The sequence below is a fragment of the Crossiella sp. S99.2 genome (assembly GCF_023094165.1).
GTDB lineage: Bacteria > Actinomycetota > Actinomycetes > Mycobacteriales > Pseudonocardiaceae > Crossiella.
The window spans coordinates 904,377-988,117 of sequence record NZ_JALMDK010000003.1 but is presented as its reverse complement, the minus strand read 5'-3'; the positions used below and the strand labels follow the sequence as shown (position 1 = coordinate 988,117).

Annotated in this window: 67 protein-coding genes and 1 riboswitch (1 of these 68 only partly in view); of the genes, 41 read left to right on the top strand and 26 right to left on the bottom strand. The window is 70.9% G+C overall.

All coding sequences use genetic code 11. The features are described from left to right. Positions 1-176 precede the first annotated feature (176 nt). A complete protein-coding gene (locus MZC64_RS15730) occupies positions 177-1,532 on the bottom strand; it encodes a haloacid dehalogenase-like hydrolase (RefSeq protein ID WP_247756313.1) in 1,356 nt (451 codons plus the stop codon). Positions 1,533-1,543: 11 nt separating this feature from the next. Beyond that, positions 1,544-2,932: a fumarylacetoacetate hydrolase family protein gene (locus MZC64_RS15725; RefSeq protein WP_247756315.1), complete on the bottom strand. Its 1,389-nt coding sequence runs from the start codon at positions 2,930-2,932 to the stop codon at positions 1,544-1,546. 135 nt (positions 2,933-3,067) lie between these two features. Between MZC64_RS15725 and MZC64_RS48680 the strand changes: the two genes are divergently transcribed. Together MZC64_RS48680 and MZC64_RS15715 are read left to right on the top strand one after the other, a co-directional pair. Continuing rightward, positions 3,068-4,645 carry a helix-turn-helix domain-containing protein gene (locus MZC64_RS48680; protein ID WP_247756317.1) on the top strand — a complete coding sequence of 526 codons (1,578 nt, stop codon included), beginning with the start codon at positions 3,068-3,070 and terminating at the stop codon, positions 4,643-4,645. A gap of 164 nt (positions 4,646-4,809) precedes the next feature. Further along, positions 4,810-6,450, top strand: coding sequence for a cellulase family glycosylhydrolase (locus MZC64_RS15715; protein ID WP_247756319.1), 1,641 nt, complete (start codon positions 4,810-4,812; stop codon positions 6,448-6,450). Positions 6,451-6,659: 209 nt separating this feature from the next. Here MZC64_RS15715 and MZC64_RS15710 read toward each other — a convergent pair whose 3' ends face one another. Continuing rightward, positions 6,660-6,971 carry a multidrug efflux SMR transporter gene (locus tag MZC64_RS15710; protein WP_247756321.1) on the bottom strand — a complete coding sequence of 104 codons (312 nt, stop codon included), beginning with the start codon at positions 6,969-6,971 and terminating at the stop codon, positions 6,660-6,662. Positions 6,972-7,007: 36 nt separating this feature from the next. Beyond that, a riboswitch (guanidine-III (ykkC-III) riboswitch) is annotated at positions 7,008-7,074 on the bottom strand. Between the two features lie 73 nt (positions 7,075-7,147). On the opposite strand from MZC64_RS15710, the gene MZC64_RS15705 reads away from it, so the two are divergent. Beyond that, on the top strand, positions 7,148-8,128 hold the full coding sequence (locus MZC64_RS15705; protein ID WP_247756323.1) for an aldo/keto reductase: 981 nt from the start codon (positions 7,148-7,150) through the stop codon (positions 8,126-8,128). Positions 8,129-8,142: 14 nt separating this feature from the next. Here the strand turns inward: MZC64_RS15705 and MZC64_RS15700 are convergent, their stop codons facing one another. Both MZC64_RS15700 and MZC64_RS15695 read right to left on the bottom strand, forming a co-directional pair. Further along, a complete protein-coding gene (locus MZC64_RS15700) occupies positions 8,143-8,922 on the bottom strand; it encodes an SDR family oxidoreductase (protein ID WP_247756324.1) in 780 nt (259 codons plus the stop codon). Positions 8,923-9,085: 163 nt separating this feature from the next. Next, positions 9,086-9,829 (bottom strand): AfsR/SARP family transcriptional regulator, encoded by a 744-nt coding sequence (locus tag MZC64_RS15695; RefSeq protein WP_247756326.1) that lies wholly within the window; start codon positions 9,827-9,829, stop codon positions 9,086-9,088. A 163-nt stretch (positions 9,830-9,992) separates the two neighbouring features. Between MZC64_RS15695 and MZC64_RS47815 the strand changes: the two genes are divergently transcribed. Then, positions 9,993-11,594 (top strand): BTAD domain-containing putative transcriptional regulator, encoded by a 1,602-nt coding sequence (locus tag MZC64_RS47815; RefSeq protein ID WP_308301008.1) that lies wholly within the window; start codon positions 9,993-9,995, stop codon positions 11,592-11,594. A gap of 9 nt (positions 11,595-11,603) precedes the next feature. Here MZC64_RS47815 and MZC64_RS15680 read toward each other — a convergent pair whose 3' ends face one another. Genes MZC64_RS15680 through MZC64_RS15670 form a run of 3 tightly spaced genes read right to left on the bottom strand, consistent with a single transcriptional unit; the run spans position 11,604 to position 15,524 of the window. Continuing rightward, positions 11,604-12,419, bottom strand: coding sequence for an alpha/beta fold hydrolase (locus tag MZC64_RS15680; protein WP_247756328.1), 816 nt, complete (start codon positions 12,417-12,419; stop codon positions 11,604-11,606). A gap of 10 nt (positions 12,420-12,429) precedes the next feature. Further along, a complete protein-coding gene (locus MZC64_RS15675) occupies positions 12,430-13,620 on the bottom strand; it encodes a cytochrome P450 (RefSeq protein ID WP_247756330.1) in 1,191 nt (396 codons plus the stop codon). Further along, the gene (locus MZC64_RS15670; protein WP_247756331.1) at positions 13,617-15,524 is read right to left on the bottom strand and encodes a radical SAM protein; all 1,908 of its coding nucleotides are present in this window, start codon (positions 15,522-15,524) and stop codon (positions 13,617-13,619) included. Before MZC64_RS15670 ends, MZC64_RS15675 begins: the two co-directional genes overlap by 4 nt. 203 nt (positions 15,525-15,727) lie before the next feature. Between MZC64_RS15670 and MZC64_RS15665 the strand changes: the two genes are divergently transcribed. From MZC64_RS15665 to MZC64_RS15645, 5 genes are read left to right on the top strand one after another with little or no spacing between them, the layout of a single operon-like run. Next, positions 15,728-16,918: a cytochrome P450 gene (locus MZC64_RS15665; RefSeq protein ID WP_247756333.1), complete on the top strand. Its 1,191-nt coding sequence runs from the start codon at positions 15,728-15,730 to the stop codon at positions 16,916-16,918. Positions 16,919-16,932: 14 nt separating this feature from the next. Next, positions 16,933-18,090: a cytochrome P450 gene (locus MZC64_RS15660; RefSeq protein WP_247756335.1), complete on the top strand. Its 1,158-nt coding sequence runs from the start codon at positions 16,933-16,935 to the stop codon at positions 18,088-18,090. 43 nt (positions 18,091-18,133) lie between these two features. Next, positions 18,134-20,083, top strand: a complete 1,950-nt coding sequence (locus MZC64_RS15655; protein ID WP_247756336.1) for a KedN5 family methylcobalamin-dependent radical SAM C-methyltransferase — start codon at positions 18,134-18,136, stop codon at positions 20,081-20,083. Then, positions 20,076-20,780, top strand: coding sequence for a class I SAM-dependent methyltransferase (locus MZC64_RS15650; protein WP_247756338.1), 705 nt, complete (start codon positions 20,076-20,078; stop codon positions 20,778-20,780). The genes MZC64_RS15655 and MZC64_RS15650 overlap by 8 nt, the downstream gene beginning before the upstream one ends. Next, positions 20,777-22,009: a cytochrome P450 gene (locus tag MZC64_RS15645; RefSeq protein ID WP_247756340.1), complete on the top strand. Its 1,233-nt coding sequence runs from the start codon at positions 20,777-20,779 to the stop codon at positions 22,007-22,009. The genes MZC64_RS15650 and MZC64_RS15645 overlap by 4 nt, the downstream gene beginning before the upstream one ends. On the opposite strand, the gene MZC64_RS15640 is transcribed toward MZC64_RS15645, so the two are convergent. Then, positions 21,930-23,120 carry an FAD-dependent monooxygenase gene (locus MZC64_RS15640; protein ID WP_247756342.1) on the bottom strand — a complete coding sequence of 397 codons (1,191 nt, stop codon included), beginning with the start codon at positions 23,118-23,120 and terminating at the stop codon, positions 21,930-21,932. The two genes, MZC64_RS15645 and MZC64_RS15640, sit on opposite strands and share 80 nt — an antisense overlap. A 26-nt stretch (positions 23,121-23,146) precedes the next feature. On the opposite strand from MZC64_RS15640, the gene MZC64_RS15635 reads away from it, so the two are divergent. Beyond that, positions 23,147-24,124 carry a UbiA family prenyltransferase gene (locus tag MZC64_RS15635; protein ID WP_247756344.1) on the top strand — a complete coding sequence of 326 codons (978 nt, stop codon included), beginning with the start codon at positions 23,147-23,149 and terminating at the stop codon, positions 24,122-24,124. 127 nt (positions 24,125-24,251) lie between these two features. On the opposite strand, the gene MZC64_RS15630 is transcribed toward MZC64_RS15635, so the two are convergent. The 3 genes from MZC64_RS15630 to MZC64_RS15620 are packed head-to-tail and all read right to left on the bottom strand — an operon-like array spanning position 24,252 to position 28,265. Further along, entirely contained in the window at positions 24,252-25,256 is a 1,005-nt protein-coding gene (locus MZC64_RS15630; RefSeq protein ID WP_247756346.1) for a polyprenyl synthetase family protein, read from the bottom strand. A 10-nt stretch (positions 25,257-25,266) separates the two neighbouring features. Then, positions 25,267-26,574: a cytochrome P450 gene (locus MZC64_RS15625; RefSeq protein ID WP_247756347.1), complete on the bottom strand. Its 1,308-nt coding sequence runs from the start codon at positions 26,572-26,574 to the stop codon at positions 25,267-25,269. After that, positions 26,571-28,265, bottom strand: a complete 1,695-nt coding sequence (locus tag MZC64_RS15620) for a prenyltransferase/squalene oxidase repeat-containing protein (protein ID WP_247756349.1) — start codon at positions 28,263-28,265, stop codon at positions 26,571-26,573. The genes MZC64_RS15625 and MZC64_RS15620 overlap by 4 nt, the downstream gene beginning before the upstream one ends. A gap of 575 nt (positions 28,266-28,840) precedes the next feature. On the opposite strand from MZC64_RS15620, the gene MZC64_RS15615 reads away from it, so the two are divergent. The 3 genes from MZC64_RS15615 to MZC64_RS15605 all read left to right on the top strand — a co-directional run bounded on the left by MZC64_RS15615 (position 28,841) and on the right by MZC64_RS15605 (position 31,640). Continuing rightward, positions 28,841-30,598 carry an AfsR/SARP family transcriptional regulator gene (locus MZC64_RS15615; RefSeq protein ID WP_247756351.1) on the top strand — a complete coding sequence of 586 codons (1,758 nt, stop codon included), beginning with the start codon at positions 28,841-28,843 and terminating at the stop codon, positions 30,596-30,598. A gap of 117 nt (positions 30,599-30,715) precedes the next feature. Further along, positions 30,716-30,928: a hypothetical protein gene (locus MZC64_RS15610; RefSeq protein WP_247756353.1), complete on the top strand. Its 213-nt coding sequence runs from the start codon at positions 30,716-30,718 to the stop codon at positions 30,926-30,928. A 55-nt stretch (positions 30,929-30,983) separates the two neighbouring features. Continuing rightward, the gene (locus MZC64_RS15605) at positions 30,984-31,640 is read left to right on the top strand and encodes a GNAT family N-acetyltransferase (protein ID WP_247756355.1); all 657 of its coding nucleotides are present in this window, start codon (positions 30,984-30,986) and stop codon (positions 31,638-31,640) included. 130 nt (positions 31,641-31,770) lie between these two features. On the opposite strand, the gene MZC64_RS15600 is transcribed toward MZC64_RS15605, so the two are convergent. Further along, positions 31,771-33,252 (bottom strand): FAD-dependent oxidoreductase, encoded by a 1,482-nt coding sequence (locus tag MZC64_RS15600; protein WP_247756356.1) that lies wholly within the window; start codon positions 33,250-33,252, stop codon positions 31,771-31,773. An 86-nt stretch (positions 33,253-33,338) separates the two neighbouring features. Here MZC64_RS15600 and MZC64_RS15595 point away from each other — a divergent pair, with 86 nt between their 5' ends. Further along, positions 33,339-33,968 (top strand): TetR/AcrR family transcriptional regulator, encoded by a 630-nt coding sequence (locus MZC64_RS15595; protein ID WP_247756358.1) that lies wholly within the window; start codon positions 33,339-33,341, stop codon positions 33,966-33,968. 192 nt (positions 33,969-34,160) lie between these two features. After that, positions 34,161-34,841, top strand: a complete 681-nt coding sequence (locus tag MZC64_RS48675) for a LuxR C-terminal-related transcriptional regulator (protein WP_247756360.1) — start codon at positions 34,161-34,163, stop codon at positions 34,839-34,841. A 102-nt stretch (positions 34,842-34,943) separates the two neighbouring features. Here MZC64_RS48675 and MZC64_RS15585 read toward each other — a convergent pair whose 3' ends face one another. Beyond that, positions 34,944-35,510 carry a hypothetical protein gene (locus tag MZC64_RS15585; protein WP_247756361.1) on the bottom strand — a complete coding sequence of 189 codons (567 nt, stop codon included), beginning with the start codon at positions 35,508-35,510 and terminating at the stop codon, positions 34,944-34,946. Positions 35,511-35,645: 135 nt separating this feature from the next. Between MZC64_RS15585 and MZC64_RS15580 the strand changes: the two genes are divergently transcribed. Together MZC64_RS15580 and MZC64_RS15575 are read left to right on the top strand one after the other, a co-directional pair. Further along, a complete protein-coding gene (locus MZC64_RS15580) occupies positions 35,646-36,302 on the top strand; it encodes a helix-turn-helix domain-containing protein (RefSeq protein ID WP_247756362.1) in 657 nt (218 codons plus the stop codon). A gap of 91 nt (positions 36,303-36,393) precedes the next feature. Beyond that, positions 36,394-39,369, top strand: coding sequence for an AfsR/SARP family transcriptional regulator (locus MZC64_RS15575; protein ID WP_247756364.1), 2,976 nt, complete (start codon positions 36,394-36,396; stop codon positions 39,367-39,369). Positions 39,370-39,651: 282 nt separating this feature from the next. On the opposite strand, the gene MZC64_RS15570 is transcribed toward MZC64_RS15575, so the two are convergent. Further along, entirely contained in the window at positions 39,652-41,184 is a 1,533-nt protein-coding gene (locus tag MZC64_RS15570) for a carboxylesterase/lipase family protein (protein ID WP_247756366.1), read from the bottom strand. Positions 41,185-41,447: 263 nt separating this feature from the next. Here MZC64_RS15570 and MZC64_RS15565 point away from each other — a divergent pair, with 263 nt between their 5' ends. Both MZC64_RS15565 and MZC64_RS15560 read left to right on the top strand, forming a co-directional pair. Beyond that, complete coding sequence (locus MZC64_RS15565; RefSeq protein WP_247756367.1) at positions 41,448-42,533, top strand: hypothetical protein; 1,086 nt, start codon at positions 41,448-41,450, stop codon at positions 42,531-42,533. Positions 42,534-42,570: 37 nt separating this feature from the next. Beyond that, on the top strand, positions 42,571-43,359 hold the full coding sequence (locus MZC64_RS15560) for an alpha/beta fold hydrolase (protein WP_247756368.1): 789 nt from the start codon (positions 42,571-42,573) through the stop codon (positions 43,357-43,359). Positions 43,360-43,514: 155 nt separating this feature from the next. Here the strand turns inward: MZC64_RS15560 and MZC64_RS15555 are convergent, their stop codons facing one another. Then, complete coding sequence (locus MZC64_RS15555) at positions 43,515-44,534, bottom strand: GntR family transcriptional regulator (RefSeq protein ID WP_247756370.1); 1,020 nt, start codon at positions 44,532-44,534, stop codon at positions 43,515-43,517. 213 nt (positions 44,535-44,747) lie between these two features. Here MZC64_RS15555 and MZC64_RS15550 point away from each other — a divergent pair, with 213 nt between their 5' ends. Beyond that, positions 44,748-44,969 (top strand): hypothetical protein, encoded by a 222-nt coding sequence (locus MZC64_RS15550; protein ID WP_247756372.1) that lies wholly within the window; start codon positions 44,748-44,750, stop codon positions 44,967-44,969. Between the two features lie 629 nt (positions 44,970-45,598). Here MZC64_RS15550 and MZC64_RS15545 read toward each other — a convergent pair. Then, complete coding sequence (locus tag MZC64_RS15545; protein WP_247756373.1) at positions 45,599-47,089, bottom strand: carboxylesterase/lipase family protein; 1,491 nt, start codon at positions 47,087-47,089, stop codon at positions 45,599-45,601. A 97-nt stretch (positions 47,090-47,186) separates the two neighbouring features. Here MZC64_RS15545 and MZC64_RS15540 point away from each other — a divergent pair, with 97 nt between their 5' ends. The 3 genes from MZC64_RS15540 to MZC64_RS15530 all read left to right on the top strand — a co-directional run bounded on the left by MZC64_RS15540 (position 47,187) and on the right by MZC64_RS15530 (position 49,213). Continuing rightward, entirely contained in the window at positions 47,187-47,786 is a 600-nt protein-coding gene (locus tag MZC64_RS15540) for a TetR/AcrR family transcriptional regulator (RefSeq protein ID WP_247756374.1), read from the top strand. Between the two features lie 201 nt (positions 47,787-47,987). Then, positions 47,988-48,176, top strand: coding sequence for a hypothetical protein (locus MZC64_RS15535; RefSeq protein ID WP_247756376.1), 189 nt, complete (start codon positions 47,988-47,990; stop codon positions 48,174-48,176). Between the two features lie 89 nt (positions 48,177-48,265). After that, on the top strand, positions 48,266-49,213 hold the full coding sequence (locus tag MZC64_RS15530) for a hypothetical protein (RefSeq protein WP_247756377.1): 948 nt from the start codon (positions 48,266-48,268) through the stop codon (positions 49,211-49,213). Here MZC64_RS15530 and MZC64_RS15525 read toward each other — a convergent pair. After that, positions 49,149-50,033 (bottom strand): SGNH/GDSL hydrolase family protein, encoded by an 885-nt coding sequence (locus MZC64_RS15525; RefSeq protein ID WP_247756379.1) that lies wholly within the window; start codon positions 50,031-50,033, stop codon positions 49,149-49,151. The two genes, MZC64_RS15530 and MZC64_RS15525, sit on opposite strands and share 65 nt — an antisense overlap. 145 nt (positions 50,034-50,178) lie before the next feature. Between MZC64_RS15525 and MZC64_RS15520 the strand changes: the two genes are divergently transcribed. Together MZC64_RS15520 and MZC64_RS15515 are read left to right on the top strand one after the other, a co-directional pair. Then, positions 50,179-51,066: a DUF2268 domain-containing protein gene (locus MZC64_RS15520; RefSeq protein ID WP_247756381.1), complete on the top strand. Its 888-nt coding sequence runs from the start codon at positions 50,179-50,181 to the stop codon at positions 51,064-51,066. 169 nt (positions 51,067-51,235) lie between these two features. After that, complete coding sequence (locus tag MZC64_RS15515) at positions 51,236-51,709, top strand: hypothetical protein (RefSeq protein ID WP_247756383.1); 474 nt, start codon at positions 51,236-51,238, stop codon at positions 51,707-51,709. Between the two features lie 26 nt (positions 51,710-51,735). On the opposite strand, the gene MZC64_RS15510 is transcribed toward MZC64_RS15515, so the two are convergent. Continuing rightward, positions 51,736-52,179: a VOC family protein gene (locus MZC64_RS15510; protein WP_247756384.1), complete on the bottom strand. Its 444-nt coding sequence runs from the start codon at positions 52,177-52,179 to the stop codon at positions 51,736-51,738. Between the two features lie 218 nt (positions 52,180-52,397). Continuing rightward, positions 52,398-53,030 carry an MmpS family transport accessory protein gene (locus tag MZC64_RS15505; protein ID WP_374205735.1) on the bottom strand — a complete coding sequence of 211 codons (633 nt, stop codon included), beginning with the start codon at positions 53,028-53,030 and terminating at the stop codon, positions 52,398-52,400. A gap of 312 nt (positions 53,031-53,342) precedes the next feature. On the opposite strand from MZC64_RS15505, the gene MZC64_RS15500 reads away from it, so the two are divergent. Beyond that, positions 53,343-54,047, top strand: a complete 705-nt coding sequence (locus tag MZC64_RS15500) for a hypothetical protein (protein WP_247797705.1) — start codon at positions 53,343-53,345, stop codon at positions 54,045-54,047. Between the two features lie 163 nt (positions 54,048-54,210). Beyond that, entirely contained in the window at positions 54,211-55,425 is a 1,215-nt protein-coding gene (locus MZC64_RS15495; protein WP_247756389.1) for a GNAT family N-acetyltransferase, read from the top strand. A 71-nt stretch (positions 55,426-55,496) separates the two neighbouring features. Here the strand turns inward: MZC64_RS15495 and MZC64_RS15490 are convergent, their stop codons facing one another. The 3 genes from MZC64_RS15490 to skfB are packed head-to-tail and all read right to left on the bottom strand — an operon-like array spanning position 55,497 to position 60,203. Beyond that, positions 55,497-57,341: an ABC transporter ATP-binding protein gene (locus MZC64_RS15490; protein ID WP_247756391.1), complete on the bottom strand. Its 1,845-nt coding sequence runs from the start codon at positions 57,339-57,341 to the stop codon at positions 55,497-55,499. A gap of 2 nt (positions 57,342-57,343) precedes the next feature. Beyond that, positions 57,344-58,858, bottom strand: coding sequence for a type II CAAX prenyl endopeptidase Rce1 family protein (locus tag MZC64_RS48670; protein WP_247756392.1), 1,515 nt, complete (start codon positions 58,856-58,858; stop codon positions 57,344-57,346). Beyond that, positions 58,851-60,203 (bottom strand): sporulation killing factor system radical SAM maturase, encoded by a 1,353-nt coding sequence (skfB, locus tag MZC64_RS15480; RefSeq protein WP_247757421.1) that lies wholly within the window; start codon positions 60,201-60,203, stop codon positions 58,851-58,853. The genes MZC64_RS48670 and skfB overlap by 8 nt, the downstream gene beginning before the upstream one ends. A gap of 532 nt (positions 60,204-60,735) precedes the next feature. Here skfB and MZC64_RS15475 point away from each other — a divergent pair. The 9 genes from MZC64_RS15475 (at position 60,736) to MZC64_RS15435 (ending at position 74,541) form a co-directional block, all read left to right on the top strand. After that, positions 60,736-61,458 carry an AfsR/SARP family transcriptional regulator gene (locus MZC64_RS15475; RefSeq protein WP_247756396.1) on the top strand — a complete coding sequence of 241 codons (723 nt, stop codon included), beginning with the start codon at positions 60,736-60,738 and terminating at the stop codon, positions 61,456-61,458. A 24-nt stretch (positions 61,459-61,482) separates the two neighbouring features. Next, positions 61,483-62,991: a hypothetical protein gene (locus MZC64_RS15470; RefSeq protein ID WP_247756398.1), complete on the top strand. Its 1,509-nt coding sequence runs from the start codon at positions 61,483-61,485 to the stop codon at positions 62,989-62,991. A 239-nt stretch (positions 62,992-63,230) separates the two neighbouring features. Continuing rightward, complete coding sequence (locus tag MZC64_RS15465; RefSeq protein WP_247756399.1) at positions 63,231-64,718, top strand: hypothetical protein; 1,488 nt, start codon at positions 63,231-63,233, stop codon at positions 64,716-64,718. Positions 64,719-64,762: 44 nt separating this feature from the next. Continuing rightward, positions 64,763-65,497, top strand: coding sequence for a hypothetical protein (locus MZC64_RS15460; protein ID WP_247757422.1), 735 nt, complete (start codon positions 64,763-64,765; stop codon positions 65,495-65,497). Positions 65,498-65,505: 8 nt separating this feature from the next. Further along, on the top strand, positions 65,506-69,921 hold the full coding sequence (locus tag MZC64_RS15455) for a hypothetical protein (RefSeq protein WP_247756401.1): 4,416 nt from the start codon (positions 65,506-65,508) through the stop codon (positions 69,919-69,921). Next, positions 69,918-70,973 carry a hypothetical protein gene (locus MZC64_RS15450; RefSeq protein ID WP_247756403.1) on the top strand — a complete coding sequence of 352 codons (1,056 nt, stop codon included), beginning with the start codon at positions 69,918-69,920 and terminating at the stop codon, positions 70,971-70,973. The genes MZC64_RS15455 and MZC64_RS15450 overlap by 4 nt, the downstream gene beginning before the upstream one ends. Positions 70,974-71,327: 354 nt before the next feature. After that, positions 71,328-71,528, top strand: a complete 201-nt coding sequence (locus MZC64_RS15445) for a hypothetical protein (RefSeq protein ID WP_247756405.1) — start codon at positions 71,328-71,330, stop codon at positions 71,526-71,528. Next, entirely contained in the window at positions 71,521-72,132 is a 612-nt protein-coding gene (locus MZC64_RS15440; RefSeq protein WP_247756407.1) for a DUF6879 family protein, read from the top strand. The genes MZC64_RS15445 and MZC64_RS15440 overlap by 8 nt, the downstream gene beginning before the upstream one ends. A gap of 3 nt (positions 72,133-72,135) precedes the next feature. Further along, positions 72,136-74,541: a tetratricopeptide repeat protein gene (locus MZC64_RS15435; RefSeq protein ID WP_247756409.1), complete on the top strand. Its 2,406-nt coding sequence runs from the start codon at positions 72,136-72,138 to the stop codon at positions 74,539-74,541. Here MZC64_RS15435 and MZC64_RS15430 read toward each other — a convergent pair. Next, on the bottom strand, positions 74,501-75,373 hold the full coding sequence (locus MZC64_RS15430; RefSeq protein WP_247756410.1) for a methionyl-tRNA formyltransferase: 873 nt from the start codon (positions 75,371-75,373) through the stop codon (positions 74,501-74,503). The genes MZC64_RS15435 and MZC64_RS15430 overlap by 41 nt on opposite strands. 359 nt (positions 75,374-75,732) lie before the next feature. Here MZC64_RS15430 and MZC64_RS15425 point away from each other — a divergent pair, with 359 nt between their 5' ends. The 3 genes from MZC64_RS15425 to MZC64_RS15415 all read left to right on the top strand — a co-directional run bounded on the left by MZC64_RS15425 (position 75,733) and on the right by MZC64_RS15415 (position 80,108). Beyond that, on the top strand, positions 75,733-76,578 hold the full coding sequence (locus MZC64_RS15425) for a zinc metalloprotease (RefSeq protein ID WP_247756412.1): 846 nt from the start codon (positions 75,733-75,735) through the stop codon (positions 76,576-76,578). 79 nt (positions 76,579-76,657) lie between these two features. Further along, positions 76,658-79,519 carry a tetratricopeptide repeat protein gene (locus tag MZC64_RS15420; protein WP_247756413.1) on the top strand — a complete coding sequence of 954 codons (2,862 nt, stop codon included), beginning with the start codon at positions 76,658-76,660 and terminating at the stop codon, positions 79,517-79,519. 40 nt (positions 79,520-79,559) lie between these two features. Beyond that, positions 79,560-80,108: an isochorismatase family protein gene (locus MZC64_RS15415; protein ID WP_247756415.1), complete on the top strand. Its 549-nt coding sequence runs from the start codon at positions 79,560-79,562 to the stop codon at positions 80,106-80,108. 166 nt (positions 80,109-80,274) lie between these two features. On the opposite strand, the gene MZC64_RS15410 is transcribed toward MZC64_RS15415, so the two are convergent. Further along, positions 80,275-80,649: a hypothetical protein gene (locus MZC64_RS15410; protein ID WP_247756417.1), complete on the bottom strand. Its 375-nt coding sequence runs from the start codon at positions 80,647-80,649 to the stop codon at positions 80,275-80,277. Between the two features lie 479 nt (positions 80,650-81,128). Between MZC64_RS15410 and MZC64_RS15405 the strand changes: the two genes are divergently transcribed. Beyond that, positions 81,129-81,560 (top strand): hypothetical protein, encoded by a 432-nt coding sequence (locus tag MZC64_RS15405; RefSeq protein WP_247756419.1) that lies wholly within the window; start codon positions 81,129-81,131, stop codon positions 81,558-81,560. An 11-nt stretch (positions 81,561-81,571) separates the two neighbouring features. Here the strand turns inward: MZC64_RS15405 and MZC64_RS15400 are convergent, their stop codons facing one another. Continuing rightward, positions 81,572-82,534, bottom strand: coding sequence for a tetratricopeptide repeat protein (locus tag MZC64_RS15400; RefSeq protein WP_247756421.1), 963 nt, complete (start codon positions 82,532-82,534; stop codon positions 81,572-81,574). A 479-nt stretch (positions 82,535-83,013) separates the two neighbouring features. Between MZC64_RS15400 and MZC64_RS15395 the strand changes: the two genes are divergently transcribed. Further along, positions 83,014-83,741, top strand: partial view of a helix-turn-helix transcriptional regulator gene (locus tag MZC64_RS15395; protein WP_247756422.1) — the start only. 2,095 nt of this gene lie beyond the right edge of the window; only the first 728 of its 2,823 coding nucleotides appear in the window; the start codon lies at positions 83,014-83,016; its stop codon lies off the right edge, out of view.

Here is an 83,741-nt window from a genome sequence, read left to right as displayed (position 1 = left end):
GGTGTGCGGTCGGGGCGGATCGGGAAGGTCATCGTGCTTCCTGACCTCAGACGATGCAACGACCCCTAGAAACCACCCTGTCGTACGGTGTGTTGGCCGTTGTGGACGGTGTGTTGGCCGACTGGCGTACCAATTCGGCCAAGACTGTGTACGACAACGGCCAACACGCCGGCGAGTTAGCGGTCCTGCTGGTCCGGGACCACGGTGCCGTCGGCGCGCAGCAGTGGGCCGCGGGTGCCGTCGGGGTGGACCGCGCCCGCCGTCGAGCACGGGTACGGGCCGGTCTTGACGGGCATCGGGTCGATGAACATCGGGTTGGGCAGCCAGCGGCCGTCGGCGTTGTCGTAGGCGCGGCACATCAGTTCGGGCTTGTTGCGGTTGAGCGCCAGGTGCGCGCCGGTGGCGTCGGCGACGAAGGTGACGTCGGTGTCGGCGTCACCCGCGCCCAGCGCGATCCGGTGTGCCGGGTCCTGCTGGTTCCAGGCCGCCTTGCCCCGCACACCAAAGATTTCCTGGTTGACCAGGCAGCGCTTGCCGTCGATGTAGGGCAGGGCGTCGGGGTCGTCGCCGCAGCCGAGTGACTCGGTGGTGAGGCGGCCGTGGCGGATCTGGTTGCGGATGCCGATGGTGTGGCTACGGCTGACGCCCACGCCGCCGGACCAGGCCTCGGCGATCGGCTCGGCGCTGGCGGAGACGATGTAGACCTCGAAACCGGCCCACCGCAGGGTGCGGATGAGGTCCTGCTGCTGGTCGTAGTAGCGGATGTAGCCGGCGATGGTGTGCGTGCCGACGGTCTGCTTCGCGCCGATGGGGGCGCTGAGTTGCTCGGCGCGGGCCTTGCGGGCGAAGGACTTCAGCGTGGCGGGGGTGTGTCCGGCGAACAGGTTCGGCACCCAGACGTAGGAGGGTTCGGTGCGGCGGTGGTTCCAGTCGCCGACGAAGGCCGCCGCGCCGCCCATGGTCCGCGAGCGCTCGCGGATCTCCATGATCTCGTCGGTGCAGGCGGTGTTGGTGGAGGTCGGCAGTGGCCTGCCGACGGGGGTGCTGGTGCCGCAGGCCGCGGTGAGGGCCTGGTCGGCGGCGGGGGAGAGCCACTTGCTGGTGCTGGTCCAGTTCTGCGGGCGCAGGATCTTGTCGTGCTTGAGCGCCCAGGCCAGGGTGGCGTCGGTGATATCGTTCTTGATCACCGTGTTGTCCCAGTCGAATACCGCCACCGGGCGCGGACCGGGCTTGCCCGCGCAGCGGCCACGTTCGTCGATCATCCGCTGCAGCTTGGCGCGGTTGTCGCCGTGCCAGGGCAGGCCGGGGTCGAGCTGGGGGCAGTGCGCGGACTCGCCGGCCGGCGTGGCCTGGGCCGGGGTGACACCGGCGAGCAGGCCGAGCGCGGCGCACAGCAGCACGGCGGTGGCCTTGCGCGGGGACATCGTGCGCACAGTGATCATCTCCAGGTTGTGGTGACCGGCGCCGCGATCATTCACCGCGGCTCCCGGATCCCGCAACCCGCTGTGCCCGTTGGTGTCCGCGATGTCCACTTCGGACTGGTCTAGCCCGTCTGCGCGGCCCCGCCGGCCCGGAACCGGTTGGTCCACACCGTGTTCATCGGGTACAGCCCGGCCAGCCCGGCCCCCGCGCGCACCTGCTCCCGCACGAACCCCTCCCGCGCCTCCTGCTCCACCGCCGACCGGGCCACCTCCTCGGCCAGCCCCGCCGGCACCACCAGCAACCCTTCCGCGTCCCCGACCAGCACATCCCCCGGTTGCACCAGCACCCCGCCGCAGGCCACCGCGACCTGGGACTCCCACGGCACATGCCGGGTCTCCAGGCCCGCCGGATGCCCGCCGCGGTGGTACACCGGCAGCGGCAGCCCGGCGAAGGACCCCGCGGCCAGCAGCGGGCCGTCGGTGACGATGCCGGCCGCGCCCCGGCCGGCCGCGCGCAAGGCCAGGATGTCGCCGATGGTGCCCGCGCCGGGGTCCTGGCGGGCGTCGATGACCAGGACCTCGCCGGGGGCGATCTCCTCCACGGCGTGGGCGCGCACGTCCAGGCCGGACTGGTCCAGCCGCCAGATGTCCTCGCGCAGGGGCAGGCAGCGCAGGGTGCGGGCCACACCGACCAGACGCAGGTCGGGACGGGTGGGGCGGACGCCGGTGATCAGGTGGTTGGCCACGCCGTGCTGGCGGAGCTGGGCGGCCACGGTGGCGGTGCTGACCTCGCGCAGCCGGGTGGCCGTGTCGGGGGCGAGGGTGGCGGGGCCGTGCGCGGCCTGGCGTTCGGACTCGCCAAAGGTCGGCTGGGCGCCGGGCACGCCCAGGGGTTCGGGGTCCTGGCGGATGCGGGCGCGTAGCGGTGGGCAGCCGGTGAGGGTGACCTCGACCCGGTCGCCGGGCTCGACCAGCGGGGCGCGGGGCGGGCCGCCGGTGAGGATGAGGTCGCCGGGTTCCAGGGTGAGGGTGCGGGAGAGGTCGGCGACCAGGTAGCCGAAGTCGTGGGCCAGGTCGGCGGCGGTGACCCGGTGGGCGAGTTCGCCGTTGATCCGGCAGCTCAGTTCCAGCGTGGACAGGTCGGTGGCAGGCAGGTCCAGGCGGGCCGGACCGAGTGGGGTGGAACCGTCGATGCCGTTGCTGCGCAAGGCCGAACCGTCGTCGGCGGCGTGCAGGTCGAACACGGTGAACTCCAGTGCCGCGGCCAGGCAGGCGATGCGGCCGAGGGCCTCCGCGCGGGTCACCCGGCGGGTCCGTTCGCCGATCACCAGCGCGAATCGCGCGGTCGCGCCCAGTGCCAGGCAGCCCTGCGGACGCAGCACCACCTGGTCGTCGCCGGTCAGCGCGGTGGCCGGCTTGAGGTAGTAGGAGGGGTGGCCCGGCCGGTGCGCCCGGACCGCGATGACCTTGCCAGGGCGCTGGGGTAGCGGGCCATCGTCGTCGGCGGACACGGGTGGTCCCTTCCTCTGGTGCCGAGAGTGGGGGCCTTCGCAGCTTGCTACTCCGGCGTCAATCTGGACAATGGCGGTCCCGCCATACTTCGCTGGGCCACCGATGTCGGATCCGACATCAGCCGAGGAGAAGCCGTGACCGCCGCCCGCATCACCCTGGCCGAACTGGTCGAGCTGCTCGGTCCCGCGCTGGCCGGGGTGGTGTGCGCGCCGCACGGCCTGGCCCACCCGGTAGGCGCGCCGGAACTGCTGGACACCACCGATCCCGGCCCGGTCGAACCGGCCGCGCTGCTGCTGGGCATCGGCCTCGCGCCCGGCCAGCTCCGGCTCACCACCGCCATCCAGCGGGCCGCCGCAGGGCAGGCCGCGGCGCTGGTGATCAAGAGCAGGGGGCGATCCCTGGACACGGTGCGCGCGGCGGCCGAACTGGCCGGGCTGGCGGTGCTGGACGCGGCCGCCGAACTGCCCTGGCCGCGGCTGCAACTGTTGTGCGCCACCGTGTTGCGCACCGACACCGTGGTGGCCGGGCCGGTGCCGCCGCTGTCCGCGCCGTTGGCCACGGTGCCCACCGGGGACCTGTTCGCGCTGGCCAACGCCACCGCGGCGCTGGTCGGCGGGGCGGTGGCGATCATGGACACCGACCACGTGGTGCTGGCCTACTCCAGCCTGGCCGGCCAGCGCATCGACGAGACCCGCCGCCGCGGCATCCTGCTCCGCCGGGTGCCCGAGGACGCGCTGCCCTACCACCTGCTCGCCGAGGTCTGGCACAGCCAGGAACCGGTCCGGGTGGCCCGGCCCGGCGACATGGTGCGGCTCGGCCTGGTCATCCGCGCGGGGCCGGAGGTGCTGGGCTCGCTGTGGGTGGCGGTGGAGGACGAGGTCGATCCCGCCGACTGCACGGCCGCGCTGCGTCAGGCCGCCCACCTCGCCGCCCTGCACCTGTTGCAGTTGCGCAGGCACGCCAACGCCGACCAGGACCGCCGCAACGCCGCGCTGCGCACCGCGCTGGACTCCGCCGAACACGCCACCGGCCTGGACCTGCCCGGCTACCTGCTCGCCCTCGCCTCGCCTGCGGAGGCCGAACCCACCCAGCGCAGGCTCACCGGCAGTCACCTGCTCGACCTGGCCGTGCTGGCCGGGCGCGCCTTCGGCATCGAGGTGGCCGCGACCCTGGCCCAGGACCGGCTCTACCTGCTGCTGCCCGGCGGCGAACCCGAGCGCGCGCAGACGGTGATCTTCGCCGGACAGCTGCTGGACCGGGCAAAGGCGAGTCTGCGCGGGCCGTGCCGGGCGGTGCTGGGTGGGCTGATCAGCACCCCGGCGCAGCTGTGCGCGCAGCGTGCGGACGCCGACGCGGCCCTGACCCACCTGCACCGCACCGGAATCACCGGACTGGCCGAGCTGGACGGGCTGCGCACCGAGATCGTGCTGCGCCGGGTCACCGACCTGGTGGCCGCCCGCCCCGAACTGCGCACCGGCCTGGCCGAGCGGATCCGCGCGCACGATGAGCGCGGCGGCACCGAGTACGGCCACACCCTGCTGACCTACCTGCGGGCCTCCGGCGACATCAGCGCCACCGCGGAAACCCTGCACGTGCACCAGAACACCGTGCGCCAGCGGCTGCGCCGGGCAGCCGAGCTGTTCGGCGTCGATCTTGGCCGCCCCGAGCTGCGGCTCGCGCTGTGGCTGGAGCTGACCGCGGCGCAGGGCTGATTGCCGGGAAATCGTTGACATCCTGGCCGAACAAAGGAAACCTTCCTAACTAACCGCCGCTGCTCGCCCCATCCCTGTCAGTTCAGTGGGAGGCACAAGTGGCACTCCGCCCTCGATTATTCGCCCTGTTGGCGGCCATCGCGATGGTTGCGCCAACCTCGGCCATGGCCAGCGCGGCCCCGGCCCCGGCCGAGTACCAGGCCGAGACCGCGACCATCTCCAACGGCGTGGTCGAGTCCAACCACGCCGGGTTCACCGGCACCGGGTTCGTCAACTTCGACAACGAGACCGGCAGCTACGTGGAGTTCACGGTCAACGCCGCCACGGCGGGACCGGCCACGCTGATCTTCCGTTACGCCAACGGAACCACGGCCAACCGGCCGCTGAACGTCACGGTGAACGGCACGGCCGCGGTCAGCGGGCTGGCCTTCCCCGGCACGGGCGCCTGGACCACCTGGCGCACCGCCACCGCCTCGGTCACCCTGACCGCCGGGGCGAACAAGATCCGCGGCACCGCGACCACGGCCAACGGCGGCCCCAACCTGGACCGCCTGGACGCCGAGACCGGCAGCGGTGAGCCGGACGTCGAACCTCCCACCATCCCAGGGAATCTGCGCTCCACCGCGGTCTCGGCCACCAGCGTCACGCTGGCCTGGAACGCTTCCACCGACAACGTGGGCGTGGCCGGGTACGAGGTCCAGCGCGACGGCGTGACCGCGGGCAACCCGACTGACACGAGTACCACCGTCAGCGGCCTGAGCCCGAACACCAGCTACACCTTCTCGGTGCGGGCCAAGGACGCCGCGGGCAACCTGTCCGGCTGGAGCGCGAGCATCCAGGTGAAGACCTCCGCTGGCGGCGGTGGTGGCCGCCCGGCCGACATCAACGGGCAGCTGCGCGTCTGCGGCGTCAAGCTGTGCAACCAGTACGGCAAGCCGATCCAGTTGCGCGGCATGAGCACGCACGGCATCCAGTGGTACAGCCAGTGTGTGAAGACGGCCTCGCTGGACGCGCTGGCCACCGACTGGGGCGGCGATGTGCTGCGCATCGCCATGTATATCCAGGAAGGCGGCTACGAGACCGATCCGCGCAAGTTCACCGACATGGTGCACGGCTACATCGAGGAGGCCACCAAGCGTGGCATGTACGCCTTGGTCGACTGGCACCAGCTGACCCCCGGTGACCCGAACTACAACCTGGCGCGGGCCAAGACCTTCTTCACCGAGATCGCCCAGCGGCACAAGGACAAGACCAACATCATCTACGACATCGCCAACGAGCCCAACGGCACCGCGTGGGCGAGGATCAAGACCTACGCGGAGCAGATGATCCCGGTGATCCGCGCGCAGGACCCGGACGGCGTGGTCTTCGTGGGCACGCACGGCTGGGGTTCCTTCGGCATCTCCGACGGCCGCGACGAGTCCGACATCATCAACAACCCGATCAACGCCACCAACTTCATGTACACCTTCCACTTCTACGCGGCCTCACACCACGACGAGTACTTCAACTCGTTGCAGCGGGCCGCCACCAAGATCCCGATCTTCATCACCGAGTTCGGCACCCAGACCTCCAGCGGTGACGGCGGAAACGACTTCGCCTACTCGCAGAAGTACCTGGACTTCCTGGCAGCCAACAAGATCGGCTGGACGAACTGGAACTTCTCCGACGACAGCAGGTCCGGCGCGGTGTTCAAGAGCGGCACCTGCGCGGGCAGCAACTTCACCGGCACCGGCGTGCTGAAGCCGGCCGGGGTCTGGATCCGCGACCGCATGCGGACTCCGGACGAGTTCCCGACCGGCTGATCCCGGACGCGGGCGGCCGTTGCGCGGCGGCCGCCCGCGTTCACCGCACCCAAGCAGGTGCGCCATACCGTGCGGGCGTGTTGGCCGTTGTCGTACCCAGTCTTGGCCGAACTGGTACGCCCATCACGCCCATTCGGCCAACACACCGCCCAGAACGGCCAACACACCGTACGAGAACGGCCAACACGGTGGCGGGCGGGTGCCCGCGTTCACAGCACCTTGAGCCCGACAACTCCGGCCACGACCAGGCCGAGGCAGAGCACTCTGGCCACGGTCACCGGATCCTGGTTGGCCACCATGCCGTACACGGTCGCGCCCACCGCGCCAATGCCCACCCAGGCCAGATAGCCGGTGCCGACCGGGATCTGGCGCAGCGCGTAGGCCAGGCCGCCCATGCTCAGCACCAGCCCCACCACGAACACGATGGTCGGCACCGGGCGGCGCAGACCGTCGGACACGCTGAGCGCGACCGCCCACACGGCCTCGAAAACACCAGAGACGACAAGCACAATCCACGCCATCAGACACCTCGCAGCAGCAAGAAACCGACATTGCCCACTGCGCCGTCTTGTCGAAGCCGGGTACGACGCGCTCGTCCGGGGCCGCCGTCGCCGACGGCCACCACCAAGCTAACACGCGCCACGCGCGGGGGCGGCCTATGCTCTGCCTGATCGTTCGAACAGGGAGAGTGCGCACGGTGGAGAAGCGAGTTCTGGGGCGGACCGGCAGGCAGGTCGGCGTGGTCGGGCTGGGCGCCTGGCAGCTTGGCGCGGATTGGGGTGAGGTCGAGGAGGACCAGGCCCTGGCGGTGCTGGACGCGGCGGCCGCGGCGGGGATGACGCTGATCGACACCGCCGATGTCTACGGCGACGGCCGCAGCGAACGCCTGGTCGGCCAGTTCCTGAAGTCGCACGGCGACGGGATCACCGTGGCCACCAAGATGGGTCGCCGGGTCGAGCAGGACCCGGCCAACTACACCCTGGACAACTTCCGCGCCTGGACCGACCGCTCCCGCACCAACCTGGGCGTGGACACCCTGGACCTGGTCCAGCTGCACTGCCCGCCCACCGCGGTCTTCTCCGCGGACGAGGTCTTCGACAACCTGGACACCCTGGTCGCGGAGAAGCGGATCGCCGCCTACGGCGTCAGCGTGGAGACCAGGGCCGAGGCGCTGACCGCGATCGCCCGCCCCGGCGTGGCCAGCGTGCAGATCATCCTCAACATGCTCCGCCTCGCCCCGCTCGCCGAGGTGCTGCCCGCCGCCGCGGCCGCCGGGGTCGGCATCCTGGCTCGCGTGCCGCTGGCCAGTGGGCTGCTTTCAGGGCGGTACAACGAGAACACGGTCTTCGCACCGAACGACCACCGGACCTACAACCGGCACGGCGAGGCATTCGACGTCGGTGAGACCTTCTCCGGCGTGGACTTCGGCACCGGGCTGGCAGCGGTGCGGAGACTGGCTCCGCTGGTGCCGGACTCGGCGACGATGGCCCAGTTCGCGCTGCGCTGGATCATCGACCAGCCGGGGGTGAGCGTGGTGATCCCGGGCGCGCGCAACGCCGAACAGGCCCGTGGCAACGCCGCCGCGGCCGATCTCGCGCCGCTGAGCGCGGAGACCCTTGCCACGGTGCGCGCGGTCTACGACGAGCTGATCGCCCCGCAGGTCGCCGACCGCTGGTAGGGCAACAGGTTCGGTCAGCCCCGGCCGATCAACGGCATGGTCGTGGCCATCACGGTCATGAATTGCACGTTGGCGGCCAGGGGCAGACCGGCCATGTAGCGCACCGCCTCGGCCACGTGCGTCACGTCCATGGTCGGTTCCGGCGCCACCGACCCGTCGGCCTGCAGCACGCCGGCCTTCATCCGCTCGGTCAGCTCGGTGGCCGCGTTGCCGATGTCGATCTGCCCGCAGGCAATGCCAAAAGCCCTGCCCTCCAAGGAAATCGACTTGGTCAGCCCGGTGATCGCGTGCTTGCTGGCGTTGTAGGCGATCGCGTTCGGCCGCGGCACCTGGGCGGAGATCGAGCCGTTGTTGATGATCCGGCCGCCGCGTGGGTCCTGGTCGCGCATGAGCCGGAAAGCGGCCTGGGCGCACAGGAACGCGCCGGTGAGGTTGGTGTCCAGCACCCGTTGCCACTGGTCGAGGGCGAACTCGGCCAGGGGAGTGGCGGGCGCGTTGACGCCGGCGTTGTTGAACAGCACGTCGACCCGGCCCCAGCGCTCGCGCACGGCGGCGAACAACGCGTCCACCGAGTCGGGCACGGTGACGTCGGTGGGCAGCACGAGCACCGACTCGGGCGGGGCGTCCGCGGCGGTGTCGGTGAGCGCCTCGGCCCGCCTGCCCGCCAGCGCGACCCGGTGGCCGGCGGCGAGCAGTTCGCGGGCGACCGCGCGGCCGACACCCGAACCCGCGCCGGTCACCACCGAGATCGGCGCTGGTGCACCGGTGATGTACCGGTCGTCCCTACTGTCCATCAGGTCAGTCAACCAGAGGGGGTGCTGGACCGATGACCATGATGTCGAGACTCGGCAGCCGCACTCGCGACCCGCCCCCTGTACCACTTGGCCCAACTGGCACGCCCATTTGAGCCAACCGGGCGTACCAGTTGGGCCAACTCGCCGGGACATCGCGGCGCGGTCAGGACGCCGGTGAAAGCACTCGCAGGTGGGCGGCCTGGAGGTCCCGGCCCGGTGCGATGCCCAGTTCCTCCCACAGCAGTTCCTGGATGTGCCGGTAGGCCGCCAGCGCGTCCGCTCGCCGGCCCGCCGCCGCCAGCGTGGTCACCAGCCGCGCCCACACCCGCTCGTCGTACGGTTGCGCCGCCACCGCCTGGCGCAGCACCGCGACCGCCTCGTCGTGCCGTTCCTGGGCCAGCAACGCGGTCACCAGGCCGGAGCGGCCGCGGTCCCGCAACTCGGTCAGCCGGGTCTGTTCCGGGAGCGCGCACAGTCCCAGCGTGCTGAACGGCGTGCCGCGCCACAGTCCCAGCGCCGCCTCGAACCGGTTGGCCGCGGTCCCCGGATCCACCGCGGCCAGGGCGCGATGGCCGTCGGCGAGCAGGGTCTCGAACTCGGCGACGTCGAGCAGGGCGGTGCCCGGGTTGAGGCGGTAGGCGCCGCGTCTACTGTCGATAGACAGGGCGCCCAGGGGGGTCAGGCGCTTGCGCCACTGGCTGATGAAGGCGCGCAGGTTGATCAGCGCGGAGGGTGGTGGGTGCTCGCCCCACAGCGTCCCTACCAATCGGTCGGTATCGCACCATTGGCCGCGCCAGAGCGTCAGCGCGGTCAGCAGGGCCTGCGGCCTGGCCGGTAGCAGGGGTAGCGGCCGGTCCGCGTGCCACAACTCCAGGTGGCCGAACAACCGGAGCACGGTCTGGCTCATGGGGTGCCTTCCTCCCGTGGGGAGCACCCACCCTGGGCAGCGGCGGTTCAGCGGGCGTTCAGGGACGGTATTGCCGGGTACTGGCGGTGTTCCTGCCACTACTGGTTGCCATACTTTTGCTGTGCCATGCTCGGGTGGGCAGGGAGGAGTCGAGGGGGCCAGGGTGCTGTTCCGGGTGTTCGGCGTGCTCGAGGTGCACGGGCCTGCCGAGGTGCTGGCCTTCGCCGCGGACAAGCCCCGCCGGATGTTGTCCGCGCTGCTGCTGCACGCCAATCGCTGGGTGCCCGACGACGAGCTGATCGAGGCGGTCTGGCCCGCGGGCCCGCCCCCGTCGGCCGCGGGCAACCTGAAGAGTTACGTGAGCCAGGTGCGGAAACTGCTCGCCCCGGTCGACACGCAGGCCAACCGTCTGGCACGGCAGCCCGGCGCGTACCGGCTCACCGTGGGCCGCGCCGAACTCGACACGATGATCTTCGAGGATCTCCTCGGTCAGGCGGGCGACGCGCTCGGGGAGGACCCGGCGCGCGCGGTGGCGCTGGTGACCGAGGCGCTGGCGCTGTGGCGCGGGGAGCCGTTCGAGTCCCTGGCGGTGGAGGCGGCCCAGGTCGAACTGGCCCGGCTCACCGAGTTGCGCTGGTCGGCCCGCAACACCCTGGCCGACGCCCTGGTCGCGGCGGGCAGGCACAGCGAGGCCATCGGCCTGCTGCGCGCGATGACCACCGAGGACCCGCTCAAGGAACCGACCTGGCTGCGCCTGCTGGACGCGCTGGACGCGGGCGGGCGGCGGGCCGAGGCGCTGCTGGCCTACCAGGACGCGCGGCGGGTCTTCGTGGACGAACTCGGCATCGAGCCGGGCGCCGCGTTGCGCGCGGCCCACCAGCGGTTACTGGCGGCCGACGAGCCCGCCGAGCCGGGCAGCGGGCAACCGGCGGAACCGCCACCCACGCCCGCGCCGCCCGCACCAGCACCAGCCGAACCAGCCCCAGCCGCGCCCGCACCACCGGCGACCGGTCGGCGCCGGCCGCGGCGGTCCCGGATCATCGTGGCCGCCTCGCTCGCGCTGACCACGGTGCTGGCCGCCGGCCTGGTGATCGCCACCCAGTGGTGGCCGAAGACCTCGGGCGGATCGGCGATCACCGCGGCGGAACGGTACGGCTGGGGCAGACCGGCGCGCGCCGCGGAGTTCAGCACCGGTCTGGACGGCTGGACCGCGGCCGGGCCCAGACCGGGGCAGGGCGGCCGTGGACAACAGGTCCCTGAGCAGGTCAGCGTGCAGGACGACCTGGTGACCATCACCGGCGACACCAACGGCAACACCGGCTACCTGAGCCGTGCCGAGGGTTCCTTCCGCGGCCGCTGGGAGGCCAGGGTGCGGCTACCCCCTGGCTGTGCTTGCTACCGCCCGCTGCTCACCCTCTGGCCGGTCGCGAACGACGACTTCCCGGCCGGCGGCGAGATCGTCTACCTGGAGGTCTTCGACCCGGAACGGCAGCGCGCGCAGTTCTTCCTGGCCAGCGGGAAACACCGGGATCGCTACCACGCCCAGCGCGCGGTCGACATGACCCAGTGGAACCACTTCGCGGTGGAGTGGACCGAGCACGGCCTCACCGGCTATGTCAACGGCGAGAAGTGGTTTCACACCGCGGAAAAGGACCGGCTGCCGCCACGCCCGATGCGCCCGACCATGAAACTGGACCTGGCGCAGGAGAACGATCTGCGACCGGCCAGCATGGAGATCGACTGGATCCGCGAATACCCGGTGTGACCCCCGGCGTCAGGCCAAAGCCGCCAGGTGCGCGCGGACCTCGGCCAGGTAGTCGGCGGCGCGGGTGAGCAGCAGTGAATGCCCGCCGTCCGGGAAGAGCCGCAGCGTGTGGCCGGGGTGCAGGTCGAGCAGTCGCTGCCGGTGGGTGGCGGTGATCAACAGGTCGTCCTCGGCGGCGAGGAACCGGGCCGGACCGTCCCAGCCGGGCCGCAGGTCGCCGGAGTGCCGGGCGAGGTCGAGCAGCATGGCCAAGGAGTTCGCCAGCCCGTCCCGCCCCGACCGGCGGTAGCCCGCCTCGACCTGGCCGAGCCAGAACTCACCCTCGGGCGAGGCTTGCCACACCGTACGCAACGCGGTCCGCGCGGCGTCGATGGTCTGTTCCCACGGCGTGTTCCGGATGGTGTCGACCTTGCCCGCGAGCCGGTCCACGTCCTCCGCGCCGTAGAGCCCGGTGCCGCTGAACACCACCGAGGCCACCCGCTCCGGCGCGCGCTGGATGAGCACCTCGGCGAGCATGCCGCCCGCGGACTGCCCGACCAGGTGCACGCGGCCGATGCCCTCGGCGTCCAGGATCGTCAGGAGCCCGTCGGCGAGCTGGGCCAGGGTGGTCGCGGTGGGCGGGTAATCGACGGTGACCGTGCGGTAGGCGGGGTGCAGCGCGGGGGCGAGGTCCAGCCAGCTGATGCCGATGCCCGCGCCACCGGGCAGCAGCAGCACCGTTTCGCCCTCGCCCGCGACGTAGTACCGCCACTGGCCCAGGTCCTTGCTCCGGTGGACCCGGTGGAACTCGGCCGCGCGCTGCTCGATCGTCTCGCCCCCATGCATGCCTACATGGCTACCAGGTGACCGGCAGGCTCACCAACCCGCCCGGCAGCAGGTTGTCCAGCAGTTCCAGTTCCGCCACCGGCACCGCCAGCTCCATGGTCGGGAAACGCTGGAACAACCGGCTGAACACCGCCTCCAGCTCCACCCTGGCCAGGGTCGCGCCAATGCACAGGTGCCTGCCGCTGCCGAAGGACAGGTGCGAGTTGGTCTCCCGGGAGATGTCGAAGGTGTCCGGGTCCGCCCAGAAACGCGGATCCCGGTTGGCGGCGATGCCACTGATCAGGACCGCCTCGCCGAAGTTGATGGTGACATCGCCGACCTTGATCTCGTCCCGGGCGTAGCGGACGAAGTTGCCGCCGCCGGCGTCGGTGAAGCGCAGCATCTCCTCCACCGCCGGTTCCACCAGCGACGGATCTTCCAGCAGGCGCTTGCGCTGCTCGGGATAGGTGAGCAGGTGCAGGGTGCCGAATTCCACCAGCACCACGGTGGTCATGTGCCCGGCGAAGAGCAGGCCGGTGGCCAGGCCCACCGCGTAGTCCATGTTCAGCTTGCCCTCGTCATAGGCGCGGGCGATATCGGAGATCACGTCCTCGCCGGGATCCTTGCGGCGCTTCTCGATCAGTGAACCGGTGTAGGCGCGCAGTTCGGTGAGCTGTTCCAGGGAATGCTCGCCGTTGAACATGTCCGCGGCGCCCTCGGACCAGATCCGGAACTGGTCCCGGTCCTCATACGGCACTCCCAGCAGTTCGCAGATCACCAGCACCGGCAACGGAAAAGCGAGTTCCTGATGCAGATCCACCGGCGGGGCCTTCTTGGCCATCTCGTCCAGCAGATCGTCGACCAGGCCGCCGATCCGGGGCCGCAGCATGCGCATTCGCTTGGCGGAGAAGGAACCGCCGAGCAGGTTGCGCATCAGGGTGTGGTCGTAGTCCTCGGTCTCGTAGGTGCCGACCGGGCCACCCATCATCGCCGACTCGCTGACCTTGGCGGCGTTCGCCGGATCCGGGTGCGAACGGATCAGCCGCGGGTCGGTGAACAGCGACTTGGCCTCGTCGTAGCGGGTGACCAGCCAGGCCTCATCGCCCATCATGGTGCGCACCTTGGTGATCGGGCGCTCGGCCTGCAGCGTCCGCAGCATCGGCGGAATGTCCAGAATGGTCGGACGGTCGAAGGGCAGGGCGGGCATGTCCTGGGTGGTCATCGGGCTTCTCCCGTCAGTGCGGTGTCGCAGACCTGGTATTCGGGCAGCATGTCCAGCATCTGCTCCAGCAGGTTGGCGCAGTACAAGCCGTTGGCGAGCGGGTCGTCCTCATCCGCGCACACCTGCTTGTTCTTGCCGGTGAAGTCCAGGCGGACCCGGCGCACCGCTGGGTCGTCCAGCAGCTTGCGCTCGATGAGTTCGGCGACCAGGTGCGGCGGCAGATCCACCGTCATGTGGTGCTCGCCCAGCTCGAAGATGTCCACCTCCTTCAACGGCACCCCGGGTTCCTGCACCGGTTCGATGTAGGGGTAGGGCCGGGCCACCATGTCCAGCTCGAACAGCGCCCGCACGGTCGGATCCGACCACCACGGCTGGCTGGAGGCGAACTCGTGCATCAGCCGGTCGTTGTCCTGCCGCATGCTGTGCTGGATCCGGTGGCACACCAGGCCGCCGTTGCTGTACTCGTAGTGGTCCAGGGTCTCCACCGAGCGTTTGATGTAGCGGCACAGCTCGAAGTCCTGCCGTTCCTTGAAGAACGCTATCGCCGCCTTGAACACCTCGTCGAAGGGCGCGATCCCGGTGCGGTCCAGGTAGCTGGAGACGAAGTACAGGCCGCGCGAGTCATACAGCGACAGCAGCGCGTACCAGAACCACACGCCCTCGTCGTACTGCTCCCGGTTGACCCACTTGGTGCGCACCACCAATTCGGCCTCGCCCACCGGGTTGGGCACCCGCTCGGTGACCACGCCGAAGATCTCCCGCTGTTCGTAGATCGGCGTGTTGTGCAGCAACAGCTGCGGGTACACGTTGATCATGTCCGCGCCGGTGCGGCACAGCTGCACGATTCCGTCCACATAGGACGCCAGGGTTTCCCCGGGCAGTGGCCAGATCAGCTCGATGAAGGAGGGGATGTTGCGGGCCCGCAGGTCGCGCTGGAGTTCGGAGTAGGTCTCCCGCTTGATGTTCTTGCGCTCGATCAGGGTGAGCGCCTCGTCGCTGACACTTTGCAGGGAGATCGGCTGGCGGGTGATCAGCCCGCCGCGCAACAGGATGTCCACGATCTTGGACACCCGCTCCGGGCTGTTCTTGGCCGATTGGATGGTCACCCAGTACGGGAAGCCGTACTTCTCCTTGCACTCCACGATGTACTCGGTCAGCTCCACATCGCGCGCGGACAGGCCCCAGTTGGCGTCGGCGATCATCACCGCGTAGATGTTGTTCTTGGCGATCCACTCGATGTCGGCCTTGACCCGGTCCATCTCGAAGCGGTGCACCTTGTCGTTGGTGGCCGCGCCCCAGTAGCAGAATCCGCAGCGGAACGGGCAGCCGCGGTTGGTCTCCAGCACCGCCACGTGGTAGGTCGAATCGGTGAACAGGTTGGCCACGAACGGACTCGGCACCTCGGTGAGTTCCTTGATCCGGGCCGCGGGCAGGGTAGTGGTCACCCGGCCGTCCCGGCGGAAGCTCAACCCGGGCACCCGGCCCAGATCCGGGGTATCGCCCGCCAGTTCGCGCAGGTACTCCAGGAAGGTGATCTCGCCTTCGCCGTTGCACACCGCCACGTTGTGCGCCCCGGCCGGGATGTAGTCCTCGCCGTGGTTCATCACCTGCGGGCCGCCGAGCAGGTACTGGGCGTTGGGCCGCAACCGGACCAGGTCCTCCAGCACCTCGCGGACCAGCGTGCCGTTCCAGATGTAGCAACTGAACGCGTAGATGTCGCTGTCCAGCGCGGCCAGCTCGGCCACCAGGGCGACCCGGCCGTCGGAAGTGTGCCGGGACAGGATCTCGAACTCGTACCGCTCCGCGATCGTCTCGTCCTGGCGGGCATAACTCTGCAAGTAGCCCGAGACCAGCGGTAGGAAGCTGTGCCAGGAGTGGATCTCCACCAGTGCCACGGTCGTCATCTTGGTGCGCCTCCGTCCACTGGGCACAGAGCCCAAGGCGATGTCGGTCCCGGACCCTACGGAGGTCCGCTTGGCGCCGGACTGCACCAGAACTGGACGCGGGCCCCCGGCTGCTCCAGTGCCGGTGCAGCCGCATGACCAGCGCGGTTCTCTAGCGTCAGGACTCGATTCCGGATCCCCGGCGGCGGTGTGAGGAGACGTGGATGAGCGCACCCGAGCGTGCCCCGGCGGTATCGCTGCCGCTGGCCCAGCCCTCGATCACCGAACCACCGGCGGACTACGCCCGGCTGCAGGCGGAGAACCCGGTGGCCAGGGTGGTCACCGAGAACGGCACGCACGCCTGGATGGTGACCCGCTACGAGGACGTCCGGTTCGTGCTCGCCGATCCCCGCTTCAGCATCCGCTTCGCCGGCGCGGCCGGGGACAACGCCGAGGACGGGCCGGAGGAGTCGCTGTTCCAGGATCCGCCGGGGCACAGCCGGTTGCGCCGCCTGGTCGGCCGGGCCTTCACCGCCCGCCGGATGGCCGAGCTGCGACCCGCGGTGCGGCGTACCGCCGAACGGCTGGCCGAGGCGATGGCGCGGGACTACCCGCCTGCCGAACTGGTCACCGACTTCGCCTTTCCGTTGTCCATCAACGTGATCAGCGAACTGCTCGGCGTGCCCACGCCGGACCGGGCGGAGTTCCGCGCCTGGTCCGAAGCCGTGGTCAGCATGACCGCGCACACCCCCGAGCAGATCGGCGCGGCCTGGCAGAACCTCAACGGCTACGTGGCCGAACTCATCGAGGCCAAGCGCCAGGAACCCGGCAGCGACCTGATGAGCGCGCTGATCGAGGTGCGGGACACCGACGACGACCGGCTCAGCACCGGGGAACTGCGCACCATGGCGGTCACCCTGCTGGTGGCCGGACATGTCAGCACGGTCAACGCGATCACCCTGGGCATGCTCACCCTGCTGACCAACCGCGCCCAGTACGACCGCCTGGTCGCCGATCCCGGGCTGATCGAGGGCGCGGTGGAGGAGATCCTGCGCTGCCAGTTCGGCAAACGCGGCCTGATGCGCATCGCCAAGGAGGACGTGCCGCTGGGTTCGGCGCTGATCCGCAAGGGCGACACCGTCTTCGCCGAGCTGGGCGCGGCCAACTGTGACGCGGAGCTGTTCGCCGAACCGGCCCGCTTCGACATCACCCGGCCGGACAACCCGCACCTGGCCTTCGGCCACGGCATCCACCACTGCCTGGGCGCCGCGCTGGGCCGGATGGAACTCCAGGTCACCCTGGAGGTGCTCAGCTCGGCCTTCCCGTTGCTGCGGACCGTGCTGCCGGTGGAACGCATCCCGATGCGCACCGGCCTGCTCGACCAGAGCCCAGCCGCCCTGCTCGTGACCTGGTAACGAAGGAGACGCCGATGGGGGCACCGCCCTTCCCGTTCGCCCGCCCGTCCGTCACCGAACCGCCGGTGGAGTACGCGCGGCTGCGGGCCCAGGAGCCGGTCAGCCGGGTCACCACCAACTCCGGGGAACCGGCCTGGCTGGTCACCCGGTACGAGGACATCCGTTTTGTGCTCTCGGATCTGCGCTTCGGCGTGCGCGCGCCGGGTGCGGCCGCGGCCACCGAGGACTCGCTGTTCCAGGACCCGCCGGGACACACCCGGTTGCGGCGGCTGGTGTCCAAGGCGTTCACCGTGCGCGGGGTGGAAGCCTTGCGCCCCAAGGTGCAGGACCTGGCCAAGCGACTCGCCGGGGATCTGGCAGCGGCCGGACCGCCCGCGGACCTGGTGGAGATCTTCGCCTTCCCGATGTCCATCGGGGTGATCACCGAACTGCTCGGCGTGCCAGTGGTCGACCAGGCCGACTTCCGGCGCTGGTCGGAGGCGATCCTGTCGCTGGACGCGTTCAGCCAGGAGGAGGTGATGGCCGCGGGCAAGAGCCTGGACGAGTACTGCGCCGGGCTGATCGCGGACAAACAACGCAACCCCGGGCCGGACCTGTTGAGCGACCTCATCTCGGTGCGGGAAGAGGACAACGACCGGCTCAACGAACGGGAACTGCTCACCATGGCGGAGAGCATCCTGATCGCCGGGTACGTCACCGCTGGCAACACCATCGGTCTGGGCGCGCTCACCCTGCTCACCCACCCGCAGGACTACCTCGACCTGGTCGAGGACCCGTCGCTGGTGCCCGGCGCGATCGAGGAGATCCTGCGCTACGCCTCGGAAATCGGCGGCCTGGTGCGGATCGCGCAGGAGGACGTGCGGATCGGCGAGGTGCTGATCAAGGCCGGGGACACCGTGATCGCGCCACCGGCCTGCGCCAACCGGGACGAGCAACGATTCCCGGACTCCGGCCGCTTCGACCGCACCCGCCCGGCCAACCTGCACCTGGCCTTCGGGCACGGCGTGCACCACTGCCTGGGCGCCGCGGTCGGACGGCTCGAACTCCAAGAAGCCTTCACCGCGCTGACCCAGACCTTCCCCACCCTGCGGCTGGCCGTGCCAGTGGCGGAACTCCCGCAACGAGCCGGCCTGCTCGACCAGGGCCCCAGCGCGCTGCCGGTCGCCTGGTGAGCACGCACTGTCTACTTCGGACACTGAGGTGAGGACGGAGCCCATGACGCGGACACGGGTGTGGCTGATCCAGCAGGGAATCTGGGAAATGGCCCTGGAATCCATGCCGCTGGCCGCCGGGTACCTCAAGGCGACCGCGTTGCAGGACGAGCGGCTGGCCGCCGCCATGGACATCCGGATCATCAACTTCGACGGCGGCAAAACCCTCTTCGGCATGGCCAGCGAACTCTTCGCCGAAGAGGCGCCGGACATCATCGCCTTCTCCGTGCTGGGCTGGAACTACCGGTCCTTCGCCGCGCTGGCCGAGACCTTCAAACAGATCAACCCGGACGGCTGGGTGGTCTTCGGCGGCAACCACGTGGCCAACCAGGCCAAACGGGTCTTCGGCATGTTCCCGGACGTGGACATCGTGGTCAACGGCGAGGGCGAGCTGACCTTCTGCGACATCCTGCACGCGCACCTGGACGGCAAGGCCCGCAACGAACTCGGCGGCATCCTGGGCATCTCCTTCCAGTCCGGCTACGGCGGATTCGTCACCACCGAGGAACGCCCGCGCATCGAGGACCTGGACACCATCGCCTCCCCGGTGCTCACCGGCACCCTGGAACTCACCGACGACGAGGGCAACTTCCGCTACGACGTGGCGCTGATGGAGACCAACCGCGGCTGCCCCTACCGCTGCTCCTTCTGCTACTGGGGCGGCGCGGTCGGGCAGCGGGTGCGGGCCTTCTCCCGGGAACGGCTGCGCCAGGAAGTGGAGCTGTTCGCCAAGCACAAGGTGCACACCATCGTCATGTGCGACGCCAACTTCGGCATGCTGCCCATCGACCTGGAATTCGTCGAGGACGTCATCGAGATCCGGCAACGGCTCGGTTTCCCCAAGAGCATCGAGACCTCCTGGGCCAAGAACAAGTCCAAGCTCTTCTACCAGATCGTCAGCGCCATGAAGGAAGCCGGGCTGCACAGCTCCTTCACCCTGGCGTTGCAAACCCTCAACCCCGATGCCCTAGAAGGCATGCAGCGGCGCAACATGAAGGTCAACGACTGGGAGAGCCTGGCCGAATGGCTCGGCAAGGAAGGCATGGCCTGCTACGCCGAACTGATCTGGGGCGCGCCGGGGGAGACCGTCGAGTCCTTCATGGAAGGCTATGACCGGCTGGCCAACCACGTCTCCCGGGTCGCGGTCTACCCGATGCTGATCCTGCCCAACACCGCCTACGCGGAAAAACGGGCCGAACACGGGCTGATCACCGTGCGCGGCAACAACGACGACTTCATGTACCTCATCGCGCACAACACGATGACCCCGCAGGACAACCGGTACATGCATCGGTTCATCTTCTTCTCCCGCCTGGTCGCGGAGAACCCGGTGTTCCGCTTCCTGTGGGGCCCGCTGCGCGAACTCGGCGGCATCACCCAGTCCGAGACCATCCGCTCGCTGATCGACTGGTTCGAGCGCAGCACCCATCCGGCGGCCGAACCCTTCCAGCACGGGCTGAACAGCTCCTTCACCGACTCCGATGTGCTCGGCCCGGTGGTGGAGTACGTCTACGGCACCGTGGAGGCCAAGGAAGAGCTGCGCCGCTGGTGGCGCGAGTCGCTGCTGCCGAGGGTGCCGAGCGAGCACGCGACCCTGCTGGACACCGCGTTCGAGTACGACCTGCTCACCCTGCCCGCCTACAGCAGTCCCGGCCGGGAGCCCTCGCCGTTGTACGCCAACGAAACCCTGCCGCTGGTGGAGGTCGAAGGCGACCTGTTCCACGTGCGCCATCACATCACGCTGGCCTGTGACGTGCCCGCGATGTGCCTGGCGCTGCGCCGCGGCGAGTCCTACGCGCACACCGTGGGCGAGCAGGAAACCTCGCTGTACTACAAGGCGGGCGCCCGCAACTTCGTGACCTCCACCAACCACGAGGAGATCGTCTACTACATGGGCAGGCTGGCGCGGGAGATGTTCAGTGACAACCGGAGAGGCGTGGTATCCCATGACTGACCGTTACACGTATATGGCCCAGTACCACGAACTCTTCGCCCTGCCGTACAAGGAACCCACCCAGCGTGCGGTGGCCAAGGCGGTGGCCGATTGCGCCAACGGCGTGCTGGAGATGGGCGCCGGCACCGGACTGGTCACCGAGACCATCGCCGATGCCAGTGCCGGCGAGGTGTTCGCGGTCGAACCGGCCGCGCCGATGCGCGCCGTGCTGATGTCCCGGCTGGCCCGCAGGCCCGATCTGCAGCGCCGGGTCACCGTCATGCCGATGAGCGCGCTGGAAGTGCGGTTGCCGGTGCGGGTGGACGCGGTAGTGCTGATCAGCATGCTGCTCTGCTTCTCCCCGGCAGAGCGGCAGAAACTCTGGCAGGTCTGCGCGGATTCGCTCAACCCCGGCGGATTGTTGTTGCAGGACCGGCCCGAACCCTCCTCCGCCGAGGCCATCCCGCCCGCCGCGGGCAGCCTCCAGGTCGGCCGGGCCCGCTACGACATCGAGTACGAGGGCCGCCCGGTGCGCGAGGGCGTGCTGCGGCTGAGCTGGTCCTACCGGATCACCGTCGGCGACGAGCCGGGGATCGAGGAACGCGAGGAGATCGACGCCTACCCGGTGACCGAATCGGAACTGGACGCCGAACTGGCCGCGGCCGGGTTCGACCGGGCCGACGCGCCGGACGATCTGCTGGGCTGGCGCCTGCGATGACCGCCGATCCCGCCACCCAGGCGCGGGCCTTCCCCTTCGTCGTGGAAGGCCTGCGCCTGGACCCGCTCTATGACCGGCTGCGCCGGGAGGAACCGGTGCTGCGGGTGCGCCTGCCCTTCGGCGAACAGGCCTGGCTGGTCACCCGCTACCAGGACGCCAAATTCGTGCTGGTCGACCAGCGGTTCTCCCGGGAGGCCATGCACGGCCGGGACGTGCCGCGCTCCATGCCCTACAACTCCACCACCGGCATCGTGACCATGGACCCGCCGCAGCACAGCCGGGTACGCACCCTGGTCGCCCGCGCCTTCACCCAGCGCCGGGCGGAAGCCTTGCGCCCCAGGACGATCGAGGTCGCCGAGAGCCTCCTGGACGACCTGGTCGCCGCCGGTCCGGTGCAGGACCTGGTGGCGGGTTACTCGCTGCCGCTGACCAACACGGTGATCTCGGAGGTGCTCGGCATCCCGCGGGATGATCAGGACCAGTTCCGCGAATGGTCGGACCTGGCCCTGTCCTCAGCGGTCAGTCCCGAGCGATCCGAGGAGGTCGCCGGGCAGATGTGGGACTATTTGGAGGGTTTGCTGCGCCGCCGCCGCACCGAACGCACCGACGACGTGCTCGGCGCGATGGTCACCAAGGGCGAGGCCGACCTTTCCGAGCCGGAACTGATCATGCTGGCGATGACCGTGCTGGTCGCCGGGTACGAGACCACGGCCTCGCACATCCCCAACTTCGCCTTCGTGCTGCTCACCAACCAGGACCTGCTCGACGCCCTGCGCGGCGACCCGGAACTGATGCCGGCCGCGGTGGAGGAACTCCTCCGCTGGGTGCCCCTGGAAGCAGGCGCCGGGCTGCCCCGGTACGCCACCGAGGACGTCGAAGTGGGCGGGGTGCTCATCCGCGCCGGTGAACCGGTGCTGGTGGATCCCGCCGCGGCCAACCACGATCCGGCGGCGTTTGGCTGTCCGGAGCGGGTGGACTTCCACCGTCCGGAGAACCCGCACCTGGCCTTCAGCCACGGCCCGCACCACTGCCTGGGCGCCTCGGTGGCCCGGATGGTGCTGCAGGTCGCGCTGGACCGGCTGCTGGCCCGCCTGCCCGAATTGCACCTGGCGGTGCCCGCGGACGAGCTGGTGTGGAAGACCCAGCAGCTCATCCGCGGGCTGACCGCGCTGCCGGTGGCCTGGCGGGCGGCCACCAGTCCACCGAACCATCCAGCGCCCGCGCGGTGACACTGCTCGGCAGCAGCCCGCCGAGCCGGATGCCCAGATTGCGCGCGGCCACCGCCGGCGGCCAGGTCCACTGGCCGGCCAGCCCCACCCGGCGGGACCGGCGGGCCAGCGCCACCGCCCGCGGCAGCCGGATCGCGGTGTACCCGGCCAGGGCCGCGGCCAGCTCTGATTCCCTGGCAGCTGGCAGCAACAGACCGAGGGTCACCGCGTCCTCCATGGCCAGGCAGGCCGGTCCGATGTTGGGGGTCATGGCATGCGCGGCGTCACCGACCAGCACGATCCGTCCACTGTGGAATGTCGGAAGTGGACGGACCAGCTCGGCCACATCGTGGTGCAGCACCTCACCCGGTCGCACCGCGGCCAGCAGGTCCGGGATCGGCGCGTGCCAGTTCCCGAAGCGGGCCAGCACCTCGGCGCGTTCGTCCCTGGCGCGTTGCCGGGGCGGCGCGACCGAGTTCGCGGACAGGTGCAGCAGGCCGTCAGGCAGGTGCATCACGCCGAAACGGGTGCCGCGGCCCCAGGTCTCGGTGGCCGCCACCGGATAGTCCGGCATCGGCACCACCATCCGCCAGCTGGTGTAGCCGGCGTAGACCGGCCCGGGATGCGCCGGGAACAGCGCACTCCGCAGCTTGGACCCGATGCCGTCGGCAGCCACCACCAGCTGCGCGGTCAGCTCGCCGAGTGTGGTGCGCACCAAGGAAAGCCGGTCGTGACCACCCGGGGTGGCCGAGGTGACGGTGACCCCGGTGCGCAGTGTTCCCTCGGGCAGCGCGTTGGCCAGCAGCGTGATCAGGTCCCGCCGGTGCAGGCCGAGCACCGGGTCCCCGAAGCGGGCCCGGATGAAGGCCAGGTCCGAGCGGGCCAGCCAGCGACCGTCCTGACGGCGGATGCCGCCGGTCTCCTGCACCGCACCCCGGTCCCGCACCGCGTCACCCAGACCGAGCACATCCAAGGCGCGCAAGGCATTCGGGGTCAGACCGAGCCCGGCGCCCAGTGGTTCCAGCACCGGGTCGCGGTCGAAGACCCGCACCCGCCAGCCCGCCTGACTCAGCGCCACCGCGGCGGTGAGTCCGGCCACCCCGGCCCCGGCGATCACCGCGAGCGGGGTCATGACCGTTGTCCTGGAAGGGAGTCCGTGTGAACGCCCGACGGGTCCTGCTGGCCCACCTGGAGATCTGCCGCCCCGACTCGATGTTCTACGCCGGGCTGGTCGGCCTGGCCGGGGCCGTGCTGGCCGCCCGCCTTGGCCAGACCGACCCGGAGACCTGGCGGTTGTTCGCCGCCTGGGCCGCGCCCACCTGCGGCTGGATCGCGTCGCTGTACGGCGGCGACTACTTCGACCGCGAACTGGACGCCACCGCCAAACCACACCGCCCCATCCCGTCCGGCCGGATGAGCCCGCGCACCGCGTTCACCGGCATGGTCCTCACCATCGCGCTCGGCCTGGTGTTCGCCATCGTGCTCAACCCGCTCAATCTGGTGCTCGGCGCGATCGCGGTGGTGTCCGGCATTTCCTACAGCCGCACCTTCAAAGCCCGTGGCATCGCCGGGAACCTGATGCGCGGGGTGCCGACCGCACTGGCCTTCCTGGTGGGCACCACGGCGAGCACCGCGATACCACCGTGGGAGCTGCTGCCGCTGGCACTGGCGTTCTGGCTGCACGATTCGGCCTCCAACCTGGTCGGCGCGCTCTGCGACACCGACAGCGACCGCGAAGGCGGCTACCGGACCTACCCGGTGCGCCACGGCGACGCCGCCTCGCTGCGTTTGCTGACTGTCCTCAATGGACTCTGGATCGCCCTGGCCGTCGGCTGGCCACTGGTGCTGGCCGGACAGCTGGACCTGGGCTGGCTCTGGCCGTTCCTGGCCCTGGCCCTGCCCCTGTGCGTACTCTGCCAACTCCGCCTCACCCGGGCCCCCCGCCCGATCCCGCGCCTGGCCGCGTTGAAGGCCCACGAAATCCTGGTCGGCGAACGCCTGATCCTGGCCACCGGCTTCATCGCCGCCGCCGGCCGCCCCGCCCTCGCACTCGCCGTCCTCCTCCCCGCCGCCCTGCTCACCACCGTGGCCCGCGCGATCATGCGCCAACGCGACCACCCCACCCTCCGCCGCTGACCCCACCCCGAGTGTCGGCCGTTCTCGTACGCCGAGTTGGCCCAACTCGTACGCCAAGTTGGCCGAAGTGGGCGTACCGGTTGGGCCAACTCGGTGTCCCACTTCGGCCGACACTCGGGGAGGGGGGTTAACGGTCGCGGTCGATGGCGAGCTGGCCGAACAGGGCCAGGCGGTCGCGGCTGGGGGAGGGGGGCAGGCGGAGCAGGGCGGTGCCGGAGGCTTCGGCGTAGTGCCAGGCCATTTTGCTCGCCGCGGCCAGCGCGCCGGTGCGGTCCAGGATGTCCAGGATCAGTTCGTGCCGGTGGCCCAGGTCCTCCTCGCCGGTGAGGGCCTGCCGCAACAGCCTGCGCTCGGGGTGGCCGCCGTTGCGGTAGGCCAGGATCACCGGCAGGGTCAGCCTGCCGTTGCGGCTGTCGCTGGTGTTGTCCTTGCCCATTTCCTCGGTGGTGTTGGTGTAGCCCAGGATGTCGTCCTGGATCTGGAACGCGGTGCCCAGCGCCAGCGCGTACCGGGACAGCGCCTCCACCTCCTCCGGCGTGCCCCCGGCCAGGATCGCGCCGCTCTCGCAAGCGCCCTGGAAGAACGCGGCCGTCTTGAGCCGGATCATGGTCAGGTAGGAGTCCAGGTCGAAGCGCAGGCCCCGGCACAGCTCCTCCTCCATGCTCTGCCCCCGGCAGAGGTCCAGCCCGCAGCGCGCCACCGCCTCCAGCGCGGCGGCCACCCGGCTGTCCGGCACCCCGGTCCACCGGCATTCGGCCAGCCCGGCGAACAGGTCGAAGATCAGCGCGTCCCCGGCCACGATCGCGTTGCCCGCGCCGAACCGGCTGTGCACCGACCGGCGGCCGCGGCGCAGCTCGTCGCCGTCGATGATGTCGTCGTGGATCAGGCTGGCCACGTGCCCGCACTCCGCGCCGACCGCGGCCGGCAGCACCATCTCGGCCGAACCGCCCACCGCGCAGGCGGATTCCAGCAGCAGGATCGGCCGGAACAACTTGCCCGAGGGCACCAGCGCGTAGTGGCACATGGTGCTGAGCAGGCTGGACGTGCGGGACCAGCGGGTGCGCAACTTCTCTTCGGCGGCCTCGGCCAGCCCGGCCAGCACCAGCTCGGGTCGGGGATCAGCGGACTGCATGTTGTGCTCCTCACCTGGTCCGGAAAGCCGTGCGGCGGTGCAGGACCACCTCCGCCCCTCGGGCGGGCGCGAGCACCGGGCCACGGGCCCGCTGCCGTTCCGGTCCCGGGGCCGCCGCCCGGGGCCGGGTCCGCGCCAGCACGGTGGCGATCACCGTGCGCATGGTGGTCATGGCGAAGGCCGCGCCGAGGCACCGGTGCGGCCCGCCGCCGAAGGGCAGGAACAACTCCGGTCCCGGCGGCTGATCGAGGAAGCGTTCCGGCCGGAACGCCGCCGGTTCGGGGTAGCGCTCCGGGCTGGAGTGCAGCAGGCCAAGGGAAAGCGCGAGCATGATCCCGGCGGGCAGCCGGTAACCGCCGATGGTGGCCGGTGCGGCCAGGATCCGGGCGATGTCCCCGACCACCGGCCGCACCCGCAGCGTCTCGTTGATCACCGCGTCCAGGTAGGTGTACTCACCGGCGTCCAGCTCGCTTTCCAAGCGGGCCAACGATTCCGGGTGCCGGACCAGACGCTCGAAGGCCCAGGACAGCGTGGTCGCGGTGGTCTCGTGGCCGACCGCGAGCACGGTGATCAGGTTGTCCCGCAACTCCTCGTCGGTGGCCGGCTGCCCGTCGGCGTGCCGCATCCGCAGCAGCAGCGAGAGCACATCGGTGCTGTCGGTGTCCTCGCGGCGGCGCCGGGCGATCTCGGCGAAGAGGATCTCGTCCACCGCGTCCCGCACCCTGGCGAACTTGCCGCCAGGGCTCCACCGACCCCAGTCCTTGCGCAGCAACGGGAACAGCACCACCGCCGGGTTCATGTGCAGCAGCTGCGGCACCAGTGCGCGCAACCCGGCCAGCCGGCGCAGATCGGTGATGCCGAAGACCACCCGCATCATGATCTCCAGGGTGAGGTGCTGCATCCGCGGCATCAACCGCACCGGCACCCCGGCCGGCCAGTCCCGCACCGCCTCGGCGGTGATCTCGGCGATGGTGTCCTGGTAGGCGGCCACGCTGGGGCCGCGAAAGGGCGGCAGCAGCACCTGGCGGCAGCGCACGTGTTCCGGTCCGTCCAGCAACAGCACCGACCGCGGCCCGACCACGAAGTCCATGACGCGGTTGGCGTCCCCGGCCAGCAGGGTGGAGGACTCCGCGGTCACCGCACGCCGGATCACCGCCGGATCGGCCGCGCACACCACGGTGCCGACCGGGAAGACCTTGATGGTGAACAGATCCCCGTATTTTCGGCGGCAGGATTCGGCGAAGGCCAGTGGCCGCACCGCGGAGAGCACGGTCTGCGCGAGCACCGGCGTGCGCGGACCCGGCGGGAGCCCGGTCATGCCCGCTCGGCCTGGCGCAGCCACCGGGCCAGCGCGCGCAGCGTGTAGGTGTGGGTGATCAGGTCGTCGCTGTAGCAGAGGTCCTCGAAGTACAGTCCGGTCGGCGCGGGCGCCCAGCTGCCCTGCTCGTCCTGCCGGGCCAGCAGCCAGTCCACCGCGCGCAGCACCCGCGGGTCCCACGGCGATTCCCCGGCCCGCAGCAGCGAGTACACCGCCCACGCGGTCTCCTCGGCGGTCTCACCCGGCGCACTGGTCTGCACGGTCAGCGGCCAGCCACCGGAAGGCGCCTGGTTGTCCCACAGCCACTGCTTGGCCCGCTGTGCCACCGGATCCCGCGGGATGCCGAGTTCGGCGTAGGTCTCCAGCACCTTGGCAGTGCCGTGCGTGCCGTCCCGGAACCACAGCGAGGGCAGCGAGCCATCCGGCAACTGGTCCTTCTGGTACCAGCGCAGCGCGCGATCGACCGGCGCCCAGCGCGAGCGTGGCTCGTTGTGCTGGTGCATGGCCATCAGCACGTGCGCGGTGACCCCGGTGCACGGTTTGTCGTTGAGGATGAAGGAATTCCGCACCCACTCCGACCAGGAGCCGTTGCGGTTCTGCCGCACCCGCAGCCAGCGCAGTCCGGCCGCCACCCCGGGGTGCTCGCGGTCCAGACCCAGCAGGCCGAGGGTGGACAGGACCACCGCGGTGTCCTCGGATTCCGGCCAGCCCGAGGGCACGTTCCAGGACCAGCCACCCGCCGGGATCTTCAACGGGCGGAACGGCTCGGTCCACTGGGTGGAGAGCAGCCAGTCCCTGGTGGGCCGCAACCGAGGGTCGGCGGCCACGTCGGTGTGCTCGGCCAGTGCGTGCACGGCGTAGCAGGTCACCGCGATCTCCAGGTCGCGGTCGATGGCCCAGGAGCCGTCCTCGCGCTGGGTGTCGAGCAGGTAGTCCAGCGAACCCTGTTGCAGGTCAGGGCCGAGGTCGGCGGCCTGCAACCCGAGGAAGATCAGCGCGGAGAGCATCGGGCACTCCTCCACGCCGCCGTTGGGCGCCATCACCGCCCGCAGCCAGGCCAGCGCTCGCGGCTGGGCCAGGCGTTGCAGCAGTCGTCGTGGGGGACTGGCCGGCAGCACCCTGGCCTGCATCAGGCCGAGGGCGAGCACCGCGGGCATGCCGATGGAGACCTTGTTGCGCAGCTTGGGCGGCAGCAACATCACCTCCACCGGCAGCGTCGGCTGCTCGGTGATGTCCCGCAGTCCCACCAGCGACAGCGCGAACGGCGCGGCCGCGGGCCAGGTTTTCGGGCCGGGGCCGCGCATGCCGGGGATGACCGCGTCGGTGCCGTTGGCCTCGATGAAGGCGAACCCCTTGGCGATTCGCTCGCGGTTGCCCTCCGGGTCCAGCTCGTGGCAGGCGGCGATGGCGAAGGCGGTCATGCCGGGACTGCTCGGCGGGTGCGCGTCGGCCATGCTCCAGCCGCCGTCGGCGCGCTGGTGGGCGCGCAGCCAGGCCAGGCCCCGATCCAGGCGCTCCCGATAGCGTTCCCGGTCGGCCTTGGCCAGGGCCAGCAAACCCAGTGCGGTGGAGACCGTGGAGGAGGAAAGCCGGTCCGTCCAGGCGCCGTCCGGGCGTTGCCGCGTATACAAATGATCGACGGCCTTGTGCACGCCCGCGCTCGCGCGCCCGGTCAGCTCCGTGGAATTCACAACTGGCTCGTTCACAAAAACCATGCGCGGCCACCCCAATTTGCCGATGTTTCAGGTAAGGAGCCCGGTCATTACCGTACCGAGATCGCCTGGCCGCCCGGCTGGACCGGAACTGGAGCCCGTCACCCGTCTGCCTGCCTCCCTGCAACAGGCCCTGACCTGGGGTGTTGCCGGAGGTTCTGCATTCGGCTGCACCCGGCTGCAGCAGTGCAAACGCGGTGGAGGGCAGCGGGCCGCGAACCTTAAGATCACGATAACCGGATTATTTCGATGCAATCAACTAACTGAGATCAGCGGCGAGCATAGTCAATGCGTCCGCGCTCTGGCAGTATTGGCCACTTGTTGAGGTCGTGCGGTGGTCGGAGGACATAACGCCAGGGCTGGGGGCTGCGGGCGTGACATTGGAACATGGTTCGTTAAGCAGGAGATCAGACGGAGAACTACGGGACGGACGAGCCGAGGTCAGCCTCCGGCGAGAACAGGTCCGGCCACGTGGCGGCACCCCGCCTCGTGGCCGAAAACCGCTACGGCTGAACATCCTCGGCCCGCTCACCGTCTACCAGGCACACCGCCAGGTGGACATCGGTCCGCTCAAACAACGATGTCTGTTGGGCCTGCTGGCCCTGCAACCCGATCGGGTGGTCACCCGGGACGAGATCATCGACGTCCTCTGGGGCGTCAACCCACCGCGCACCTGCGCCGGACTGGTGCACTCCTACGTCTCCCGGCTGCGTCGCGGCCTGCAACCCGGCCGCGAGGGCCGGGCCAGAGGATCGGTGATCACCGCGGTCCGCGACGGCTACCGGATGCCGGTGGAAGCCGGTCAGCTGGACCTGCTGGAATTCGACGAGCTGGTGCACCACGCCGAACGTGCCGCCGAGGACGCGGGCGCGGCGCTGGAACTGTTCGACTCGGCCCTGCACCGCTGGCGCGGCCCGGTGCTGGTCGATCTCGGATCCCGGCTGCGCCAGCATCCGGCCGCGATCGCACTGTCCCAGCGCCGCCTGGCCGCACTGCTCACCTATACCGATCTGTCCATCGCCCTGGGCAGGCACGAACCCGCGGTGGAACGGCTGCGCCCACTGGCGCACGACGAACCACTGCACGAGGGGCTGCACGCCCGGCTGATGCTCGCCCTGGCCGGCTGCGGCAGGCAGGCCGAGGCGCTGCGGCTGTTCACCGAGATCCGGGCCCGGCTGGCCGAGGAACTGGGCGTGGGTCCCGGCGCGGAGATCCAGGAGGCGCACCTGCGGGTGCTGCGCGGCGAGCTGCCGCTGCCCCCGGTCACCGTTTCCCGTGCCACACCAAGGGATCCGGGCGCCCCGGTACCCACCCAGCTGCCCAGTGACACCCCGGGCCTGGCCGGACGGGACCGGTACCTGGCCCAGCTGGACGCCTTCCTCGCCGGGGCGGACAACACCGGCGCGGGCACGGTCAACGCCGCGGCCATCGTCGGCGCGGCCGGGGTCGGCAAGACCACCCTGGCCGTGCACTGGGCACACCGGGCCAGCGGTCGCTTCCCGGACGGCCAGCTCTTCGTCAACCTGCACGGCAACGCCCCGGTCTCGGCCAGCCGCGTGCTGGCCCGATTCCTGCGCGCCCTCGGCGTCCCCGCCGATGAGGTCCCGGCCGAGGCCGATGAGGCCGCCGCCCTCTACCGCACCCTGCTGGCCAGCCGCAAAGTGCTGGTAGTACTGGACAACGCCGCCCACCCCGCCCAGATCCGCCCCCTGCTGCCGGGCAGCCCGAGCTGCTTCGTGGTGATCACCAGCAGACACCGCCTCGGCAGCCTGGCCGCCAGCGACGGCGCCCACCTGCTCGACCTGGACGTGCTCAGCCCGGTCGACTCCCTGCGGGCCCTGGCCCGCATGCTCGGCCCCGACCGGGTCCGCGCCGAACCCAAGGCAGCGGCCGAACTCACCCGCCTCTGCGCCCACCTCCCACTCGCGCTCAGTGCCGCCGCCGCCAACCTGGTCAACCACCCCCACCACCGCATCGCCGACTATGTTCTGGCCCTGCACAACGGAAACCGCCTGGCCGCCCTGGAAGTCGACAGCGACCAGCACCTGTCCCTGCGGGCCGCCTTCGATCACTCCTACGGCACCCTGGACCTGCCCACCCAACGCCTGTTCCGCCGCTTGAGCCTGGTGCACGGCGGTTTCTCCGGCGAAACCGTCGCCGCCCTCATCGACGGCACCTCCCACGACGCCGACCACATGCTCGACCGCCTCGCCGCCCAGCACCTCATCCGAGCCGCCCCCGCGGGCAGCTACACCCTGGACGATCTACTCCGCCTCTACGCCACCGAACGCGCTCAGGCCGAGGACGCCTGAGCCCGGCGCGCGCCGGGACGGTTCCCCACCGGGGGCGGGCACACCTGCCGAGTTGACGGGCAGGCCCGCTCCCGGGGAGGACGGCGATCCTTCGAGGAGTTGCGCGAGCGCGCCTCGATGCCGGAGCCCACACTCACCCGCGAACTGGCGAAGCTGACCCGGGACGAGCGGGTCGTGCGATTCAGTTCGCTGCGCGTTGCGGCGCTGCGGGCCACCCGGGCCGGCCGGCCGGATTTCGAGTTCCGGCTCCGGGCCGGCTGCGCCGAGTCCAGGATCTACCGCACCACCTACCTCGACCGGTTCTTCTGCGGACCTCTTATTGCAACCTAGTTGCAACAGCACGGATGCGCGGTTAGGGTCCGCCTGAACCGAGAGGACACGCCGCATGACCGATCTGATCCGCCGCTGGCAGCAGGGCTGGAGCGCATGCCGGGGCTGGGCGCCACCGGTGGAGTCCCACGGCGCCCTGGACTTCCTGCTCGGCCAGCCCGACCGCCACCGCGAACTGATCACCCTGCACGTCGACGCGGTCCCCGACTCAGTCCGCCCGCTGGCCGATGTCGTTGCCACCCAAGAAAAACCAACCCTGCTCACCGTCCCGACGCACCACCCCGACGAGGTCGAACAGGTGCTGCGCGAGGCCGGCCTGACCCTGCGGGCCTACCGCGAATGGATCATGACCAGGGAAGTGGCCACGCACCCACAACGCCCCGCTCCCGCCGGATACACCTGTCAGACCACGGTGACCGGCCGGGTGATCTCGGTCGAGGTCCGGCACGAGTCCGGGGACCTCGCCGCCAGCGGCCTGGCCGCCGTGATCGGCACGGACACCGTCCCGGACAAGATCGTGACCACCGACGCACACCGCCGCCGCGGCCTGGGCAGCGTGGTGATGGGCGCCCTGATGACCGAGGCGGCGAACCAGGGCGCCAGCACCGGGATCCTGTTCGCCAGCCCGGATGGCGAGCGGCTCTACACCGCCCTGGGCTGGGTCACGGAGGCAACAGTGGTCATGGCCACCAGCCCCCGCCACGCAGCCTGACCCGGTCCCGCGCCCCGGCCTGGTCGCGCGCCCCGACCAACTGTTCGGTCGGCGCGCGCGAGACCAGCCTGCGTCCCGCGTCTCGACCAACCGTTCGGTCGGGACGTCGAGCCAGCCCACGTCGCCCGACCTACCGTTCGGTCGGCGCGCCGAACCAGCGGGTGAGTGCGGCCCGCAGCCCACTGTCCCCGGCGCCCGCCCAGCACACGTGCCCATCCGGCCGGACCAGCACCGCACCCCGCCAGGCAACGGCCTTCGCCTGCACCTGATCAACCCGATCAGTCCAGCCCTCAACCGTGGCCGGGCTGCCTTCGTCAAACCGCAGCAGCAGCCCGCGACCCGCGTGACTCAGCGCCGCAACCCGGTCCGCCCCACCATCGGCCACCAGGTCCAGATCCGGCATCCGTCGGCCAATCAGGTCGTCCTCGGTCTCGGCCACGGTGTAGCGGATGTCCAGGCCGGAGACCATGCCGGACAGGTGCCGGTTGACCTCGGGCAGCCGCAGCAGCCCGGTCATCAGTTCGCGCAACGCCGCCACGTCCGCGGCGCTGCCCGGGTTGAGCAGCACGCCCTGGGCCTGGGTGTTGGCCAGCACGCCGGCCGCGACCGGGTGACGCTCGGCCTGGTAGGTGTCCAGCAGCCCCTCGGCCGCCCGACCGGTCAGCTGGGCGGCGAGTTTCCAGCCCAGGTTCATCGCGTCCTGGACGCCCAGGTTGACGCCCTGGCCGCCGACCGGGAGGTGGATGTGCGCGGCGTCGCCGGCGAAGAAGACCCGGCCGGCGCGGTAGTCCGTCAGTTGGCGGGAGGCGTCGGAGAAGCGGGAGGCAGCGCGGATCTCGGTCAGGTCCACCTCCGGTCCGTACACCGCCTGCAGTGCGGCGCGCGCTTCCGCCTCGGTGACCGGTCGGTCCCTGGGCGGGCTCGGCTCGGTGAAGTTGCCGAAGATGAACCGGTAGACCCCGTCGCCCAGGGGGTGCAGCACGGTCCAATAGCCGTTGGCGCCGCGGACCATCTCGCTGAAGTGGCGACCGCCTTCGCGCATGCCTACCGGCCGGTCGGTAAGGACGACATCGGCGACCACCGAGCGGACCGTGGCGGGTTGACCGGGGAAGGCCATGCCGAGGTGTTTGCGCACCGTGCTGTGCGCGCCGTCGCAGGCCACCACGTAGTCCGCGTGCAGGGTGTCCCCGGCGGCGGTGCTGACCTGCACGCCGTCCTCGCGCTGGCTGACCGCGACCACTTCCGCGCCGCGCCGCACCGTGCCGCCGCCCGCGATCACCCGCTGTTCCAGGAAACCCTCCAGCCGCCCCTGGGAGACCGGCACCGGCGCGGCGTAGCGGGTCTGCCACGGCGTGCAGTCCAGGGGGACTGGCAGCGCGGCGAAGTGGCCGCCGATCAAGCCGGTCAGCGGCACCCCGTCCAGCAGTGGCGCGAGCAGTCCGCGCAGGTCCAGCACCTCGGCGGTGCGCGGCTGGAGGCTGCCCGCCCTGGACTGGGGGTTCGGCTCGGTCAGTCGTTCCAGCACCAGCGTGGACACCCCGGCCAGCACCAGCTCGTGCGCCAGCATCAGCCCGGTCGGTCCGGCGCCCACGACGATCACCTGAGTCCGCATGACACTCCCTTCAAAAGGTCCACTCGGTATCAAGATATACCAGGTGTACTTATGCCCTGGGTGCACGAGTTGGCTAGGATGTGCCAATGGGCGAACCAGCAGGGCTGCGCGAGCGGAAGAAGCAGCGGACCCGCGAGGCCATCGCGGAAGCGGCCATCGCGCTGTTCCTGGATCGCGGCTTCGACCAGGTCTCGGTGGCCGAGGTGGCCGCGGCGGCCGAGGTCTCCAAGCGCACCCTGTTCAAGTACTTCCCGAGCAAGGAAGACCTGGTCGTACAGCGTTTCGCCGACCATCAGGACGAGTCGGCGCGGTACGTGCGGGCCCGGGTGGCGGGGGAGTCGCCGCTGGCCGCGCTGGAGCGGGGCTGGCTGGACGCGCTGGAGCGCCAGGACCCGAACACCGGGCTGTGCGACCTGCCCGAGGTGGTCCGGTTCTACCGGCTGATCACCGGCACCGAGAGCCTGACCGCCCGGTTGCGCCGCTACGTCGAGGAATCCGCGGCCCTGCTGGCCGACGCGTTGGTGGCGGCCGGCTACCCGCCCCGGCGCGCGCGACTGGTCGCGGTGCAGGCCGGTGCCCTGGAAACGTTGCTGATGCAGGAGAACTCGGTCCAGATCGCGGCGGGACGGTCGGCGGCGGAGGTGTATCCGGAGGCGGTGGCGGCGCTCACCGAGGCGTTCGCGCTGCTGCGTACGGGGGCTGAACCGCCCCGATAGTGGCCCGACCTCGGCGGCGCCCGCCGAGGTCGGGCCCGTCGGCAGTGGCGCACGTTAGGTGGCTGAGCTGCTGTTTCAGCTGTCGCGGTGACCGTCTACGACTTGTCGACGAGCTGTTGACAGGTGCCGGGTTTCCTGATCCCACGGCGCTATCGGGAGCGTCGATGATGGAGAAGGGCACCATCGATGAGCGTGGCCACGATCAGCAGGACAGTCGAGACGACGACAGGACAGCCTGGGCTGGACCGGATCGCGGTGGCCGTGCACGCGGCCGACCGGCGACTGGCCGACCAGCTCGAACCAGCGCTCGCGGTGCCGCGCGAACTGTGTCTTCTCGCGGCAAGTGAGAGCGCTCTCGCAGATGTGGTGCTGGTCATCAGTGAAATGGTCACCGACTCCCTGGTTGGTGAGCTGATCGCGATGTCGGCGGCCGCGCGGCGCCACGGCCAGTGCTTCGTGCTGGTCGCGGGTCCGCTGCGGGAACGTCACCTGCCGCGGCTCTTCGGCGCCGGGGTGGTCAGCATCCTGCCGTACCGGGATGTCACCGCCCACCAGGTTGTCCGGACCGTGCTGGCCAGCCACAGCGGTCAGGCGGTGCTGCCCGCCGGCCTGACCCGCTGGCTGGTCGAGGAAACCCGGTTCATGCGGACCAACCTGCTGGCCACCCAGGGAGTGACCGCGGGCGGCCTGACCGTCCGGGAGGTCGAGGTGATCCGGCTGATCGCCCAGGGCGAGGAAACCGCTGGAATCGCCAGCCGCCTCAGCTATTCGGAACGAACCATCAAAAAAATCGTCAAGGACCTGATGTCCCGTCTCGACCTGCGCAACCGGGCGCACGCCGTCTCCTACGCGCTGCGCGTTGGCGCGATCTGAGGGCCGCGTGCACCACGGCACAGCCCTGGTGCACGCGGCCAGACCGGCGGAATGCCCTTTCGAGCGCATTTCGCGGCCGAAAGGGCATTCCCTGGGGCTAAATCAGCTGCACTCGAATGACATGTCATCCAGTCGGACGAATTTCCCGGCGCCCGAGTTGTTGCCGAAAATGGCCTGGACGTAGACCTTGTTCACGCCGTTGAGGTCCAGCGGCGGCGTGATGACGCGCTGGTAACTGCCATCGTTGAGCCAGGGCGCGGTGGTGCCCAGCAGCCGCCAGCCGTTGGGGTCCCAGACCTGGAGTTCGACCTGCGCGCCACGGGGGCCCGGGTGCGCGGCGTCGGCCACCGGGTTGCCCCAGATGCTGGCCTTGCAGCTGGACTTGGGCCAGCTGGCGATGTTGATGGGCAGCCGGACCGAGGAATGGCCGTGCGCCGACCACAGGAAAGCGTTGTTGCGGCCGGTGCGGGCCGTGCCCTGACCGTAGTTGCCCTCGGCCCTGGCATCGCCTTCCGAGCCCTTCTCCCACCGGGTCCACGGGTCGCCCTCGAAGCCGTCGGAGTGACTCGCGGCGGCCGGTCCGGCGGTGGCCGCGCCCGCGGCGCCGGTGAGCAGTGCCACGGCGGCTGCCGCGGTCATGAACAGCGAACCCAATCGAGCCAAACGCATGAGATTTCCCCTTTTTCGCTGAGAAAATCTGCTGCCTTGCGGCTCACCCAGAATGTCCCGGCGGAATCCGCTGGAAAAGAATTCGGTCCGCTGAGTGGACCGCTGTTATCGTCGCCGCCGAGTCAGGGAGGCAATGTGGGCCGGGGTGTGCTGGAAGGCGCGTTCTTGTTGCTTGAGGAGATCCTCGACACCGAGGAGTGCGGGCTCAGCGAACTGGCCGCCCGGACCGGGTTGCCCAAGGCCACCGTGCACCGCCTGCTGGACCAGCTCGTCCGGCTGGGCGCGGTGCAGCGCAGCGAGGGCCGGTACCGGATGGGCGCGCGGATGTTCCGCTTCGGCACCGGCTGGCGCAGCGGTGCGGACCTGCGCGCGGCGGCGCTGCACCCGTTGCGGCAGTTGGCATCCGCCCTGCCCGGCGCCGGGGTGAGCGTGGCAGTGCCGGACGGTGAGGACACCCTGATCCTCGGTGCGTTGGGCGGGGAGACCGATGACGTGGTGCCACTGCGCGCCGGGCTGAAGTACCCCGCGGAGGGCCTCTGGCGGGTGCTGATCCGGTCGGCGGGCGAGGGGGACGGGGTGCTGCGCGTGCCCGAGGCCACCTGCGCGCAGGAGCTGGCCGGAGTCAGCGCGGTCGTGCGGACGCGGTCGGGAGAAGTCTGCGGAGCGGTGTCCGCCTGGGTGCTCGACCAGCGGCGACTGCCCGCCATGAGCGCGGTGGTGCGGCATACCGCGGGTCTGGTCAGCGGACAGCTCGCCCGGATCCGGCGACCGACCTGGCCGCTGAACTCCTAGAGCGCGGACACCGCACGCCGATTAGGCTGATCGGCCCATTCTGGTACTACGATTGGCCCCCGGTTCGTAGCTCGGACACAGAGGGGCTCCCTTGACCCAGGGACTGAAGTTCGCCGTGCTGGGACCGGTCCGGGCCTGGCGGAACGGTGCCGCCGTCGGCCTCGGATCGCCGCAGCAGCGCACCGCACTGGCCATCCTGCTGCTCGCCCGCAGCCGGATGGTCTCCACCGACGAGATGGCCGCCGCGCTGTGGGGCCTGGACGTGCCGCGCGCCGCCCGCGGCACCATCCGCACCTACGTGCACCGCCTGCGCCGCGCGCTGGAAGAAGAACAGGGTGAGCAGGTGGTGCACTCCACCACCGGCGGCTACGCGCTGCAGGTGCCGCCGCAGACCCTGGACCTGGGCCGGTTCCGTGATTATGTGCGCGCCGCCGAGCAGGCCAAGGCCCGAGGTGACCGGGAGGGCGCGGCCACCCATCTGCACCAGGCCCTGGCCGAGTGGCAGGGCGAACCCATGTCCGACCTGACCTCGGAGTTCGCCGAGTCCGAACGCGGCAGGCTGGGGCAGCGGCGGCTGGCCGTGCTGGAGGAGCTGGCCGCGCTCGAACTCGACCTCGGCCGCAGCCCCGACCTGCTGGACCCACTGGCCATGGCCGCGGCGGCCGAACCCCTGCGGGAGCGGTTGCACGAGCTGCTCATGCTCTGCCTGTGCCGCGCGGGCCGCCAGGCCGAGGCACTGAGCGTTTACGACCGGCTGCGCCGCCGGCTCGGCGATCAGCTCGGCGTGGACCCGGCGCCGGCCATGCGCGAGCTGTACCAGCGCATCCTGGAAGGCGATCCGGTGCTGCTGGCCCCGCCGCCGCCCGCCGCGACTCCCGAACCCGCCGCCCCCACCCTGATCCCGGCCCAGCTGCCGGTGGACCTGCCCGTGTTCACCGGCCGTGAAGCGGAACTGGACCGCCTGATCAACGCGGTCCGGCCGGATGCCACCGACGCGCCGGGGGTGGTGGTCGTGCACGGCATGCCCGGACTGGGCAAGACCACCTTCGCCGTCCGCGCCGCGCACCGGCTGGCCCCGCACTTCCCGGACGGCCAGCTCCACCTGGACCTGCGCGGCTTTGAGGACGGCGACACCGAGGTCGACCCGATGGAAGCGCTGTGGTTCCTGCTGGACTCCCTCGGCGTGCCCACCCAGCAACTGCCCAGCCGCCTGGACACGCTCACCGCGTTGTACCGCAGCGTGCTCGCCGACCGCGGCTGCCTGATCCTGCTCGACAACGCCCGGGACACCCGCCAGGTGCTGCCACTGCTGCCCGGCAGCTCCCGCTCGCTGGCCATCATCACCAGCCGCGGCAACCTTTCCGGCCTGGTCGCCGGCACCGGCGCGCACACCGTGCCCCTGGAACTGCTCAGCGACACCGAGGCCACCAGCTTCCTGTCCCGCCGCCTCGGCGAACCCCGGGTGGCCGCCGAACCCGAAGCAGTGCAACACATAGTCCGCACCTGCGCCCGCTTGCCGCTGGCGCTGGCCCTGGTCGCCGCCCGCGCCGCCAGCTACCCCTCCTTCCGGCTGGCCGACCTGGCCGCCGAACTCGACGCCACCGACGGCGGCCTGGACGCCTTCGCCGGCCCGGACAGCCGCAGCGACATCCGCTCCATCCTGTCCTGGTCCTACCGCGCACTCAGCCCCGAAGCGGCCCGGATGTTCCGGCTGCTGTCCTGGTTCCCCGGCCAGGTCATGGAGGTCCGCATCGGCGCCACCCTGGCCGCACTGCCGATCCCCAAGGCACACGCGCTCTTCCGCGAACTCGCCGCCGCCCACCTGGTCGAGGAGATCCGCCCCGGCGGCTACACCTGGCACGAACTACTGCGCGCCTACGCCGCCGAACTCATGGAGGAGATCGACAGCCCCGAGGAACTGCTCGCCGTCCGCGGCCGCGGCGCACAGACCGCGTTGCACACCGCCTACAACGCGGCCCGGATGCTCTCGGTGCACCCCGACACCGCCCAGCTCGGCGAGCCGGCCCCGTTCGTCTACCCGCGCAAGTTCATCGGCCACAACGACGCGTTCGCCTGGTTCGCCAACCACCACTCGCTGCTGATCACCATGGTGGAACGCGGGATCAGCCGCGGCGAGGAACGCGCCGCGTGCAGCCTGGCCTGGTCCATGCGGCACTACCTGGACTGGGCCGGGCACTGGCGGGACCTGGAACACGTCAACCGGATCACCCTGCAAGCCGCGCACCGCATCGGCGACCGCGCCGCCGCCGGGTACGCGCACCGCGGCCTGGCCAGGGTCGACTGCCACCACTACCGCTTCGAGCAGGCCAACGCCCACCTCGACGAAGCCCTGGACTGCTTCGCCGAGGACAATCTCGCCCGCGCCTACACCCTGCGCCAGTACCTGGGCGTGCGGCAGCTGGAAGGGGACTACGCGGGCGCACTGGTGCAGGCCAACACCGCCATCGACCTGTTCCGCCAGGCCGGCTGTGTCATTGGCGAACACGGCGCCCAGCTCGGCGTGGCCTACAACCGGATCCGCCTCGGCCGGGTCGAAGAAGGCCTCACCACCGCGCTGGACGCGTTGGAAGTACTGGAAAAAGCAGGCGAACTCTACGGCCTGTCCTCCGCCCTGGACACCGTCGCCGGGGCCTACCAACGGCTCGGCCAGTACCAGGCCGCCGCCGAGTACCGCAGACGGCACGTGGCCTTCAACCGGGAACTCGGCCACGGCAGCGACCTGGTCAGCTCCCTGTTGCACCGCAACGTCACCAGCGGCCTGATCACCCTCGCCGAACTCCACCACACCATGGACCAGCACACCGAGGCCGACGCCGAACTGCGCGAGGCCATGACCCGCCTCAGCCGCGAACTCGCCGAGAGCTACCTGGCCATCAGCCGCTACGACGAAGCCAAGGCCACCCTGCGCGCCACCCTGGCCAACCTGGACGACTTCCTGGCCGAACCCGACGGTGCCGAGTGGTACCCGCGGGCGATGAAGGTGCTGCAGAAGACGGTGGCCATCGCCGAGGAACTGGGCGTGGGCGCGTACATCCTGGACAACTGACCGATAGGCATAGGCTGAAGGTGGCACAGCGTCCACAGAGCGTGATACTTCTTCGCCTGACCGGGGAGGAGGGATCCCGCCGTGGGGGTGCTCGCGACCGCCGCCGTCAAACTCGACCAACCCGTTGTGTGGCAAGGAAAATCAACCACCCTGGCCGAGCTGCTGCCCACCCGCCCCGCCTGGTGCTCGCCGGCCCCCGCGGCTCCGGCAAAACCACCCAGCTGCACTGGCTGTGCACTCGCGCGGTCAGAACAACGCCGGAAAGCCCTCCGCACAGCCAAGTTAGCCCTCAAGCAGCGGCAGCGCGGCGAAGGTGTGGTGCTGCCAGATCAGCCGGGACGCCTCCTCTGGGTAGGCGGTGACCGTGGGCTCGGTGTCGAAGAGCTGGGTCAGGCGCTGGTCGCTGTCGTAGGCGGGCCAGCCGGGATCGCCGTGGGTGGCGAAGGCTGTCCAGGCCGCGCGCATCCGGGCGGAGACCGGTGCCGCGGCTGCGGGGTCCTCGCCGATCAGGGCGGCGGGTTGGCCGCGGTCCAGGTTGCCGAAGACCAGGGGGACGTCCAGGCCGTGGCAGGCGCCGAACATGCCGTCCATGCCGGTGGCGGTCCAGGTCAGTTCGAACAGGTGGACCCGGCCGCCCGCGTTGGCCTGGGCCTGGGCGAGGTGGAAGGAGGGCATGCGGAACAGCCAGTCCGAGTTGACGATCTCGTGCAGTTCGTCGGGGCCGGCGGCCGGGAAGCCGGTGCGGTACCGGTCCGCGCCGTCCGGTCCGGGGGCGAAGGTGGCCAGGGCGGTGGCCGCCTGTTCCTCGGTCACCAGGCCGAAGATGCCCTCGACCACGTTGAACAGCCGCTGTTCGTCGCGGGTGTGGCCGACGATGAGGTCGATGCCCCGCGCCGAACCCGCGGCCACGGCCTGCCACGGGGCGGTGGGCAGGACGTCGCCGTCGACCACGGGGGAGAACGGGATCTGGCGGTGGGCGGCCTGGCCCCAGCGGTGGGTCCAGTCGCCGATCTTGGCCATGACCGCGTCACCGGCGGCGGCGAACTGGGCCGGGGTGGCGGTGGACAGGTCGGCGATGGTGGGCCGCACACCCAGTTCGGCGGCGGCGACGGTGGCGATGTCGGTGGCCAGCGCGGGGGCGAAGACGGTGCCCGGCGTGCTCTGCACGATCGCCCGGCGGAACAGGCCAGCCGCCCTCGGCATCGCCAGCAGGCAGGCGATCGAGCCGCCGCCTGCGGACTGGCCGAAGACGGTGACCCGGTCCGGATCGCCGCCGAAGGCCCGGATGTTGTCCCGGACCCACTCCAGCGCGGCGACCTGGTCGAGCAGGCCCCGGTTGGCCGGCGCGCCCTCGATCTGGGCGAAGCCCTCCAGGCCGACGCGGGAGTTGAAGGTCACCAGCACCACGCCGTCGCGTACCAGTTGACCGCCGTCGTACTCGGGCAGCCCGGACATGCCGAAGGCATACGCCCCGCCCTGGAACCACACCATGACCGGCAGTCCCGCGGCCGGGCCCGGTTCGGGAGTGCAGACGTTGACGGTCAGCCAGTCCTCGCCCGGGTTCTGCTCCGCCAGCGCGTCCATGCCGAAAAACCCAGCCTGCGGGGGCGGCGGCCCGTAGGCCACGGCCTCGCGTACCCCGTCCCACGGCTGGACCGGTTGGGGTGCGGCGAACCGCAGTCTACCGACCGGTTGGTCGGCGAACGGAATCCCGCGGAAGACCGCCACGCCCGCCTCCCGGCTGCCCCGCACGGCGCCGGCGGCCAGGCGAACTTCGGGCTGGGCTCCGGACGGCGTGGACGTGGCACCAGACATCGGGTTTCCTCTCGTGGCGGGCCGGGCGCCTGCGACAACAGCCGCGGCGGCCAGGGCGGTGGGATCATCCACGCCGTGTCCTGGCATTCGCCACCGAATTACCGCGGGCCGGAATCCGTTGCCCCAAAGGGCGATTCCGGGGGCGAACTCCGTGCGGGCGGCGGTGACAGGAACCGGACATGCGCGGCGCGGGAGCGGATCGGGCCGGGAGTCTTGGGTGAGTGGCCGCGGCGGGATCCGGCCGGTGAGGGCGAGGCGGCGCGATGTGGAAGAAGCGGCGGAAGGGCGACGAGCCGGTGCCGCGCCGGTTCGTGCTGCCGCCTGGCCTGCGGGAGGCCGCCGCGTCGGCGATGGGTGATCCGCTTGCGCCCCAAGGACTTGGTGGTTCCGAGCAGTCGCCGCCCGCAGTGCGGCGGACACCCGTGTTCGCGCGCGGCCCGGCCACGTTCACGTTGCCGCTGGAGCAGCGGGTGATCGTCCGGGCGATCCGGCCCTTCCTGCGTCCCAGTGATCCGGAACCGCACACCTTGGCGGCCGTGCTCGCTCCGCGCCTGCCCGAACTGCCGGCCTTGCTGCGGGCCAGGGACCACCTGAAGACCGTCAGCAAGACCGTGGCGGGACTGCGGCTGGAGGCGGCGGCCTGCCGGACGGACCCGGACCTCGACCTGGGCGGGACGGGCACCACGGTCGCCGGCGCCCTGGTGCAGCTGGCCCGCCGCATCGCGCCCAGCGGCACCCCCGGCGACAAGCAGCTGAACGACGGCTTCCAGGTGGCGCGCCGGATGTTCGGCCAGCGCCTGTGCCAACGCGCCCAGGAGCTGAGTCCGGGGGAGAACCCCAGCAGCGGCAACTGGCCCCGCACCCCCGTCACGGCCGGCAAACCCTTGCCGCCCAGCCGGAAACTCACCACCCTGACCGAGTTGACCAAGGACCTGCCCAGCGGTGACCGCGCCCGCCACCGGCTCTGGGCCGACCGCCTGACCCCGGCCCTGACCCCGTTCCACTTCACCAGATACCCCACCCCGGCCGACCACCAGGACCTGCTCCGCCACTTCCTGGCCAACCTGCCCGAACTGACCGAACTCGACGCGATCGGCCACGCCCTGGCCGAGGCCGAGCGCGAGCACAGCCAGTTGCACGTCCAGCTGGCCCCGAAACGGCAGCACTTCGGCATGTCCTCGGCCGAGGTGTGCTGGCGCAACGCGCTGGCCAGGGAATTGCGGGCGCAGGCGGAGGCCGTCGGGGTCGGCGGCGCGCTCGGCGTCGGGTTTGGCGCTGCATTCGACGCGGCCGCCAGCGGCATTGTGCAGACCCTGCGAGACCTGGCCGACCGGCTTACCGTGCACTGAACCCGGCGGCGTTTCAGGTGCAGGAGTTGACGCGGCAATGGTCGAGCAGATTGCCCGGGATGTCGGACCCGCGGGTATCGAGCTGGCCTATGAGCGATTCGACAACCGGGACTCTGGCCATTCCACCCATGTCCGCGACGCGCCACCGCCGGATTTGCCCGCGGTACTGGCCGGCGATCTGTCCTCGGCCTCCTACACCCTCTCCGATATGGCCGCCGACGTCATCGGCCTGCTCGATGTGCTCGGTCTGGACGGCGCGCACCTGGTCGGCGTTTCCCTCGGCGGCCAGATCGCCCAGGTGGCCGCGATCGAACATCCGGACCGGGTCCGGTCACTGACCTCGATGAGCACCTCCACCGGGAACATGTCGGTGGGCCAGGCGAGTCCGGAAACCCAGGCCAAGGTTTTCGGCGGGCCGCGGGCCGAGACCCGGGAGCAGGTGATCGCCCAGCGGGTGCGGATCGCCCGGATCGCCGGCTCACCCGGGTTCGAGCTGGACGAGGCGGCGGTGGCCGAGCGGGCCGGGCTCGCCTACGACCGCGGGCACGACCCGATCGCGGTGGCCCGCCAGGCGGTGGCCACGGTCGCCTCCGGGGACCGGACGGCGCGGTTGCGGGAGCTGGACCTGCCCACCCTGGTGATCCACGGGGCAGCCGACCTCATGGCCCCGCCCGAGGGCGGCCGGGCCGTGGCCGGGGCCATCCCCGGCGCCGAACTGGTGATCTTCGAGGGCATGGGCCACGACGTGCCACGCGCGCTGTGGCCGCGGATCAGCACCCTGATCGCCACCCTTGTCCACCGAGTCGAACCCATCCAGGCCCGCTGACCAGCACAAACCAAGTACCGGCCGAAGCGGGAGCCGGACAACAGGGTGATCGGTCGGATACACCGGGCCGGTTCTGCCGGTACGCCCATCCTGGTTAAAACCCTGTCCCATCCCGGTCACCATGAACGTCGACATCGGCGAACACTCGGGAGGGATCAGGGGTGTTCGTTGTGCACTCGCAGGCTGAAGCGGTCGCCGCGGAAGAGCGAACGGACCCGGTGCACCGGCGCCCCGGTCCGGTCGTAGCCGATCCGGTCGAGCGCGAGCATCGGCACCGTCGGCGCGACATCCAGCAGGGTGGCCTCGTGCGGATCGCAGAGCGCCGCGCTGATCTGGTCCACGGTGCGCGCCACGGTCACGTCGTAGTGCTCGCGCAGGCAGTCCAGCAGCGCCTCGGCCGGGTCGAACACCGAGGTCAGCCCGGGGAACCGGTCGGCTGGCAGGTAACTGGACTCCAGCAGCAGCGTGTCCGGTCCGTTGACCAGCAGCCTGCGCAGGTGCAGCACCAGCTCGCCCGGCGCGAGGTCGAGCTGCAGGGCCAGTTCCAGGTCGGCGGGCAGGTACTCCTGGGTGACCAGCAGCCGCGCTGGGTTGTCCTGGCCAACTTCGGTGCGGTCGCAGCCGGCGGCGGCCAGGTCCTGCACCAGTTTGGGCGCCGCGACGAAGGTCCCGCTGCCGCGCTTGCGGAACACCCTGCCCTCGCTGGCCAGCTCGATCATGGCCTGGCGCAACGTCATCCGGGCCACGCCGAGCCGCTGGACCAGTTCCCGTTCCGAAGGCAGTCCGGCGCCGGGACCGAGCTGGTCGATCAACTCCAGGATCCGGGCCTTGGCCCAGTAGTACCTCGGCTCCTCGGCCGGGGCGGTCCAGCTCGGCGCGGCGGTGATGGTGAGCTGCCTGCCGTCCACGATCAGCAGCACCTCCCGGCCGCGCAACGGGCTGTCCAGCCGCAACCGCAGCGTGGTCAGCACCTCGCGTTCGCGGGCCGGGCCGAACGGGATGGCGGCCAGGCGCACGGTGACCCGCTCCGCGGACTCGGTCCGCTGGTGCGCGCACAGGTCCAGGCTGGTGCGCCCGGTGAGCTGGACGATCAGCTCGGCGCCCGCACCGCGGGTCCACCAGGTGGCGGTCAGCGCGGGCGTGTGCGTGGCGACTGCGGGCAAGGACAACGTCATGGCGTACTCCCTGGCGGTGGATCAGCCCGTTCCGGATTGTCCGACGCTAAGGCCGGGAAGGGGTGCGCGGTGATCAACTGCCTGCACGGGCCCTAACCACTGCCCATTTCAACCACGCCCCGCCATCGAATTAGTGGAATCGGTTCGAGAAACCGGGCAAGGGCAGCCGGTCCGCCGGCCAATACCGACGAGTGATTTCCGCGGAGGTCAACCATGCAGGATTTCCGATGGCTACAGGGCCGGGTGGCCGAGCTGGCCGCCGCCGTGTCCGAGGGCGACCGCACCCGCGCGGAGAAACTCGTTGCGCACACCAAGGCCGAAGGCGGGCTCGCGGCCGCCGAGTTCCTGCTGGTAGAGCTGCTGATGCTGATCTCGGGCCAGCCGCCGGCCGACGCCGACCAAGCCCTGGGCTGCCGGTGGGGCGGGGACCCGTGAGGAGGTCCCGGCCCCACCGGAGCCGGGGCGGGCGGTCGGCCCCTGCTGCCGACCGCACGCCGTGCGCCCCGCCCGCTGCGAGGGCTGACAACAGCGTGCGGCGGGGGCAGTTCGTGCGACACCACAAGGCTAGGTCGAACCCGAACCGGGGAGAAGGGCGCTGCACCTAAGAACCGAAATACCTGCCCTCCTGCCTGCGATAATCCGAGATTAATTCGGGTGTCGGTCGCAATTGGTCGTTTTGGCGTGTTCCGGGGTAGCTCGCCGGAGTGAACCGCGCTGAGTGCTCACCATCGCTGCACTGCCCGGCTCCAACACTGGGATGCGAATAGCTGTTCCGGTTCGAGGAGGGGCGCTGATGAGCACATCCTGGGAAGCAAACCGGCGAACAGTCCTGAAAGCGGCGGCGGCCTCGGCCGCGCTCACCCAGGTCCCCGCGCTCGCCGACGCCGCCCTGGCCGGGATCATCCGTGACCTGGGCCCTCTCCCAGCTCTTGATGTCGTCCGTCACCCTCGGGTGGGATCTGATGCCAAGCGAGCCGGGTGTTGCCTGGCTGTACGCCACTTCGCGCTGTCCCCGATGGGCAGGTGAGTGGCGGCGTCGCAGTCGTAGGAGCCGGCCCGGACAATTACGAGAGATCGAAGGGTGCGGGGGAGTGGCCTTCCCAGATCTGGCGGGATGCCTGTTCGGGGTAGGGCAGAGTCTTCGACTCGGTGTCCAGGACGCGGGTGAGGTGCCCGCCGGGCCGGTGAGCGGGCCAGCCCGCGTCGCCGGTGGTGATGAAGCGGACCCATGTCTCCTGGAGTTCGCGGGAGAGCGCGACGGCCTCGGGAGTGGGCTCCTCGCCGATGAGCTGGGTGCCGACGGGGCTGTCCAGCGTGCCGAACGCCAGGGGCATGTCGAGGCTGTGGCAGGCGCCCAGGATGCCGCCGCGGACCGGGGCAACCCAGCACAGTTCGAACAGGTACGAGGTGCCGCCTGCTGCGGCGTTCGCCTCGGCCAGCTGCTGTGACGGCATGCGGAAGAGAGCGTCGGAGTACACCATCTCCACCAGCTCCTCCGGGCTTGCCTGCGGGAACGCGGCACGGTAGGCCCGCGCGCCGTCCGGCTGCGGGGCGAGCAGATCCAGGGCTGCGTGGGCGTCCTGCTCGGTGAAGGTGCCGTACCGTCCGCTCACGACGCTGAAGTACCGGAATTCGTCCCGGGCGTGGCCGACGAGCAGTTCGATCCCGCTCGCGCGCGCGCCGGTCAGCGCGGGCCAAGGCGTTTCCGGGAGGACCTCGCCGTCGACGACGGGGCACAGCGCGGAGCCGGCCTCCGTGAGGCGTCCCCAGCTCTCCCGGTGCGCGTGCAGGCCGGCGTTGAAGGAGGTGAGCTCGGCGGCCAGGTGCCACGGGTCGATCTCGCGCAGGGCCTCGGCGGTGGGGGCCGCCGCGCCGAGCCGGTCCGCGAACGCGGCGGTGACCTGCCGTGCCAGGGCGGGGGTGCTGTACATCCCCGGCACCGAATGGGCGATGGCCCGCCGGAACAGGCCACGCGCGGACTTCATCGTCAGCAGGGCGGCGACCGAGCCCGCCCCGGCGGACACCCCGCCCACGGTGACCCGGCCGGGGTCGCCTCCGAAGGCGGCGATGTTGCGCTGCACCCACTCCAGCGCCGCGATCTGGTCGAGGAATCCGCGGTTGGGCGGCACGTCGTCGAGGAACGCGAATCCCTCCGCGCCCACTCGGCAGTTGATGGTCACCACGACGACTCCCGCCTCGGCCAGCGCTGCCGGGTCGAACATCGGGTCGCTCGAGGCCGCCGAGAGGTAGCCGCCCACGGGGATCCACACCAGCACCGGCAGTCCCGCCGCGCCGGGATCCGGAGTGCCGACGTTGAGCGTCAGCCAGTCGGTGCCCTGCGGGGGCACGTCGATCGGCAGGGACAGCGGCACCACGGGGCCGAACTCGACCGCCTGCCTCGTCCCCTCCCAGCGGTGCGGCGGTGCGGGCGCGGCGAAGCGGAGCGCTCCGACCGGGGGCTGGGCGTAGGGGATGCCGCGGAACACCGCGTGCCCCTGCCGCCGGCGCCCCTGCACCACGCCTTCCGTGGTCCGTACCTTTGGCTGTTCGGACATGACGATTCCTTCCTTCGAGTGGACCCCAGGATTGCGGGTCAGGTGTATTATGTCAACCGTATTGGTACAGTCCCGGGGTACGAGGGAGGGGCAGGCGATGCCGAAACAGGTGGATCACCGCGGACGCCGCGAAGCGATCGCCCGCGCACTGTGGCGGGTGGTCGAGCAGCGCGGCGTCACACAACTGACGATGCGCGTGGTGGCGCAGGAGGCGGGCATGTCACTCGGGCAGCTGCAGCACTACTTCGCCTCCCGGACCGCCATGCTCTCCTTCGCCATGGATTTCGCGTCCGAGCAGACCTCGGTGCGCGTACACCAGGCGCTCGAAAAACTCGGTGACCGCCCGCACCCCCGTGACGTGCTGCGACTGACGCTCGCGGAAATGCTCCCCCTGCATGCCGACGCCCGCGCGACCAGCCGGATGAGCGCCGCCTACGTCCTGGAGGCGCTGCACGACGAGGCCGTGCACGAGCAGGCGCGCCGCGGCCTCGTCCAAGGGCGGGCCCTCGTCGAGCAGTTGGTCCGCCAGGCGATCGCCGACGGGCAGATCGACTCCAGCCGCGACCCGGCGACCGAGACCAACCTGCTCCTCGCCCTCACCGGCTTCACCCCCCTGATCGAACTCGACGTGATCGAGCCCCAGGACGCGCTCGCCGCGATCGACGTGCAGCTGAACCGGCTGTTCAGGAGTGCCTGACCTGCCCCGGACCCGGGGCAGGTGGGGACAAGATCAGCTCTAGGCGCTCCCTGCTCGATGCGCCATCCCGCCGCCGCTGAACCCGAGGGGCCGGGGCCGCCGCGGCGATCGCCCGAAGAACACCGCGCCAAGACCCGGCGTGCCGGTGCTGGACGGCGGGAGTCTGGCCGGTGTCGGTCGCAAGATCTGGGCCAACTCCGAGTGTCCTTCGAACCGATCGGCAGCTCTTTCTCCTTGCGCGACGGGGATTTCGTCCACCTGCGCACCCCGGCGGCCAACGTGGGCAAGATCGAGGTGGTGGGGTGGCCGAACGGGATCAGCGTGGAGGTGCCCTACCCGGATGAGTACGCGATCCTCAACCGCGACGGGGACGTGATCGACTGGCTCTGACCGGGCAGCCAGACTCAGCTGATTGCCAGGACAGGGCGAGCCGCAGGCGTTACCGTCTGCCGCGAATTCTGCGGACCGGGGGAGTGGCGATGGCATACCTGGCGCGAAGTGTGCTGGCGACCGTCCTCGTGCTCGCCGGCATCGGTTCGGTGCTGCTCACGGCCACCATGGTCTTGGTGTTGCTGTCCAACGGCCCGGGTGCGATCGCCACCGGCGCGGGCAGTGTGGTGTTCTACCTGGTCGCGTTCGTGGTGGCGCAGATGATGCCGGCCACCAGCCGGCCGCGGCGCGAGCTGAGCGCCGGTGCGACTGTCCGGTTTCGCAACAAGCGCCACTTCTTCACCACCGCCGCCGTGGCCTCGGCGGTGCTGCTCGGGATGGGGGCGGGCGGGGTCGCCGCCGCGCTGGGGCCGTGGGCCATGGTGGCCTTCGTGTGCGCCGTGATCCTCGGCCGGGTGGCATTCGTCTTCGGCGTGCCGCCCAAGGGCGGGCGCCGGTACTACGAGGTCACCGACCGCGAGCTGGTCATTCGCACGCCCGAGGAGCAGCTCGCCATCCCGTGGTCCGAGGTCGGGCGCCTGGTCCACCGGCCGGTCGCCACCACCCAGGACGGCGGCTACACAACAACGCATCGCGAGCACCTTGAGCTGTACCGACGCCGCCGGGCGCCACGGACTCGCGGCGGTCGCGGGCCGGACCGGGCGGCGCGCAGGCCGATCGTCATCCACGGGGTGTTCCAGCAGACCACGCTGTCCAGACTGATCATCGACCACTGCCGGGAGCACCTGGTGCGCGCGCTGCGGGCCGAGTTCGACCGGGACGGCGAACTGGCCTACGGCGATCTCCGGCTCACCCGCGAGGGCGTGCACGCACCCGACGGATTCCTGCCCTGGCACACCGAGTGGCAGTACCTGCACGCCTACACCGAGGCCGGGGTCCTGCTGACCATCGCCGCCCCGGACGAGGTGACCATCACCGGCTGGGTGCCGGTGGAGACGATCGCGCTGGATCTGCTGAACGCCCTGGCCGGGGGATGAGCCGACCGGACCCGGTGCGGCTCCGGTCCGCCCCGCCCGCCAGCTCGGCCAGTTCGGGCCGCTTGGGCTCTACCCCCGCGCCCATCGAGACCCCGCGCAGGTGCCGCACCACGAACGGCACCAGATGCGTGCCCGCCCACCGCAGATCCGACCCCAGCTGAACCACCTTGGACGGTTCGGGCAGCGGTGGCAGCGGTGCCTGCCAGTCCTCGGTCACCGGCAGCCCCAGCACCTCCGCCGTGCGCAGCGCCACCCGCCGGTGCCCCTCGGTGGACAGGTGTACCCGGTCCGGGCACCAGTAGCGCCAGTCGGTGGTGAACCGGAAGGCCCACAGGTCCACCAGCAGGCAGTCGTGGCGGGCGGCGATGGCGTGCACGTGGGAGGTGTAGACCGCGATCTTGCCGCGGATCTTGCGCAACAGCGAGCCCTGGTGCGGGTCGTAGCCGGTGAAGACCAGCACATCGCACCCGGTGCGGCGCAGCTCGGCCACCACCCGCTCGTAGCCCTCGGCCGCCAGGTCGGGGTCGCCGCCGGGGCGGAGCAGGTCGTTGCCGCCGCCGTTGACCGTGACCAGGGCGGGCCTGGCGGCGATGGCCGCGGGCACCTGTTCGGCGTGGATCTCCGAGATCAGCTTGCCGCGCACGGCGAGATTGGCGTATCGCATCCCCGGGTCGATCTCGGCCATGGCCGCCGCGAGCCGGTCGGCCCAGCCCCGGAAGCTGGCCTCGGGACCGGGCAGGCAGGTCCGACTGCCGGGGGCGGGATCGCACATGCCCTCGGTGAAGCTGTCCCCGATCGCGACCAGACTGTCCCAGCGCATTCCGTGTCCACCCCTCGCGTAGCCCGGCGTCCATGAGAGCACGCCGCGGCCGTCACCCACCTGGGTGTGAGTCCAAGCCGGACAAGATCACACCGCGGGGTTTCGACTTGCACCTGACGTAACTGGAAGGTTTAGCGTCACCGGCATGACGATCACGGTTCTGGACACCTACCCAGCCATCCGGGAGATCCTGCGGTCACCGCAGGCCGACCGCCCGGAGCTGTTGCGCGCCATGCTGACGCCCGCAGCCGGCATGTACCGCTACTTCCCCGGCGAGGTCGACCTGGTCGCCATGCACGCGATGTCCTCGGGCTTCCCGCTCGACCGGGACGAAGCGCGCTGCCTGGACGCACTGGAAACCCTGCACCAGGCCGATGCCTGGGGCCGGATCGAGCGGGCCTTGCACCGGGCCATCGAGGTGCAGCTGGCGGCGACGCCGGTGATCACGGTGCCGGACCTGACCGTGCTCATCGTGCTCGGCGACCCCGGGGACACCCACTTCATGGGCCCGAGCCTGGGTATGAACGCCAATGGCAGCGTGTCCGGGTACATCTTCCTCAACTTCTGGCCGTACCAGGAGAACCTGGACCGGATTGAGGCGACCGCGGTGCACGAGCTGAACCACAACCTGCGCTACAGCCCCGGCGGCGTGGTCTGGGACCCGGCGACGGTGACCGTGGGGGAGCAGATCGTCTCCGAGGGCCTGGCCGATGCCTTCGCCCGCCAGCTCTACGGCGACGAACTCGGCCACACCCGCCTCGGCGTGCCGCACCTGTCCGACGACGCGGTCTTCGCCAAGGTCGGCACCGGCCTGGAGATCACCGGCATGCACAACTTCACCGCCTGGGTGCACGGCGATGAGTTCGCCGCCCGCTACGGCGCGACCCCGGTCGGACTGCCCGCCGGTGCCGGGTACGCGGTGGGCAACCGGCTGGTCGACGCGTATCTGGCCGCCACCGGGCAGACCGCGGCGGCGGCGTTGCTGGCCGATCGCCGCGAGGTGATCGACACCGCGCTCGCCGCCTCGCGGTGAGGCGTGTGGCCGCGGCGCGGCACCGGCGCACCCCGGTGCCGCGCCGAGGGCACACCTGCCGGCCGGACGGGCAGACCGCCGGTCAACTAGACGTTTGCGCAGTTGAGCGGTGCTTTCCTGGCACTCGTGCCGGGCGGGCCAGGCCGCCCACCGAGGAAAGCCGGCCGCCATGACCGTCACCGAGGAACCCGCGCAATCCGACCGCCCCGTCGACCAGACCAGCCTGCTGGCCGGCCTGCGCTGGCCGACCAGGACCAACCCCGGCACCGGCGAGCGCGAACTCCTGGTCGGCGACCAGCTCGGCGCCATCGCCATGCGCGCGGGCCTGGGCGCGGAGACCAACTCGGTGCTGTCCCTGCACATGCTGTCCGTCCCGGTGCTGGGCTGCCCCGGCCGGCCGGAGGAGTGGATCTTCCTCACCGGCCCGGCCGGCACCAGCCTGCGCCTGACCACCCTCGCCGACCTCTCGCGCATGTCGGTCTGCCTGATCCCCCGCCAGACCTGGCTGCCACTGCCACCCGCCGAGGCCCCCGGCCGCGTCCGCTGGGTGGTGCCGCCGGTGCGCGGTCAGACGCTGGCGCCGTGGCTGTCAGTGATCAGCGCGGTCCGGTCGACCTCCTCGGTGACCTCGCACCGGAGGTGAGACCGCCGCCTGACCCCGGCCGCCGGTCAGTTGATGTCGAACTCGTTCCCTTCGGGGTCCCGCATCCCGACCGCGTAGTGGTCGATCCCTTCCTGGAACAGCACGCCGGTGATGGTGGCGCCCAAACCAACCAGGCGGTCGGCTTCGGTGTCCACGCGCTGCTTCCGCGTCTGGATCGGGTCCGACCGGTCGCCGCTGGCGCGGATGTCGATGTGCAGCCGGTTCTTCACCGCCTTCGCATCTTGGACCACCTGGAACCAGATGTCCGGTCCACCGCCGCGCGGGTCGCTGATCCGGTCCACGCCGCCGGTCACTGCCGCTGCCGGTAGCCCCAGGTCGCGGTAGTAGTCGTCCCAGGTGGCGAAACCGGGTGGGGGCGGCGCGAGTTCATAGCCCAGCGCGGCAGCCCAGAAGTGGGCCTGACGGTCCGGATCGGCGCAGTCGATCACCAACTGGTAGCGGACGGACATCGAGACTTCCCTTCCGGTCGCGTGACTTCGTGCCCTATCCTGCCAGTGGTGAGTCACACCCCTGCCGCAATGTAATCGAGCGCGGTTTCCACTGCCGGTTTACGTCAAAGAATGAAGGCTGCTGGCGGCCATATGTTAGCTGATTGTCAGCGGATGATTGCAGGATGAACGAAAGCGGGGGCGATTGTGTGTCGCCCCCGCTTTCTTGTGTTCAATCCTCACTTGCCCTGGCAGGTCAGGACCTTGAACGCGCCGGACTGGGTCTTGGTGTCCACGACCTTGCCGTCCACGATCATCTTGCAGGTCAGCGAGCCGCCCTTCTCGCCGATGGTGGCCATCAGCGTGCCACCCTTGAGCACGCCCTTGACCTCCATCTCCTTCTTCCACGGCAGGGCGGTGACGGTCTCCTGCTTCGGGTTGAGCACCTCGCCGTAGCTGACATCGGCCTCCTTGGCGGTTCCGGTCAGCTCGTACACCGTCTTGGCAGGCCGCTCCCACTCGTTCTTCAGCTCGGTGGCCTTGTCCTGCACCTCGTTGATCGCCTGGCCGGCGATGACCACCCAGGTGACGCACATGCCCAGGCCCACCACGGAGGCGACCAGGCCGGTGATGGCCAGGCCCTTGTTGGTGGCGGTCTTGTTCTTGACCTTGACCAGGCCGATGATGCAGAAGATCACGCCGAGAATGACCAACGGCCAGGCGATCACGCCAACCAGCGGAATCAGGGAGAAGACCAGCCCCACCAGGCCCAGGATGAAACCGGTGAGCCCCAGGCCGTTGCTGGGTTTGGCCGCCACCGGAAGCGGTTGCTGCTGGGCGGGCGGGTGGGGGAACTGCTGGGACACGAACATTTCCTCTCGAAAGGAATCCGCGGAGTGCGGAATTAGTACCCGGCAGACCCTAGGGGTGGTCGAAGGACTTTTCCAGCCGAGGTCGCGGAGAATGCTTACAAATGACTAACACCGGTTGCCAGGGATTGTTCGACCAGGGGCCGCGCCGGTCCTAGGGTGCGATCGCCTGCTCCAGACGGCCGACGGCCCGCTCGGCCCCAGGAAATTCTCGGGTACCGTGCCCGCATGTCTGGCGAAGATCATGTAGTGCGGCCGCGGCAGGTGCTCTGTGTACTGGGCTCGGGCTTGGCACCCGAGGTGGTTCACAACGTCGTGGCCGAGGTCGGGGGACGTGGTTTCAGCGTGGACCCGGAGTACGCACACCCGGCCCACGACCCGCGGATGGACGCGGCGTTTCGCGCCTGCCTGGCCAATGCGACCTTCACCGACACCGACTGGGAAGCGGTGTCAGCGCACGATTCGGTTGCCTACGTGCTGTCGCCGCCGATGACCCCGGCCACCTCGTTCGACCTCTCACAACGGATGCTGGCCGTCACCGCCACGCTACTGCGCTCCGGCGCCACCGCGGTGAAGAGCGAGAGCAGCGGTCTGACCCATGGCCGGGACCGGTGGCTGAGGTTGGCCGACGACGCGGCCGCCGCGCCAGGCCCGGTCACCTTGGCGGACGCCCTCTACCACGCCTGGGTCAAGCGGCCCATCTCCACCGGCGCCCTGTTGTTCAGCTGTGGCATGCACCTGCTGGCCGCGCCGGATGTGGAGGTGGCGGCCGGATCGCCGGCGGAGCCGAACCTCCTGGACGACCGGGTTGCGCTGATCGACGGCCTGGCCAGCTACCTGCTGACCGAGCGGCGTGCCCGGGAAATCCAGGATGGCGAAGGTTTCCGGCTCGCCCCCGGCACGCCACGATGGGTACTGCGGAAACGTCCGTGTCACCGGTACGACGATGATGACTTCTTCTTCAACCCGCAAGGGTACTGGCGCCTCACCCCGGCTGAATCGCCTTGCCTGGCCGAGTAACCGCCAGCCCGCCGGCCGGCTGATCGGCCTCGCCACGCTGCTCGTGCTCGCCGAGCACCCTGCACCCGGCCGCAATTCGCTTGACCTGGCCACCGGACAACGTTCCACTGTGGCCGGACGCCACAGGTCGTGGTGCCGGTATCGCACGGAGGCAGCGGCAACGATGGAAATCCGTTCCACGACCGAGGCGGATCTGGACGTCTTCGTCGACACCGTGCACGCCGCCTTCGGACGCTTCCGGGAAACCCCGGCCGGTGGCGGCGGGCTCTGGTGGTCGGCGCTGGAGCTGGACCGCGCGCTGCTCGCCTCGACCGCGGACGGGCGGCCCATCGGCACCGCCGCCGCGCATTCCTTCGAGCTGACCCTGCCCGGCGCGGTCCTCGCCCCGGCCCCCGGGGTGACCGCCGTCGGCGTGCTGCCCACGCACCGGCGCCAGGGCGTGCTTGGCGCGCTGATGCGGCATCAGCTCACCGAACTGCGGGCGCGCGGGGACTTCCTTTCCGTGCTGCTGTCCTCCGAGGCCGTGATCTACGGCCGGTTCGGCTACGGCCCGGCGACCTACACCCGGCGGCTGACGGTGCAACGCCCCCAGGCCGCCTTCGCGCAGCCTCGCGGCGCGGCCGAGGTCCCGGCGTCCGGCTCGGTCGAGCTGCTGAAGCGGGCCGACTGCGGCCAGATCCTGGAACAGGTCTACGACCGGTACCGCCGTGCCCAGCCCGGCGCGCTGTCCCGGCCGCACCGCTGGTGGGCGCTGGGCGCCGGGCAGCCGCCGATCGTGCCCGCGCCGCGCTACCTCGCCGTGCACCGGGACGCCGACGGTGTCCCGGACGGCTATGCCAGTTACTCCCTCGCCGAGTCCGGCACGCTGACCGTCGATGAGACCATCGCCGTCGACGACACCGTGTTCACCGCCCTGGCCCGGTTCGTGCTCGGCCACGACCTGGTCACCGAGGTCGTGTTCAAGCACTTCCCGCCGGAGCACCCGCTGCGCTGGCAGCTCGCCGACATCCGCGCCGGTGAGCTGGGCAACGACAACGACTGGCTCTGGGTACGGCTGCTGGACATCCCGCGCGCGCTGACCACCCGCGGCTGGTTCGCCGACGGCGAGCTGGTCCTCGACGTGGCGGACCCGTTCCTCGACGAGCACGGCCGCTACCTGCTGACCGTCCGGGACGGCAAGGCCGAGTGCGTCCCGACGGACCGGGAACCCGACCTGTCCCTGGACGTGCGCGATCTGGGCGCGGTCTACCTGGGCGGCACCGCGCCGAGCACGCTGGTGCGGGCCGGGCACATCCGGGCGCACCGTCCGGGCGCGGCCGCGCTGGCAGACCTGCTCTTCCGGGCCGAGCGCACCCCGCACTGCCTGCACTGGTTCTGAGCGCGCGCTCGCCTGCCGCGCCGACCGGAAGCCGGCGAACGCGTTGACCGTCCGGTGCTCCCACCGCAGGGTCAGGTCGTCGGCGGCACCAGCTGGCCCGCGAAACGCCGGTACAGCGGGCTCGACACCACCAGGTCGTCATGTGTGCCCGTGTCCACCACCCGTCCGTCATCGAGCACCACGATCAGATCCGCGTCCCGCACCGTGGAGATCCGGTGCGCGATCACCAGCACGGTGCAGTGCCGCGCCACCTGGCGCACGGTCGCGGCCAGCGCCTCTTCATTGGCCGCGTCCAGCTGTGCGGTCGGTTCGTCCATCAGCAGCAGCGACGGGCGGCACAGCAGGGCGCGGGCGATCGCGACCCGTTGCCGCTGGCCGCCGGAGAGCAGCACGCCGCGGTCGCCGACCTCGCTGTCCAGGCCGTCGGGCAGCTCCTCGACCAGGGTGGTCAGGTTGGTCATCCGCAGCACCTCGGCGATCTCCGCCTCGGTGGCCGCCGGTGCGGCGTAGGTGAGGTTGGAGCGTAGCGAGCCCCACAGGATCGGGGCTTCCTGTTGCACATAGCCGATCTGGCCGCGTAGTTCGCCCAGGCCCATGGTGCTGATGTCGCGCTCGCCCAGCCGGATCGTGCCCGCTTCCGGGTCGTAGAAGCGTTCGACCAGGGCGAAGATGGTGGACTTGCCCGCGCCGGACGGGCCGACCAGCGCGGCCCGGGCGTACGGCGGCACGGTGAAGGAAACCTCGTGCAGGACCGGGCGTTCCTCGGTGTAGCCGAAGGAGACCGCGTCCAGCCGCAGTTCGGCCGCGGCCGGACTGTCCACTGTGGAGTGCCGGGCCGGTTGCTCGTCCGGGGGTTCGGTCTCCAGTGCCAGGGTGTCCTGGATGCGTTGCAGCGCACCGAGTCCGCGCTGCACGGTGGTGGCCGCTTGCAGGATCATGATCAGGGGCATCACCAGCATCATCAGGTAGAGCAGGAAGGCGACCAGTTCGCCGAGTTCCATGGTGCCGTTGGCCACCCTGGCTCCGCCCACGCCCAGTACGAACAGGAAGGATCCGTTGGCGGCCAGGGACATCGTCGGGCCCACCACGGCATCCAGCTTGGCCGCGCGCACCCCGGCCCGGTATGCCTCGTCGGCGCGGGCGCTGATCCGGTCCACCTCGCGCTGCTGGGCGCGGCTGGCCAGCACGGTCCGGAACGCGCCGAGTACCCGGTCCAGGTCCGCGGTCATCGCGCCCACCCGGTCCTGGGCCAGTTCGGAGGCGCGCCGGATGCCCATCAGCGCGAGGCTGACCAGCAGGATCGCCACCGTCACGGTCGCGAGCACCAGCAGGAACATCCGCCAGTCCAGCCACAGCATCAGCGCGACCGACCCGACCAGTCCGACCACGCCGGTGATCGCCTCCACCACACCGGAGGAGACCACCTCGCGCAGCAGGGTGGTGTCCGTGCCGGTCCTGGACAGCAGGTCCCCGGAGCGCAGCCGGTCGTGCTCGCGGACCGGCAGGTGCAGCACCTGGCGGATCAGCCGCTGGCGCACCCCGAACACCATGGCCTCGCCGGTGCGCTGCAACAGGAAGCTCTGCACACCGCTGATCGCCGCCTCGGCCAGGAACAGCGCGACCAGGGCGGCCACCAGCCAGCTGATGTCGCCGCCGATGCCGTTGACCACCCGCATCACCAGCAGTGGCTGCACCAGCGACAGGCCGGCCGCGGCCAGTCCGAGTGTCAGCGCCACCAGCAGCGGTGCGCGTTGCGCGCGCAGGTAGCGCAACAGGTCTCGCGGCCGGGCCCGGGGCCCGTCTTCGACGCCGCCGAACCCCGGGGGCCCGGTGGACCAGTCGAAATCCGAACCGTCGGCGGTCCCTTTCTCCCGGGGGCCGGTCATGCTCACCTCGCGATCGGCTGTGCTGGTCATGGTCAGGTCACCGCCACACCGTGGCGGGCCTGCAGTCCCGGACGGTCCCGGACCAGCAACGGCGTGACCAGCGAGACCGCGTTGAACACCGCGTGGGCGGCCAGTGCGGCGAGCAACCCCAGCTCCACCACCACTACACCCAGCACCGTGCCGACCAGGACAAGTTCACCCATCCGGATCCAGCGCGGGGTGAACGCCGAGCCGCTGTGCATGGTCGCCCACAGCACCGCGGTGACCACCGCGGCCACCAGCGGGCTGCCGGTCAGCCACACCAGCACGGCCACGCCCAGCAGCCGGAACACCACCTCCTCGCTGATCGCGCTCTGCACCGTGACCCCCAGGACGCCGCCGACGCCGACCCCGGCGTGCCGCAGTGAACCCTGGTCCGGCGCCGCGGAGATCCGGGCGATGCCCGCGTTGCGCAGCAGCGCGTAGCCCATGGCCCCCAGGCCCAGCCAGATCAGGCCGATCCAGCTGCCCCACAACAGTTGCCGGAGTGGTTGATCCAGCAACGGCAGGCCGATCCGGTCCGCGACCACCAGGCCGGCCAGTGCCGCGATCACCACCACCGCGGTGGAGACGATCCCGGTGACCGCGGACATCAGCACGTTGACCGTGCGGAAGGCCGACCAGGACAGCCGCCCGTCGTAGGCGTTGACCGCGGAGTTCTCCAGTGCGGCCCGCTCGTTGGCCAGCACCGCCAGCAGCACCGGCCCGGCCAGTGCGAGCACCAGGTACGGGTCGGCCCGGCCGCCCGCGAAGGCCAGGATGGCGACCCCGGTGACCAGGGCGAGCACCGCGCCGAGCAGACCGCCCACACTGGCCAGCGCCTCCCGCTGCTCGGCCCGCTCGACCTCGCGCACGTCCTGCTCGACCACCTCGATCACCGAGTCCACCCGCAGGATCGCGCCGCCCACGGTCTCCGCGCTCAGGTCGATCCGCACATCCGCGCTGGCGGCCCGGAACCGGTGCAGGCTCTCGATATCGCCGTCGGCGCGCTCGAACTCGCCGCGTCCGCTGGACCTGGTCGTGCGCCACAGCGCGCCGTCCGCGCCGTCGAGCCGGGTACGCAGTTCCGGCGCGCTCAGCGTGCTGTCCCCGGCGTGGTCGATGATGTGCTGCCGGACCGGGCCGTCGACGTCGAACAGCAGCACCGCGCCGTCGGCGGAGAGCCCGACCAGGATGCTGCCCGGGGTGCCGGTGTCGTTGCTGAGGAAACGGATCCGCCACGAACCGCGCAGGCCCCAGTCCTGCAGGAAGTCCTGCTGGCGGTCCACTGCACCGGCCTGGTGCAGCTTGTCCACGGTCTCCCCGTCGAACCACAGCGTGGCGAACGCGCGCCAGCCCTCGACGTCCACGCCGCACAGCCGCCGGACCGCGTTCCTGGCCTGCCGCAAGGCATCCTGCCTGCCCGGCAGGCCCCTGGGCGCCACCGCCGGGTAGGCGGTCCGCCGGTACCGCAGGAACAGCCACAGCAGCAGCGGGGCGCTGAGCCCGAACACGATCGCCTCAACCACGGCAGCACCCCGATCCGCCGCACGGCGAGTCCGTGGCGACCGTGGCCGTGGCCAGGGGGCCGGGGCGCAGGCCGAACGGCAGATCAGCGGTCTCCTCCAGCCGGATGTTGCGCACGCAGGCGCAGCCCACCGCCTCGTCCCGGATCGCGGCCAGCCGCCGCGGATCGCCGATCTGGGTCAGCGATTCCGTCCGGATGTCGCCGAAGGACTTCTCCTCCACCTGACACGGGGTGACCAGGCCGTCGGCCCGGATGTGCCAGCTCAGGTAGCCAGGGGTCAGGAACTCCACGTCCAGGCCGGTGGCGGCGAACTCCTGGTCCGGGTCGGCACAGCGGTCCCAGCCGGTCACCTCGATGTCCAGGCCCAGCTTGCCCGCCTGGACGAACTGCTCGGTCACCGCCGCCACCTGCGGCTCGCTGAGCCCGAACTCGGCGGCGTCCCCGCGGCCGACCGGGACGGTGCTCCCGGCGCGGAACAGCCGCGCGCCTGCCTCGGCGACCTGCTCGATCACCGCGCCGACATCGGTGTGGTTGGCCGGGGTGACCGTCATGGCGACGAACACGGTGACCCCGGCCTGGCTCAGCCGCCGGATCGTCTCCAGCGCGCGCCGGTACGAACCGGCCTTGCCGCGCAACAGGTCGTGGTGCTCGGCGCGGCCGTCCACGCTGACCTGGATCCGCACGTTGCCCAGTGCGGCGGCGAAGTCCACCGCGGCATCGGACCAGGCCAGGCCGTTGGTGAAGATGTCCACGTTGTCGATCAGGGCGCTCGCGGTGGCCAGGATCCGCGGGAACTCCGGCACGATGGTCGGCTCGCCGCCGGTCAGGGTGACCGCCGCCGTGCCCGCGGTGGCCAGCCGTTCCAGCACCGCGGTCCAGTCCTCGGCCGAACACTCCACGGCAAAGGGATCGCCTGAGCTGGCGTAGCAGAATGAGCAGCGCAGGTTGCAGCCGTTGGTCAACTGTAGCGACGCATTCAGCGGCAGGTATGCCTCGGTGGACCCGGTCACCCGGATTCCGCCGGCCAATGCGCCGTCCTGCCAGCTTTGGGTGATCGGATGGCTGCCCAGCAGGGCCTCCAGATAGCGCCGGGTGTCCGCCAGTGGTTCCCGGTCCAGTCGGCTGCGCAACCGCGCCAGATCGGCCACCGTGCCGGTGCGCACCAATTGGAGCGCGAGTTCCAGCGCCAGCCCGCTCATTCGCACGTAGTACAGACTGGTGCGATCGACGAAGATGCCGCCGTTCGGTTGCAGATGAATTCCCCAGTTGTCCGGCGGCTCGGTGCTCCGTTCGCGATGCTCCCGATCCGGCTCGGGTGACCGGGCCCCGGCCACGGTGGCTGTCATGGCTACCACGCCCCGTTTCCTTACTCGTGTGCCGTCTGCTGGGTGGCAGGCCACCCAGCAGACGGACGGTTGACGGGTTTGGCGATCAGGCGGCGATCAGCACCGGGTTCGGCTTGCCGCAGGCGCGCACGAACGGCCGGTAGTGCTGACGCCAGCAGAAGATGCAGCCAATCGCCTTCACCATTGGCATGCTCGACGGCTGAGTCGCTGCCTTGGTCAACGTGCTGCTCCGACTCACGTCATTCACCTCCCTCGTGTTTCGTTGTTCCGTCAATCGACGGGCTGGTCGCCCGCCGACTATGTGGAGCGTGGTTATAGGTCAATTGACCGGACTCTGTCGTCGTGAAGATCGAATGGCCGGCTGGTCTTCAGACGGACTGAATCTACGGAAACCAACCAAAGGTGGGACAAAGACCGGCTAATGTCGGTAGCGCCGACGTGCGGCAGGCAGAACGGGGTGCTTGCCTTTCTGGGGGAAGTCATGTCCGAACAGTCGAATCATCAACAAATCGAGTTCCGCGTACTCGGCTCGGTGGAGGTTCTGGGGGCCGGTCGGCTCCGCACACCGAGCGCACCCAAACAACGCGCCGTGCTGGCGCTGCTGATCCTGCAGGCCAACGAGTTCGTCCCGATGAACCGGCTGGTGGAGGACCTGTGGGGGCAGCGGTCACCGGCTCGGGCGGTGGCCGGCCTGCAGGTCTACATCGGCGCGCTGCGCAAGGTGTTGCCGCGCAACGGCACCGAGACCATCGAGACCTGCCCGAACGGCTACCTGCTGCGGGTCCCACCGGATCGGATCGACCTGCACCGCTACCGGCGGCTGGCCACCGAGGGCGACCGCGCACTGGCCGAGGGCCGACCGGAGCGGGCCTCGGCGCTGCTGGACGCGGCACTCGGGCTGTGGCGCGGACCGGCTCTGGCCGACCTCACCAACATCGGCCTGCTCGGCGGGTACGCGGAGTCCCTGGACGCCCACCGCCTCTCCGTCATCGAGCGCCGGATCGACGCGGATCTGAGCCTGGGGCGGCACACCGCGGTCGCGGACGAACTGGAGGGGCTGTGCCAGCGGCACCCGCTGCGCGAGTCGCTGCACCGGCAGCTGATGGTCGCGCACTGGCGCTGCGGACGCCGGGCCGAGGCGCTGGCCACCTACCAGCGGGTCCGCCACACCCTGGTCGACAAGCTCGGGCTGGAGCCCTGTGAGCAACTGCGCGCGGTCCAGGAAGCGGTGCTGCGTGGCACGGAACCGCCCTGAGTACGCCCCAGCTGGTATGCCTGGATGGTGACCGTCGCTGTGCTCGCCGCCCTGTGCCGCGATCCAGGACTGACCGACGCCCAGCTGAGCGGCGCCATCGCCACGGTGGCGGCCGTGGAGCCGCAGCTGCTGACCGAGTTGGCCGGTCGGCCGGATCTGCGGCCACACCACCGTCTCGCGGCCGTCCGTCACGCGCCTGACTACCTGGCCGGACGATTGCTGGAGCTGTGGCCACCCGAGGCCGCGCTGGTGCAGGCGGCTACCGCGGCACACGGGGCATCGGCCGACCTGATCGTCTACTGCGCCACCCACGAGCTGCCGGAACTGGTCGTTCCGCTGGCCACCCAGGTGCACGCCGACCAGGTCAGCTTCGTGGCGACGCGCTGGGCCAACGTGGTCGGCGACCTGCCCGAGGAGATCAGGATCGCCCTGGTCGAGGTGGTGTTGACGGAGACCGAGCCGGTCACCCTCGCCGGCCTGTCCGACTGGGAACGGCGCGAAGCGTTGCAGCGACTCCAGCTGGAACGGGACAAACGCGCCGGTGTGGCGTGGCGGCTGCTCGAACCGGTGCCGGAGCTATGGGAACGGCTGGCCAGCGCGAGCAAGCAGGCCATGCTGATCCGCCGCATCCTGCTGGACCGGCCTGCGGAACTCACCGACGACGTTCTCCTTGCCTGTCTGCCCGAGGTGACTTACGAGCAGCTGGGACACGACGAGTTCACCGCAGGCATCCGCTTGCACCAGGCCGCCGAGATGGTCCGGCGCTGGCCGCGGCTGCGGGAGATCGCCGCCGGTGAGCTGGCCCGGGTGGTCGCCACCGCCATCGCTGACGGCTGGACGCCGAACGGCCGGTACATAGGTCCGTCCTGGCCCGAGCTGGTCGCCCTGGCGGAACTGACCGGCGAAGCCGCGCTGCTGACCGAGGCCGTGGCCGCTATCCGCGATGCCCGGCAGTCCGAGCATGCGCCCCGTGACCGGGAGGCGGCCCAGGAGTGGTCACGTCAGCGAGCCGGGGCGGTCGGGGCGCTGGTCGCCAACCCGGCCACGCCCCGAAGCGAACTGCGCACACTGGTTTCAATGTTGGACGAACCTGGCCTGCTCGCACTCGCGCAAACCGATGACGGCGAGCTGACCGAAGCCTGTCAGGCCCGGCTTGATCGCCTGCGGCAGGAGGCCCGTGCCCGTCAACCCGAACTGGTCCCCGTGCCACCCGATGAGCAGCTGGCCGAACTCGCCGATCCGGCCGCGGAACTCGGCAAGCATCTCCGTCGGCTGCGCGCCAGTGCGGGCCAGCGGGATCTGACCTGTGCCGGTGTGCTCCAGTCGCGGTTCAGCACACCGGAGATCCTGCGGGCGCTGCCCGCTCATCGGGTCCTGGCCAGCGCCGAGCAGGCCGCGCTGGCGGCCGGCATGATCGCGGACGCCTGCCGCGACCAGGAGGCTCGGTGGCGGACTCTGGCCGGGGAGTTGAGCCGGTTGCCTGCCAAGGGCGTGACGTTCGGGGCCTGGCTTGATCGGCTCGCCGGTGCCTGACATCGCGGGGTGACCCCGGACCGGATCTCGCGCGCTGAACAAGGCTGATGCCGCTGGTCAACGAGTGTGCGATCTGGAGCGCCAACTCGCCGACCCCGACCAGGCCCGGCGACGAACCCCGAGGTCCTCGTGACCGACCAGGACGGGCACACCCACAACCAGGTGACGTAGCTGGGCCGACTCAGTGAACCGAGCCGAGTCGCCCATGGGGTCGGTGTCCGGCACATACCGTGGATGGGGTGCACGAGCAGCCGCCGGCCGCAGTGCCGGACGAGGGCCTCGTCCGGCGGCTGAAGGCGCTGGCCTGCACCGGCCCGCTGCACGCCATGGACGCTCGCAAGACCCGCCTGGACTGGGCGGACGCCGAGATCTACCAGATGGCCGAGGTAGCCCTGCACGCCATCGACCTGGTGGCCATCGCGATGGACTTCGACCGCGGCGCCGATCCGGGGCAGGTGCTGGCCAAGCTTCGCCCGCGGATTGCCGCGCAGGCGCCGGAACGTGACCGGGCCGAGCACGAACGGGTGGCCGAGTGGGTGCTGGAGAACCTGATCAACGTCGGCACCGTCGACCGCGGGTTCCGCTCCGTCTACGGCGCCGTCGACCGGGGTGGGACCTATCGGCGGCGCACCTTCGACTTCAAGCTGCTGGAGGAACTGCGCGACGCCGAGGGCAACCTGCACCTGCGCGCCAGCAACGAGGCGATCAACGTGCTGGTCGGCGCGCTGGACACCGATGTGGAGTCCGCGCAGATCGCCGCCGAGGTCAAGCTGGCCAACCTGATCGAGCGCGGGCGCCTGGCCGACGCGCGGCTGGCCGCCGAGGCCGCGCGGTACCGGACCGTGCAGTACGCGGAGAACCTGCGCCGCAAGCTCGACGCCACCCGCCGGGACGTGCGGTCGGTGGACTGGACGCACGAGGTGCCGGACATGATCGAGGAGGCGCTGGTCCACATCGGCGAGCGCTACCGGGCCGAAAGCGCGATCCTGCGCAACATCACCGCGGCCAGGGATGAGTCCGAGGACGCCGAGCACAAGCGCAAGGCCGCCGATCTGGTGCGGATCGTGGCCGACTGCATCCGGCGGCACACCCAGCTGCAGGCCCGGCTGCAGACCGCGGGGGAGACCTTCCGCGGGGAGCAGGACCGCCAGCAGTTCTCCGGTGTGCCGCAACGAACCTGCCTCGACCTGTTCGGTCAGCTCCTGATGCCCGCGCTGGAAAGCCCACTGGCCTGGACGGCCCGGCCGGTGGACGTCTTCTTCCGCGCCGCGGCCGGTCCGCGGCGGGTGACCGTGCTCGGTCTGGTCGGTCTGGTCGACCTGCTGCTGACGCCGGTCGCCGACCGGGAGCCACTGCTCGACGAGCTGGCCGAACCCGAACTGGCGCCCGGCCCGGAGGCCGACCGGTACACCGAGCACCAGTGGGACCAGGCTTCCGAACTGCTCGAACTCGACGGTGTGGCCTGCCGGTTGTCCGGGCTGCTCACCAGGGCCAGGGACCTGGACCCGGTGCTGCCCGAACTTGTTGCCCTGCGGGTGTTGCACGCCTACAGCCCCGAGTTGGGCGTCGCGCTGCGGCAGGGCGACCCGCGGGTGCTGGTGGCCGTGGACGACGGCACCGCGTTGCGGGACAAGGAGTTCGGCGGCGCTGACCTGCTCGTCGGCGTCGCGGAGCTGCCCGAACTCGACGCCCGGCCGGAGTCGGCGGGCGACAGGGAGGCCGGGTGAACGCCAGGGACGCCGAGGCCGCCGCCCAGCTGATCGCACTGGGCATGCAGCCACGACAACTCGTTGCCAGGGACGTCGTCTACGCCGATCTGGTGCGCCGCTACACCGAGGACGACGAGTTCACCGAACTCGTGCACGCCGTGGCCGCCGGACTCGGCCTGCTCGTGCTGGCGGCAGGCACCCGATCCGGGATCGTGCTGGCCCCGACCGAGGGGTCGGTCTTCGAGATCCGGATGGACGAGTACGCCCGCCGCACCTCGGTGCAGAACCGCCGGGAGGAGAAGGTGCTGCACGGCCTGATCCATCTCGCCGTGGCCGCGCTCGCCTTCCCCCGCCCGGACGACCTGGGCAACGACAGTTACGTCGGCCGCGTCTCGGTCGACCAGGTCGACAGCGCGGTCCGGGACGCCTGCCGGATGCTCGACGAACGGGCCAAGACCGCCGAGGAGAACCACGATCCGCCCGAGGACGCGCCCGAACTGGAACGGGCCTGGCGCGCCTACCTTCGGCGCCCCTCAGCACCGCCCACCAGGGACGGCCGCCGCTCCTTCGCCGCCACCCACGGCATGATCGCCAAGGCACTGAAGTTCCTGGCCGAGCAGGGATTGATGGTGGGGGTCAGCAACGAGCAGGGCGGGGTCTTCCGCACCACGCCTCGATACCAGGTCCAGGTCCGGGAACTGGCCGGGCAGCGGGCTTTCACCGAACTGCTGGAGCTGGGGGTGGTCCCGGTGACCGATCCCGGGGGCAGCCTGCGGGTCGGCGAGCGACCGGAGTAGGGGAGATCATGTACGAACTGGCCAGGGTGCGGCTGTTCTCGGTCGGCCCTGCCGGGGCCCGGTACCAGGACGTGGTGCTGGACCTGCGCGAGGTTGGCGCGCTGGTACCGGGACAGGGCCGCATCGGCGAGTACGCGGCCCGCCGCCCGGCCCCGGCGACCGTGCTGTTCCTGGAGAACGGTGGCGGCAAGTCCGTGCTGATCAAGCTGATCTTCTCGGTGATGCTGCCGGGGCGGCGGCAGGTCGTGGGCACCACCAGCACCCGGGTGCTGGAGAAGTTCGTCTCCGGCAAGGACGTCGCGCACATCGCGCTGGAATGGCAGCACACCGTCAGCGGGCAGTGGCTGGTCACCGGCAAGGTCTCGGAATGGCGCGGCCACGTCCAGTCCGCCGACCCTGGCAAGCTCGTGGACTGCTGGTATTCCTTCCGCCCCACCGGTTCCTGCACCCTGGACGAGTTGCCGGTCACCAGGGACGGACGGCCGATGACCCTCGCCGGCTTCCGCGACCAGTTGCATGAGGCCCAGCGCGCCGAACCCGAGCTGCAACTGACCTGGACCACCGTGCACCGCGACTGGACCGAGCACCTGACCGACCTCGAACTCGACCCGGAGCTGTTCCGCTACCAGCGCACGATGAACGCCGGTGAGGGCGAGGCCGCCGACGCCTTCACCTTCAAGACCGACGAGGCGTTCGTGGACCGCCTGCTCACCGCGGTCACCCCCGAGGAAGACCCCAAGGGGCTGGCTGAGGTCGTGGACGGCTACGCGGAAACCCTGGCTCGCCGCAACGAGATCATCGCCGAACGGGACTTCGTCGCCGGCGCGCTTGACCTGCTCGGGCCGCTGGCCGCACAGGAGGGCGATGCCCGAGCGGCTGAGGTGATGGCCTTCCAGACAGGCCAGCAGGCCCAGCGATTCGCGGGTGCCGTCAGCCGCAGGCACGATCAGGAACGGCAACGCCTCAACCTGTTGAAGGAGACCGCGAAGGAGGCCGCCGAGCGGGAACAGGTCGCCGACAACGAACAACGACGGCTCAACGCGGTGGTGCTCGAACTGCGCAGGCTGCTCGCCTGGCATCTGCTCCGGGACGCCGAAGCGGAGTTGAAGAAGATCGACGAGGAGCTGGCCGGGGCCAGGTCGCGGCTGCGTGCCTGGCAGGCCACCGAGATCGTGCTCCAGTTCCGCACCGCCGAGGACAAGGCCGCGCAGCTCACCGAACTGGTGGAAATCCAAGAGGAACACGCCAAGCCGGCGCTGGACGCGATGAACCGGGCTGCCCGCCGGTTGGCCCGTGGACTGCTCGCCGCGGTGACACAGGCCAAGGCCGATGCGGAAGCCGCCGAGGCGACCGCACGCGGCAGGACGAGCGAAGCCGAGGATCAGCAGGAGATCCTGGGACAGGCACAGAGCACGGTGGGCCGGCAGCAGGGTGTGGCGAAACGCGCCGGCGAGGACCTCACGGCCATCCGGCGGCTGGAAACCACCGCCGTCCAGGACGGACTGCTCGCAGCCGGGGCCGAGGTGCCCGCCGCCGCCCAGACCGCCGAGGAACAGGCCGCCGCCGCCGAGCAAGCAGTCCTCGACGCGCAGCAGGAACTGAAGACCCTTGGCAACAAACGACAAGCCGCGGCCAAGGTGGTGCGGCTGGTCGATGGGAAGGTGTACCAGGCGAGCCGGGTTGCCGAGGCCGCGGCCGCGGCCCATGATCAGGCCCAGCAGGTCCAGACCGCGCTGAGCGGCGAAAGCAGGCTCGCCGAACTGCTGGGCGCGGAGACCGTCGAACTGGACACCGACGCGCCCGCGCTGACCGAGCTGCTCGGCGCCGCCATCGACGAAGCTCAGTCCACAATGGACGAACTTCGGCGCGTGGACACCGACGACCGGCGAACCCTGGAACGGCTCGGCACCGGTGGGTTGCTGCCGGAACCGGCGGAGGTCGAGGCCGCGCTGCAGGTGCTGGAGAACGCCGGGATAGCCGGGTACTCGGGTTGGCGCTTCCTCGCCCAGCTGCCTGCCGAGGGCCGCGGCGCGACCATGGACAAGTTCCCGCACCTGGTCGACGGCATCGTGCTCAACGACCCGGCCGATCTCGCCCGCGCCCGCGCCGAACTGGAACAGGCACGGCTGCTGCCCCGCTCGATCATCGCCGTCGGCGCCACCGCGGCCCTGCGAGACCAGCACGCTGCCGGACCAGCCGGGCTGGCCTTCCTGGTTCCGCCCAACCCGGCCATGTACGACGAGGACGCTGCCGCGGCCGAACGCGCGGCGATCACCGATCGACGCCGGATTCACCAGGCCCGCCTGATTGCCCTGGGCAGCCTGCTCAAGCAGGACCGGGAACTGCTGGAACGGGTGGCGCGCTGGCAACGCGAGTACCCACCGGGAACCTTGCGGGAGCTGGCCGAACACCGCGAGGCCAAGGACACTGAACTGGCGGTGGCCGAGGAGGAGCAGGAGCGGGCTCAGCGGGACGCGGCGGCAGCAGACAAAGCCGAGACTGACACGCGGGACGGACTGCCCCAGCTGCGCACCGAGCAGCAACGGCGGCACGACATCGCGGCCAAGCTGCGCGTGCTCGCCACGCACTGCGCCCGCATCCCCGAACTGACCGCACAGGCCGAAGCGGCCACCGAGGCTGCCAAACAAGCCCAACTGCAGGCCGACGCCGCGAAGGCGGCCGCGACGCGCCTGCGCGGTGCGGCGACCGAGGCATCGTTGCAGGCCGGCGGACATCGGCGCACCGCGAACGCCGCCATGGAGGAGCTGGGCAAGGTGCCCGGTGGCGGTTCGGTGACCGAGCAGGAGCCGGTTCCGGCCGAACCGGTTCCCCAGCTGCGGGCCGCCTATCGGGACGCCGCGCTGGCCTACGAACAGGTCGAGGTCGGTGCGGACCTGCGGGCCGCGCTCAAGTCGGCCCAGGACGGGGAAGCCGGCGCACGCAGGGCCGTGCGGGAACTGCCCACCGACATCGCGACTGAGGCGGGACAGCTACTGTCCACATCGGACGGTATGGACGCCGCGGCCAGAGCCGAAGCGACCGCCCGTGCGGAACGCCAGGTGGCCACGGTGAGCCTGCGGCGGGACGAGATCCAGGAACGCCTCGGCGCGCTGAAATCGGACTACGAGAAGTTTCAGCGCCAGGAACGATCCCTCGAACCCTACGGCCAGCCCAGGGACGCCGAGCACGGCCGGGAACTCCTTGCCCGCGCCAATGCCGACTGGGACCTCGCGCGTGCAGCCCACGAGGAGATCCGGGCCCGGCGACAAGAACTCGACGGTGACGTCGACCGGACCAAGGCACTGGCTGAGGGCTTCCATGCCGTGGCGGACTCTCTCGGCGAGCACCTGGACGACGCGGAGGAGGACGGTGACCCCTTCCCCGGCTCGGTCGAGGACGCGCGGACGCGCCGGGACCGGGTGCGCTCGGACCTCAAGGAGGCCAAGGACATCCACCAGCAGGCCGTGCAGGCGGTGCGCCGGACGGCCGACCGGTTGGCGGGCTATGCCGTGGAAGCCCGCTTCGAGGGCGTCCGGAGCCCGGTGCGGCAACAGCTGGTGGCGGTGCCCCGGGACCGGCTGCCGGAACACGCCGAGGAGTGGGCGCAGGCGCTGCGGCCCCGGTTGCGCACCCTGGTGGACGAGATCGAGCAGATCACCCAGCACCGGGCGGGGATCGTGATCCGGCTCAAGGGCATGGTCGACGGCGCACTGCGCACCCTCCGGCTTGCCCAGCGCCTGTCCAGGCTGCCGGACGGGCTCGGCGGCTGGTCGGGGCAGGAGTTCCTGCGGATCCGGTTCGAGGAGGCCGAGGAGCCCGTGCTGCTCGACCGGCTCGGCGAGGTCGTGGACACCTTCGCCGGCGATGCCGGACCGGCCCAACGCGACGGTGTCAGCCTGCTGCTGCGCGGGGTCCGGGTGGCGATGCCCAAGGGGGTGCGGGTGGAGATGCTCAAACCGGATGCCGTGCTGCGCACCGAACGGCTGCGCGTGGCCGAGATCAAGGACGTCTTCTCCGGCGGTCAGCAACTCACCGCCGCGATCATCCTGTACTGCACCATGGCCGCCCTGCGCGCCAACGACCGCGGCCACGGCAGGCAACGGCATTCCGGCGTGCTGTTCCTGGACAACCCACTCGGCCGCGCCAACGCCGGTTACCTGCTGGAACTCCAGTTCGCCGTCGCCGCCGCGCTCGGTGTGCAGCTCGTCTACACCACCGGCCTGTTCGACACCGGCGCGCTGAGTGAGTTCCCGCTGATCATCCGCCTGCGCAACGACGCCGACCTGCGTGCGGGCCGCAAGTACCTCACCGTGGAAAGCCGGATCGCCGCCGCACTCGACCAGCTCGACGCCCCGGACGGCACCGCCCGGCTCACCGCCACCCGCCTGTTCCACCGCCCGGCCGACGATCCGGCGCCATCATGACCGGGCTGTCCCCGCGTGCCGCCCGGATGGCCGAGGCGATGCGGAACTGGCCCCGCCGCCGGATCACCGCCGCCGAACTGTGGCGGCTGCTGGACACCGCCGACCCAGCGAACCGATCCGCTCCCGGCAGGCGACGGCTGCTGGCCACCACGCTCGCCGAACTCGCCGACGCGGCGCTGCTCATCCTGCCCGCGACCCGGTCCTATGACCGGTCGGCCCAGCCCGCCCTGCCCAGGTTCGTCACCCTGCCCCGCCCAGCGGAACAGCCGGTCGGGACGCCCCGGCCGGTGTGGCACCCCGACCTCGCCTGGGCCGCCGGACTGCCGCTGAGCCAGGCGCAGCTGACCATCCTCGACCAGGCCAACAGCTGGCTGTTTCGCAGCACCGACAAGCTGATCGTGCCGTCCAGGGAACGATCCTGGGAGATCTTCGGCGACGAGAAGACCCTGGACACCCTGCTCGGCGGCGCCCTGTTCGGACCGGGCCGCCTGACCCTGGAGCTACTCCGGACCCGGCGCACCGTCCTGCCGCTGCACCGGGAGCAGGTCGGCGACGGCGAGGTGCTGCTGGTGGTGGAGAACAGCGACACCTTCGGGTCCATTGTGGACACACTGACCGGTCGCGCCGGTCGCGCCGGTCGCGCCGGTCGCGCCGGTCGGGTCGGGCAGGTGGGCTGGGGCGCGGGCGCCGGGTTCGAGTCCTCGGTGCTCTCCCTGGCCCGGCGCACGCCGCCACCGCGGGAGATCCGCTACTTCGGTGACGTGGACGCCGTGGGGCTGCGCATCCCGGCCTCGGCCTCCCGGATCGCCGAATCCGCGGGCCTGCCCCCGGTCCGTCCGGCGGTCGGCCTGTATCGCGCGTTGTTTGCCCGCGGCCGCCCCCAGCCCGGTCAACGCCCCGTGCCCGCGGACCTGGCCGAGACCATCGCGGCCTGGCTGCCCGAGCCGCACTGGGCAGCGGCCGGCTCACTGCTGGCTTCGGGCCACCGCCTCGCGCAGGAGGCCGTGGGCCTGGCGTACCTGCGCGCCAACGCCGAGTGGCAGGACGGTTGAGCGGTAGCCCGAGCCGGCTGTGACCGGTCGGAGCCCAGGGCACGGAACAGCTGGAGCGCATGATCGGCGTGGTCGATGCCAGTCCGGGCGCCAGTGGCCCAGCGACTCCGCCCGCGGTGTGAGCGGGGTGAACTTGTCGCCCTATTGACAATACTCCTCAGGCTGGAATAACCGTCTGCTGCCGATGGTTACTGCTTTTGGTCCATTAGAGTTCGCCCGTTGCGTGCAGTCATTCTGTGGGATAATTGCGAGACTGTCGCGAGTTTTTCCAGGAGGGGCGACATGAGACAGCGCAGGTGGGAAGCTGACCCGACGGCGGTATTGGCCAGGAGATGGGGCCGGTCCCCACACGAATTGGGCACGACCGCCGGGGAGACAACTTGTCCGGACATCTGGGAACTGGACAATGGTGACGTCGCGGTGATCGGGCGCGATCTCACCGACGCACACCGTTCCCGGCTGCCGGCCGGGGTGTCCATTGCCGAGGATGAGCGACTCGTCGTCATTCCCCGGATCACCATGCTCGCGGCAAAGGCGGACATTCCCGATGCGTGAACTGCTTGCCCGCGCGCCTCGTGAGGAGCTGACCCTCGCGGAGTTCGACCGCGCCACCGCGGCGGACCTGGCGCGGATCGGGCCGCCGGGTTTCTGGAAGCTGGAGCGGCAGCAGAGCTTCGCCGAGCCGGGGGATGACAGCTGGGCCGCCTTCGATCGGGGCGACTGGGCGGAGGCGCTACGGCTGATCGCGGAGCGGCAGCCGGATTTTCTGGCCTACTACCGGCGCGCGGCCGCCCGCGGTGACCGGTACTGGCGGGTGCGGGTGGTGGAGCTGCCGCTGACGCCCTACCTGCACTGGGAGCTGCACGTGCTGCGGCTGCGGGCGGTCAGCGGGGCCGCGATCCGCGTGGTCGGGCCGGAGCGGATCGAGCGCTTCGAGCACACCGGGCCACTGCCGGAGGTGTTCACGGTGGGGTCCAGGGCGATGTACGAGGTGGTCTACAACGAGCACGGCGAGCCGGCCGGGGGCAGGCGGTTCACCGACCGGGACCTCATCCGGCGCGTGCAGCGACTGATCCAGGACCTCTACGACTGCGGCGAGGAGTTGTCGGCGTTCTTCGACCGCGAGGTGGCCAGGCTCGGCGCGCCGTGTGGCGGGTGAAGGGTGGGTCGTGAGGAGCCGGAAGACCGGGCGCACCGGGCCGAGATCTCCGGATCGGCCGCGGAGGTGGTGCAGGCCGGTGAGGTGCACGGCGGCGTGCATTTCCACGGCGTGCCCCGCCCCGCCGGCCCCACACCGAGGCAGCTGCCCGGTGAGGCACGCGGCTTCGTCAACCGGCAGCAGGAGGTCGACCGGCTCACCCAGATCCTCACCGGTGACCCGGAGGAACCGGCGGCGGCCGGGTTGCTGGTGCTCACCGGCACCGCGGGGGTCGGCAAGACCTCGCTGGCCCTGCACTGGGCGCACCGGGTGCGCGACCGATTCCCGGACGGCCAGCTGTATGTGAACCTGTGCGGCTACGACCCGGGGCCACCGGTGACCGCGGGCCAGGCGCTGGACCGGTTCCTGCGCGCGCTGGGTGTCCCGGCCACCGGCATTCCGGCCGGGGTGGAGGACCGCGCGGCGCTGTACCGCTCGCTGCTGGCCGACCAGCGTGTGCTGGTGTTGCTGGACAACGCGGCCACCCCGGCCCAGGTCCGGCCACTGCTGCCGGGCACCCCGGCCAGCCTGGCGGTGGTCACCAGCCGGAGCAGGCTCTCCGGACTGGTCGCCAGGGACGGGGCCTGGCGGGTGCCGGTGGACGTGCTGCGTGAGGCCGACGCGGTCGCCCTGCTGCGCAAGGTCACCGCGGGCTATCGCGGCCAGGACGAGACCGCCGAACTCACCGAACTGGCCCGGTTGTGCGCCCGGCTGCCGCTGGCGCTGCGCATCGCGGCCGAACGCGCGGCCAGCAGGCCGCACCGGCGGCTGACCGAGTTGATCGAGGACCTGCGTGACGAGTCCGGGCTCTGGGACGCCCTGACTGCGGACAACGACGAAGAGGCCGACGCCGTGCGCACCGTCTTCGCCTGGTCCTACCGTGCGCTCGGCGAGGAGGCGGCCCGGCTGTTCCGGCTGCTGGGACTGTGCCCCGGCGGCGAGTTCAGCGACGCCGCGGCGGCCGCGCTGGCCGGGGCGAGCCTCGGGCAGGCCCGCCGCCTGCTGGACGTGCTGGCCGGCGCGCACCTGCTGGAGCACGGCGCGGATGACCGCTACCGCTTCCACGACCTGCTCCGCGCCTACGCCACTGACCAGGCGCAACGGCTGGAAAGCGAGGCCGACCGGCTGGCCGCGCTCGCCCGCCTGTGCCGGTGGTACCTGCGGGCCACCGACGCCGCGGTGGCCGTGCTGACACCCTTCGCCGCCAGGGCGCCGCTGCCGGAGGAGGCGCTGGCGGTGCCACCGCCGCGGTTTCCGGCCGAACGCGATGCGCTCCGCTGGTTCGCCGAGGAGCGCACCGCCCTGGTCGCGATGACCAGGCTGGTCGCCGAGCACGGCCTTGCCGAACCGGCCTGGCGGCTGGCCGCGCTGCTGCGCGAGTTCTACCAGCACCGCAACATGTTCGACGACTGGATCGACACCGCCCGGACCGGCCTGGCCGCGGCCCGGCAGCTGGGCGACCGGGCGGGCGAGGCCGAGTCACTGACCAGCCTCGGCGTGGCCTACCTGCAGAGCGGGCGGCTGGCCGAGAGCGCGCAGTGCCACCGGAGCGCGCTGGAGCTGCGGCGGGCAGGCGGTGACGAGTCCGGCGCCGCCCGGTCGGTCAATTCGCTGGGGCTGCTGGCCCTGCGCCAGCGGCGGCTGGCCGAGGCCAGGGCGCGGTTCGAGCGTGGACTGGCCGCCTTCGAGGGGCTGGGCGAGCGCCGGTGGACCGCGGTGCTGCGCGCCAACCTCGCCCATGCCTGCCATGAGTCCGGTGCGCCGGAGGCGGCGAACGAGTACCTGACCAGGGCCTTGGTGGACTTCGCGGATCTCGGCGACCAGGTCGGTCGCGGCGACGCGCTGCACCTGCTGGCCAAGGTGCGCCGGGAGACCGGGCGGCTCGGCGAGGCCAGGGCCGCCATCGAGGCGGCCCTGGACATCGCACGGCAGGCGGAGAACCAGATGTGGGAGGCGCACTGGCTACTGGAGCTGGCCCGCGTCCAGCGGGCCGAGGGCGATGCCGAGCTGGCCCTGACCTCGTGCCGGCACGCGGTGACCATCCAGCGGCAACTCGGCGACCACGGCCGGGAGGCGGAGGCCCTGGACGCCACCGGCGAGGCCTTCCGCGAGCTGGGCCGTCCGGCCGAGGCGGTGCAGTTCCACCAGGTCGCTGTGGTCACCCAGCGCAGGCTCGGTGACCGCTGGCAGCTCGCCAGGGCACTGGACAACCTGGCCCGCGCGCACGCCGAGACCGAGCCGCCGGGGGAGTCCGGTCCATTGTGGACAGAGGCGCTGGCGGCCCTGGCGGACTTCGGCGACCCACGGGCGGAGGCGCTGCGGGCGCGGATCACGGCGCGGCTGGCTCCGGGGCCGGGGCCGACTCGGTGATCCAGATCGGCGCGTCCGCACACCGCACCCGGATGCCCTCGGCGGGTGCCAGGCTGGTCCGCAGCACCCGGATCCGCCGGCCATCGACTTCGGCCAGTGGCCCGCGGCCCGGTCCGATGAACCGGAACATGCGCACCTGGTTGTGCACCGTGGCGGCGGTGCCCGACCAGTCGACCTCGTGGAGGGCCGGTTCGAGCATCCCGGCGTAGGAGGCGCTCGTCTCGTCCTGCGGTTCGCCGGGGAAGCCCGCGAGCACCTGTTCCAGCGCGGTGGCGAGCACACTGCTGACCACCGGCCGGGTCAGCTGCCACAGTTCGGGCGCGGTCACCTCCTCGGCCAGTGGGATGCCGCCCTGCTGGGCGAGCACCGGGCCGGTGTCGAAGTCCTCGTCCATCCAATGGGCGGTCACGCCGATTTCAGGGTCGCCGTTCCGGATGGCGTGCAGCACCGGCGCCGGTCCGCGATAGCGCGGGAGTAGCGACGGATGGATGTTAATTGCGCCCAGTCGGGGTATCTTTCGCACTGAGGCGGGAATTCTCCAGGAGAAGCCGTAAACAACCAGCAAATCGGGCCGGTATCCGGTGAGGGTCCTCGCCAGTCCGGCGGTGCTGCCGGGAAGTAGCAGATCCATGCCAGGTGGCAGCGCGTCGGTGATTTCCGCGACCACTCGCGCGCTACCCGGATCGGTGGGTTTCCCTGGTTTGAGGGAACGGGAGTAGGCGTAGGCGACCGGGGTGTGTCCACCGCGGACACAGGTCTCATGCAGGGCGGCGAGCCGATCGGCGGTAAAGGACACGAGAACGATGCGCAGACCTGCGTCCACGTTGGTCATGCGGAAACTCCTGCCGGACACGGGGATGATCACCTTATTGGTCAGGTGATCTTCGTCGGGTCCGGGGGCCGGAGTGTTAGCAGCGTATCGAGAACTGTGACCCGGCGTATCCCGCCGGCGCCGACCCGGCCCGTGATGGACCCGAGAACCTCGGCCACTGATCCGCACCGGTAGCTGAACAGTCCACAGTGGACAGACAGGGATCCGGGCCAGGTGCCTAGGCAAGCGCGGACGAGGCCACTCGATCGATATCTCCATCGGGCGCGCCCGGGTCACTACTCTGAGTGGCGGTTTGTTTTGGTCCCAAAGGAGTAAGCAAGCTCGCCGCCTCACTTGCCGGATCAACCCTCGTCGTCGCGATGTTGCTGCTGCCCGGCGCCACCACCACGGCCCAACCCGCCGCCCAGGACTGCCTGCCCGGTTCCGGACGGTCCGTGGGACGTGATCACGCCGATGTCCCCGCGGACAAGGTGCGCGCCGTGCAGGCCGACCTGGAACGGCGCTTCGGCAAAGACGCCGATGTCCAGCTCGCCGCCGCGACGATCAACGTCTACGTGCACGTGGTCAGCAAGGACCAGACCCTCGCGGGCGGCAACATCCCGGACAAGCAGATCACCGACCAGATCAAGGTGCTGAACACCGACTTCCGCAGCACCCCCTTCAAGTTCGCCTTGGCCGGCACCGACCGGACGGTCAACCCGGCCTGGCACGTGGCGAAATCGGACAGCCCCGAGGACCTCGCCATGCGTCGGGCCCTGCGCAAGGGCGCCGCCGCCGATCTGAACCTGTGGTTCAACACCTCCGGCGGTTCCCGGGAGAACCTCGGCTACGCGACCTTCCCCTGGGACGCCTACCGGCACCCGCGGATCGACGGCGTGGTGATCCAGTTCGACACGGTGCCCGGCGGCACCCTGGAGCCGTACAACCTGGGCCGCACCGCCACCCACGAGGTGGGCCACTGGCTGGGGCTGCTGCACACCTTCCAGGGCGAATGCGAAACCCCCGGGGACGAGGTGGCCGACACGCCTTACCAGGCATCGGCTTCCGACGGCTGCCCGGAAGGCAGAGACTCCTGCCCGCTGCCCGGCGCCGACCCGATCCACAACTTCATGGACTACAGCGATGACGCCTGCCTGACCGTGTTCTCCTCGGGCCAGATCAAGCGGATGAAGATGATGGCGGTCACCTACCGCGAACTGGGCTGAGCCGTATCGACCTTGCACCCATCGGGTGGCGGTCGCGCATTCGGCTGCGATCGTCCCCGGTGGCGGCGACGATGATCGCGTGCAGGCTGACAGGCGCAAGGCCGGGGTGGTCAACACCGTCAGTGGCGACAGCGCGGGCCCGATCATCCAGGCCAGGGACATCCACGGCGGGGTCACCGTCTGGTACGAGACCCGTCCGCCGGTGCAGCTGCCGCACCGCGCCGGTCTGGTGCCGCCGCAGGCCCGCGGCTTCCAGGAACGGCGGGTGGCACGCCAACTGGCGTCCGACTCAGCGACCAGTGTGCTGTCCGGCATGGGCGGCGTCGGCAAAACCCAGCTGGCCGCCCACCACGCCGAACACCAGTGGGCCACGGGTGCGGTGGAGCTGCTGGTGTGGGTCACCGCGACCTCGCGGGAGGCAGTGGTCTCCGACTACGCCCGGCTGGCCGCCGACCTGACCGGCGTCGCCGACCAGGACCCGGGCGACGGAGCCCGACGATTGCTGGAATGGTTGGCCGGCAACGGATCCCGCTGGCTGGTGGTCCTCGACGACGTGCGTTCCGCCGCCGACCTGACCGACCTGTGGCCCCCACAAACCCAGTCCGGACAGACAGTCGTGACCACCCGCCGCCGGGACGCCGCCCTGCACGGAGCGGGGCGGCAGGTGGTCGAGGTCGGCCTGTTCACCCCCGCCGAAGCCCACGCCTACCTGCGCGAACGCCTGGAACTGGCCGACGACGTCGAGGGCCTCGCCCAGGATCTGGGTTTCCTGCCGCTCGCACTGGCCCAGGCCGCCGCCTACCTGCTGGACCGGCAACTCCCGTGCTCGGAGTACCGGCGCCGGTTCGCCCGACGGCGACTGGCCGCGGTGGTGCCGGAGCACGCGGGCCTGCCCGACGGCCACCGGGAAACCGTGGCGACCACCTGGGCGTTGTCAGTCGAACTGGCCAACCAGCTCGCCCCGGCCGGCCTGGCCGAACCGGTCCTCCAGCTGACCGCGGGCCTGGACCCCAACGGCATCCCGGCCGCACTGTTCACCAGCGACGCCGTGCGCGCGCACCTGAGCACGGTCCTCGGCCACGAGGTGGACCAGGACGACGCCCGGGATGCATTGACCTGCCTGCACCGGCTCAATCTGGTGACCTACCAACCGGGAGAGACCCAGCGCGCGGTCCGGGTACACGCACTCGTGCAGCGGGCCACCTGGGATCAGCTCGAACCGCCGCTACGTGCCACCGTGGCCCGGCATGCCGCCGATGGGTTGACCGAGATCTGGCCGGAGATTGAGAAGGACACCGCGCTGGGCCAAGCACTGCGGGCCAACGCGTTGGCACTGCAGGACAGTGCGGGCGCGGATCTCTTCTGGCCGGACGCGCACCTGCTGTTGTTCACGATCGCGGTCAGCCTCAGCGCCGCCGGGTTGGTGTCGGCGGCCGGTGAACAGAGTCGCCACCTCCGCGACTTCACCAACCGGCACCTCGGCCCCGACCACCCGACCACCCTCACCGCCCGCAGCCACTTCGCCAACTGCCGCGGCCATGCCGGGGATCCGGCTGGGGCGGTCACCTTGTTGACGGACCTGGTCGCAGATCGGCTGCGCATCCTCGGACCCGATCATCTCGGCACCCTCTCCGCTCGCCAGGATCTCGCGCTCTGGCGTGGCGAGGCGGGCAATGCCGCCGGTGCCGTTGGCGCGTTCGAGGAGCTGCTCGTCGATCAGTTGCGGGTCTTCGGCCCTGACCACCCCAATACCCTGCGCACCCGCCACAACCTCGCGCTCTGGCGTGGCGAGGCGGGCGATCCGGCCGGCGCCGCCACCGCCTACGCGGACCTGCTCGCCGACCGGCTCCGCCGCCTCGGTCCGGACCATCCCGAAACCCTGACCGTCCGCGGCGACCTCTCCGCTTGCCGGGGCCAGGCTGGAGATGCGGCAGGGGCGGCCGCGGCTTGCGGGACGCTGCTCGCTGATCAGCTGCGCATCCTCGGACCCGATCATCCCGGCACGCTCGCCACTCGCCACAATCTCGCGTACTGGCGTGGTGAAGCAGGCGATGCCGCCGGTGCCATCGCCGCGTTCGAGGAGCTGCTTGTCGATCAGTTGCGGGTTCTCGGCCCTGACCACCCCAGTACCTTCAACACCCGGGGCTGCCTCGCCTGCGAGCGTGGCAATACGGGGGATCTGGCCGGGACGCTGACCGCGTTCGAGGAACTTCTCGCGGATCAGCAACGTGTTCTCGGCCCGGATCATCCCGACACTCTCAGCATCCGGGGCAAATTGGCCGTCCAACGTGGCGAGGCGGGCGATCCGGCTGGGGCGCTCACCATGCTCGAAGAACTCCTGGCAGATCAGGTGCGTGTCCTTGGTCCCGACCACCCCGGGACCCTGCACTGCCGGAGCGATCTCGCGGCTTGCCGCGGCTCGACAGGCGACACCGCCGGTGCCGCCATCGCGTGGGAGCAGGTGCTCGCAGACCACCTGCGCGTGCTCGGGCCCGATCATCCCGACACCCTGCTCACTCGCGGCAACCTGGCGCTCGTGTGTGGGGAGCGGGGAGACTGGACCAGCGCCGTCACTGCCTACGAGAACCTGCTGACCGATCACCTACGGGTGCTGGGGCCTGACCACCCCAAGACGCTCCTCACTCGCCACAACCTCGCTTTCTGCCGTGGCGAGGCGGGAGACCCGGCTGGAGCCCTCGCCACCTTCGAGGCGCTCCTGGCCGATCGGCTGCGGGTGCTCGGCCCCGACCACCCCAACACCCTTGCCAGCAGGCACAACCTCGCGTTCTGGCAGGCCAAAGCGGGACAGCTGGGCGACGCGGTCACCGCGTTCGCGGAACTGCTCGCCGACCGCTTGCGCGTCCTCGGGCCTGATCACCCCGACACCATCCGCACTCGCGACAACCTGGCTTACTGTCAACGGAAGCGCGACGAGAGCTAGGGCCGGGACTCCTCTTCGTTCCGGCATAGGCTGTGGCGGTATGAAGCCCGCACTGGTGATCGTCGACATGCAGGAAGTCCTGATCCCCCTGGTCTGGCAAGGCATGGAGCTGGCCGACCGGATCGCCGCGCTGGCGTGGGACGCCCGGCAGCACGGCGTGCCGGTGATCGCGATACAGCAGTTCGGGCCCAGCGGATCCATGTTCGATCCCGGATCTCCTGGCACCCGGATCAGTGCTCGGCTGGGGCTGGAGCCGACCGATGTGGTGGTGCCCAAGACCGCGACGGATTCCTTCTACCGCAGCGATCTCGCCGAGTTTCTCACCGCGCGGGGGGTGGACACCCTGGTGCTGACCGGGGTGGCCACCGACTACTGCGTGGACGCGACCGCGCGGTCCGCGCAGAGCCACGGGCTGGACGTGGTGCTGGTCAGTGACGGGCACGCGCCGGCCGCGGGCGGTGATCCGGTCGCGGGATTGACCGCCGAGCAGATCATCGACCGGCACAACCGGCTGCTCAGTACCGCCATCCACCCGGGCGGCGCGCTGAGCCTGTGCGCGGCGGCGGAGGTTGTGTTCCGGGCCGGGTGAGCGTGGTACCGGCAGAAGTGGCGGTAGGTGTTCTCTCCTGGGCACGGCACTGTGTCCGTTCAGGCAGCGCCGCCCACCCGAGGGGGCCGGACTGGCATCGTGGGCAGGTGGCCGATCCGATGTGGACGGTCCGTGTGCGGGCTGAAGGAGACTCAGTGTCCTTGCGTCACAAGGTGATCCGGGGCGGCAGTGCCGTGGCAGTGGCCGCGATCGGCCTCGGGGTGTTCGCCGCGAGCCCGGCCGCCGCCGCCCCTGCCGCCGCGAATTGCAGTGATCCGGCGGGCAAGGTGCAGGCGTGTGTGGAGACCGCGGGCGGGTCGGTGTCGCCGTCGGCGTTCCAGCGCGGGCCGTTGCCGCGGGACTGCCGGATCCGGGTGGTGTTGCGGGCGCCGGACGGGCGGGTGGCGAGCACGCCGCGACAGGCCTGTTTTGTCGGGTTGTCCAGGGGACCGGCGTTGATCGCCGGGCCGGGTAGGTGGGTTGTTTCGGTGGTGGTGACCTCGGGTGGCAGGACGTTCGCGGCGGCTTCGGCGGAGATCACACTTACCTGATTAGGCCGGGAAAGTACCTGAGTAGCAGCGGGAATGGAATGTCGCCTGCCGGGAACCGGTGGACGCCTGACTGCTATTGGCAAATTGCCAACCGTGAGTTTCACCCGATGGTGCCCTGTCGGGTGACCGCGTAATCCCATTAGCCTGCGTTGGTCCGGCGGGTCTGACCGGCCCTTCCACGCGCGGAGCCTGCCGGGCTCGACGGTGGGAGGCGAGAAACCCGTTGCTTGGCTGGCTGTGGAGCATCCCGCTCTGGGCGCTGATCGTCGGCAGTGTGATCCACTGGCGGCGCACCAAGGATCGGCCGCTGTATTCCGAGGACGACACCGGCTGAGTCCGGGTGGGTCGGATCGGGCGCGTCCCGAGGGTCATCTGGACACATTCCCACCCGTGGCCACAACGATTGCGCCAACTCGGCCTACAACGGAGTGGTCACAGCAGGCCGCACCGGGCCGTGAGGGAGACGCGGATGACCAGCATCGCCGAACCGTGCCAAGAACCCGCCGACATCGGCTCCCATCCGGTACTGGGTTTCCCGGCCGGACCACCGGACTTCAACGGCACCCAGGTGTGGCGACTGCCCCCGGATGCCGGACCCAGGCCCGATGTGGACGTCTTCACCGGCCGCAGCCAGGCCCGCGCCGCCGCCGGACTCGGTGAACTCGCGCTGGCCGCGGGCGCGGAGTTCTTCGTCATCCGCTGTGCCGACGTCGAGGTGAACCGGCTGCATCGCGAGGACGTCCCGGTGCCCGTCTGGCCGGTCGAGTTGTTCATCGTGGTGACGCCGGTCGGGCCCGCGGCCGGCCGGTTCGAGGTGTTCGCGGGGGATCCGGCTGACGGTGTGCGGCTGGCGGTGGCCGGACTGCTGGCCCGGCCGGTGCAGGCGGTGCGCCCGCGTTAGCGCCGCGGCGGTCAGCTCCCCGCGCCGGTCTCCGCGAGCAACCGCGCGGTCGCCCGGGTGTGCCGGTGGGCCGCCCCGAGCACCCGCTCCCGCACCGGCAACAGGCCACGAAGCCGTTCCCTGGCCGCGGCGAGCAGGCCGGCCGCCAGCTCCCACACCGCCAGTTCGTGCCAGGTCAGCAGGGTGCGGGGATGGGCGGGGCCCTGGGACTGGCGGCGGTGGTCGAGCAGGTCGGCGAGCATGGTCACGGCCTTGGCCGGCTGGCCGGACAGGCCGGTGCAGCGGGCCAGGGCGTGCCAGGTGCTCAGGGTGTGCGGGTCGTCCGGGCCCAGGGTGGCGCGGCGCAGGGTGCGGATCTCGCGTAGTCGTTCGACCGCGGCCTCGGGTTCGCCGGACTCGCCGCGGCGCAGGGCGAGTTCGTGCGCGGTGGTGTGGGTGTCCAGGTGTTCCGGGCCCAGGGCGGCGGTGCGCAGCGGCAGCAGGGCACGCAGCATCGCCACCGCGGCCAGGATGGCGCCTGCCTCGCCGGTCCAGTGCGCCAGGCAGTGCTGGGTGCGCAGGGTTTCCGGCTCGGCCGGGCCGAGCACCTGCCTGCGCATCGGCAGCAACTCCCGGGACAGCTCGACCGCGCGGTCGGGATCGCCCGCCTCGCCGGTCCAGTAGGCCAGGCTGTGCCAGGTGCGCAGGGTGCGCGGGTGGTCAGGGCCGAAGGCGGTGCGTTGCAGCGGCAGCAGATCGTCGAAGGCGGCGGCCGCGGTCAGCGGATCACCGGACTCGCCGGTCCAGCGGGCCAGCAGATCGCGGGTCACCAGCGTCTCCCGGTGCACCGGACCGAGCCGGTCGATGAACTCGGTCACCAGTCCGCGCAGGGCGGAGGCGGCCGCACCCGGATGCCCGGCTCGCCCCAATGCCTCTGCGAGTCCCCTTCGCTCGGCGGGCGTCCGGCCTTCGGTTCGCACCTCGTCCAGATCCACCCCCACATCCCATCATGTCCGGGCTGGGCATCCGGCCAAATGCGCCGCGTTGCGGCAACAGGCTCATTGCGAACTGATCTCGTCCGGGCCCAGCTCGCCCGGCCGTTGGGCAGGATGATCCGACCGATGACCATCGCGAGGGTGAACCCGCTGGTGGCCGGATGTGTTGTGCGGCAAGCAAGCGCCGTCCGGCACCGTCCACACGTGTGTCCACTGTGGACTCTGATGGGCCGTGGTCGCCGCATGATCGCCGCGCTGGACCGGAAATACGCCGGGGCTGCTCCGTTGAGGTGAACGTCGATGTTCACCCGGATGGCCGGGCCCCGTTGCCCCGAAGGGCAGGCCGGCTGCCCGAGTGGTCAGGCAGGATTGGCGCCGATCCGCGATCCAGTTGTCTGTGCACGTGATCGTCGAGTTGCCCCGCGGTGAACCGGACTGGCAACGTCGCCGTGGGGGAAGCACTGGCAAGGGGGAGCAGGATGCCATTGGTGGGCCGGGAGACCCAGCTTCGGCAGTTGACCCGGCTGCTCGGCCGACCGGCCGCGGGCGGGCTGACCGTGGCCGAGGTGGTGGGCGAACCCGGCCTGGGCAAGACCAGGCTGCTGGAGGAGCTGCGCGAGGCGACCGGGCGGCGGCTGCTCGGCTGGGGCCGCGGCGTCGAGTTCGAACCGCGCCCGGCCTTCGGCATGTTCGTCGAGGCCCTCGACCCGCTGCTGGCCGACCACGTGCTGCCCGCGGCCCTGCGCACCCGGCTGGCCGCGGTCTTCCCCGCCTGCGCAGGCCACGACTCCGACCGGTTCGACCTGGACGCGGAACGGTTCGTGCTGCACCGCGCGGTGATCAGGGCACTGGAACTGCTCGCCGAGCACCGCGGCCTGGTGCTGGTGCTCGACGACGTGCACTGGTGCGACCCCGCCTCGGCCGAACTGCTCGCCCAGCTGCTCCGCCAGCCGCCGCGCGCGCCGGTGCTGCTCATCGCCGCCTACCGGCCACGGCAGCTGCCCAGCGCGGTGGCCGCGGTGCTCACCCGCGCGGTCCCCGCGGGCAGCTCCCGGCGGATCGAACTGGGACCCCTCGAACTCGCCGAGGCCCGGCGGTTGCTCGGACCCGGCGTCGGCGGACTGCGCGCCGCCGCCCTGCACCAGGCCAGCGGCGGCAACCCGCTCTACCTCGAAGCGCTGGCCCGCGCCCCGGCCTCGGCACTGCA

Bases quoted from the DNA above. Each gene is read 5' to 3' on its own strand.
- MZC64_RS15715 (WP_247756319.1), top strand. From the start codon at position 4,810: ATGGCCAGCGCGGCCCCGGCCCCGGCCGAGTACCAGGCCGAGACCGCG.
- MZC64_RS15710 (WP_247756321.1), bottom strand. From the start codon at position 6,971: ATGGCGTGGATTGTGCTTGTCGTCTCTGGTGTTTTCGAGGCCGTGTGG.
- MZC64_RS15700 (WP_247756324.1), bottom strand. From the start codon at position 8,922: ATGGACAGTAGGGACGACCGGTACATCACCGGTGCACCAGCGCCGATC.
- MZC64_RS15695 (WP_247756326.1), bottom strand. From the start codon at position 9,829: ATGAGCCAGACCGTGCTCCGGTTGTTCGGCCACCTGGAGTTGTGGCAC.
- MZC64_RS15680 (WP_247756328.1), bottom strand. From the start codon at position 12,419: ATGCATGGGGGCGAGACGATCGAGCAGCGCGCGGCCGAGTTCCACCGG.
- MZC64_RS15675 (WP_247756330.1), bottom strand. From the start codon at position 13,620: ATGACCACCCAGGACATGCCCGCCCTGCCCTTCGACCGTCCGACCATT.
- MZC64_RS15670 (WP_247756331.1), bottom strand. From the start codon at position 15,524: ATGACGACCGTGGCACTGGTGGAGATCCACTCCTGGCACAGCTTCCTA.
- MZC64_RS15665 (WP_247756333.1), top strand. From the start codon at position 15,728: ATGAGCGCACCCGAGCGTGCCCCGGCGGTATCGCTGCCGCTGGCCCAG.
- MZC64_RS15660 (WP_247756335.1), top strand. From the start codon at position 16,933: ATGGGGGCACCGCCCTTCCCGTTCGCCCGCCCGTCCGTCACCGAACCG.
- MZC64_RS15655 (WP_247756336.1), top strand. From the start codon at position 18,134: ATGACGCGGACACGGGTGTGGCTGATCCAGCAGGGAATCTGGGAAATG.
- MZC64_RS15650 (WP_247756338.1), top strand. From the start codon at position 20,076: ATGACTGACCGTTACACGTATATGGCCCAGTACCACGAACTCTTCGCC.
- MZC64_RS15645 (WP_247756340.1), top strand. From the start codon at position 20,777: ATGACCGCCGATCCCGCCACCCAGGCGCGGGCCTTCCCCTTCGTCGTG.
- MZC64_RS15640 (WP_247756342.1), bottom strand. From the start codon at position 23,120: ATGACCCCGCTCGCGGTGATCGCCGGGGCCGGGGTGGCCGGACTCACC.
- MZC64_RS15630 (WP_247756346.1), bottom strand. From the start codon at position 25,256: ATGCAGTCCGCTGATCCCCGACCCGAGCTGGTGCTGGCCGGGCTGGCC.
- MZC64_RS15625 (WP_247756347.1), bottom strand. From the start codon at position 26,574: ATGACCGGGCTCCCGCCGGGTCCGCGCACGCCGGTGCTCGCGCAGACC.
- MZC64_RS15610 (WP_247756353.1), top strand. From the start codon at position 30,716: ATGCCGGAGCCCACACTCACCCGCGAACTGGCGAAGCTGACCCGGGAC.
- MZC64_RS15605 (WP_247756355.1), top strand. From the start codon at position 30,984: ATGACCGATCTGATCCGCCGCTGGCAGCAGGGCTGGAGCGCATGCCGG.
- MZC64_RS15600 (WP_247756356.1), bottom strand. From the start codon at position 33,252: ATGCGGACTCAGGTGATCGTCGTGGGCGCCGGACCGACCGGGCTGATG.
- MZC64_RS15595 (WP_247756358.1), top strand. From the start codon at position 33,339: ATGGGCGAACCAGCAGGGCTGCGCGAGCGGAAGAAGCAGCGGACCCGC.
- MZC64_RS15585 (WP_247756361.1), bottom strand. From the start codon at position 35,510: ATGCGTTTGGCTCGATTGGGTTCGCTGTTCATGACCGCGGCAGCCGCC.
- MZC64_RS15570 (WP_247756366.1), bottom strand. From the start codon at position 41,184: ATGTCTGGTGCCACGTCCACGCCGTCCGGAGCCCAGCCCGAAGTTCGC.
- MZC64_RS15565 (WP_247756367.1), top strand. From the start codon at position 41,448: ATGTGGAAGAAGCGGCGGAAGGGCGACGAGCCGGTGCCGCGCCGGTTC.
- MZC64_RS15560 (WP_247756368.1), top strand. From the start codon at position 42,571: ATGGTCGAGCAGATTGCCCGGGATGTCGGACCCGCGGGTATCGAGCTG.
- MZC64_RS15555 (WP_247756370.1), bottom strand. From the start codon at position 44,534: ATGACGTTGTCCTTGCCCGCAGTCGCCACGCACACGCCCGCGCTGACC.
- MZC64_RS15550 (WP_247756372.1), top strand. From the start codon at position 44,748: ATGCAGGATTTCCGATGGCTACAGGGCCGGGTGGCCGAGCTGGCCGCC.
- MZC64_RS15545 (WP_247756373.1), bottom strand. From the start codon at position 47,089: ATGTCCGAACAGCCAAAGGTACGGACCACGGAAGGCGTGGTGCAGGGG.
- MZC64_RS15540 (WP_247756374.1), top strand. From the start codon at position 47,187: ATGCCGAAACAGGTGGATCACCGCGGACGCCGCGAAGCGATCGCCCGC.
- MZC64_RS15530 (WP_247756377.1), top strand. From the start codon at position 48,266: ATGGCATACCTGGCGCGAAGTGTGCTGGCGACCGTCCTCGTGCTCGCC.
- MZC64_RS15525 (WP_247756379.1), bottom strand. From the start codon at position 50,033: ATGCGCTGGGACAGTCTGGTCGCGATCGGGGACAGCTTCACCGAGGGC.
- MZC64_RS15520 (WP_247756381.1), top strand. From the start codon at position 50,179: ATGACGATCACGGTTCTGGACACCTACCCAGCCATCCGGGAGATCCTG.
- MZC64_RS15515 (WP_247756383.1), top strand. From the start codon at position 51,236: ATGACCGTCACCGAGGAACCCGCGCAATCCGACCGCCCCGTCGACCAG.
- MZC64_RS15510 (WP_247756384.1), bottom strand. From the start codon at position 52,179: ATGTCCGTCCGCTACCAGTTGGTGATCGACTGCGCCGATCCGGACCGT.
- MZC64_RS15505 (WP_374205735.1), bottom strand. From the start codon at position 53,030: ATGTTCGTGTCCCAGCAGTTCCCCCACCCGCCCGCCCAGCAGCAACCG.
- MZC64_RS15495 (WP_247756389.1), top strand. From the start codon at position 54,211: ATGGAAATCCGTTCCACGACCGAGGCGGATCTGGACGTCTTCGTCGAC.
- MZC64_RS15490 (WP_247756391.1), bottom strand. From the start codon at position 57,341: ATGACCAGCACAGCCGATCGCGAGGTGAGCATGACCGGCCCCCGGGAG.
- skfB (WP_247757421.1), bottom strand. From the start codon at position 60,203: ATGACAGCCACCGTGGCCGGGGCCCGGTCACCCGAGCCGGATCGGGAG.
- MZC64_RS15470 (WP_247756398.1), top strand. From the start codon at position 61,483: ATGGTGACCGTCGCTGTGCTCGCCGCCCTGTGCCGCGATCCAGGACTG.
- MZC64_RS15460 (WP_247757422.1), top strand. From the start codon at position 64,763: ATGCAGCCACGACAACTCGTTGCCAGGGACGTCGTCTACGCCGATCTG.
- MZC64_RS15455 (WP_247756401.1), top strand. From the start codon at position 65,506: ATGTACGAACTGGCCAGGGTGCGGCTGTTCTCGGTCGGCCCTGCCGGG.
- MZC64_RS15450 (WP_247756403.1), top strand. From the start codon at position 69,918: ATGACCGGGCTGTCCCCGCGTGCCGCCCGGATGGCCGAGGCGATGCGG.
- MZC64_RS15440 (WP_247756407.1), top strand. From the start codon at position 71,521: ATGCGTGAACTGCTTGCCCGCGCGCCTCGTGAGGAGCTGACCCTCGCG.
- MZC64_RS15430 (WP_247756410.1), bottom strand. From the start codon at position 75,373: ATGACCAACGTGGACGCAGGTCTGCGCATCGTTCTCGTGTCCTTTACC.
- MZC64_RS15425 (WP_247756412.1), top strand. From the start codon at position 75,733: ATGTTGCTGCTGCCCGGCGCCACCACCACGGCCCAACCCGCCGCCCAG.
- MZC64_RS15415 (WP_247756415.1), top strand. From the start codon at position 79,560: ATGAAGCCCGCACTGGTGATCGTCGACATGCAGGAAGTCCTGATCCCC.
- MZC64_RS15405 (WP_247756419.1), top strand. From the start codon at position 81,129: ATGACCAGCATCGCCGAACCGTGCCAAGAACCCGCCGACATCGGCTCC.